Below are 112,129 nucleotides of genomic sequence, written 5' to 3'. Positions count from 1 at the left end.
CCTCGGGGTCCTGCTGGTAGTTGATGTAGCCGTACTGCTCGTTGCCCATCCACTCCGTGTGGGTGAACTCGGCGTCGAAGGTCGTCCCGCGGGAGACCTTCGCCTCGTCCACGAACTTGGCGTCCTCGAAGTGCTCCGGGCGCAGGCCCAGCAGCACGATCCTGCCGTCCCCGGGGAGCTTGCCCTTGGCCTGCTCCGGCACGGGGAAGTCGCCGAGCGGGGTGTCGAACACGTCGCCCCGCACGTGCGCCGGGAGGAAGTTCATCGACGGCGAGCCGATGAACCCCGCCACGAACAGGTTGGCCGGCTGTTCGTAGAGCTCCCGCGGCGAGGCGATCTGCTGCAGGATGCCCTTCTTGAGCACGGCCACCCGGTCGCCGAGGGTCATGGCCTCGGTCTGGTCGTGGGTCACGTACACGGAGGTGATGCCCATCCGCCGCTGCAGCTGGGCGATCTCGGTGCGCATCTGCCCGCGCAGCTTCGCGTCCAGGTTGGACAGGGGCTCGTCGAACAGGAACGCGTCCGCGTCCCGCACGATCGCCCGGCCCATCGCCACTCGCTGGCGCTGACCGCCGGAGAGGTTGGCCGGCTTGCGCTCGAGGTGCTCGTCGAGGTCCAGGGTCGACGCCGCGTGGCGCACCTTCCGGTCGATCTCCTCGTCGGAGAACTTGCCCTTGGACAGCCGCAGCGGGAACGCGATGTTCTCGTAGACGGTCAGGTGCGGGTACAGCGCGTAGTTCTGGAACACCATCGAGAGGTTCCGCTCGCGCGGCTCCTTCTCGTTGACGCGCTGGCCGTTGATCAGCAGGTCCCCCGAGGTGATGTCCTCGAGGCCCACGATCATCCGCAGCAGCGTGGACTTGCCGCAGCCGGAGGGCCCCACGAGGATGAGGAACTCGCCGTCGGCGATGTCGATCGAGACGTCGTTGACCGCCGGGAAGCCGTCGCCGTACTTCTTGACGAGATGATTGAGGGTGATGGATGCCATCTGGGACTCAGTCCTTCGTTCGGTTCGGGAAATGCACGGGAGGCGGGCGGGCTCAGCCCTTGACCGCGCCCTGGGTCAGCCCGGAGACGATCTGGCGCTGGAAGAGCAGCACCAGGAGCACCACCGGGATGGTGACGACGATGGCCGCCGCGGAGATCGCGCCCGCCGGGTCCTCGAACTGCGAGGCGCCGGTGAAGAACGCCAGCGCCGCGGGCACCGGGCGGGCGGCCTCGGTGGAGGTCAGGCCGATGCCGTAGACGAAGTCGTTCCAGGCGATGAAGAACGCGATGATCGCGGTGGTGAAGACGCCCGGCAGGGCCAGCGGCACGATCACCTTGCGGAAGGCCTGCCAGGTGGTGGCGCCGTCGACCTGGGCCGCCCGCTCCAGGTCCCACGGGATCTGCTGGAAGAACGCGGTCAGGGTCCAGATGGAGATCGGCAGGGTGAGCGAGAGGTAGGGGATGATCAGGCCGGGCCACGTGTCGTAGAGCCCGATCTGGCGCCACAGGTTGAACAGCGGGGTCACGATCGAGACGACGGGGAACATGGACACGGCCAGGGCGACCGTCAGGATCATCTTCTTGCCGGGGAAGTCCAGGCGGGCGATCGCGTAGGCGCACAGCGTGGCCAGGACCACGGCGATGGCCGTGGCGATCAGGCAGATGCCGATCGAGTTGATCAGCGACGGCACGAACAGGTCACGGGCCTGCCCCACGAAGATGGACGAATAGTTCTCCCCGACCCACTGGGTGGGCAGGAACTTCCCGGACGTCAGGTCCGCCGGCGTCTTGAAGGACGTCATGAGGATCGAGGCGACGGGGAACAGGGCGTAGAACAGGACCAGGACCGAGACGACGGCCCAGCCGACCTTCTGCTTGGTGGACATGGGCGGTTACCTTCCCTTCCCGGCGCCGGCGAGGTCGACCTTGAACACCTTGATGGCGATGAAGGCGATCAGCAGCACGCAGACGAACAGGATCACGGAGATCGCGGAGCCGAGCCCGATCTCCAGTCGGCCGATGGAGGTTCGATAGGCGAGCAGGGACAGCGTCTCGGTGCCGTACTGGCCCTGGGTCATGATGAAGATGTTGTCGAAGATGCGGAACGCGTCCAGGGCACGGAACACGACCGCCACCATGATCGCGGCCTTCATGTTGGGCAGGATCACCCGGGACATGCGCTGCCACCACGTGGCGCCGTCCACGCGGGCGGCCTCGGTGTACTCGCTGGGGACCTGGGCGAGGCCCGAGAGCAGCAGCAGCGAGATGAACGGCGTGGTCTTCCAGATCTCGGAGGCCATGATCACGAACAGGGCCGGCCACTGGGAGGCGAACCAGTTGAAGTCCGGGCCGATGCCCGGCAGCCAGGAGAACCAGTTGTTGATGTAGCCGGTGGTGATGTCGAACGCGTAGAACCAGGCGAAGGCCGAGACCACCGTGATGATGCCGTAGGGCACCAGGATCGCGGTGCGCAGCAGCCCGCGGGTGTTGCGGATCGCGTTGTTCATCACGAGGGCGAGGGCGAAGCCCAGGACGAGCTCCACCACCACGGTGACGATCGTGATGAGCACCGTGATCCACAGGTCCCGCCAGAACACCTGGTCGGTGAGGACCGTGGCGTAGTTGCCGAGGAAGACGAACTCCTTCTCCCCGGGGGCCGTCAGGCGGAAGGAGAAGAGGGAGTCCCACAGGGCCTGCAGGATCGGGTACATGGTGACCAGCAGCATCATGATGAACGCCGGGCCGGCGAGCATCCAGCCGAGCTTGCGCTCCGACCGGGCCCGGTCGGACATCACCGGCTTGGCGCTGCGCCGTCCCGTCACGGGTGCCGGTGCGGCCTCCCGTGGACCGGTGCCGGGAGCATTGGGGTTGACGACGGTGCTCATAGCAGCTGCTCTCCTTTCAGGACGGACTCGATGAACTCGGCGGTCATCCGGGGTGTGTCCTCCGTGACGGACGCCGGCGGGGTCCACTCCTGCTGGATGGCGGTGGAGACCTCGTTGTAGAACGGCGTCTGGGGACGCGGCGCCGCGTTGTCGAGGGACTCCCGGATGGTCTCGTACATCGGGTAGGCCTCCCGGACCTCGGGGTCCTCGTAGGCGGCCTCGGACGCGGCCGGGTTGCCGTTGCTCACGAAGTAGTAGGCCTGGTTCTCGGGCTGGACGATGCACTCCACGGCCTCCCAGGCCAGCTCCTGGTTCTCGGAGGTGGAGCCCACGCCCAGGTTGATGCCGCCCAGCGGGGGAGCGGAGGGCTCGCCCTCGTCGACCCGGGGCCACAGGGCCCAGCCGATGTCCTCGTACACGGACTGGTCGACCGTCCCGCCCTCCACGGCGGCCGCGGTGGCCGCGTAGATGAAGGGCCAGTTGACCATGAAGGAGCCGTCGTCGGACTGGAACTGGATCATCGAGGCGTTCTCGTCGGCGGTCGGAAGGCCCGGACCGCCGAGCCCGTCACGGCCGATGGTGCCGACGATCTCCGCGGCCTTCCGGCCCGCCTCGCTGTCCAGGCCGATGGAGATCTCGTCGGAGGGCGCCTCCGGGTTCTCCACGATGGACCCCCCGGCGGACTCCACGAGGCCGTTGACCCACACCGTCATCGACTCGGCCTGCGTGCCCTGCACCCCCAGGTACTTCTCCTGCTCCCGGGCGGCGTCCATGATCTGCTTCCAGGTCACCGGCTCGTCCATGTTCAGGCCGGCGGCCTCCGCCACGGACTCCCGGTACCAGAGCAGCTGCGTGTTGGCCCAGAACGGGACGGACACCAGCTCGTCCTTCCACTTGGCACCCTCGAGGGGACCGGCCAGGACGTCCTGGGTGGTGGCCTGCTCGACGTCGCCGGGCACGGGGGCCAGGAAGCCGGGCTCGGCCAGTTCGGGGATGAAGGGCGGGTCCAGGCTCATGATGTCCATCGAGGTGTCCCCGGCGGCCAGACGCCGGGCGAGCTGCTCGCGCTGGGAGGCGGCGTCGCGGGGCAGCAACGAGGTCTCGATGTTGTACCGGCCCCCGGACTGCTCCGAGCACTGCTGGGCCAGCTCCGCCTGTCCGCCGGCGTCCGGGTTGATGTACCAGGTCAGGGTCGGGGTGCCGCCGGCGTCGGCGTCACCGCAGCCCGTCAGGATCAGGGCGCCCACGGCGCCCAGGGCTGCGGCAGCGCTGCGCCGTCGCCTCCCGGGGGCCCTGTGGGGGTGTGAGGTGGTGGTCAACGGTCTGTTCCTCCCCTTCGGCGATGTGGCGGCCCGCGAGGGGCGCCGACGGGGCCCGGTGGGGCCTGCACGGCGGGACGGTCGGGTGGTGCGTGCTGCCGGGTGACCACCCCTGCGCGGAGCTTCAGTCTATGAGTGCGTTACCTCACAGACCAGTAACCTGTGTTTTTGCGAACGGACGTCGTATGTGCATGCCGGGCCACGGCCCGCACGTGGGGGTCAGGCGAGCAGCAGCGCCACGCCGGCCATGGTCAGCATCGCGACCACGGTGGTGAGGAGCACCGTGTCGCGGCACAGCTGCTCGGCGCGGCCGTAGCGCACCGCCGCCACGTAGATGTTCTGGGCGGTGGGCAGCGCCGCCATCACCACCACGGCGTAGAGCAGGTGCCCGTCCAGACCCAGGACGAAGCGGGCGAACAGGAACGCCAGCACCGGGTGCAGCACCAGCTTCAGCCCGGCGGCCAGCACCACGTCCCGGCGCGGGCTCGCCCCGGCCCGCAGCGGGGAGGCGCCCACCAGGGAGATGCCGAAGGCCATCAGCATCGCCGGGATGGAGGCCCCGGCCACCAGCTCCACCGGTTCGTGCACGACCTCGGGCAGCCGCCAGCCGGTCACCGCGAACAGCATCCCCAGCCCGGAGCCCATGATCATCGGGTTGGTCACCACGTTGCCCAGGACGTTGCCGAGGCTCGGCCGGCGGCCGTCGGTCAGCACATCCATGATCGTCAGGTACACGGGGGTGTTCAGGGCCAGCTGGAACAGGATGACGGGCACCACCATGGTCGCGTCCCCGAGCACGAACGTGGCGATCGGGATGCCGAGGTTGGCGGAGTTCACCTGGGAGGCGGCCTGGGCGCCCATCACGGTGGTCGCCGCGTCCCGGTGCAGCACCCACCGGGCGAGCCCGGCGTGCACGAGGGCGGTGGCCACCGCCGAGACGGCCGCCACCAGCAGCGGGGCGGAGAGCAGGCGGCCGATGTCGGCCTCGGAGATGGTCAGGAACAGCAGCGGCGGGCTGGCCACGTAGAAGGCGAACTTGCTCAGGACCAGCTGCCCCTGCGGTCCCAGCACCCGGCGGCGGCCCACCACGTATCCGGTGCCGATGACGGCCCACACGATGAAGAACCCCGAGAACACTCCGGCCACGGGTTCCTCCTCGGACTGTCGGGACCCGCGGGATCGGGCCCCTACAGTTCTATCCCATGCCGGAGGGCCCTCCGGGCAGGACGTCCCGGGGGACGGGCGGCGCCGGCCGGGTCAGCCCAGCGGGAGGTCGGCCCGTGCCGCGGCGAGGGTCCGGGAGAGCGGGGGGCGGGCGACGCCGTCGAGCAGGGACTCGGCGGGATCCGCGCCGAGGTCGGCGATCCGGTTCTGCGCGTCCACGTGCACCACGCGGGGCACGTGGGTGCGCGCCTCGGCGTCGTCCATCTGGGCGTAGCTGATGAGGATGACGATGTCACCGGGGTGCACGAGGTGCGCCGCGGCGCCGTTGATCCCGACGACGCCGGAGCCGCGCTCGCCGGCGATGGTGTAGGTCTCCAGCCGGGCGCCGTTGGTGACGTCCACGATGGAGACGAGCTCGCCCGGCAGGATGTCGGCGGCGTCCAGGAGGTCCTGGTCCACGGTGACCGAGCCGACGTAGTGGAGATCGGCCTGGGTCACGACGGCCCGGTGGATCTTGGCCTTGAACATGGTGCGCAGCATGACGGGAGATCTGCTCCTCGTGGGCGGGGTGCGGGATCCGGCTCCGGTCGAGCACCGGAGCCTCGGGCACCAGTGCCTGTCGAGGGTCACGGTGCGGGAACATTCTACCGGGCCGTCCCGGGCACGACGAACGCCCCGGCCGTGGGGGCGCGGGGCGTTCGGTGCGAGAGCGGCTGACGGGAATCGAACCCGCGTATCAGGCTTGGGAAGCGTGCGCTCTACCATTGAGCTACAGCCGCGCATCCGTGGTCCGTCCGGTGCGTGCACCGGACGGGGACACCACAACACTGTACACGATCTGCCGCGGCCGGTCAGGACCGGGCAACGGGGTCCGGGGGAGCGGGGTGCGCTACCTTGGGAACCGTGCTGATCTCTGACCGCGACATCCGCCGTGAGCTCGACGGCGGCCGGGTCGTCCTCGAGCCCTACGACCCCGCCCTGATCCAGCCGGCCAGCATCGACGTGCGGCTGGACCGCTGGTTCCGGCTCTTCGACAACCACAAGTACGCGCACATCGACCCCTCGGTGGAGCAGCCGGAGCTCACCCGCCTCGTGGAGGTCGACCCGGAGGAGGCCTTCGTGCTCCACCCCGGGGAGTTCGTTCTCGGCTCCACCTACGAGAAGGTGAGCCTCCCGGACGACATCGCCGCCCGCCTGGAGGGCAAGTCCTCTCTGGGCCGGCTCGGGCTGCTGACGCACTCCACCGCCGGGTTCATCGACCCGGGCTTCTCGGGGCACGTCACGCTCGAGCTCTCCAACATGGCGACGCTGCCCATCAAGCTGTGGCCCGGCTCCAAGATCGGGCAGCTGTGCTTCTTCCGGCTGTCCTCGCCCGCCGAGCACCCGTACGGGGACGGCGCCTACGCCAACCGGTACCAGGGACAGCGGGGCCCGACGGCGTCGCGCAGCCACCTCGGGTTCTCCCGCACCCGCATCTGAGGACCGGGCTGCCACCCGGACCCCGGTCCCGTGCCGGGCGGCCGGACCCCGCGGGAGGCCCCGTTCCGTGCCGGGGCGCCCGGTCCGCAGTCCTCGCTCCCCGCCCCGGAGCTCCCGCTCCGCTCTGGGCTGCGCTGCGGTGCTCCCTTCCGCGGTGGCTCAGGTGCCCTGCGCGGTCCCCGCGCCGCCGAGGCCCCGGGCGCGCTCGGGGTCCCGGGCGCCGAGGAGCAGGAGCAGGCCCGCGCCGATCACCAGCAGGATGCCCAGGATCCCCCAGCGCTGGGCGCCGAGCACGGAGACGAACACGGCGAACAGGGTGGGCGCCAGGAAGCTCACGGCCCGGCCCGTGGTGGCGTAGAGGCCGTACAGGGCGCCCTCGTGGCCGGTGCGGGTGAGCCTGCCCAGGAACGTCCGGGAGGCCGACTGCGCCGGACCCACGAACAGGCACAGCAGCAGCCCGCAGACCCAGAAGGCGGCCGTGCCGTCCAGGAACAGCAGCGGGGTCCCCGCCAGCAGAATGCAGACCAGGGAGGCGACGATGACGCGCTTGGGGCCCACCCGGTCGTCGAGCTGTCCGCCCGCGAGCGCTCCCACGCCGGCGGCCACATTCCCGACGATCGCGAAGACGATGACCTCGGTGAGGGTGAAGCCGAAGGTCCCGGCCGCGATGACGCCGCCGAACGTGAACACCGCGTTGAGCCCGTCCCGGAACACGGCGGAGGAGAGCAGGAACCACAGCGTCTGCGGGGCGTCCCGGTACAGCTCGCGCAGGGTCGCCCACAGCTGCCGGTAGGAGCGGGCCACGGACGGGCGCGGGCCCCGGTGCGCGGGGCGGATCTCGGGCACCGCGAGCAGGACGGGGATCGAGAACAGGGCGATCCACAGGCCCGAGAACAGTGCGACGGCGCGCACGTTGAGCGCGTCCTCCTCGGGGATGCCGAGGAACCCGGGGCTCACGAAGCCGAACAGGACGATCGACAGCGCCACGATCCCGCCGAAGTAGCCCAGCGCCCAGCCCTGCCCGCTCACCCGGCCGATGTGCTCGCGGCCCGCGATGCCGGGAAGCATCGCGTTGTAGTTGACCACGGCGAACTCGTCGAAGACGTTGGCCAGCGCCAGCAGCGCGACACCCAGGTAGAGGAACGGGTACTGCGGGTAGACCAGGAAGCACAGCGCGGTGAGCAGCGCGGTGAGCATCGTGTTGACGCCCAGCCACAGCTTCCGGCGCCCGGCGCCGTCGCTGCGCTGCCCGACCACGGGGGCGAGCAGGGCCACGACGACGCCCGCGGCGCCGATCCCGAAGCCCAGCACCTGGGAGGCGTGGTCCTCCCCGCCGAAGGGGTCGCCGGTGAGGTAGACGGTGAACACGAAGGTGGTCATCACGGCGTTGAAGGCCGCGGACCCGGCGTCCCACAGGCTCCAGGCCCACACGTGGGAGCGGCGGGGCGTGAAGGGCTCCGCGGGCGGAGCGGACGGCGGGGAGGGCGAACCAGGGGGCGCGGTGTCCATGGCAGTCATGCTAGGCCCGCGGTGCCCCGCCGGGGCGTCGGCCTCGCCGGAACTCGTTGTCCCGGCGTCGCGGAGCGAATGCCCAGGCAATTGACCGGGCACGTCCAGGTCTTGGCCGCGGGCCTCCGCGGAGGGCCGTGGGGCCCCTTTGGTAGGCTGGATCCCCCGGGCGCGCCCCGGAATTCCTGTGCCTGCACCGGTCCTCCGTGCCCGCGTCCGGACCCCACGACGCCCGTCCGCCGATCCCTTCCCCGACCTCCGGAGGCGCCTGATGACCGCTGTGCTCCTGCTCCACGCAGTGGTGGCCGCGGTCGCGCCCCTGCTGTTCGCGCGGATGGGACGCAGCGCCTTCTACCTGCTGGCGGCGGTTCCCCTCGCCGGCTTCCTGTGGCTGCTGGCCTCCGCCCCGCGCGTGTACGGCCCGGACGGCGGATGGACCGAGGGGGCGGAGTGGATCCCCTCCCTGGGCCTGGACCTGGTCCTGCGGATGGACGCCCTGGCCTGGACCATGTCCCTGCTCGTGCTCGGGGCCGGCTCCCTGGTCCTCTTCTACTGCGCCCACTACTTCAAGCCCGGCGCCGGTGACCTCGGGGGCTTCGGGGCCCAGCTGCTCGCGTTCGCCGGGGCCATGTTCGGACTGGTGACCGCCGACGACATGCTCGTGCTGTTCGTCTTCTGGGAGATCACCACCGTCCTGTCCTTCCTGCTCATCAGCTACAGCCGGGCCCGGCTGTCCGCCCGGCGCGCGGCCCTGCAGGCGCTCGTGCTGACCACGGCCGGCGGGCTGACCATGCTCGTGGGCATCGTGATGCTGGGACAGGCCGCCGGCACCTACCGGATCTCCGAGGTGCTCGCGGCGGCCCCCGAGCTGGCCCAGCGCGGCACTCTGGTGGACGTGGCGGTGCTGCTGCTCCTCGTGGGCGCCGCGACCAAGTCCGCCCTGATCCCGCTGCACTTCTGGCTGCCCGCCGCGATGGCCGCACCCACGCCCGTGTCCGCGTACCTGCACGCCGCCGCCATGGTCAAGGCCGGCGTCTACCTGGTGGCCCGGTTCGCCCCCGGCTACGCCGAGACGGCGCTGTGGCAGCCCACGGTGATGGTCCTGGGCCTGGGCACGATGCTCTTCGGCGGCTGGGCCGCGCTGAGGCAGTACGACCTCAAGCTCATCCTCGCCTACGGCACCGTGAGCCAGCTCGGCTTCCTCGTCGTCGTCGTGGGCCGGGGCGCGGCCGACACCGCGCAGGCGGGCATGGCCATGCTCCTGGCGCACGGCCTGTTCAAGGCCACGCTGTTCCTCGTGGTCGGCATCATCGACCACCGCGCGGGCACCCGCGACATCCGGCGGCTCTCCGGGCTGGCGCACCGGGTGCCGGTGCTGTTCGCCGTCTCGGCCGTGGCCGCCGCGTCCATGGCAGGGCTGCCGCCGCTGGCCGGCTTCGTGGCCAAGGAGTCGGTGCTGACGGCGTTCGCCCACGACATGGACAGTGCCGCGGGGACCACGGTCCTCGCCGGTCTCGTGCTGGGCTCGGTCCTGACCTTCGCCTACAGCGCCCGTTTCCTGTGGGGCGGCTTCGCGCAGAAGTCCGCGGAGTTCTCCGAGCTCGACGCCGGGGTGGGCGGCAAGGCCGTGATCAGCGACATGGAGCGCGTCGAGCCCGGCTTCCTGGCCGCCCCGCTCGTGCTCTCCGGCCTCACCGTGGCGTACGGGCTCTGGCCGCAGCCGGTCAACGCCATGCTCCAGCCCTACGTGGACCAGTTCCCCGATCCGGGCGGGCACGAGTTCTACCTCGCCCTGTGGCACGGGTTCACCCCGGCCCTGGCCCTGTCGGCGGTCGTCGTCGCGGGCGGGCTGCTGATGTTCCTGGCCCGGCGCCCCGTCGCCGATCTCCAGCGCGCGCTGCCCTCGCTGCCGCCCGGGGAGCTCCTCTACCGGCGGACCATCAACGTCCTGGACCTGGTCGCGGTGTGGATCACCGGGCGCACCCAGCGCGGCTCGCTGATGTTCTACCTCTCGGTCATCCTCGTCACCGCGATCGTGGTGCCCCTCGTGGCCCTGGTCGTGGAGGAGACCCCGCCGCTGGGCGCCCTGCGGCTCTCGGACGGGCCGGCCCAGCTGATCGCCGGGGCGGCCATGGTCGTGGCGGCCCTGCTGGTGCCCCTGGCGAAGAAGCGCTTCCTGGCCGTGCTCCTGGTCTCGGTCACGGGCTACGGCCTGGCCCTGATGTTCGCCCTGCAGGGTGCCCCGGACCTCGCCCTGACCCAGACGCTCGTGGAGACCATCCTGCTCGTGGCGTTCGTGCTGGCGCTGCGCTCGCTGCCCGCGCCGCTGTGGCACCGCAACCCCGCCGGGCGCCGGCTCCTGCGCGGCACCATCGCGGTGACCTTCGGACTGTTCATGATGGCCCTGGCGGCCTTCAGCATCTCCTCGCGCACGGCCGAGCCCATCTCCCTGGAGCTGCCGCGGATGGCCTACGAGCTGGGCGACGGGCAGAACGTGGTCAACGTCATCCTGGTGGACATCCGGGCCTGGGACACCTTCGGGGAGATCTCCGTGCTGGTGCTCGCCGCGACCGGTGTGGCGTCCCTGATCTTCGTCACCGGCCGCGGGGACCGGATCGTGCGCTCCGGCGACGACCCGGACACCGAGCAGCTGCGGATCCTGCGCCGGCGCAGCGCCGCGGCCGTGGCCCCGTCCGGCGCGCAGCTGGACGCCGTGGTCGACCGGCGCTCCCCCGAGGACCCGGAGGATCCCTACCTGCTGGCGGGGCGGACCCTGGCGCCCGAACGGCGCTCGATCATCTTCGAGGTGGTCACCCGCCTGCTCTTCCACACGTTCATGATGGTCTCGCTCTACCTGCTGATCGCCGGGCACAACGACCCGGGCGGGGGGTTCTCCGGCGGGCTGATGGCCGGACTGGCCCTGACCGTGCGCTACCTCGCCGGCGGGCGCTTCGAGCTGGAGCGCGCCACCCCCATCAACGCGGGCACGATGCTGGGGACGGGACTGGCGCTCGCCGCCCTCTACGCCCTCACCCCGGTGTTCCTGGGCGGCTCCGTGATGCAGAGCTACACCGTGGAGGTGGAGCTGCCGGTCTTCGGCCACGAGAAGTTCGTGTCCGCACTGGTCTTCGACGTCGCGGTCTACCTGATCGTCGTCGGGCTCGTCCTCGACATCCTGCGCTCGCTGGGCGGGCGGATCGACGAGCGGATCGAGGAGGACGCCGTGCGCCGGCGCCGGAGGACGCCCGGACGCGGCACCCGCATCCGGGTCACCCGGCAGCGCCGGGTCACCGCGGGGTCGTCCGTGGCGACGTCGGCGACCTCACCCACCCCGGTCACGACCGCCGGGGCGGGGCCCGACGAAGGGAGCGAGCACCGATGAGCGTGAACCTGACCCTGCTGGTCGTGATGGGCGTGCTCTACGCCGTGGGGGTGTACCTCCTGCTCGAGCGCTCGCTCACCCGGGTGCTGCTCGGGTTGATGCTGCTCACCAACGGCACGAACCTGCTGATCCTGCACGCGGGCGGCGTCCCCGGCTTCGCCCCGCTCTACGACGGCTCGATCGCCGCGGAGGACTACAGCGATCCGCTGCCCCAGGCGCTGATCCTCACCGCCATCGTCATCTCGCTGGCCGTCACCGCGTTCCTGCTCGGGATGATCTACCGCTCCTGGGTGCTCGGCCGCCGCGACGAGATCCAGGACGACGTGGAGGACCGGCGCGTGGCCCGGCAGTCCTCCTACGACGTGGAGGACGACGCCGAGGTGCCCGCCGAGACGACCGAGTTCGAGGAGTCGCCCCGCGGCGAGGGCCCCGGCGAGGGCCTCGGCGAGGACCTCGGTGAGGACCTCGAGACGCCCGGTCTCCCCGGGCCCCGGCGGGAGGGGGCCCGATGACCGTCCACCTCGCGCAGCTGGCTCCGCTGGCCGTCATCATCCCCTTCCTGGGCGCGGCCCTGAGCCTCGTGCTGCTGCGGCGCAACGCGCTGCAGCGGGCCGTGGCGATCGGTTCCCTGGTGCTCACCCTCGTGGTCGAGGCCGCGGTGCTGGTGAGCACCTGGGACGTCGGTCCCCAGGCCGTTCACCTGGGCGGCTGGGCGGCGCCCTGGGGCATCGTCATGGTCGTCGATCAGCTCTCGTCGCTGATGCTCGTGGTCTCCACGGTGGTCTCGCTCGCGGTGCTGGTCTACGCCAGCGGGCAGGGCGTGGCCGACGGCGACAGGGAGGGCCCGATCTCGATCTTCCACCCCTCCTTCCTCATCCTCGTGGCCGGGGTCTCCAACGCCTTCCTCGCGGGTGACCTGTTCAACCTGTACGTGGGCTTCGAGATCCTGCTCACCGCGTCCTACGTCCTCATGACGATGGGCGGGACGGTCCAGCGGATCCGCACGGGCGTCACCTACGTGGTGGTCTCCGTGATCTCCTCGGTGCTCTTCCTGATCACCATCGCCATGGTCTACGCGGCCACGGGCACCATCAACATGGCCGACCTCTCCGTGAAGCTCGCCGACCTGCCGGTGGGCACCCAGATGCAGCTGCACGTCATGCTGCTCATCGCCTTCGGCATCAAGGCGGCGGTGTTCCCGCTGTCCTTCTGGCTCCCGGACTCCTACCCGACGGCCTCCGCCCCCGTCACCGCCGTGTTCGCCGGGCTGCTGACGAAGGTGGGCGTCTACTCGATCATCCGCACGGAGACCGTGCTGTTCCCCGGGGAGCGGCTCGACACCCTGCTGATGTGGGTGGCGCTGCTCACCATGGTGGTGGGCATCCTGGGCGCGCTCGCCCAGATCGACATCAAGCGCATGCTGTCCTTCACCCTCATCAGCCACATCGGCTACATGATCTTCGGGGTGGCCGTGGGCAGCCAGGAGGCGCTGTCCGCCACGGTCTACTACGTGGCCCACCACATCGTGATCCAGACCAGCCTGTTCCTGGTGGCCGGGCTGATCGAGCGCCGCGGCGGGTCGACCAACGTGGACCGGCTCGCGGGCATGGCCAAGATCTCCCCGCTGCTGGCGCTGCTCTACCTGGTGCCCGCGCTGAACCTGGGCGGCATCCCGCCGTTCTCCGGCTTCCTCGGCAAGACGGGGCTGCTGCAGGCCGGCGTGAACCAGGGCGACCCGCTCGCGTACGTGCTGGTGGCGGGCTCCGTGGCGGTGTCCCTGCTGACCCTGCTGGCCATGATCCGCGTGTGGAACCGCGTGTTCCTGCGCACCCCGGAGGACGCGGAGTACCCGGACCCGATCCTGCTGGCCCCGGTCCCGGCGGGCTCGCGCTTCCTCCTGACCTCCGGATCCGTCGACGACCAGGAGGGGCAGTTCGCCGGCAAGGGCGACGTGCGGCTGATGTCGCCCTCCATGCTCGGCGGCGCCTCCGCGCTCGTCGTGGTGGGCGTCGCCCTCACCGTCTTCGCCGGACCGATCTTCCAGCTCGCCGACAACGCGGCGGAGAACCTCGTCCGCCCCGAGCACTACGTCGCGGCCGTCCTGGACCCCGGATCGGTTCCCCGCCCCGTGGTGGAGGAGGCCCCGTGAGCTCGCGTCCCAAGAACTCCCTGCTCGTCGAGCTGCCGCTGCTGGTGTGGCTGGTGCTCGTGTGGGGCGCCCTGTGGGGCGACTTCGGCCTCGGCAACCTGCTGTTCGGCGCGGTGCTGGCGCTGCTCGTGACCTGGGTGCTCTACCTGCCCCCGGTGCAGCTCTCGGGCCGGTTCAACCTGCTGCAGTCCGCCCTCTTCGCCGTGACCTTCGTGTGGCAGGTCGCCAAGGCCAGCGTGGACGTCATGCTCGTGGCGATCCTCGTGGGTCCGCGGGCCCGCAGCGCGGTCGTGGGCGTGGAGCTGCGCACGCGCTCGGACCTGCTGCTCACCGCCACCGGCCACACCATGGCCCTGATCCCCGGCTCCATCCTCGTGGAGGTGGACCGCGCCCGGTCCACCCTCTACTTCCACGCGCTCAACGTCCGCACCCCCGAGGAGGCCGAGTCCTTCCGGCGGTCGGCGCGGCAGGTCGAGGCCGCGTGGATCCGCATCATGGGCACACGGGAGGAGCTCGCCGCTCTGCGGGCCGAACGGCGCGGCGGAGGCGGGGCGGAGGCCGAGCAGCGGGACAGCGCGGCGATCAGCTCCCCGGTCACGGCCGGGCAGCAGATCGTCGGCGGCCGGCGAGGAGACGTCCCCACCGGGACCGCCGAGACCCCCCAGGCCACCGAGACCCCCCAGACCACCGAGGAGGACCGCCCGTGATGGAGATCGCCGTGGCCGTCGCCGCCGTGCTGCTCAGCGCGGCCGCCGCGGGCACCCTGTACCGGCTGGCCAAGGGACCGTCGCTGCTGGACCGGGTGGTGGCCACCGACGTCCTGCTGGCCATCGTGGCGGCGTCGCTCGCCGTGGAGATGGCCTACCACGGCCATCTCAACAACCTCATCCTCATGGTGATCGTCTCCCTGGTGGGGTTCATCGGCGCCGTGACGGTGGCGCGCTTCGCCACCCAGACCGCCGAGCACGGGAAGTGAGCCCCGTGCTGGACACCGTCCTGGACGCCGCCGCGGCCGTGTGCCTGGTCCTCGGAGCGCTGATGTCCCTGGCCGCCGCGATCGGGCTGGTCCGCTTCCCGGACCTGCTGACCCGCATGCATGCGGGGACCAAGCCGCAGGTGTTCGGGCTGCTGCTCATGCTCACCGCCGTCGCCCTGGAGAACCGGGACCCGGTCATGATCCCGCTGATCATTCTCGGCTGGGTCTTCCAGCTGCTCACCGTGCCCGTCTCGGCGCACATGGTCGGACGTTCCACCTACCGCACCAAGCACCTCAACCGGGCCACCCTCACGCAGGACGACCTGCAGGAGGTGCTCAACCGTGCCGGCGAGCGGGGCGGCGGCGAACCGGCCGCGGCCGAGCCTGCTCCCGCCGAGCCGGCCCTCAGCGACGCGGCCCTCAGCGACTCGATCCTCACCGAGCCGCCGAACGCGGACGGGCAGCGCGCCGACGGACAGCAGACTGACGGATCCGGGAGGACGCGTTAGGCTGGGCACGATCGACGGGCGCATCCGCGCCGCCCCGACGACAAGGAGCAGCAGTCCATGAACACGAAGATCCTCGAACTCGCCGGCACCGGCCTCTCGCTGGGCGGCGTGGCGCTCTCGCACAAGGTGCTCGGTGCCGCGTGGACGCGCATCACGGGGGACCCGCCCCCCGCCAAGAACCCGGACCCGGACGAGGCGTGGACCGGCATCATCATATGGTCGCTCGTGACCGGCCTCGTCGGCACGGTGATCAAGGTCGCGATCTCCCGCCAGGTGGCGAAGATGGAGAACAAGCCCCGGAACAACCCCAAGGCCTCCAGCCAGGCCGAGGTCTGATCCCCGGCGGCCACCTCGCGAGGGGGCCCGTCCGTCCGGACACCGCATCGGTGCCCGGACGGACGGGCCCCTTCGTCGTCCGGTGGACGCGCCGCGGCATGGACGGAAGGGCTGACGTGCGGTCGGCAGCCCGGGCGGAAGTGCGGGCGACGGTCCCGGTGACGGTCCTGGCGGAAGTGCGGGCGACGGTCCCGGTGACGGTCCTGGCGGAAGTGCGGGCGACGGTCCCGGTGACGGTCCTGGCGGCAGCGCGGGGGACGGTCCCGGTGACGGTCCTGGCGGAAGTGCGGGCGACGGTCCCGGTGACGGTCCTGGCGGCAGCGCGGGGGACGGTCCCGGTGACAGCGCGTGCGGCAGTGCGGCCAGGGGAGGGGTAGACTCGGTGCCACTGAAACGACAGGGGAGCGCACCCCGCCGGCAACGGCGGCACAGCGCTGAGAGTGCGGATCACCGCAGACCCTCGAACCTGCTCCGGTTAGCACCGGCGAAGGGAGTCGAGCACCTCAGGGGTGGCTCGCGGACGTGAGCTCCGGCCGTGTCCGCGCGGACCCTTCCCCTCCTGGCACCGATGGCTCGCTGAGCCCAGGAGGAACGCACCATGAACACCACCACGCACCGTCCCGCCGGCCGCAACCGTGCGTCCGGGGCCTCGTCCTGGCGGGTCGTCGACATCGTCGTGGCCGCCGTCCTCGCCGCCGTGTGCGCGGTCGTCTTCTGGGCGTGGTCGAACCTGCTCTACCCCGTGGTCGGCGCCGCCGCGGTGGCCTATCCGCCCGCCGTGGGGCTGATCGCCGGCGGCTGGCTCGTGGCCGGCGTGCTCGGCGGTCTGATCATCCGCAAGCCGGGCGCCGCGCTGTTCTGCGAGCTGCTCGCCGCGGTCATCGAGGGCTTCCTGGGCACGCACTTCGGCTGGACCGTGATCCTGTCCGGCCTCATCCAGGGCATCGGGGCCGAGCTGGTCTTCGCCGCGGTGCGCTACCGCCGCTACAACGCCGCGGTGGCCGCCGCGGCGGGCGCGGTCAGCGGCATCTTCCTGGGCGTCAACGAGAGCATCATCTACAACTACGAGTGGGCCCTCGGACACCAGGTGGTCTACGTGGTCCTGGCGGCCCTCTCGGGCGCGGTGCTCGCCGGCCTGCTGATGTGGGCCGTGGTGAAGGCGCTCGCAGCCACCGGCGTGCTGCAGGGCCTGGCCTCGGGCCGGGCCGCACGACGATGACCGCCGCGGCGGTGCGCCCTCCCGGTACGCCCACCGCCGCGGGGGCCCGCGTCGAGGCCCGCGGCTTCGGCTGGCACCACCCCGGCCGGGACGCCCCCGCCCTGCAGGGCATCGACCTCGTGGTCGAGCCGGGGGAGCGGGTGCTGCTGCTGGGGCCGAGCGGGGCGGGCAAGTCGACGTTCCTGCACGCCCTCGCGGGAGTCCTGCACGACGACGACGGGCTCTCCCTCCACGGGGAGCTGCTGCTCGACGGCACGGACCCGGACCGGGCACGGGGACGCGCCGGGCTCGTGCAGCAGGACCCCGAGTCCCAGGTGGTGCTGTCCCGGATCGGGGACGACACCGCCTTCGGCCTCGAGAACCTCGCGGTGCCCCGGGAGCAGATCTGGCCGCGGGTCCGCGCCGCCCTCGACGACGTGGGGCTGCCCCTGCCGCTCGACCACCCCACCGCCGCCCTGTCCGGCGGGCAGAAGCAGCGCCTGGCGCTCGCCGGTGCCGTGGCGATGAGCCCGGGGCTGCTCCTGCTCGACGAGCCCACCGCGAACCTGGACCCCGCCGGGGTGCGGCAGGTCCGGGACGCGGTGGCACGGTGCCTGGACCGCAGCGGGGCCACACTCGTGGTCGTGGAGCACCGTGTGGCGGTGTGGGCCGACGTCGTGGACCGTGTCGTCGTGCTCGGCCGCGACGGGGGGATCACGCACGACGGGTCCCCGGCACAGGTCCTGGGGGAGGCCGCCGACGAGCTGAGCCGCGACGGGGTCTGGGTGCCCGGCCGGGTCCCGCCCACCCGCGCGCCCGCGCGTCCCCGGGAGGAGGCGGAGCCGCTGCTCAGCGCGTCGGCGCTGGCCGTCTCGCGCACCCAGCCCTCCGCACGGCAGCTGCGCGCCCGGCGCCGGGCGCGGCGGCGCGGCCGTCCGCTGAGCGATGCCGCGGCGGGCCGGGACCTCCCGGTCGCGGCGACCGGCGTCGCACTGGACCTGCTCCGGGGCCGGGCGCTCGCGGTGACGGGCGCCAACGGCGCCGGGAAGTCGACCCTCGCGCTCACGCTGGCGGGCCTGCTCGCGCCCGTGCGCGGGACCGTGACCGCGCACTCGCCCCTGGCCCGCGGTGCCGGACCGGACCCGCTGGAGTGGGCCGGGCCGGACCTGGTGGCCCGCGTCGGGACGGTCTTCCAGGAGCCCGAGCACCAGTTCCTGTGCGCCACCGTGCGGGCCGAGCTCGAGCTCGGACCCCGGCTGGCGGGCACCCCGGCGGCCGAACGGGACCGCCGCACGGAGGAGCTGCTCGACCGGCTGCGGCTGACCCACCTGGCGGACGCGAACCCGTTCACCCTCTCCGGCGGCGAGAAGCGGCGGCTGTCGGTGGCCACGGTGCTGGCCACCGACCCGGACGTCCTGGTGCTCGACGAGCCCACCTTCGGCCAGGACGCCCTGACCTGGGCCGAGCTCGTGGACCTGCTCCTGGAGGTCGTGGACGCCGGCACGGCCGTGCTCGCGGTCACCCACGACGAGGACTTCGTGCGGGCGCTCGGGGCCGAGGTGCTGGAGCTGGGCACCTCCGCGCCGGACACGTTGCTGGAGCCGGGTGTTTCCGCAGGGGGCGCGGTGGGGGTGCCGGGTGTTTCCGCAGGGGGCGCGGTGGTGGATCCGGGTGTTCCCGCAAGGGATGCGGTGGCGGAATCCGGTGCTCCCGCACGAGGCCCGGCGATGGAGCCGGGCACGCCCGCGCCGGGGATCCTCCCGGCCACGGAGCAGGTGCGGTGAGCGCGCCCGCGATCGGTCCGGCGGCCCGGTGCTCCCTGCTGGGCCGCGCCCATCCCGTGGCGAAGCTGGCCGGCGCCCTGGCCCTGACCGTGACGCTGCTGCTCAGCGCGGATCCCGTGACGTCGGGGATCGTGCTCCTGGGCGAGGTGCTGCTGCTGACGCTGGCCGGGCGGCGCCCGCCGGCGCAGCTGCTGCGGGCCTGGCCCCTGCTCCTGGCAGCACTCGTGAGCGGATGGGGCACGGCCCTGCTCGCCGAGGACTCCGGGCCCGTGCTGCTCGACCTGGGGATCACCGAGATCTCGGCCGGTTCGGTCGCCGCGGGCGCGGCGATCGCCCTGCGCGGGCTCGCGCTGGCGCTGTCGGGCCTGCTCGTCGTGCTCAGCACCGATCCCACCGACCTCGCCGACGGACTGGCCCAGACGGTGCGGCTGCCCGCGCGGTTCGTGCTGGCCTCCTTGGCGGCCCTGCGCCTGGTGGGCGTGATGCTCACCGAGTGGACCACGCTGGCGATGGCCCGCCGGGCCCGCGGCGCCGGTTCGGGGCACGGCCCGGTGGGCGCGCTGCGGGAGTTCGGCGGGCAGGCGTTCACCCTGCTGGTCCAGTCCCTGCGCCGTGCCACCCGGCTGTCGGTGACCATGGAGGCGCGCGGCTTCGGCGCGGGCCCGCGCACGTGGGCGCGGGTCCCGGAACACTCCTGGCGGGACGCCGTGGTGCTGGCCGGGTGCGCCGCCGTGGCCGTCGCGGGTCCGGCGGTCTCCGTCCTGCTCGGGACGCACCGGTTCATCTGGGCGTGACGCCGGGGCGCCGCGTCTGGGGGCCCTTGTCCGTCAGGCCCGCGCGTCCTCGCCCCGGCACGGCACTCGCCCCGGCACGGCACTCGCCCCGGCACGGCACTCGCCCCGGCACGTCACGCGGGCGCGTCCGTGCCGGTCAACCCCCGGGACCTCCCCGGCACCCCTGCGCGGTCCTGCCACGCTTGCCTGCAACCCGTGGCCGTCACACTTGAGGGCACCCGGCCGTGATGCCGTCCCCAGCGCCCCTCACGCCCGGGCCACCCAGTCCGTCACGAGGCGGGTGAGCTCCGGGTCCACGGGCAGCGGGTGGGCGTCGAGCCGGTGCACCGGCACGGCGAGCCGCACGCTGGAGACGAGCCAGACGGCGTCCGCCGCCAGGAGGTCGGCGGACTGCAGCGGTCCGTGGCCCAGCTCCCAGCCGTCGCGCCGGGCGGCGTCGAAGATCGTGGCCTGCGTGGTGCCGGGGAGGATCCCGTGCGAGGGCTCCGGGGTCACGAGGGTGCGGACGCCCTCGTGCACGCGGGCACAGACCACGGAGGACGTGGCCCCCTCCAGCACCCGGCCGCCCGGGGCCGTGAAGATCGCCTCGTCCGCGCCGAGGGAACGGGCATGGCGCAGGGCGGCCATGTTGATCGCGTAGGACAGCGTCTTGGCCCCGGGCAGCAGCCAGGGGTACCCGGCGTCCTGCGCCGGGTCGTGGCCGCGGGGCAGCAGCACCGCGGAGACCCCCTCCCGGCGCTGCCGGAAGGTGGACTCCGGGACGGGGCTCACCGCCACCCACGACCACGGGCCGGCCTCGGGGGTGCCGCGGCTGACGACCACCTTGACGCTGTGCTCGGCGCCCAGCCCTCCGTCCCCACCGGGGGCCGCGTGGGCGAGCCCGAGCTCGACGGCCTGCCGCAGCTCCTGCGCCGAGGGCACCGGGAGCTGGGCCAGGCGAGCCGAGGCGGACAGGCGCCGGTGGTGGACGGCGAACTTCTGCACCCGCCCGTCGACGGCGCGCAGGCTCTCGAAGACCCCGTCCCCCCGGGTGAGTCCCTGGTCGTCGATGCGCACGAGCGGGACGGCGGGATCGGCGAGGACCCCCTCCGGGTGGGCGGCGTCGAGGACGACGACGGTGCTGGTCACGGCTGCCTCCTGTCGATGCGGGTGCCCGTTCAGTGGACGGGGCCGGGGTGCAGGATGTCCACCTGCTCCCAGACGTGGTCCTCCGCCAGGTAGGCGTCCTCCTGGGCGGCCCACTGCTCCCAGTGCTCGGCGTAGTAGGCGCCGTCCCGGCTCAGGGCCCGGTCGTAGCGCAGCGCGGTGGGCAGCTCGACCCAGACCGAGACGTCCAGCAGGGCCCGGGCGGCGGCCGAGCAGGCTCCGACGCCCTCCAGGACGACCACCTCCGCGACCCGCGTCAGGCGGGGGGTGCCCGGGGAGCCGGTGACCCAGTCCCAGGCGCTCCACTCGGCGTCCAGGCCGGCGCGCAGGGGGGTGAGGACCTCCTCCACGTAGGTCCGGGTGCCGAGGCGGAGACCGTCCCAGCCCGGGTAGAGGTCCTCCATGTGGAAGAGGGTCACGTCCCGCACGGGTCGCAGCACCTCGGCGAGCTGCTCCGCCAGGCTGGTCTTCCCCGCGCCCGAGCGCCCGTCGATGCCGACGAGCCAGGGGCGTCGGGTGGGGGCGGGGAGCAGCCGGGCCAGGTTGGTGCCGGCGGGGTGGGCCGCGGCGACCGCCGGGTCCAGCTCCAGTTCGATGTCGATCACGCGTGTCCGGCGTCGTGGGCGCGGCCGGCGCCGGGGACCGCGGCGTCGAGCTCCTCGGCGACGGCGCGGACCACCCCCGGCACGGCGGCGGCGATCATGCCGTAGGTGGTCTCGAAGTCCTCGGCGCCCCCGTACCAGGGGTCGTAGATGCCGAGCTCGCTGTGCTCGGAGCCGGCGACGGCGGGGTCGAACTCGCGGAGCAGGCGCACCTTCGCGGCAGTGGGGGCGTCAGGGGCAAGGGCGCGCAGGCGCCGCCAGTGGACGACGTCCAGGGCGAGCACCAGGTCACGGTCCGCGAACCGGGCCGGGTCGAAGACCTGGGCAGAGTGCGCGGAGGCGTCCAGCCCCTCACGGCGCAGCAGGTCCCCGGCCCGCGGGTCGACCGGGTTGCCGAGCTCCTCGTCGCTGACGCCGGCGGAGTCGATGCGCACTCGCTCGCCCAGGCCGGCGGCCTCGAAGGCGCGGCGCAGGGCGAACTCCGCCATGGGCGAGCGGCAGATGTTGCCGGTGCACACAGCCACGATCGAATACATAGCGGGCAGTCTAAGCCGGACGGCCCCGCGACGAGAAGTGCGGCCGCCGCCCGGGGGCGACGGCCGCACTCGTGGGCACGGGCTCAGGACCGGGGGCCCGCCGGGTCGAGCTTGCGCTCCGGGCCCGCCCCCGGGCTCTCCACGTGCTCCGCACCCGCGTCCGGGCCCTCCGCGCGTTCGGCCTCGAGGTCGATCTCCTCGCCGTTCTCGTCGACGCGCCGGTACCAGTCGGTCACGGCCGGGTCGTGGGAGTCGAAGGTCTCGCCGGCCGCACGGGCACCCGCGGCGTGCTCCACCTGCAGCGCGAAGTCGTCGCCGTGCTCCTCGATGCCGTGGATGACGGCCTTGCTCATGGCCGAGACGGCGAACGCGTGCCGGATCGTGGCCGGGTCGCTGCGGAGGTCCTTGTAGAACGCCACCATGAGGAACGCGACGACCACGGCGAAGGGCAGGGCCGAGACGGTCACGAGGTTCTGCATGCCGGTGAGGGCGTCGTCACCGCCCACGAGCATCATGATGGCCGCGATGGCTCCGAGGCACAGGCCCCAGAAGACCACGACCAGTCGGTTCGGCTCGGGCCGGCCACGCTGGGAGAGGGTCCCCATGACGATGGAGGCGGAGTCCGCGCTCGTCACGAAGAAGATGGCGATGACGACCATCGCGAGCACCGAGGTGATCGCGCCCAGCGGGAGAGCGTCGAGCATCCCGAACAGGACGGCCTCCTGGCCGCCGGCCGCCGCGAGGTCGGTCCCGGTGCGCTGCAGGTACGTGGCGGTGCCGCCGATCACCACGAACCACAGGATGCACATCGAGGAGGGGACCACGAGGACCACCGTGACGAACTGGCGCAGGGTGCGCCCGCGGGAGATCTTGGCGATGAACATCCCGACGAACGGCGACCACGAGAGCCACCAGGCCCAGTAGAAGACGGTCCAGCTGCCCGCGAACCCGGTGGCGTCCTCGCCCCAGCCGCCGGTCTGACCGGTCATCCAGAGGTACTCGTGCAGGTAGGTGCTGAACACGGCGGGCACGAGGTCCAGGATCAGCACGGTGGGGCCGGCGACGAAGACGAACAGGGCCAGCAGGAACGCCAGGAGCAGGTTCGTGTTGGAGAGGTAGCGGATGCCGCGGGCCACGCCCGAGACGGCGGAGACGACGAAGGCTGCGGTGAGCACGGCGATGACCGCGATCAACCCGCCGTTGCCCATCGGGCCCCATCCGGCGACGAGCTCGAGGCCGCGGGCGATCTGGAGGGCGCCGATCCCCAGGGAGGCCGCCGTGCCGAAGAGGGTCGCGAAGATCGCGAAGACGTCGATGAGCCTGCCCAGGCCGCCCTCGGCGCGCCGCTGGCCGATCAGGGGGACGAAGATCCGGCTGATGAGCGGGGGACGGCCGCGACGGTAGGCACCGTAGGCCACTGCCGCGCCGACCACGGCGTACATGGCCCACGGGTTGAGGCCCCAGTGGAAGGCCGTCTGGACCAGGGCGTAGACGGTCATCTCCTCGGAGCCGGCCTCCGCCCCGAAGCCGGGGATGCCCGCGCCGAAGTGGCTCAGCGGCTCGGAGGCGCCGTAGAACATGAGGCCGATGCCCATGCCGGCGGCGAAGAGCATCGCCAGCCAGGAGAAGAAGGAGTACTCCGGCTTCTCGTCGTCCATGCCCAGCGGGATCCGGCCGGTGCGGCTGAAGCCGATGAACAGCATGAACAGGACGGCGGCCGTGGAGAGGGCGGTGAAGAACCAGCCGGTGTTGCCGGTCACCCAGGTCAGCGCGGCCGAAGAGGCCGCGGTCAGGGACTCGGTGGAGAGCACGCCCCACGCGACGAAGGCCACGATCAGGGCGGCGGTGACGAAGAAGACGACCCGGTCGGTGCCGTAGTGCAGCCTCTGGTCCTCGACGGCGAGGCCGGGGACGAGGGCGGGGTGGATGCCGTGCGGATAGTTGATCTCGCGCAGCACCTCACGGGGCCGTCCCCGGCGGGGCGAGGGGGAGGGCGCGGGCTTGTGCGGGGTATGGGGTGGCGGGGTGCTCACAGGGGCTCCAGAGGTGTCGGGGTGCGTGCGGTGTCCTGTCGGTGCGTGCGGTTGCGTGCGGGTCGGGCCCGGAGGTGTCGAGTAGTGCCCGGGAGTGCGGGCACAAGCACCACATTCTACCAACGCGGGATCCGGGGGAAACGGGATGGGTGGGAACTCACCACCGAACCCCCGAGTTGAGTCGAGTGGGCTCAAGTTAACTTGACACCGCACGCTCACGTGGCAGACTTGAGCCAGGAAAACTCAAGACCTGAGACCTCCGGGACCTCAACGGGGCCACCACGGCCCGCCCGGTTCAGCTCGACCCGAAGGAGAACACTCCATGTCTCGTGCAGTAGGAATCGACCTCGGCACCACCAACTCCGTGGTGTCCGTGCTGGAGGGCGGCGAGCCCACCGTCATCGCCAACGCCGAGGGCAACCGGACCACCCCGTCCGTCGTCGCCTTCTCCAAGGACGGCGAGACCCTGGTCGGTGACATCGCCAAGCGCCAGGCCGTCACCAACGTCGACCGCACCATCGCCTCGGTCAAGCGCCACATGGGCACCGGCTGGTCGAAGGAGATCGACGGCAAGAAGTACACCGCGCAGGAGATCTCGGCGCGCATCCTCATGAAGCTGAAGACCGACGCCGAGTCCTACCTGGGCGACAAGGTCACCGACGCCGTGATCACGGTCCCGGCGTACTTCAACGACGCCGAGCGCCAGGCCACGAAGGAGGCCGGCGAGATCGCGGGCATGAACGTGCTGCGCATCGTCAACGAGCCCACCGCCGCGGCCCTGGCCTACGGTCTGGAGAAGGGCAAGGAGGACGAGCTCATCCTCGTCTTCGACCTCGGCGGCGGCACCTTCGACGTCTCCCTGCTGGAGGTCGGCAAGGACGAGGACGACTTCTCCACCATCCAGGTCCGCGCCACCGCCGGTGACAACCGGCTGGGCGGCGACGACTGGGACCAGCGCATCGTCGACTGGCTGCTGTCGCAGGTGAGGTCCAAGACCGGCGCCGACCTGTCCAAGGACAAGATCGCCCTCCAGCGGCTGAAGGAGACCGCCGAGCAGGCCAAGAAGGAGCTGTCCTCCGCGACCAGCACCAACATCTCCCTGCAGTACCTCTCCGTGACCCCCGAGGGCCCGGTGCACCTGGACGAGCGCCTCACCCGCGCCAAGTTCGAGGAGCTGACCCGGGACCTGCTGGAGCGCACCGAGAAGCCGTTCAAGGACGTCATCGCCGAGGCCGGCATCTCCGTGTCCGACATCGACCACGTGGTCCTGGTGGGCGGCTCGACCCGCATGCCGGCGGTCGCCGAGACCGTGCAGCGCCTGGCCGGCCAGGAGCCGAACAAGGGCGTGAACCCGGACGAGGTCGTCGCCGTCGGCGCCGCGATCCAGGCCGGTGTGCTCAAGGGCGACCGCAAGGACGTGCTGCTGATCGACGTGACCCCGCTGTCGCTGGGCATCGAGACCAAGGGCGGCGTGATGACCAAGCTCATCGAGCGCAACACGGCCATCCCCACGAAGCGGTCCGAGACCTTCACCACCGCCGAGGACAACCAGCCCTCCGTGTCCATCCAGGTCTTCCAGGGCGAGCGCCAGTTCACCCGGGACAACAAGAACCTGGGCACCTTCGAGCTGACCGGCATCGCCCCCGCCCCGCGCGGGATGCCGCAGATCGAGGTCACCTTCGACATCGACGCCAACGGCATCGTCCACGTCTCCGCCAAGGACAAGGGCACCGGCACCGAGCAGTCGATGACCATCACGGGCGGGTCCTCCCTCTCCAAGGAGGACATCGACCGCATGGTCAAGGACGCCGAGGCCAACGCCGAGGCGGACCGGGTGCGCCGGGAGGCCGCCGACCTGCGGAACAACGCGGAGCAGCAGGCGTACTCCGTGGACAAGCTGCTGAAGGACAACGACGAGAAGCTGCCCGCGGACGTCAAGTCCGAGGTCCAGGCCGACGTCGAGGCCCTGAAGCAGGCGCTCGAGGGTGAGGACGAGGCCGCCGTGAAGTCGGCCTACGACAAGCTCCAGCAGTCCCAGACCAAGCTCGGCGAGGCCCTCTACGCGCAGGCGCAGGCCGACGGCGCCGAGGGCGCCCCCGGTGCCGGCGCCGCCGATTCGGCCGGTGACGAGGACATCGTCGACGCCGAGGTCGTCGACGACGAGAACGAGAAGAAGTGAGCATGCCCGATCCCACGCCAGGACCCGACGAGAACCCGGCGGAGAACGCCTTCGAGAACTCCACCGGGAACCCCGACGAGCAGGCCGCGCAGGACTCCGGTCCCGGCTCCCCGGAGGAGGCCGGGCCGGAGGGCCTGACCGTGGACGACATCCTCTCGACCCCGCAGTCCACCGACGCCGGCTCCGCCGACGCCGGTGCGGCCACGGAGGAGGACCCGTCCGCGGCGCTGGCCGCCGAGCGGCTCGAGGAGCTGCGCCGGCTGCAGGCCGAGTTCGTGAACTTCAAGCACCGCACGGCCCGAGAGAAGGAGCAGCTCCGCACGTTCGTGACCGGCGACCTCCTGCAGACCCTGCTGCCGGTGTTCGACGACATCGACGCGGCCCGCCAGGCCGGGGACCTCACCGACGGCCCGTTCGCGTCGATCGCGAACAAGCTGGAGGAGATCCTCGTCCGGCAGGGACTGACCCGCATCGGGGCGGTCGGCGAGAAGTTCGACCCGAACGTCCACGAGGCGGTGCTGCAGCAGCCCACCAGCGAGGTCGAGCCCGACCAGGTCTCGATGGTGCTGCGCTCCGGCTTCCGGATCGGCGAGCGCGTCGTGCGGCCGGCCCAGGTGGCCGTCGCCGTCGCCGAGTGAGGCCGGGCCCGGCCTGACCGGCGCGGGAGGGGAGGCCTGTCCACGGGCCTCCCCTCCCGTCCCCCCAGTCCCGGCGCCGCGCCGGGGCGACCCCAGGACTTCCACCGGGTGCTGCTCGTCAGGACCCCCACCGGCCCCACAGAAAGGAGGCGTCATGGCCAGCCAGGACTGGATCGACAAGGACTTCTACAGCATTCTCGGCGTCTCCAAGGACGCGTCCGAGGCGGACATCAAGAAGGCGTACCGCAAGCTCGCCCGCCAGTACCACCCCGACCAGAACCCCGGGGACGCGGAGGCCGAGCAGCGGTTCAAGGACATCACCGAGGCGAACTCCGTGCTCTCCGACCCGGAGGAGCGCAAGCAGTACGACGCGATCCGCGCCATGGGCTCCGGTGCCCGCTTCACGGCCGGCGGCCCGGCCGGCGCGGGCGGCTCCGCGAACTTCGAGGACCTCTTCGGCGACATCTTCGGCGCCGGCGGCGGCGGCCGCCGCCGGCGGACCAGCTACTCCACCGGCGGGGCAGGCTTCGGCGGGGCAGGCGGCTTCGAGGACCTGTTCTCGCAGTTCGGCGGCCAGGGCGGCTACGGCGCACCCGGGACCGGCTACCAGTCCCCGCCCACCCGCGGGGAGGACATCCGCACGGAGACCACCATCCCGTTCCGCTCCTCGGTGCACGGCACCACCGTGAAGCTGCGTCGCGGCAACGGGCAGGAGACCACGGTGCGCGTCCCGGCCGGGGTGCGCGACGGGCAGAAGCTCAAGCTCGCCGGCAAGGGCCACTCCGGCCCCGGCGGACCCGGCGACCTGTACGTCACCGTGCACGTGGGCTCGCACCCGTTCTTCACCCGCGTGGACGGCACGGACGACGTCGAGGTCACCGTGCCGATCACCTTCCCCGAGGCCGCCCTGGGCGCCACCGTGGAGGTGCCCACCCTGGACGGCGGCACGGTGCGGCTGAAGGTGCCCGCCGGGACGTCGTCGGGCCGGCGCTTCCGCGTCAAGGGCCGCGGGTTCAGCACGGCCAAGGGCACCGGGAACCTGATCGTGACCGTCGAGGTGCACGTGCCCGCCCACCTGGACGAGGCGGCCGAGGCCGCGGTCCGCGCGTTCGCGGAGGCGACCGCCGACGACGACCCCCGGGCGGGCCTGGCCACGAAGGCACGGGTCTGAGATGGCTCTCGACGCCGACCAGCCGCTCTTCGTGATCTCCGTGGCCGCGGAGATCGCCGAGATGCACCCGCAGACGCTGCGCCAGTACGACCGGCTCGGCCTGGTCAAGCCCTCCCGCGCGCCGGGCCGGGCGCGGCGCTACTCCCAGCGGGACATCGAGAAGCTGCAGCAGATCCAGGTGCTCTCCCAGCAGGGCGTCTCCCTGGAGGGCATCCGGCGCATCCTGCAGCTGGAGAACCAGGTCGCGGCCCTGCAGGCGAGGGTCGCGGAGCTGTCCCAGGAGCTCGACGAGGCCCGCGAGCGGGCCGAGGAGTCCTCGCGGATCTTCGCCGCCGGGGTCGGCGGGGACGTGGTGCGGATGGCCCGCGGCTCCCGCCCGCGGGCCCGCAAGATCTCCCAGGCCGTGGTGCTGTACCGGCCGCCGCGGCAGCAGGAGCGCTGAGCCGCCCGCCGTCGGCGCGGACGTCGGGCGCTCTCCGTGCGCCGACTCCCCGGCTCGGGCGCTGCTGGAGCCGGGTGCTTGCTGCCCCGGGCGTCACGCCGACCGTGCGTCCTGCCACCCCGTGCTCTTGCTCTCCGTCCCGTGCGCTGAGCGGCGCGGGCGCCGCTCAGCGCAGGTGCTTCTCGAAGCCCACGTCGTACACGCCGTCCGCGTAGCTGTGGGCGACGCCGGGCAGCGCGACGTACCCGCTGTCCCGGTACAGGGCGTAGGCCTCGGGCTGGCGGTTGCCGGTGGTGAGGTAGATGCGCCGGTAGCCGGCGGCGGCGGCGAGCCGCTCGAGCTCGGCCAGGACCCGCCGGGAGAACCCCCGCCGGCGGTGCCCGGGGTCCGTCCAGATGCGCTTGAGCTCGGCCGTGACGTCGTCGTGCCTCCGGAAGGCGCCGCCGGCCACCGTCAGCCCGCCCTCGAGCAGCAGCACGAGGCCTCCGGTGGGCGCCCGGAACTCGTCGACGGGGTGGTGCTCCATCTCCTCCGCACCGATCGACGGACCGTAGCGCGCCACGTACTCCCGGTGCAGGCCCTCCAGCAGCGGCCGCGTGCGGGGATCGCCCGGGGGCACGACGACGAAGCCGTCCGGGGAGGCCGCCGCGCTCACGGAAGCCGGCGGTAGGTCAGGTCGCGCGGCACGCGCCCCGCCTCCCGGGCCTTGCGCTCGAAGCTCGTCAGGACCCGGCCCTCCCAGCGGGGGGCCCAGCCCGCGTCCGGGTGCTCGTCGTCGGCGAGCGGACCCGGGTGCAGGTTCTCGAACTGCGGGGCGGCGTCCAGGACCTCGCGCATCACGAGGGCGTACTCCTGCCAGTCCGTGGCCAGCCGCCACAGCCCACCCGGGGCCAGCACCCGTGCGGCCAGCTCGGCGAAGGCCGGGGAGACGAGGCGCCGTTTGTGGTGGCGGGTCTTGTGCCACGGGTCCGGGAAGAACACCCACAGCTCGTCGACCGAGGCGGGGGCGAGCATGTGCTCCAGGACCTCGGGGGCGTTGGCCTGGACCACCCGGACGTTGTCCACGCCGGCCTGGCCCGCCTTGAGCAGCAGGTCCGCGATCCCCGGCTTGTACACCTCGACGGCGAGGTAGTCGCGGGCGGGGTCCTGCGCGGCGGCGTGCACGACGGCCTCGCCCAGCCCGGAGCCGACCTCCACGACCAGGGGAGCCTGGCGCCCGAAGGCCACGGCCGCGTCGAACTCGTGGTCGGGGTGCACGGAGGTGTCGGTGCGCACGCGCGGGACGTCCAGCACGCGCGTGGGCGCCCAGTCGTCCCACGCCTTCTGGCGGCGGGCGGTCAGGCGGTCGCCGCGGCGCACGAAGGAGTACGGCCGGCGGTGGAAGGCCTCGGGGACGGGGCCCTGGCCGGCGCCCCCGGCGTGCTCTCCGGCGGCCTCCTCGGCAGGCTCCTCGGACGTCTTCTCGGCGCTCTCGGCGGCGCTCTCGGGAGTGCTCTCCGGGGCGCTCACTTCAGCGGGCTCTTCGGCAGGGGTCTCGGCAGGGGAGGGAGTGTGCTCGGTCATCGCCCTACATCCTAGGCGCAGGCCCGACCGGTGCTGTCATGCTGTCCGGGAGGAGCGGCTCGGCCCAGCGCCGGCGAGGCGCCTCCCACTGCGCGAAGCGGGCCAGCAGCTCGTCCGCGTCCTGGGCGACCACGGCGGCGTCACGGTACTCCGGGCGCACCAGCCCGGCGGCGGACATCGCCGCGACCGCGTCCAGCAGGGGTCTCCAGAACCCGGAGACGTCGAGGAAGCCGACCGGCTTGGCGTGCACCCCCACCTGCAGCCAGGTCCACGCCTCGAAGATCTCCTCCAGGGTGCCCAGCCCTCCGGGCAGGGCCACGAACCCGTCCGCGAGGCGGGCCATCTCCGCCTTGCGCTCGTGCATCGTCCCGACGACGCGCAGCTCGGTCAGCCCGGTGTGGGCCGTCTCGTCCTCGACGAGGGAGCGCGGCATCACGCCGATCACCTCGCCGCCGGCGGCCAGGGCGGCGTCGGCGACGACGCCCATCAGTCCCACGTGGCCGCCGCCGTAGACCACGCCCACCCCGCGACGGGCGAGCTCGGTGGCGAAGGCCGCGGCGGCCTCGGCGAACAGGGGATCGGAACCCAGGGAGGCTCCGGTGTACACGGCAAGTCTCATGAGGACATTCTCCCCGCACCGGCGCCGATAGCATGAACCGGGCCGTACCCGCACCCCGCCCCGCATCCGCAGCGCCGCCCGCCGCCCCGACCCCATCCGTTCCTGCACCCAGACCCGCGCCCACACCGTCAATCACCACCGGCACCCACTGTCGCCACCGGCACCGGCACCGGCACCGGCACCGGCACCCGCCCCCGCCATCACCACCCGCCCCCGCCATCACCACCCCCACCCGCACCCGCGACTCGAAGTCGCACGCCCCCGCCCCCTCCCGAGGACCCACCATGAGCTCACGACCCCCGGCCACCCGGTCCGTTCCCGCCTGCGTCTCAGCGGCAGAGCGGACCGGGTGGTGCTGGTGGCGGCACTGGGGATCCTCAGCGCGGTCAGCCCCATGGCCACGGACATGTACCTCGCGTCCATGCCGGCCATGGCCGTGCACTTCGGCGCCTCGACCTCCGCGGTGCAGCTGACCCTCACCAGCTACATGGTCGGCATGGCCCTGGGGCAGTTCCTGCTGGGCCCGGTCTCCGACGTGCTCGGAAGGCACCGGCTCATGGTCGCCGGCAACGTGCTGTTCCTGCTCAGCTCCGTGGCCGTGGTCCTCGCACCCAGCGTCGGCACGGTGATCGCGCTGCGCGCCGTGCAGGGCGCCGCCGGCGCGGCGGGCGTGGTGATCGCCCGGGCCGTGGTCTCGGACATCGCCTCCGGACGCCGGGCCGCCCAGCTCTTCTCGGTGCTCGCCACCATCACCTCCCTGGCCCCGGTCGTGGCCCCTCTGCTGGGCGGGGTGATCGCCACCGTGGCTCCGTGGCAGACCGTGTTCTGGGCGCTCGCCGCGTTCGGGCTGCTGATGCTCGCGTGCTCGGTCCTCGTGGTCCCGGAGACCCTGCCGCCGCACCGGCGCCACCGGGGCGGGGTCGGGGCCGTCGTCGGCGGCTCCTGGCGCGTGCTGCGCACCCCGTCCTTCATGGGCTACGCGCTGGCCTTCGGAGCGGCCTTCGGAGCGCTGTTCTCCTACATCTCCGCCTCCTCCTTCGTGGTGCAGAACGTGCTCGGCTACTCGGCGCTCGGCTACTCCGTGATCTTCGCCGTCAACGCCTGCGGCTCGATCCTGGGGGCCCTCGTCAACACCCGGCTCGTCGGCAGGGTGGAGCCCGGGACGGTCCTGCGCACCGCGCTCGTGGTGATGGGAGCGGTCAACGTGGTGGGGCTGGTCCTGGTCCTCGCGGGCCTCACCGGGTGGACCACGCTGGCGCACCTGTTCGTGAGCCAGTCCTGCATCGGGTTCATCCTCGGCAACGCCGTGGCGCTGGCCCAGTCGCGGGTGCCCGGCCGGGCGGGCGCCGGCTCGGCGGTGCTCGGGCTGGTCCAGTTCCTCATCGGCGGCCTCGTGAGCCCACTGACCGGTCTGGCCGGGCAGCACAGCGCGGTGCCCATGGCCGTGTCCATGGCGGTGTGCTCCCTGCTGGCCGTGGGGGCCGTGCTGCTCGCGGCTCGGTGCTCCCGCCGGCCGCCGGGAGCACCGCGTTCGTCCGCCGGCCCGTCCATCGGCCCGTCCACCGGCCCGTCTCCGGGCCGCGACGGCCGGGGACCACACCGCGAAGGGCCTGCCGATCCGTGACCGGCGACCGACCTTCCGACCCATGACCTGCGGACCGCCGGACCTGTGATTAGATGCCTCCTGCAGAGACGGAGATCACACCCTCGACCGGTTTCCGCTCGACCACCCACCCGACACCCACGGGAGAACACATGCTCCAATCCATCGAGACTGCCCTCGGCACGCTGGGCGGCATCATCTGGGGACCGTACGTCCTCATCCCCCTGCTGCTCCTCACCGGCCTGTACCTCACGGTCCGGCTGGGCGGGCTGCAGTTCCAACGGCTCGGATCCGCGCTGCGCCTGGCGCTGTTCGAGCGCAAGGACGAGGACGCCCACGGCGGCGACGTCTCCCAGTTCCAGGCACTGACCACCGCGCTCGCGGCGACCGTGGGCACCGGCAACATCGTGGGCGTGGCCACCGCGATCTCGATCGGCGGCCCCGGCGCGCTGTTCTGGATGTGGGTCACCGGCCTGCTCGGCATGGCATCCAAGTACTCCGAGGCCTTCCTGGCCGTGCGGTTCCGCACCACGGACGCCAAGGGCGAGATCTCCGGCGGCCCGCAGTACTACCTGGAGCGGGGCATCCGCTCGGGCTTCGGCAAGTTCCTGGCCATCTTCTTCGCGATCGCCGCGGCCCTGGCCGCGTTCGGAATCGGCAACATGACGCAGGGCAACTCGATCGCCTCCAACGTCGAGAGCTCCTTCGGCGTGCCGACCTGGATCACCGGCGTGGTGCTCGCGGCGCTGACCCTGGCCGTGCTCGTGGGCGGCATCAAGTCCATCGGCAAGGTGACGGCGGGGTTCGTGCCGTTCATGATCCTCTTCTACGTCCTGGGCGCGCTCTTCATCCTGGTCGTGAACGTCGCGGCCATCCCGCAGGCCGTGGTCCTGATCTTCACGGACGCCTTCACCGGCACGGCGGCGGTCGGCGGCTTCGCCGGGTCGGCCATCATGCTGGCCGTGCAGATGGGCGTGGCCCGCGGCATCTTCTCGAACGAGTCCGGCATGGGCTCGGCCGCGATCGCCGCGGCGGCCGCCCAGACCACCCACCCGGTCAGGCAGGGCCTGGTGTCCATGACGCAGACCTTCATCGACACCATCATCGTGGTCACCTGCACCGGCCTCGTGCTCATCACCACGGGGGTGTGGGAGCAGGGCGCGGACTTCGCGGCGACCATGACCGGCGACGCGTTCAGCCAGGGCCTGCCCGGGCAGTGGGGACACATCGTGGTCACCCTGGGCCTGGTCCTGTTCGCCTACTCCACGATCCTCGGCTGGGCGTACTACGGTGAGCGCTGCATGGAGCGGCTCTTCGGCGTGGCGGCGGTGATGCCCTACCGCGTGGTGTTCTCCGCGGTGGTGTTCGTCGGCTGCACGGTGCCGCTGGCCGTGGTCTGGAACTTCGCCGATGTCATGAACGGGCTGATGGCGATCCCCAACCTGGTGGGCCTGCTCATCCTCTCCGGGCTGATCGCCCGGGAGACCAAGCACTACCTGGACCACGACCCGCAGCTGCGGGCGAACCGGCAGCAGATCGATGCGTTCATGGAGGGCCGCCCCGGGGCGATCGACTCCTACGAGCGCACCGGCGTGTGACGCACCGGCGCCCGGCACGCCGGCGTTCGAGGGCCCGACGTCCCGACGGGGGTCGGGCCCTCCGTCTAGCCTGAGGGCATGAGCCGACTTCCCGACCCTCGCCCGTTCTCCTGCGCGGACGCCACCGGCGCGGTCTACGACCAGGGCGCCCACGTGACCGACTGGATCCCCCATGGGCAGGCACCGGTGCTGTGGCTGTCCCCGAGCACGGCACTGGAGACAGGCACCCCGGTGCGCGGCGGCGTCCCGATCTGCTTCCCGTGGTTCGCCGACGGGGCCGCGGGCGGCCGCGCGCCGAGGCACGGCTTCGCGCGCACGCTCCCGTGGCACGTCGAGTCGCGGGAGTCCTCCGACCACGAGGCCGTGGTCGTCTACCGGCTCACGGACGAGGACGTCACCGATCCGGTCCACCGCGAGCAGTTCCCGTACCGGTTCGAGGCCTACTACGTGGTGCGCTTCGGGACCGAGCTGGTCCTGGAGCTGAGCATCACGAACACCGACGACCGTGCCTTCGACATCGAGGAGGCTCTGCACGCCTACCTGGTGGTCGGGGACGTGCGGAAGATCCGTGTGGAGGGCCTCGACGGCGCCGGCTACCGGGACAAGGTGCTGGACCGCGACGACTGCGTCCAGGAGGGCGCGCTCCATCTCGAGGGCGAGACGGACCGCGTCTACCGCTCGGACGCGGAGGTCTCCGTGGTGGATCCCGTCCTGGGGCGCGTCCTGCGCATCCGCAAGGAGAACTCGCGGAACACCGTGGTGTGGAACCCGTGGGCGGAGCAGGCGGCCGCCATGCCCGACGTCGGCGCGGACGGCTGGACCGACTTCGTGTGCGTCGAGGGGGCCAACGTCCAGGCCGAGGCCGTGCACCTGGAGCCGGACGAGACCCACACCATGGCCTACCGGGTGGCGGTCGAGGTCACGGAGCAGGACCCGGGTCGGTCTCCCGCCTGAGAAGGGGGCCGGAGGCCGACACGGGGAGAGGCTCCGGGCCCGTCGCACCCGCCACGCTGCGTTGCGGGACGTCTCGGGTGTCCGGTGGGCGGCACTGTCGGAGGTTGCGGGTCTGTTCTCCATGCTGTGTTGCGGGACGTCTCGGGCGTCCGACGGTCAGAACGGGGGAGGGTCCGCCTCCTCCGGCGCGCATGCGTCCGGCGGCGTTCTCCCCGGCAGCGCTCGGTCCCGGAGCACTCCGTCCGCGGCCTGTCGATCCGGCGCCCACGCCCCGGACGGGGGCCCGGTCCACGACCATCCGGCCGACGGGTCCGGGACGGTCCGGTACGTCCGCCCGGCCGGCGACGTCCACTCGAGCACGCCACCGGCGCGCGCCGGCCCCAGCTGCCGCACCGACCAGCGGCCGAGTGCGCCGTGGCGGTGCTTGACCAGATGGTGGTGACGGCACAGGTGGGCCAGGTTGTCCGCGGCGGTGCGCCCTCCGTCCTGCCATGCCACCGTGTGGTCGAGGTCGCACCGCTCGACCCGCCGGCGGCACCCGGGAAAGCGGCAGGTCCCGTCGCGCAGCCGCAGCCGGCGGCGCAGGTCGGCGGGCACGACGTAGGTGGTGCGGTCGTGGTCGAGGACGGCGCCCGTGACGGGGTGCGTCAGGACGCGCTGCCACGAGGATGCGCCCGCAGCGAGCTCCCGGGCCACCTCCGCGCTGATCGGGCCGTGGCCTGCGAGCACGGGCGCGTCCTTGAACACCCCGTCGGCATGGCCACCGGGGCGTGGTCCCAGCAGCGTGAGCACGGGGACCGTCACACAGACCTGGCCGCGCACGCCGCGCGGGAACGAGGGGTCGTCGGGGACCTCCCCGGCCAGCAGGAGGTCGGCGAGGACGTCCGCGCGCAGCTGGGCCTCGGTCCGGGCAGCCACGTGCTGTCCGGTCCCTGCGGCGCGATCCGCAGCGCCCGGCGCCTCCACCGGCTGCGCGAGCTGCGGGCGCTCGGCGGACTGCGCCTGCAGGGGCTCCACCGGGGCGGAGCTCGGTCCCGCCCCCGCGCACGCCTCTCGGGGGCCCAGCAGCGCCACGAGCGCGTCGAGCCGGTCCTGGACCGCGAGCGCCGTGGGCGCGTCGAGCAGCGCGTGCAGGAACGCCATGCCGTCCTCGCCGTGCTCGATCCACACGCGGCGCCCGGCGCGGGCCGCCCGGTGCCTGGCCTCGTGGGTCTCCGCCAGCAGTGCCGCGCGGCGGCGTCGCGACCACGCCCGCAGCTGCGCCACCGTGCAGTGCGGCGCCCGCTCCACCAGTTCGTCCGCGAGCCGCTGCACGAGGGCGGCGGGTGCCTCCTGGCCCGGCGGAGCGTCCTCCACCAGCTCCCGCCACTGGTCGGCGATCACCGAGGCGTGGCGGGCGCTGAAGCGGCCCGCCTCCAGCGCCTCGAGCGCTCCGGGCAGGTGCAGCCCCAGCACGAGGGCCTCGCGGACGCGGTCGAGCGCCGTGCCCGCGGGCAGGTGGAGCGCCGGGCCGATCTCGTCGGCGACGTCGCGCACCAGCTGGTCCTCGGTCTCCAGGAGGGAGCACACGAGGTCGTCGGCCGCGGACGGCATCAGACGCGCGGAGGAGACCCAGTCGATCTCACGGTCCTCCCAGGCCAACAGCCACAGACGGTAGATGCAGCGCAGCTGGCGGCCCGCCTCCCGCGCCTGGGCGGCGGCTGAGTCCACGAGCTGCCCGACGACCGCCCGGGCCTCGGCCCGGACGCCGGCGTCCAGCACCCGCTCCCCGACGGGAGCGGTGCGGCGCGGGCCCGGAGCGGGACGGGACCGGCAGTGCGACGTCGTCGTCATAGGCCCATTCTCCCGGGCGCCTCGGACGTCCTAAGAGCTGCGCAGCCCCCGTCCGAAGGACACGCGGCGCCCTGCCCCGGGTGGGGATGCGAAACGGGTGCCGCCCGTCCGTCCGGACGAGCGGCACCCGCGGCGCTCCTGAGGAGCCGTGACTACTTGGAGACCACCAGGGCCGCGGCGATGGCGGCCAGGAAGGCGTCCTTCGAGAGGCCGGTGCCGGCCTCGGTCGGGCGGATGCCGTCCTCCTGGGTCATGTCCGGGTTGCGGAAGTACATCGCCAGCAGCCCGGCGGAGAACGCGCCGAGGGCCAGTCCCGCGAGGCGCTTGTTGACGAACGGGGTCAGCAGGGCGGCGCCGATGCCCATCTCGGAGTAGGCCACGAACTTGCCGAAGGTGTCGGCGTCCCACTCCTTGAACTGGGGGACACCGGTGGCGGCGAACTGCTGGAGCCCCGCGGCGGCCTCCGTGGGGAGGTCCTTCTTGCCGTAGCCGGACTGCAGCAGGTAGGCGCCGGAGACGCCGCGCAGGATCGCGTTGGAGAGGCTCATGGTCGGTCCTTTCGGGACGGGGAACAGGGTCATTGAGTCGTCAATGACCCTATCAGGGGCGACTCCGCCCCCTCCGGACGACATCGGCCCGCAGCGTACATCCCACCCCGGGGTGCCCGGCGGCGCCTAGGCTGGCCATCCGCCCGCGGGACGCCCTCCGCGTCCCGCCACCCGACGGAAGGACAGACATGGACATCGAGACCATGAAGAAGGTTCTGCTCGTTCTCACCAGCCACGACACCCTCGGTGACACCGGGGAGCCCACCGGCTACTACGTCGGCGAGGCGGCCCACCCGTGGAAGGTGTTCCGCGACGCCGGATACGTCGTCGACTTCGCCTCGATCGCCGGGGGGCAGCCTCCGCAGGACGGCAGGGACGAGGACGACGAGGTCCAGCGGCAGTACCTCGAGGACGAGACCGTGCGGGCCTCCCTGTACAACACACCGCGGATCAGCGTGGTCGACCCGGCGCAGTACGACGCCGTCTACCTCGTGGGCGGGCACGGCACCATGTGGGACTTCGCCGGCAACCCCGACCTGCAGTCGCTGGTGGCCGCCGTGCACGACGCCGGGGGGATCGTCGGCGCCGTCTGCCACGGACCGGCCGGACTCGTCGACGTGGAGCTCTCCACCGGACTGCGCATCGTCGAGGGACGCCGGGTGGCCGCGTTCACCAACGCCGAGGAGGACGAGGTCGGCAAGTCGGACGTGGTGCCCTTCCTGCTCGAGGACAAGCTCGTCGAGCAGGGCGCGGACGTGCGCACGGCGCCGAACTGGACCGAGCACGTCGTCGTGGACGACCGCCTCGTCACCGGGCAGAACCCCCAGTCCGCGGCCGGTGTGGCCAAGGAGATGACCAAGCTCCTGACCGAGGTGGTGCGCGAGCAGAAGGCCGCCCAGGAGGCGGACTCCGCCGCGCTGCGCCAGGCGCGGGACGCCGAGAAGGCCGAGGACGACGGCGAGGACTGAGTTCCGGCCGTCCGGAACGGGCGGGCGGCGCGAGCGGGAACGCCCCTGTCCTCCTCGCGGACCCGGCCGTTCCCGGACAGACTGGGAGCGCCGGCCCACCCGGTCCGGCCCAGCGGACACACGGCAGGAGAAGCACATGGCTGACCTCAGGAACAAGGTCGCGCTCGTCACCGGCGCCGCCTCCGGCATCGGCGAGGCCTGCGCCAAGGACCTCGCGGCGCAGGGCGCCAAGGTCGTCGTCACGGACATCGACACCCGGCGGATCGACGACGTCGTCCAGGCGATCATGGCCGCAGGCGGCGACGCCGCCGGCTTCCGGCAGGACGTGGCGAAGCCCGAGGACTGCGAGGCCGCGGTCGAGTTCGCCCAGCAGACCTACGGCGGCCTGCACCTGGCGGTGAACAACGCCGGCGTGGGCGGGTCCGCGGACGCCGTCGGCGAGTCGGACCTCGACGCCTGGGTGCGCACCGTGCAGATCGACCTGCACGCGGTGATGTTCGGCATGCGCTACCAGCTGCCGGCCATCGAGCAGGCGGGTGGCGGGGCGATCGTCAACATGGCCTCCGTCCACGGGACCGTGGCCACGGCCGCGGGCAACAGCGCCTACACCGCGGCCAAGCACGGGGTGGTCGGCCTGACCAAGCAGGCCGGGGTGGAGTACGGACAGCGCGGGGTGAGGATCAACGCGGTCGGTCCCGCCTACATCGAGACCCCGCTGCTCAACACCGCGCCTCCGGCGGTGCTCCGGGGGCTCGCCGCCAAGCACCCGCTGGGCCGGCTCGGCCGCCCCGAGGAGGTCGCCGCCCTGACCACGTTCCTGCTCTCGGACGCCGCCTCGTTCATGACCGGCGGCTACTACCTGGTCGACGGCGGCTACACCGCGCTGTAGCCGGACCACCCGCCGCGGCGGGAGAGAGGGGCGTGCCCTCCGCCACATCCGGGTGGTGGCGTGACGCCCGTGCTGTAGGGTGAGTCGTATTGCATATGGCACTGCTCCCCGTCCCCGGGTGAGCAGGCAGGCGTCGAGCACCCCGTTCTTCTTCCAGCGTGGCACCGTTCCAGACGGTCTCAGCCCGCTCGCAGGGGCTCCAGGAGTCATTCGGCGCAACCCGGCGCGCTACCCCCTTGCCGGGACATCCGATCGAAAGACGTATCCCAGTTTTGGCTACTTTCACCGACCTTGGCGTGCCCAAGGCCCTGTCCGCCGTCCTCGCCCAGCAGGGCATCGAGCAGGCGTTCCCCATCCAGGAGAAGACCCTCCCCGACTCGCTGGCCGGCCGTGATGTGCTCGGCCGCGGCAAGACCGGCTCGGGCAAGACCGTGGCGTTCGCGCTGCCGCTCGTGTCCCGGCTCGCCGGACTGAGCGGCAACGGTGCCCGTGCGGCCCGCCGCGCCAACCGGCCCACCGGTCTGGTCCTCGCCCCGACCCGCGAGCTCGCCACGCAGATCGACCGCACCGTGGCCCCGATCGCCGAGGCGGCCGGGCTGACCACCACCGTGATCTTCGGCGGCGTCTCGCAGAAGAACCAGGAGAAGGCGCTGGCCAAGGGCGCCGACATCGTCATCGCCTGCCCCGGCCGGCTCGAGGACCTGCTCAAGCAGAACGTCCTCACGCTGGACGACGTCCGCGTGACGGTCATCGACGAGGCCGACCACATGGCCGACATGGGCTTCCTGCCCGTGGTCACCCGCATCCTCAAGCGCACTCCGCAGGGCGGGCAGCGGCTGCTGTTCTCCGCCACCCTCGACGGCGGCGTGGACAAGCTCGTCAAGCAGTTCCTGTCCAACCCGGTCAAGCACTCCGTGGACGCCCCGCAGGCGGCCGTGTCCACCATGGACCACCACGTGCTCGTGATCGACGCCGACGAGAAGCAGGAGCTCATCGAGGCCCTGGCCTCCGGCACCGGGCGCCGCGTGATGTTCACGCGCACCAAGCACCGTGCCAAGAAGATGGCCCGCAAGCTCACCCAGATGGGCATCCCGGCCGTCGACCTGCACGGCAACCTCTCGCAGAACGCCCGTGACCGGAACCTGGCGCAGTTCTCCGCCGGCGACGTGCGGGTGCTCGTGGCCACCGACGTCGCCGCCCGCGGCGTGCACGTGGACGAGGTCGAGCTGGTCGTGCACATCGACCCGCCCACCGAGCACAAGTCCTACCTGCACCGCTCCGGGCGCACCGCCCGCGCCGGTGCCTCCGGCTCCGTGGTCACGGTGGCCACCAAGGAGGAGCGCCGCGAGGTCACCCAGCTCATGAAGGCCGCGGGCGTCACCGCCAACTTCGACACCGTGACCGTCGGCTCCCCGGCCGTGACCGAGCTCGTGGGCGAGCGTGCCGCGAAGGTCGCCTACGTGCCGCAGCCCGTCCAGGCCCAGGGTCGTCCGGCGGGCGGTCAGCGCTCCGGTGCCGGCCGGTCCGGCGGCCGCTCCGGCGGCAGCCGCGGCCGCGGCGGGCAGAACCGCTCCGAGCAGCCGCGCGGCGCCTCCCGCGACCAGCGCCCCGAGACCGGCGGGCGCGCCGGGTCCCGGCCGGGCAACGGCTCGGCCTCCCGCTCGGCGGCACCGGCGCGCTCGGCCGCGCCCACCCGCTCCGCGGCGCCCGCGTACTCCACCGAGTCCGCGCCGGACCGGGCGACGCAGGCCGCCGCGCGCCGCCGCAGCCGCAGCCCCCGTCGGGCGTCCTCCCCGCAGGGCGCCGCGACCCGCTGAGCCGCGACCCGCTGAGTCCCGGCACCGTCCACGGGGGCCCGTTCCCCGCCGTCCCGCATTCCGCGGAGCGGCAGGGAACGGGCCCTCGTCGTCGTCCGGCGGGGCGTCACCCGGAAGTCCGGCGGGGCGTCACCCGGAAGTCCGGCGGGTCGTCACCCGGAAGCCCGGCGGATCGTCAGACGGAAGGAGCCAGCCCGCGCAGGAACGCCAGGGTGACGTCGGTGTGGGCGTCCACGGGGACGAAGCCGGGCGCGGGCTCCACGGGCAGCTCCCCGGGCACCACGACCACCGGCATCCCGGCGGCCGCCGCGCTCGCGGCCCCCGTCTGAGAGTCCTCGACCGCCACGCACTGCGCGGGGTCCACGCCCAGCCGCCGGGCCGCGAGCAGATAGGGCTCCGGGTGCGGCTTCGCGTGCTCCACGTCCTCCTGGGACACGACCACCCGCAGCACCTCCGGGGCCCCGGACGCGGTGCCCTGCGCGACCACGGTCAGCGCGTTGGTCACGACGGCACCGGGGATGCCGGCCCGCCCCAGCTCGTCCAGCAGCGCCCGCATGCCGGGCAGGAACGGGACCTCGCCCGTGAGGGAGTCGGCCACCTCCTGGCCGAGCTCCGCGGTGATGGCCTCCACGGTGCCCGCGGCCCCGCGCTCGACCATCAGCCGCGCCGAGGCGGGCACGGTCCGGCCCAGCGTGGCGTGGTCGTCCTCGGTGCTCCACCCGACGCCGTACCGGGCGGCCACCGCCCGCTTGGCCACGGCCCACTGGGGCTCCGAGTTCACGAGGGTGCCGTCGTGGTCGAAGAGCACGGCGGCGGGAAAGACGGGGGAGCTCACGGGCGGGCCTCCTGGGCGGGGTGGAAGGGCGACGACGGGGACTGCGGGTCCAGCGAGCGCAGCAGCGCCAGGGTCAGCTCCCGGTGGGAGCGCAGGTGCAGCAGTCCCGGACCGGGCTCCACCGCCTTCTCCCCGGGCACGACCACCGTGGGCATGCCCGCGGCGACCCCGGCGGCCGCTCCCGCGGGGGAGTCCTCCACCACCACGCACCGCGCCGGGTCCACTCCGAGCCGGCGTGCCGCCGTGAGGTAGGCGTCCGGGTCCGGCTTGGGGCGCACGCCGCGGGCGTAGTCGTCGGTGCCCACGGTGGTCCGGACGAGGCCCGGTGGGGCCGCCGCGGCGGTGTGCCGGGCCAGCGCGGAGCTCGCGTTGGTGACGATCGCCGCGGGGATCCCCGCGTCCGCCAGCTCCGTGAGCAGCTCCCCGATCCCGTCGATGAAGGTCAGCTCCGTCCCCTCCAGCACCCGCACGCTGTGCTCGAAGATCGCCCGGAACATCTCGTCGTCGTCGAGCGGCACCCCGATCTGCCGCATGCGGTCGATCGTGGCGGCCACGGGGCGGCCCAGGGTGTCGTCGGTGTCCTGCGGGGTCCAGATCCGGCCGTGCTCGGCGGCGAGGTCCTGCTTGGCCCGGTCCCACAGGGGCTCGGTGTCGACGAGCGTCCCGTCGTGGTCGAAGAGGACGGCGTGCGGGAAACCGGGGGAGGACATGCGCCCCAGCCTACCGGGAGGCCCCCGGCGCTCCCGTGGTGGGCGCCGGCGCGGGTGGAGACGGCCGCCCGCATAGACTGGCGCGCGTGCCGCGCCCCCTCGACCCCGCTCCGCCGTGTCCGGGCGCCCTCCTGCGCGGCGGAGCGCCGGCCCAGGGCGGGGACACAAGCTGGACCGTGGGCGGGCACACAAGCCGGGCTCCGGGCGGGACCACGGGCCGGATCCCGGGCCGGCGGGGCCCGTGACCCGGGCCGACCGCCTGGCCGGGTCCTACGCGCAGATGCTCCGCCGACCCTGGTCCCGGTCCCTGATGCTGCTCGGCCTGGTGGCCAAGCTGCCCATGGCGATGGTCTCGCTGGCCCTCGTGCTCAGCGTCAACGCCGTGCACGGGCGTGAGCTGGCCGGCTGGTCCGCGGCGGTGCTCGCCCTGGCCCTCGCCGTGACGGGTCCCGCCCGTGGCCGGTGGGTGGACCGCTCGGGGCCGCGCACGGCGATGAGCGTCCTGGGGCTGGCGCAGGCCGCCGCCCTGCTGGGGCTCTGGGCCTCCCTGGCCGAGGCTCCCACGGCGGTGGTCCTGCTGTGCGCCGCCCTGACCGGCGCCCTCACCGCCCCGGGCACCTCGGTGCTGCGCAGCCTGTGGAGCATGCGCGCCCCGTCGTCGTCGTTCGGGCACGCGGCCCAGGCGTGGGAGTCCGTGACCCTGGACGTGGTCTTCATCCTCGGCCCCGCCGCCGTGGCGGCCGTGGCGGGATGGACGGCGCCCCGGCACGCGCTGCTCGTGGTCGCGGTGCTCGGGGCGACCACGTCCGTGCTGCTGGCCCGCGTCGCGGGCGCCCACTGGCGGATCCCGGTGCGTCCGGCGGCGCCGCACCCCCTGCCGCTGCGGCTGCTGCCCGTCGTCGCCCTCGCGGGCGGGAGCGTGGGAGCCATCACCACCGCGGAGATGGCCGCCGTGGGCGTCGCCGCGGAGGCCGGACGCGAGGCCCAGGCAGGCCTTCTCGTGGCCCTGCTCTCGGCGGGCTCGATCCTCGGCGGTCTCGTCTACGGGCGCACCGACCCGCCCGGCTCCCGGATCGCCCACATCCACGCGGCGGCGGCCGTGTGGGTGCTGGGCTGCCTGCTCGGAGCGTGGCGGGGCGGGCTCGTGTGGTCCGCGGTGGCCCTGACCGTGGCGGGGCTGGGCCTGGCGATCGTCATCACCGCGCAGTACGGCCTCGCCGCGGCCCGGGCGCCGGAGAGCCGGCGGACCGAGGTGTACTCGTGGATGGCCACCGCCGGACAGATCGGTGCGGCGGTGGGGGCGGCGGGCTCCGGCTACCTGGACGGCCGGCAGTCCTTCCTGCTCAGCGCGGCCCTGATGGCCGTCGCCTCCGTGCTGGCCGCGGTCTCCGGGATGCCCCGTCCGCGCCGGGTCCTCGCCTCGCGCCGGAGCCCCGGGTAGATTGGCCGCATGACCGCCGAGCGCCCCGAGGCCCCCGACATCTCCCCGGTCCCGCCCGAGACCAGGGACTGGACCGTGGTGATCGACCAGGGCTGCGCCGAGTGCGGCTTCGACCCGCAGCTGGACGTCTCCGCCACCGGCGAGCTGGTGCGGAGCACGGTCGACCGGTGGGTCGCCGTGCTCGAGCGCCCCCGGCTCACCGAGCGGCCGCGCCCGGGCACGTGGTCCCCGCTCGAGTACGCGTGCCACGTCCGCGACCTCAGCCGGGTCTTCCGCGAGCGCCTGCGGCTCATGCTCGACGAGGAGGACCCGGTCTTCCCCGACTGGGACCAGGACGCCGTCGCGGTCCAGGAGCGCTACAACGAGCAGGACCCGTACGAGGCCTCCGGGGAGATCGCCCAGGAGCTGCGCGCCACGGCGGACGCCTTCGACGCGGTGTCGGGGGAGCAGTGGACCCGGACGGGCCGCCGCGGGGACGGCACCGAGTTCACCGTGGCACGCCTCGCGGTGTACTTCCGGCACGACGTCGAGCACCACCTGCGCGCCGACGTCCGCGGCTGAGCGCCCCGGCCGGGCGCCGGGCTCAGCCCAGGCGCACGGTCCCGTCGTCGTCGATCCGCCATCCGGGGTTGTGCGCGATCTCCCACACGACGCCGTTCGGGTCCGCCACGTGCGCGTGGAACACGCCCCCGAAGGGCCCGTGGCGCGGGCTCGTGAGCACGGTTCCGCCGGCCGCCGTCATCGCCGCGACGGCCGTGCGCACCTCGTCCTCGCCGGCCACGTTGTGCGAGAGCGTCACGCCCTGCGCGGACGGCGTCCCCGTGCGGCCGAGGTCCTGGGCGAAGGACGCGGCGTCGAACAGACCCAGCACCGTGCCGGGGGCCGTCTGGAAGAAGAGGATCTCCCCGGGGACGTCCAGCAGCGGCTCCCAGCCGAGACCGTGCACGTAGAACCGCCGTGCGGCGTCGAGGTCCGGGGTGGCCAGGGTGACGAAGTGCACGCGCGGGTCCACGGAAGTCTCCTCGGGGTCCGGGGCGCAGTCCGGAGCGGGCTCCGCCTCACCCGCCCAGCGTAGCCCGCAGCCGCTGGGCGACGTCAGCCCGGGGCGCGGCCCCGCCGGTGGACGTCACATGGTCCGGGCCCCGGTGGACGACGACGTCGCCGATCGCTCCGCGGGCCCGGGAGGAGACGGTGCGGTGGCGCCGCGGTGCCGTGTCGGCACCGCGACGGGCTACCCTCGGAAGCAGCGGGGGCGGGCCCGGCCCGCCCGAGCGGGGCGACGGACGGACGGACGGACGGGAGGCCGGATGGCACAGCACCAGGACGAGGTGGAGCCCGCGGAGTCGCCGTACTACCACCGCGTGGTCACGGTGCCCAACGTGGTCTCGGTGGTGCGCTTCGCACTCATCGTCCCGGCCGTGCTGGCCGTGCTGGACATCGACGAGCAACCGGTCCGGGCGCTGGTCCTGGTGGCCCTCTTCTCCCTGACCGACTGGGTCGACGGCACCCTGGCCCGGGCGCTGCGGCAGCGCAGCCGGGTCGGGGAGGTGATGGACCCCATCGCGGACCGGCTGGGGACCGTGGCGATCGCGGTGGCCGCCAGCGTCGTCGGGCTCTTTCCCTGGTGGGTCCTGGTGGTCATCGCGGTGGTGGACGTCGTGGTGGGCATCGCCACGCTGGTGCGCGGTTCCCTCGGCGCGCTGCGGGTCACCACGGTCGGGAAGGCCAAGACGGCCCTGCTCATGGTCGGGACCGTGCTCGTGCTGGCGGGTCCGGCGTGGTCCAGCCCCGAGGTCACCGACGTGGGCCGCGTGCTGGTCCAGATCGCCGCGGTCCTGCACGCCCTGGCGGGGATCCAGTACTTCCGCCAGGCCCTCCGGCGCTAGGCCTCCGGGGGCGGCAGGGCCAGGTAGGCGTGGCGGGCGGCGCCGATGATGCCGGCCGCGTCCCGCAGCTCGGCGGGCACCACGCGCGTGTCCAGTCGCAGCAGCGGGAGGAACAGCTCGTGCTGGGCGGAGATGGCGCCGCCCACGATGATCAGGTCGGGCGAGAAGAGGAACTCGAGGTGGGCCAGGTACTCCTGGAGACGCTCGGCGTAGACGGGCCAGTCCAGTCCCTCGCGCTCGCGGGCCAGGGCGGAGGCGCGCACCTCGGCGTCCACGCCCCGCAGCTCCAGGTGGCCCAGCTCCAGGTTGGGCACCAGCCTCCCGTCCACGATCAGTGCGGAGCCGATCCCGGTGCCCAGGGTGATGAGCAGGACGGTACCGGCGCTCCCGCGGCCGGCGCCGTAGCGGACCTCGGCGAGCCCCGCCGCGTCGGCGTCGTTGATGACCTGCACGGTGCGGCCCAGCGTCCCCGTGAGGAAGCGGCGGACGTCCAGCCCGATCCAGGCGTCGTCGATGTTCGCGGCCGAGCACGCCACGCCCTGGCGGAGGATCGTGGGCAGCGCCACCCCCACGCTGGCCTCGGGATCCGGTGCGCTCGGCCCCTCGGACAGCTCGGCCACGACGAGCTCGAGCTGCGCGGCGACGGCCTCCGGGGTGGCGGGCTCCGGAGTGGGACGCTGGAGCACCGGGGTGGTCAGCGAACCGTCGGCCATGTCCACGGCGGAGTACTTGATCCGGGTGCCGCCGACGTCCACGCCGATGTGGTGGCGGTGCAGGGTCGACCAGCCGGTCGAGGCGGGCGTGGGGGCGGAACGGGGCGAGGAACGGACCATCCGACATCCTAGGGTCGAGGTGGGAGCACGCGGCGACGGACCGTGCCGACCGGTTCGACCCGCTCCACCGGAGGCGGGCCGCCGACGTGGCGGCACCCGGCCCATTCTGCCACTGCCTCCGCACGGTGCCCGGGCGATCCCGTTCCGGTCCCGGGCTGCCGGACCCAGGACTCCGCGGACTCGCGGTCCTCAGCTGAGAGGGCCGGGGCCCGGCCTCCGGCCGGTGCCGGGTGACCCGGCGTCGCCTCGTGAGCCCTGGAGCTCCCAGGAGAAGGGGGCCCGGGCGGCGGTCGTGCCGCCGGCCAGCTCGTTGACCGCGCAGGTGATCAGGTCCCGGTGGCCCGACGGCAGCTGCAGGCACTCGTGCAGGTACGCCTCGATCTCCAGGGCACCGACCTCACCGCCGAGCTCGAAGTACTGCCACCACAGCTGGTCCGTCGCCAGACCGGCCTGCTCGGCGGCCCGGCGGGCCAGGCGGGCCTGCACGGCTGCGGCGGTGTCGTCGTGCATGGAACCCCCTGGGTGCGGTCGCTTCGGGGACGGCCCCGGGCCGGGCGCGACGCTGCGCAGCGGCCCGGGCCGTCTCGGCGGCGGTGCAGCGGCACCACCGCGATCCATCGTCACCGGCGCTCCACAGGGTGGCCACCCTCCTCCCCGCGGCGGTGCGTTTTCCGGACCGGGGGTGCTCTCCTCGGACCACGTGCACCACCTGCAGCGCGGCAACCGTCCGGACTCGGAAGCGTGGGGAGGTCGTCAGCGGGGGCCCGCGGGGACGGCGGTCCTCGACGACAGGCCTGCCCGGCGGTTCTCGTCGACCGGTTCCCGGTGCCGCCCCACAACAGGGGGAGCGGGGCGGCCCCCCAGCCTGCCCCGCTCCCTGCTGCTCCCCTCCGCGGACCGATTCTCGACGACGCCACGGACCTTCCGGATCCGGGACGCCCCACCGGTCGACGCTGTGGGAGCCGGGGGATGGTCCTGTACCGACCACAGAATCCCCTCGTGAGAAGCAAGAATGCTCGCTTCCCGGCCCTTCGGCAACAACCCCGGTGTGAGCTGAGTCACATGCAGACACAAAGGGTTGTCATTGCAAATGCCCGGCCCTCAGGCGGCGCTCAGTGCCCGCCGCCGTTGAGCATCCCGCCCAGGCGCACCCGCATCCGGCGGCTGGCCTGGTTCAGGCCCACGACCCGGACCTGCTTGCCGTAGTGGGCGTACTTGTCGGTCACCGAGTCCAGGGCCGCGACGGTGGACGCGTCCCACAGGTGGGAGTCCGACAGGTCGATGACCACGTGCCCGGGGTCCGCGGCGTAGTCGAACATCGTGTAGAGGTCGTTGGAGGACGCGAAGAACAGCTCCCCGTGCACCGTGTAGACGGCCGTCTCCCGGCCGCTGCGCTGCTCGAGCTCCCGGTCCACGCTCACGAAGTGGGCGACCCGGCGGGCGAAGGCGACCATGGCGACGAGCACCCCGACGACCACGCCCAGGGCGAGGTTGTGGGTCCACACGGTCACGACCACGGTCGAGAGCATCACGAGGGTCTCCGGCAGCGGCATCCGGGACAGGGTCGCGGGGCGGACGGAGTGCCAGTCGAAGGTGGCCCACGACACGAAGATCATGATCGCCACCAGCGCGGCCATCGGGATCACCGCGACGACCTGGCCCAGGGTGACGACGAGGATCAGCAGGAAAACCCCGGCGAGGAAGGTGGAGATCCGGGTTCGGGCGCCGGAGGCCTTGACGTTGATCATGGTCTGGCCGATCATCGCGCAGCCGCCCATTCCGCCGAAGAGGCCCGAGACCACGTTCGCCACGCCCTGGGCCCAGGACTCCCGGGTCTTGGGGGAGGGCGTGTCGGTGATGTCGTCGACGAGCTTGGCCGTCATCAGCGACTCCAGCAGTCCCACCACGGCCATGGTCAGCGCGTACGGGGCGATGATCTGCAGGGTCTCCAGGTTCAGCGGGACGTCGGGGACGAACAGCGAGGGCAGGGACTCGGGCAGCGCGCCCTTGTCGCCCACCGTGGGGACCTCGGTGCCGAAGGAGACCACGAGCACGGTGATCACCACGATGGCCACCAGCGGTGCCGGCACCGCCCGGGTGATCCGCGGGAGGAGGAACACGATGGCCAGGCCCAGCAGCGTGAGGGGATACACCGCCCAGGGCACGCCGATCAGTTCCGGGATCTGCGAGCTGAAGATCAGGATGGCCAGCGCGTTGACGAAGCCCACCATGACCGAGCGGGGGACGAAGCGCATCAGCCGCGCCGCGCCGATCAGGGCCAGCGCCACCTGGAAGAGTCCGGCCAGGATCACGGCGGCGATGAAGTAGTCGATGCCGTGGGAGGCCATCAGCGGGGCGATGACCAGGGCCACCGCGCCGGTGGCGGCGGAGATCATCGCCGGACGGCCGCCGAGGACCGCGGTGGTGACGGCCATGGTGAAGGACGCGAACAGGCCCACCCGCGGATCGACCCCGGCGATGATCGAGAACGCGATCGCCTCCGGGATCAGGGCCAGGGCGACCACGAGTCCGGCCAGGACCTCGGTCTTGAGGTGGCGGGGGGAGCGGAGGGTGCGACGGACGGACTGGCGCTGCTCGGGGGTCAGCGCCGGGGCGGGGCCGGCGGTCGTCGTGGCCATGGGAAGGCTCCGTTCATGAGGGCAGGAGAGCGGAAGGGCGCAGGGGCGGAGTGCACGAGGGCACGCGGATCCCCGGGTGGCGTGCAGCCACGGGGAGGGGGGGTGCGCAGCGGCGGTGGCCGGGCACGGTGCGGTCCGGCGTCCGTGCAACCCTAACCTAGCGTAAGGGTAGAGTGCGCCCCGGGTCGTCCGAAGTGACCGATCGCACGTGCGGTGGGGGCGGGGCTGTCCGACGACGGGGGCCGTCACCGGCCGAGGCGGTGCTCCAGCATGGCGATGAACTCGTCCGCCTGGGCCAGCTTGCGGGCCAGCTTGTCCCGTTCCGGCCGCGCGCGTTCCAGGTATTCCGCGAGCCGCTCCGGGGAGGCCGGCTCGGCCCCGAGCAGCTCCAGGAGCTCGGCCATCTCCTCCAGGGTGAACCCCAGCGGCTTCATCTGCCGGACGACCAGCAGTCGCTCCACGTCCTGCTCGGTGTACACGCGGAAGCCGCCCTCCGTGCGCGAGGCCGGCAGCAGGCCCACGTCGTCGTAGTGACGGATCGTGCGCAGGGACAGGCCGGTGCGCTCGGCGAGCTCGCCGATCTGCATGGTGCCTCCGCGAACACGGTGCGGCATGGGGTGACCTCCAGGAAGTGCGGGACCCCCGAGTCTAGCAATCCGTCACGGGTGTCCCTGGGGTCCCGCTCCGGACCGGCCGGGGCGGCGCGGCGGCAGCGGGAACCGCTCGAGGTCCTGGGCCGCCCGCACGGTGGCGGCCCCGGCGCGCCGGCGTGCCTGCTCCGCGAGCGGGGCGACGTCGGGGTAGCGCGACGAGAAGTGGGTGAGGACCAGCGTCCCCGCGCCCCCGGAGGCCGCGAGCGACCCGGCCTGGCCGGCGGTGAGGTGACGGTACCGCGCGGCGAGAGCGGCGTCCTCGTCGGCGAACGTGGACTCGGCCAGGAGCAGGTCGGCGCGCTCGGCGAGCTCCTCCGCGCCCGGGCACGGCGCCGTGTCCATGACCACGGCGACGCGCCGGCCGGGGCGGGGGACGCTCACGTCCTCGAGGCGCACGCCGTGCAGCCGGCCCTCGCGCTGCAGCCGGCCGACGTCCGGGCCGGCGATCCCGGCCGCCGCGAGCCGCTCCGGGAGCATCGTGCGGCCGTCCGGTTCGGCGAGCCGGTACCCGTAGGTCTCCACGCGGTGGTGCAGGGGGCGGACCTCCAGGCCGGTGGCCACGGCCCCCGGGCCCCCGTGCGGGTGCAGCCGCAGGTCGAGGCCGGGGGTCGCGAGGGAGACGAGGGCCCGGACCACCTCCTCGCCGGAGGCCGGGTAGTGCAGGTCCACCGGGTGCTCCACGCCGTCCAGGACCATGCGCGAGAGCACCCCGGGCAGTCCGTAGCAGTGGTCACCGTGGACGTGGGTCAGGCAGATCCTCGTCACCTGCGCGGCGGAGACGCCCGCGTGGATCATCTGCCGCTGGGTCCCCTCCCCGGGGTCGAAGAGCAGGCCCGCTCCGTCCCAGCGCAGCAGATAGCCGTTGTGGTTGCGGGTGCGGGTGGGCACCTGGGAGGCGGTGCCGAGGACGACGAGCTCACGCATGGCACCGAGTGTGCCACCGTGCCGTGGCACGGTGGCACGGTGGCACGGTGGCACGGTGGCACGGTGGCACGGTGGCACGGCGGCGCGGTGGCACGGACCGCTGGGTCCGGGTCACGGAGCGGGGAGCACCGGGTGTCGGGTCCCGGGCCGGGCGGGCCGCGCCGGTGAGAGGCATCCCGTGCCGCCGCGGGGTGCGCGACGGTCCCGGGGGCGAGGCGGCCGCCCCCGGGACCGTCCCGGGGTCACTGCGGGACGAGCTCGCTCCAGGAGGTGGAGCGGGAGCTGCTCGCCGGGGCCGGGCCCGGCGGCGCGGTCTCGGGCAGGAGCACCACGAGCGTCCCGAAGGTCCGGGCGGGCCAGGCGGAGACGGCTCGCGCCGGGGTCCTCGCCGGAGCGTCACCGGAGCGCTGCATCCGCACGGCGTAGGCCAGGATGAGCAGGCCGGCCAGCGCCAGGCCCACACCGACCCAGGCCGGGGCGCGGTAGCCCCACCCGGCGGAGATCACGGCCCCGCCGAGGAAGGCGCCCATCGCGTTGGCCAGGTTGAAGGCGGCGTGGTTCATGGCCGCGGTGAGGGAGGGGGCGTCCTTGGCCTCGCGCAGCAGGCGCATCTGCAGGGACGTGGTGAACACGGACCCCATGATGCCGATCCACAGCACACCGAGCACGGCCGCGACGGCCCACTGGGCGAAGAGCCCGAAGAACACGAGCGCCACGGCGGAGACGGCGCCGGCGCCCAGGACGGTCTTCTCGATCGAGCGGTCCACCAGCGGGCCCACCAGGAGCGAGCCCAGGGTCATGCCCACGCCGAACACGGCCAGCACCCACGGCACCGCCGAGATGCTGAGGCCGGTGAGCTCGGTGAGGGTGGGGGAGATGAAGGTGTAGACCGCGAACATGCCGCCGAACCCCACGGTCCCCGCGATGAGGGTCAGGGTGACCTGGGGACGGCCCAGGGCCCGGATCTCCCGAGCGACGGAGACGCCGCCGCCCTGCCGGGTCTTGGGCACGAACACGGCCAGGGCCGCGACGGTCAGCAGGCCGATCAGGACCACCAGGCCGTAGCCGGAGCGCCAGCCCAGCGCCCCGCCCAGGGCGGCGGCCAGCGGGACGCCCACGATGTTGGCCACCGTCAGGCCCAGGGCGACGCGGGCCACCGCGGTGCCGCGCCGTTCGCGCGGCACGAGGGAGGAGGCCACCACCGCGGCCACCCCGAAGTAGGCGCCGTGGGGCAGGCCGGAGAGGAACCGGGCCACGTAGAGCCAGTCGAGGGTGGGGGCCGCTGCCGACAGGGCGTTGCCGACCGTGAAGGCCGCCATCAGCCCGAGGAGCAGGGTCTTGCGCTCCACCCGGGAGGTCAGGGTGGTGATCAGCGGTGCGCCGACCACCACGCCCAGGGCGTAGAGCGAGATGGAGTGGGCCAGGGCGGGGATCGAGGCGCCGAAGTCCTCGGCGATGAAGGGCAGCAAGCCCATCGAGGCGAACTCGGTGGTGCCCACGCCGAAGCCCCCGAGGGCGAGGGCGAGGATGGCGAACCGGGTGCCGGTGGGTCCAGGGGCGTTGATCACCTGGAGCACCGCAGTGCGAGGTGCGGACATGGCGGGTCCTTCCGGATGGAACAGGAACAGGGAGGAAGGCGCGTCGTCGAGCCGGACTGGATGAAGCATCGACACTACGGAGAAAGTCGGCGGCGCCCAAGGGTTCCGGCGTGTGATCTTGGACAAATCGCCGGGCGTGTGATAGGCGTCGCTCCGGTCGGTGAGTGCCACCACCAGCGCCCCCGTCCGGTGCGGTGCAGTGCCTGCCAGGCCGGCGCCCCGCACGGCGTGGCTGCAGGCGGTGCCGGAGGGTCGGCGTCCCGGGGAATATGTGCTGGCCGCCCAGAGTTGAGTGACGTAGACTCAGGTTAGCTGAACTGCCCGACCGCACTCCGAGGCGAGAGGCGCCCGGGTCGGTTCGCCCCGAACGTTCACAAGGAGCCGCTGTGGAGACCAAGTTCACCACCAAGTCGCAGGAGGCCCTCGCCGCCGCCTCCACCAACGCCTCGACCGCGGGCAATCCGCAGGTCGAACCCGCCCACGTCCTCAAGGCCCTGATGGACCAGCGCGAGGGCGTGGCCGTCGCCGTCCTGAAGGCCACCGGCGCCGACGTCGACGCCGTGTCCGCGCAGGCCAGCGCCGCCATCAAGGCCCTGCCCTCGGCGTCCGGCGCCTCGACCGCCCAGGCCCAGTTCAACCGCGGGGCGCTGCAGGTCATCCAGGCCGCGGAGCAGTTCGCCAAGTCCCTGGGCGACGAGTACATCTCCACGGAGCACCTCCTGTACGGCCTCGCCCAGCAGGAGGGCAGAGTCGGCGAGATCCTGCGCTCCGCCGGCGCCGGCCCCGACCAGCTCAAGACCACCATCCCGTCCGTGAGAGGAGACCGCCGGGTGACCACCCCCGACCCCGAGGGCACCTTCCAGGCGCTCGAGAAGTTCGGCACCGACCTGACCGCGATGGCCCGCGAGGGCAAGCTCGACCCCGTGATCGGGCGCGACTCCGAGATCCGCCGCGTGGTCCAGGTCCTGTCCCGCCGCACGAAGAACAACCCCGTGCTCATCGGCGAGCCCGGCGTCGGCAAGACCGCCGTGGTCGAGGGCCTCGCCCAGCGCATGGTCGCCGGCGACGTCCCCGAGTCCCTGCGGGACAAGACGCTGATCTCCCTGGACCTCGGGTCCATGGTCGCCGGCGCCAAGTACCGCGGCGAGTTCGAGGAGCGGCTCAAGGCCGTCCTGGAGGAGATCAAGCAGTCCGAGGGGCGGGTCGTCACCTTCATCGACGAGCTGCACACCGTCGTCGGCGCGGGCGCCGCCGAGGGCTCGATGGACGCGGGCAACATGCTCAAGCCCATGCTCGCCCGCGGCGAGCTGCGCCTGATCGGGGCGACCACCCTGGACGAGTACCGGGAGAACATCGAGAAGGACGCCGCCCTGGAGCGCCGGTTCCAGCAGGTCTACGTCGGGGAGCCCTCCGTGGAGGACACCGTGGCCATCCTGCGCGGGCTCAAGGAGCGCTACGAGGCCCACCACAAGGTCCAGATCGCGGACTCCGCCCTCGTCGCGGCCGCGGCGCTGTCCAACCGGTACATCCCGGGCCGCCAGCTGCCGGACAAGGCCATCGACCTCGTCGACGAGGCCGCGTCCCGGCTGCGCATGGAGATCGACTCCGCCCCGGAGGAGATCGACCAGCTGCGCCGCGCCGTCGACCGGCTGACCATGGAGGAGCTCGCCCTGGAGCGGGAGACCGACCCGGCGTCGGTCGAGCGGCTGGCCGCGCTGCGCCAGGAGCTGGCCGACAAGCGGGCCGAGCTGGACGCCCTCAACGCCCGCTGGGAGGCCGAGAAGGCCGGGCTCAACCGCGTCGGCGACCTCAAGGAGCGGATCGACAACCTGCGCTCGCAGGCGGAGATGGCCCAGCGCCAGGGCGACCTCGCCGAGGCGTCCCGGCTGCTCTACGGGGAGATCCCCGCGCTGCAGAAGGAGCTCGACGTCGCCCAGGAGCAGGAGGACAGCTCCGCCCCGCACGACACCATGGTCTCCGAGGAGGTCACGGCCGACGACGTGGCCGAGGTGATCTCGGCCTGGACCGGCATCCCCGCCGGGCGCATGCTGCAGGGCGAGACCGAGAAGCTCATGCACATGGAGGAGCTGCTCGGCAAGCGGCTCATCGGCCAGCACCGGGCGGTGCAGGCGGTCGCGGACGCCGTGCGCCGCTCGCGCGCGGGCATCTCCGACCCGAACCGGCCGATCGGCTCCTTCCTGTTCCTGGGCCCCACCGGTGTGGGCAAGACCGAGCTGGCGAAGTCGCTGGCGGAGTTCCAGTTCGACGACGAGCGCGCCCTGGTGCGGATCGACATGTCCGAGTACGGCGAGAAGCACACCGTCTCCCGGCTGGTCGGTGCCCCTCCGGGCTACGTCGGCTACGAGGAGGGCGGCCAGCTGACCGAGTCGGTGCGACGCCGGCCGTACTCGGTGGTCCTGCTCGACGAGATCGAGAAGGCCCACCCGGACGTCTTCGACATCCTCCTGCAGGTGCTCGACGACGGGCGGCTCACCGACGGCCAGGGCCGGACCGTGGACTTCCGCAACGTCATCCTGATCCTCACCTCGAACCTGGGCAGCCAGTTCCTGGTGGACCAGACGATCGACCAGGACGCCAAGCGGGAGGCGGTGATGAACGTGGTCAACGCCTCGTTCAAGCCCGAGTTCCTCAACCGGCTCGACGACGTCATCCTGTTCGACCCGCTGTCCACGGCCGACCTGTCGAAGATCGTGGACATCCAGGTCGCCCAGCTGGCCGACCGGCTGGGCCAGCGGCGCCTGAGCCTGGAGGTCACCCCGGCGGCGACCGAGTGGCTGGGCATCACCGGCTACGACCCCGCCTACGGCGCCCGGCCGCTGCGCCGGCTGGTGCAGCGCGAGATCGGGGACAAGCTCGCCAAGGCGATCCTGTCCGGGACGGTCGTGGACGGCGACACCGTGCGGGTGGACGTCAACGCGGACGTCGTGGCGGACGGGCTGACCGTCAGCGCGGTCCGCGAGGAGGCCCACGCCGCGGGCTGAGCCCGAGGGGCGGCCGTTCCGGGCCACGGGCCGGGACCGGGGGAGACCCGGTCCCGGCCCGCCCCGCGCGGTTCCGGACCCGGGGCCCGGCCCTCTCCCGTGAGGTTCCCGACAGTCCACCGTGCACGCGGCGGAGCGGGCGCAAGGGACCGGCAAACCATGTACCCTGGTCTCACGAACCATTCATACGACATTTCCGGGGCCGTACTCTGTGCCTGAGTGCCGCCGTCCGGACCAAGAGACAGAGGGGGTCACGCCATGGGGCGCGGCCGTCAAAAGGCGAAGGCGACACGGCAGGCGCGGGAGATGAAGTACTTCAGCCCGCAGACCGACCTCACGGCACTCCAGCGGGAGCTGCGCGGCAGCGAGCAGATGCCGCCGCTGCGGGAGCCGGTCGAGGAGACCGTCGAGGAGGACGAGGACGACTACTCGGCCTACGTCGACAAGTACGCCGACGACTACGACGAGGACTACCGCCGGTAAACGCCGGAAGCTCCGCTCGTCTCAACAGAATCACGCAACAGGTGCCCGTCCAGGACGAGCACCTTCTTTGCGTTCCCGGACCACCCCGGACCACCCCGGGAGGAGCTCCCGGAACTTCTCGTCGAGCAGCAGGACCGCCCGGGCTTCCGCTCGGGCGGTCCTGCTGCGTGCTGCGGAGCCCGCTCAGCCGGCGTAGGCGCTGACCATGCGCACCGCGCCGCCGTCCACGCCCTTGGCGCCCTGCACCCAGTCGGGGCCGTCGTGCTCGGCGGCGGGGTCGATCTCGGCCACGGTGCCCATGACCCACGCGCTCAGCCCGCGGGCGGCGAGGTGGGCGACGGCGTCCTCGGCCACGGCCGGGTCGACGATCGCGACCATCCCCACGCCCAGGTTGAGGGTCCGCTCGAGGTCGGGCAGCGGGACGTTGCCGAGCTGGCTGATCAGCTGGAAGACCGCGGGCAGCTCCCAGGTGGAGCGGTCCACGGTCGCCTCGAGGCCGGCGGGCAGCACCCGGGCGAGGTTCGCGGCGAGCCCGCCGCCGGTGACGTGGCTGAAGCCGCGCACGCCGTGGCCGGTGGTGCGGTCCGGGCCGTTGACGGGGAAGGCGGCCGCGAGGTCCAGGACGTCGGCGGCGTACACGCGGGTGGGCTCGAGCAGCTCCTCGCCCAGGGTCCGGCCGAGCTCGCTGACCTGCCGGTCCAGGGACCAGCCGGCCACGTTGATGACCTTGCGCACCAGGGAGTAGCCGTTGGAGTGCAGCCCGGAGGAGGCCATGCCGATGACCACGTCCCCGGCGCGCACCCGGTCCGGGCCCAGCAGCTCGTCGGCCTCGACCACGCCGGTGGCCGCCCCCGCCACGTCGTACTCGTCCGGGCGCAGCAGTCCCGGGTGCTCGGCGGTCTCCCCGCCCACCAGCGCGGTGCCCGCCTGCTCGCAGGCGGCGGCGATGCCGCGCACGATGTCGGCGATCCGCTCGGGCACCACCCGTCCCGTGGCGATGTAGTCGGTCATGAACAGGGGCTTGGCGCCCACCACCACGATGTCGTCGACGACCATGCCCACCAGGTCGAAGCCGATCGTATCGTGCACGTCGAGGGTCTGGGCGATCGCGACCTTCGTGCCGACGCCGTCGGTGGAGGTCGCGAGGTAGGGCTTGCGGTAGCCCGTCAGCTCGGAGACGTCGAACAGGCCCGCGAATCCTCCGACCCCGCCGATCACGTTCGGGGTGTGCGTGGCCTTGACCGCGCTCTTCATGAGCTCGACGGCGCGGTCGCCGGCCTCGACGTCCACGCCCGCGCTGGCGTAGGTGACGGTGCGGTTCGTGGAGGAGGGGTGCTGGGCCATGGTCAGGCGTCCTTCGCGGTCTCGGGCTGGGTGGCGGGCTGGGCGGCAGAGGGGGTCCCGGGCCCGGCCGGCACCCGGTCCTCGGGCAGCAGCAGGTCCTCGAGGTCGGAGTCCGGCCCCGGGTCGCAGCCCGTGGAGCCCTCCTGCACGCCCGGGTCCTGGTCGGAGATGCGGGTGCGCCCGGCCGCCCGGCGGGACAGGCCGTCGTCGGAGGAGGGCCGGGTGTCGATGGAGACGGCGGAGGCGTGCTCGGGCCGCTGGGCCACGGACGGCCCGCCCGGCTCCCGCCGGGGCGAGGAGTCCACCGGCGTGCGGGCCTCGAAGACGTTCTTGCCCAGCTTGTCCGCGTCCGGCAGGCGGGTGGGGTACGTCCCGGAGAAGCAGGCCGTGCACAGCTCGGCACGCTCCTGCCGGGTGGCCGAGACCATGCCGTCCTCGGAGATGTAGCCGAGGGAGTCCGCGCCCAGGGACGCCCGGATCTCCTCGACCCCCAGGCCGTTGGCGATCAGCTCCGCGCGCGAGGCGAAGTCGATGCCGTAGAAGCACGGCCACTTGATGGGCGGGGAGGAGATCCGCACGTGGATCTCCGCGGCCCCGGCCTCGCGCAGCATCCGGATGAGCGCGCGCTGGGTGTTGCCGCGCACGATCGAGTCGTCGATGACGACCAGGCGCTTGCCCGCCACCACCGACTTCAGCGGGTTGAGCTTGAGCCGGATCCCCAGCTGGCGGATGGTGTCCGAGGGCTGGATGAAGGTCCGGCCCACGTAGGCGTTCTTGACCAGGCCGTTGCCGAAGGGGATCCCGGACTCCTCGGCGTAGCCGATGGCGGCGGGGGTCCCGGACTCGGGGGTCGGCATGACCAGATCGGCCTCGACCCGGTGCTCCCGGGCCAGCCGGCGGCCCATCTCCACGCGGGACTCGTACACGGAGCGGCCGTTGATGGTGGTGTCCGGGCGGGCCAGGTACACGTACTCGAAGACGCACGCCGCACGGCGGGTCTCGGCGAAGCGCTGCGAGCGCAGGCCGTGCTCGTCGATGGCCACGAACTCGCCGGGCTCGATCTCCCGGACCAGGGAGGCACCCACGATGTCCAGGGCCGCGGTCTCCGAGGCGACCACCCAGCCCCGGTCCAGCCGGCCGAGGACCAGCGGGCGGATGCCCTGCGGGTCGCGGGCCGCGTAGAGGGTGTGCTCGTCCATGAACGCCAGGCAGAAGGAGCCCACGAGCTGGGGGAGCAGCTGCATGGCGGCGTCCTCGAGGGAGCCGTGCGGGTGCTCGGCCAGCAGCGCGGTGACCAGGGCGGTGTCCGTGGTGTTGCCCTGCGCCATCTCGCCGCGCGAGGGGAAGCCGGACTTGTCGATGAGGTTGTCGTAGAGCTCGGCCGAGTTGGTGAGGTTGCCGTTGTGCGCCAGTGCCACGGTCCCGTGCGGGGTGGCACCCAGGGTGGGCTGCGCGTTGGCCCAGTGGGAGCCGCCCGTGGTGGAGTACCGGCAGTGGCCCACGGCCAGGTGCCCGGTGAGGGTGTTGAGGGTCGTCTCGTCGAAGACCTGGGAGACCAGGCCCATGTCCTTGTAGACGGCGATGCGCTCCCCGTCGCTGGCGGCGATGCCGGCCGACTCCTGGCCGCGGTGCTGCAGCGCGTAGAGGCCGTAGTAGGCCAGCTTCGCGACCTCCTCCCCGGGGGCCCACACGCCGAACACGCCGCACGCGTCCTGGGGGCCCTTCTCTCCGGGGAGCAGGTCGTGGCTGAGTTGTCCGTCAGGGTGAACCACGTCGATCAGCTTCTCTCACGCTCGGGGGTCGGTGGGCCGCGGATCCTCGGCCTCCGGGTCCGCGGCTTCCGGGGCCGCGTCCTGCGGGGCCGCGGGGTCGTCCTCGCCCACGACCTCGGTCGTCACCGCCCGCGCGCGGGCCACCGACAGGCGGTCCAGCATGAGGGCCACGACCGCCCCGGCGGCCAGGCCGACGACGGCGAAGACCGAGACCATGAACATGACCACGGCTCCCTGGGTGAACTGGGCGCTCTCCCCGCCGGCCAGGCCGACCAGCACGCCCACGACGACGCCGACGACACCGCCGAGCACCACGAACGCCCAGATGTTGGGCGCGCGGCGCAGCGTCATCTGCTGGCTGCCGGCCGCGGCGAGCGGCACGGCCGTGGGCCGGCGGCGCCGGCGCGGCCACTTCCGCGCGGGCGGGCGCGAGGAGGGGGATGGTGCGGAGGTCATGCCCTCAAGGCTACCGGGGAAAGAGGGGGAGGGCGTCCGCCAGATCGGTCCGTGTGCCCGAGGCCACAACCGCACCCGCGGCCACGGCCTCGGGCCAGGACAGGGCACCGGTGACCAGGCCCAGCCAGGTGCCGGCGTCGGTCTCGACGACGTTGGGCGGGGTGCCGCGGGTGTGCCGGGGCCCGGCCACGCACTGGGTCACGCCGAAGGGCGGGACCCGCACCTCCACGCTGTTGCCGGGACGCCGCTCCGCCAGCTCCTCGAGGCTGTAGCGCACGGCCGTGGCCACGGTGGGCCGGGCGGCGGCGGCCGGGTCCGCACGCCAGGCGTCCAGGGCGAGGACCCCGTCCGCGGGGTCGATGCGCCGGCGGGCCACGGCGCTACTCCTGCCCGAGCGCCCGGGCCAGGTCCGGGCCCAGAAGCTCCAGGAGCGGGTCCGCCGCCCGGATCCGGCCCACCGGGCGGGCGGCGCCCATGATCGGGCGCACCACCCGGCCGATCACCGCGGCGGCAGCCGGGACGGGCACGGCCCCGGCGTGGGCCAGCAGGCTCAGCCCGATGAGCGCGTTGGCGCGGGAGCTGCCGTCGAGCACCTTGAGCGCCACCGACCAGCCGGCCCGGGTGCCGATCGCGAGCACGCCCTCGGCCCCCAGCTTGGCCACGACGTCGAGCTCCTCCATGACCACGGTGTTGTACCTGCCGGGCCCGTGCACGAACTCGGGGTAGTCGAGCATGCACTGGGCCACCGTGGCGGCCCGGGCGTCGGCGTCGAGGTTGCCCGCGGCGCGGCCGAGGGTCGAGTAGGCGCGGGCGAGGCCGGTGAGCGAGATCGCCGCCAGGGGCGCCCCGCAGCCGTCCACGCCGACGTGGGCGACGCGCTCGCCGGAGAACTCCTCGACGGTCTCGAGCACGGTCCGCTGCAGCGGGTGCTCCGGGTCCAGGTAGCTGTCCGTGGGCCAGTCGTTCTCGGTGCACGCCCACAGGAACGCGGCGTGCTTGCCGGAGCAGTTCATGCAGATCCGGGTCTTCCCCCGCCCCGCCCGCAGGAGCTCCGCACGGACCTCCTCGTCCTCGGGCCAGTCCGGCGGGCACTGCAGCGCCTCCTCGGTCAGCCCGGAGGCCTCGAGGATGGAGCTGACGGCGCCCAGCTGCTCGAAGGAGCCGATGTGGGAGGCCGAGGCGATGGCCACCTGGGCGCCGCGCAGCGGGACCCCGGCCTTCATCGAGGCGATCGTCTGGAACGGCTTGAGCGTGGAGCGGGGGAAGATCGGGGTGCCGATGTCGCCCAGCGCCACGGCCACGTTCCCGTCCGGGTCCAGGACCGCGGCGGAGCCGCGGTGGCGGGACTCGACGAAGCCGCTGCGCTCGATCACCGCGAGGTCCACGGCACGGTCCGAGGTGAAGGTCTGCATCCGCCCAGTATGTCAGCCGGGACGGGCGCGCCCGGGCCGCTCCGGGACGGCCCCGGCGCGCCGGGGTCAGTTGTCGGTGCCGGCCTCGGCGTCGGTGTCCGCCCCGGTGCCCGCGCCGCCGGCGTCACCGCCCGCATTGCCCTCGGGCGAGGTGCCCTCGGCGCCCGTGTCGGTGGTGGCGTCGTCGCCCATGCCGGTCTGCCCGGTGGTGGGCGCGGTCGTCGCCTCCTCCATCGGCGCGGTGGTGGTCTCCGCGGGGGCCTCCGGGGTCTCCTCCGTCTCGGTGTTGTCGCAGCCGGCCAGGAAGAGGCCGAGGGCCGCGGCGGCGGATGCTGCGGTGAGTCGTCTCTGCGTGCTCATGCCTCCACGGTAGGACTGCGATCCGGCTCACCAGGGGGATGTCCGAGGAAGTCGCCACCGTGCGGAAACTGTGAGACAAACATCAGGTCACTTACCTATACTGGAGGGTCGGCTTGCGCCGGCGGCGACGATGTGTCAGAAGCCGCCGCCGACCACTAGCCTGAGGGCGTGAAGGTTCTGGTACTGGGCCCCGGAGGCCGCGAACACGCAATCATCCGCGCACTGCTGGCAGATCCCGAGGTCGCGCAGGTGCACTGCGCGCCGGGCAACGCAGGCATCGCGCAGCTCGTCCCGGTCCACGCCGTGGACGCCGACGACCCTGCGGCGGCCACGGCCCTCGCCCGCGAGCTCGCCGCCGACCTAGTCGTGATCGGCCCCGAAGCGCCCCTGGTCGCTGGCGTGGCCGACGCCCTGCGCGCGGCGGGCTTCCCCGTCTTCGGCCCCTCGCAGGCCGCGGCACGGCTCGAGGGCTCGAAGGCCTTCGCCAAGGAGGTCATGGCCGCGGCCGGTGTGCCCACCGCGATGGCCCGGGTGGCCACCACCGAGGAGGAGGCCGCCGACGCCCTCGACACCTTCGGCGCCCCCTACGTCGTCAAGGACGACGGGCTCGCCGCCGGCAAGGGCGTGGTCGTCACCTCCGACCGCGCGGCAGCCCTCGAGCACGCCGCCGCCTGCTTCGCGGCGGGCGGGTCCGTGGTGGTCGAGGAGTTCCTCGACGGCCCCGAGGTGTCCCTGTTCGTGCTCACCGACGGCTCCCGGGTGATCCCGCTGAGCCCGGCCCAGGACTTCAAGCGGATCCGTGACGACGACGAGGGCCCCAACACCGGCGGGATGGGCGCCTACACGCCGCTGCCGTGGCTGCCGGAGGGCTTCGTGGACGAGGTCGTGGAGCGGGTGGCCCGCCCCACGGTCGACGAGATGCGCCGCCGGGGCACGCCCTTCGTGGGCGTGCTGTACTGCGGGCTGGCCATGACCAGCCGCGGACTGCGCGTGATCGAGTTCAACGCCCGCTTCGGCGACCCGGAGACGCAGGCCGTGCTGGCCCGGCTCGCCACCCCGCTCGGCCGGCTGCTGCTCGACGCCGCGGCCGGCCGGCTCGACGAGGCCGAGCGGCTGCGCTGGCGCCCGGAGTCGGCCGTCGCCGTCGTCGTCGCCGCGCAGGACTACCCGGACACCCCCCGCCGGGGCGATCCGATCGGCGGGCTGGAGCAGGCCGAGGCGCTCGAGGGCGTGCACGTGGTCCACGCCGGCACCGCGGTGGCCGGCGAGGGCCAGCACGCCGGGCGGACCGTCTCCGCCGGCGGGCGCGTGCTCGCCGTCGTCGCCCTCGGCGCGGACCTGGAGGCCGCCCGCGAGCGCGCCTACCGCGGGGTGGAGCTGGTCGAGCTGGAAGGCTCCCAGCACCGCACCGACATCGCCCTGAAGGCCGCCCGGGGCCTGATCACGGTCCCCAGCGTCTCCGACCCCCGTCCCCGGCAGGAGCAGGCATGAGCGAGCAGAGCACCGTCACCACCCCACCGCAGATCCCCGGGTGGACCCACATCTACTCGGGCAAGGTCCGGGAGCTCTACGTCCCCGAGGAGTCGCAGCTGCGGGCCACGGGGGTGGCGATCCACGACAACGCCGAGTACCGGGCGGGCTCCGTCCTGGTGGTGGCCACGGACCGGATCAGCGCGTTCGACGAGGTCGTCCCCACGCTGATCCCGGACAAGGGCAAGATCCTCACGCAGCTGTCCCTGTGGTGGTTCGAGCAGCTCGCCGAAGTGCCCAACCACGTGCTCACCACCGACGTGCCCGAGTCCGTCCGGGGCCGCGCCGTGGTCTGCAAGAACCTCTCGATGTTCCCGGTCGAGTGCATCGCCCGCGGCTACCTGACGGGCTCGGGGCTCAAGGACTACCGGGAGACCGGGGAGGTCTGCGGGATCCGGCTGCCCGAGGGGCTCGTGGACGGCTCCCGGCTGGCCGAGCCGATCTTCACCCCGACCGGCAAGGCGGAGGTGGGCGAGCACGACCTGCCCATCACGTTCCAGGAGATGGCCGACGTGGTGGGCCGCGCCGTGGCCGACCGGCTGCGCGAGCTCACGCTGACGATCTACGGCGCCGCCGAGGAGATCGCCCGCGAGCGCGGGATCATCGTGGCGGACACCAAGGTCGAGTTCGGGCTGGACTCCTACCGCGGCGCCATCACCCTGGGCGACGAGGTGCTCACCCCCGACTCCTCCCGCTTCTGGGACGCGGAGACCTACGCGCCGGGGAAGGCCCAGCCGTCCTTCGACAAGCAGTACGTGCGGGACTGGCTGCGCTCGGACGAGTCCGGGTGGACGGGGACGGGCCCGGTGCCGCAGCTGCCGGACGACGTCGTGGAGAAGACCCGGGCCCGCTACGTCGAGGCGTTCGAGCGGCTCACCGGCCGATCCTTCGACCCGCAGGGCGGCTTCTTCGAGGTGGCCGGGCCGCCGGAGTACTGAGCCGGCTCGGGCGCCCGGGGCTCAGTCGCTCGGGGCTCGGTCGCTCGGGGCCTCCGGGGTCCACAGTGCGCGGGCCATGTCCACGCGCACCAGGTGCCGCTCGTCCTCGAGCAGGGGCGTGCCCTCCTCCCGGTACCGCTCCCGGGCCTCGGCCTGGAGGTGGTCGGCCAGGGTGCCCTGCGCGGTCACCACCCGCCACCACGGCAGCCGGGCTCCGGTGGGGTTGCGGGCCATGAGCGTGCCGACCACGCGCGGGGAGCGGCACTCGGCCAACTCCGCCACGTCCTTGTAGGACAGCACCCGGCCCGGGGGAATGGCGACGACGACGTCGGCCACCCGCCGTGCCAGCCGGTGCTGCGCGGGCGGGGGCCCGGTCACAGCGCCTCCCTCAAGGGGACACCGTCAGAGGGGCGCCGTCCGTCACGGGGACGCCGTCCGTCACAGGGCCTCCCTGCCGTCCACGGGCAGGCAGACGTCGAGCACCCACTGCCCGCCCTCGGGCCCGCTCTCGGCGTGGCCGCCCAGCAGCGAGACGCGCTCGGTGATCCCGCGCAGGCCGAGCCCCGAGGACAGCTCGGAGGACCGGCCTGCCGCGTGCGGGGACGAGCGGGGGAGCGGGTTCGTGACGCGCAGCTTCAGCTCGTGGTCGTCGGTCGCCACGGAGATCAGGCAGCGGGACCCCCGCGGGGCGTACTTGATGATGTTGGTGACGGCCTCCTGCAGGATGCGGGCCGCCGTGCCGCGCACGGTCGTGGGCGTGGCCTCCAGGTCCCCGGTGAGCTCCACCTGGGGGTCGAAGCGCAGGTCCCGCAGGCTCGCCGCGAGGGAGGTGACCACCTGGTCCAGGCTGCCGATGGCCAGGCCCGCGCCCGTCACGTCGCGCGGGTGGTCGCCGTCGTTCTCGTCCCGCAGCAGCCGCAGCAGCACCCGCAGCTCGTGCAGGGCCGAGCGTGCCGCGCCCTCCACGGTCTCCAGGACCTGGTGCAGCTCCCCGACGTCCTCGGAGCGTCGCCGGCTCATGGTCTGCATGGTGATGAGCGTGAGCTCGTGGGCGACCACGTCGTGCAGGTCCCGGGCCAGGGCCTGCCGCTCGTCCTCCCGGAGCCGCTCGTTGAGGATCTCGAGGTCCCGCACACGCTGTTCGGCATGCCGTCGTTGTGCGCGGAAATAGCGTATGGCTCCCCCGATAAGAGCGGAGGCGACAAGAGCGTTGACCGTCGACCAGAAGAGTGAGAAGTCGAAGCTTCCGTAGATCGCCGAAATGGTGACTGCCCACAGGAGATAGATCCCGAGGTGCGTGGCAATGAAGGACTGTGTTGCCGTTGCGACGACCGCGATCGTCACGACGCACACGGCAAAGATCGCTGATCCGTAGTAGTCCGCGAGGATGGAGGTCACGAGACACGGGATCGAAAATGCCGAAGCCCATGTCGACCGCAGGGCAACGAGAGCGATGACTGCTGACGACAGGACGCCGTCCACGGTTCGCATGAAGTCCGTGGTCGGGTCTCCGGTCAGATGCGTCACCAGATGTCGTAGCTGGTCGAGCATCACCATCAACCCATAAAGAACAAGCACCACGGACAGCCACCGAGGTACGGGCTCGGCTTGGAAGAAGGTCTTCTTCCACGCTGTCCGTGGTGCCTGGACCACGGGGGAAATCAGATCAGTCACATCTCGAACATACAGTTATGTGCGGTTTCATCGGCAGAAGACGGGGAACCAGCCGCATACGACGTAACCCGGCGCGGCGTTGGCGGGGGCGACGGGGGCGACGACCAGAGTGGTGGCGACGAGAGTAGCGGCGAGGGCGCTGGTGATCTTCTTCTTCACGGGGGGCTCCTTGGATCACGAGAGCAGCACCGGATCGGGGGGATGCGGCCGGGATGGGGGGAGAGATGTCCCAGCTGCGAGGGGGGTGTGCTGCTCTGGTAACTACAACTTTGCCAACGTTAACAGGCGGGGTCCATCTACCTTTGTCCAGAGTGTTTGTGACTTAAGTCGAAGATGACGCATTGCACTTTGGGGGACAGGAAAAAATAGACTGTGCGGGTGACTGATACCAGAGTTCTCGTCGTGGACGACCAGCCGCTGATGCTGGAGGCCCTGAAGTCCTTCTTCTCCGCCGAGCCGGGGTTCGACGTCATCGGGACGGCGTCCAACGGGCGTGAGGCCGTCGACCGCTGCCTGGTATCCGATCCCGACGTGGTGCTCATGGACATGAAGATGCCCGTGATGGACGGCATCGAGGCCACCCGGGAGATCACCTCCCGCAGCCCCCGCTCCAAGGTGCTGGCTCTCACCACGTTCTCCACCCTGGAGTTCGTGGTGCCGGCCCTGCGCGCCGGCGCCGCCGGCTACCTGGTCAAGGACGCCCGGCCGGACGAGATCATCACGGCGGTGAACCAGGTCCTCGACAACGAGATCGCGCTCTCGCCGGCCATAGCCCGGGCCCTGGCGGACAACGTCATCTCCGTGCCGGACCAGCAGCAGACGCGCTCGGCGGACGACGCCCTGCGCTCGCTGCTGACGGACCGGGAGATGGAGACCGTGACGCTGCTGGCCCAGGGGCTCAGCAACCGGGAGATCGCCGAGCAGATGCACGTCTCCGAGGGCAGCGTGAAGGCCTACCTCGGCCGGGTGTGCGAGAAGTTCGGCGTGCGCGACCGCGTGCAGGCGCTCATCAAGGCGTACCAGAGCGGTCTCGTGGATCCCCAGCTGCGCGACCTCTGAGCCGCCGCCCGGTCCTCGGGGCCCTGTCCCGGCCGGAAGTCCAGCCGCAATGTAGACGAAAGTGTATTCATCTGCATGTGCAGATCCGGCAGAATCGTCAGTGCGAGCAGAGAAAAGAAGTCGGTGGACGAGCGAGAGACGTCCCCACGGTGCACGGCCCGTCCCCCCATGAGGCCCTGCACCCGACCGGATGGTCCACCGACCTGCTCACGGTAGGGGGCCGCCCCGGGATAGTCCCCCCTGGACCGGGATGCGGCCGTGCAAGGCTTGGATCACCTTGCACCCCCAACGGCCGATGGCCCCCTACCGTGCAACATCGCTGACGAGCGCAACGGCCCCACCGGTTCCGGTGGGGCCGTTCTCGTGTCCCCGGCCGGGGAGGCGGTCAGTCCCGTCCGCCCTCGCGGGCGCGGCTGTGGCCGAAGAACCAGGTGATGTGCTCCCGCAGGGCGGCCGCGGCGTCCTGACCCCGTCGCTCCTGGAAGGCCCGCAGGATCTCGTGGTGCTGCCGCTGGAGCGTGCGGCGCACCTGCGGCCAGTCCTCGAGTCCCGCCACCGTCTCCTGGACGTAGCCGATCGTGGCCTGGCGCAGCGAGGACATGACGGTCTCCACCACCACGTTGCCCGCCAGCGAGGAGAGCAGGACGTGGTACGCGGCGTCGTGGGCGTGGAACTGCTCGTCCGGCAGCTGCGGGTCGTCCATGGCCGCCACGAGCTCGGCCGCGTGCTCGAGCGCCGCCGCCCGCTCGGGGGTCTCCGGGGCGGTGGCCGCCTCCAGCGCCGACTGCGTCTCGAGCAGCAGCCGGGTCTGCACCAGGTCCCGCACCGGCAGCGACCGGGTGGCCACGTGCAGGCGGAGGGCTCAGCCGAGGGCGGCCGAGGGCTCCGAGATGACGACCGCGCCGGCGGCCGGGCCCGAGCCGGTCGAGGACCGGACGAGGCCCATGGCGTCGAGGATGCGGATCGCCTCCCGCACCGAGGCGCGGGAGATGCCGAACTCCTCGGCGAGCTGGCGCTCCCCGGGCAGCTTGTCGCCCACCGAGATCTCCCCGGAGCGCAGGCGTTCCTCGAGCCAGTCGAGGACGACGGTGTACATGCGCGAGGCCGTGGGCACGGGCTGCTCCTGACGTTGGGCGGGATGCGCTCCAGTCTAGGGAACGGACGAGGCCCCGCCGGATCCGGGATCCGACGGGGCCTCGCGGGGACGCTCAGGAGGTGGGCACCATCCAGGCCAGCACGTTGGACTGCAGGAACACCAGGGTGCACAGCAGGAGCAGCAGGCCCAGCGACCACCAGATGACGGAGCGGAAGATCGCGGACTCCTTGCCCTCCATGCCCACGGCGGTCGCGGCGATGGCGAGGGACTGCGGGGAGATCATCTTGCCGACCACGCCGCCGGAGGTGTTCGCGGCGGTCATCAGGTGCGGGTCCAGCCCGGTGCCCTCGGCGGCGGTCTTCTGCAGGTTGGAGAACAGCGCGTTGGCGGAGGTGTCCGAGCCGGTGACGGCGGTGCCGAGCCAGCCGAGCACGGGGGAGAAGAAGGCGAAGGCCGCGCCGATGCCGGCCACCCACGTGCCGATGGAGATGGTCTGCCCGGAGGTGTTCATCACGTAGGCCAGCGAGAGCACGCTCATGATCGTCAGGGCGGAGAAGCGCATCTTCCAGAACGAGCGTCCGATCTCGACCACCGCGTCGCCGACCGACAGCCGGAAGCGGCCGCCGGCGGTGAACACCGAGTAGATGACCGCCACGAGCAGGCCCGTGAGCAGCAGCAGCGTGCCGGGGCTGGAGAGCCACTGCAGCTTGTAGACCGTGCTGCTGAGCGGCTCGCCCTCGGCGTCGACCAGGCGCCCGTCCAGGCCGGGCCAGGGGATCGACACGTCGGTGCCGGCCAGCGCGGCCGGCACGTCCGCGCCGAGGGTCCACAGCTTGGCGACCCCGAACACGGCCACCACCAGGACGTAGGGCAGCACGGCCATCCACACGCGGGCCGGGGTCAGGCCCTCGGGCGCCGGGGGCTTGTCCACGCCGAGGCGGGCGCGGACGCCGTCGGCGCCCCTCGGCCGCCAGAAGCGCAGGAGGACCACGGCGGCGGCCAGGCCCACGAGGGACGCGACCACGTCGGTGAGCTCGTAGGAGAAGAACGTGGCGGTCCACCACTGGGCGACGGCGAAGCAGACGCCGATCACCAGGGCGGCGAGCCAGGCCTCCCGGAGCCCGCGGACGCCGTCGATGATGAACAGCAGGATGAAGGGCACGAGCACCGCGAAGAACGGCGCCTGGTGGCCGACGACCGCGCCGATCCGGGCGGGGTCCAGGCCGGTGAGCACACCGGCGGTGGTGATCGGGATGGCGATCGCGCCGAAGGCCACCGGGGCGGTGTTGGCGATCAGCACCACGGTGGCCGTCTTCAGCGGTTTGAGCCCCAGCGCCAGGATCATCGTGGCCGTGATCGCCACGGGGGCGCCGAAGCCGGCGAGGGCCTCCAGCAGGCCGCCGAAGCAGAAGGCGATGAGCACCGCCTGGATGCGCAGGTCCCCGCCGCCGATGGTGTCGAAGATCGTGCGCAGGTCCTCGAAGCGCCCGCTGAGCACCGTGACCTGGTAGAACCACAGGGCCATGACCACAATCCACACGATCGGGAACAGGCCGTAGACCGCCCCCTGCGTCGCCGAGAGCAGGGCCAGTCCCAAGGGCATCCCGAAGGCCAGGACGGCGACGACGATCGCGGCCAGCAGGGCCGTGGCCCCCGAGACGTGGGCGCGCGCCTTCACGCCCAGGAGCATGACGAAGAAGGTGAGCAGCGGGACGGTGCCGACCAGGGCCGAGAGCGCGACGCTCCCGCCGACGGCGTCGGTCATCGAGGTGAAGGTGGTCACGCGATCTCCGGGGGGACGAGGGCGGGCGGGGCGGGGGGTACCCGTGGACACGACCGCCTATGGTCGGACCACAGCGGCACGACCACGAACAGTACATGTCCCACGTCACACGCCCAAGCCGGACACGGGTCCGGCAGGGGGAGGCCGGAGGGCGATTGTGTGACCGTCCTCACCGGTCTAGCATGGTCAGACCACAGGCGGCGGCGCGTCGTCGCCCCCCGTTTCCCGCACCGTCCGGAGGCCGCATGAGAATCGCACTGTTCGCCACGTGCATCGTGGACGCGATGTACCCGAAGGTCGCACTGGCCACCGTGCGGGTGCTCGAGCGGCTCGGCCACGAGGTGGTGTTCCCGCCCGGGCAGGGCTGCTGCTCCCAGATGCACGTCAACAGCGGCTACTTGGACGACGCCCTGCCGGTGGTCCGCAACCACGTGCACGCCTTCTCCGCCGCCGACTACGACGTGGCCGTGGCCCCTTCCGGCTCCTGCGTGGCCTCCCTGGGGCACCAGCAGCCCATGGTCGCCCGCGCCGGCGGCGACGAGGACCTGGCCCGGCAGGCCGAGGCCGTCGCCGCGAACACCTACGAGCTCTCCCAGCTGCTCACGGACGTGCTCGGCGTGACCGACGCGGCCGCCCAGCTCGGCTCCTGGTTCCCGCACACGGTGACCTACCACCCCTCCTGCCACGGGATGCGCCTGCTGCGCCTGGGCGACCGGCAGCGGGACCTCATCGCCTCGGTCGCCGACCTCGAGCTCGTGCCGCTGCCCGACGCCGAGGAGTGCTGCGGGTTCGGCGGCACCTTCTCCTTCAAGGTCCCCGAGGTCTCCGCGGCGATGGCCGAGGAGAAGATCGACAACATCGTCGCCACCGGCGCCCAGCTGTGCACCGGGGGCGACGCCTCCTGCCTCATGCACCTGGGCGGGGCCATGGCCCGCCGGGACACCGGCGTGACCACGGTGCACTTCGCCGAGATCCTCGCCTCCACCCGGGGGAACCCGCTGGAGGTCTCCGGGCCGGTGGAGCTGTCCATCCCGTCCCCGAAGGCGCGCCGCGCGGCGCCGTCGTCGCGCCCGTCCGCCACGTCCGTGCCGTCCGCCACCCGAGGAGGTGCCCGGTGAGCCGCACCGCCCTGGGAATGCCCGCCGTCCGTCCCGTGCACGGGCAGGGGAACCTGCACGCGTCCACCGCGTTCCCCGCCGCCGCCAAGGCGGAGATGGGCAACGCGCAGATGCGCGCCAACATCCGGCACGCCACCCACACCATCCGCGGCAAGCGCGCGCGGGTGGCGGGTGAGCTGCCGGACTGGCAGGAGCTGCGCAGCGCCGGCTCCGCGATCAAGGAGCGCGTCATGGCGCACCTGCCGGAGCTGCTCGAGGAGTTCGAGCGCAACGTCACCGCCCGCGGGGCCACCGTGCACTGGGCCCGCGACGCCGCCGAGGCCAACCGGATCGTCACCGAACTCGTGCAGGCCACCGGCTCCACCGACGTCATCAAGATCAAGTCCATGGCCACGCAGGAGATCGGCCTCGACCAGCACCTGTCCGCGGCCGGGATCGAGGCCACCGAGACCGACCTCGCCGAGCTCATCGTCCAGCTGGGCCACGACAAGCCCTCCCACATCCTCGTCCCGGCCATCCACAAGAACCGGCACGAGATCCGCGACATCTTCCTCCAGGAGATGCCCGAGACCGACGAGACCCTGACCGCGGAGCCCCGCGACCTCGCCGAGGCGGCCCGGTCCCACCTGCGGGAGAAGTTCCTCTCCACCTCGGTGGCGATCTCCGGGGCCAACTTCGGCGTGGCCGAGACCGGGACGCTGACCGTGGTGGAGTCCGAGGGCAACGGGCGCATGTGCCTGACCCTGCCCGAGACCCTGATCACCGTGATGGGCATCGAGAAGATCGTGCCCACCTTCCAGGACCTCGAGGTCTTCCTGCAGCTGCTCCCGCGCTCCTCCACCGGGGAGCGGATGAACCCCTACACCTCCCTGTGGACCGGCGTCACCCCCGGGGACGGGCCGCAGGACGTGCACGTGGTGCTGCTGGACAACGGCCGCTCCGCGGTGCTCTCCGACCCGCAGGGGCGCTCGGCGCTGCACTGCATCCGCTGCTCGGCGTGCCTGAACGTCTGCCCGGTCTACGAGCAGACCGGCGGCCACGCCTACGGCTCCACCTACCCGGGGCCCATCGGCGCGATCCTCTCCCCGCAGCTCACCGGCATCACCTCCGAGCAGAACGCCTCGCTGCCCTACGCGTCCTCGCTGTGCGGGGCCTGCTACGACGTGTGCCCCGTGAAGATCAACATCCCGGAGATCCTCGTGCACCTGCGCGACGAGGACGTGCGCACCCGCCACGGCGAACGGCCCGACGACGGGGCCGCCGCCGGGGCGCCGTCCCGGCGCGGGCCGCAGGTCCCGTCCCAGATGGACCTGATGATGAAGGGGGCGTCCTTCGTGATGTCCTCGGGCACCCGGATGGCGCTCGCCGAGAAGGGCCTGCCGCTGGGGCGGGCCGTGGCCGGGCGGGACCGGGCCATCTCCTGGCTGCCCGGCGTGGTGGGCGGCTGGACCGAGCAGCGGGACATCCCCGCTCCGCCGAGGGAGTCCTTCCGCAACTGGTGGGCCAAGCACGGCGACGAGACCGCGCAGCGGCTGCGGCAGGACGGGGTCCCGGGTACTGCGGCCGACGAGGAGGGGACCGCATGAGCACCGACGCGAAGACCGAGATCCTGGCCCGCATCCGCGGTGCGCTGGGCGACGCCCCGGCCGCCCCGGAGGTCGAGCGCACCTACCGGAGGGCCTCCGGGCGGGCGCGCGCGGAGGTCGTCGACATGCTCGAGGACCGGCTCGTCGACTACAAGGCCACCGTGCACCGGGAGACGCCCGAGTCCCTGCCGGGCCGGATCGCCGCGCTGCTGGGTGCGCCCTCCCGCTACGTGGTGCCCGAGGGCCTGGACCGCTCGTGGCTGCCGGAGGAGACCGGCATGCGGCGGGCGATCGTGGACCCCAACGACGCCCGGGCCGCCTCGGCCCTCGGGGTGCGAGAGCTCAACGCGGTGGACGCCGTGATCACCTCCTCCACGGTCTCCTGCGCCGAGACCGGCACGATCTTCCTGACCGGCCGCGCCGACGAGGGCCGGCGGGCGATCAGCCTGGTCCCGGACCACCACATCTGCGTGGTGGCCCTGGACTCGGTGGTGGAGCTGGTCCCGGAGGCGCTGGCCCGGGTCGAGCCGACCGCTCCGGTCACGATGATCTCCGGGCCGTCGGCGACCTCGGACATCGAGCTCGAGCGGGTCGAGGGCGTGCACGGGCCCCGGCGGCTGGACGTGGTACTGCTCGGCTGACCGTGCCAGGGCTCGCCGCCGACCTGCCCGACTGGCTGCGCTGGGGGCCGGAGGAGAGCTGCACCGAGCCCGGCTCCTGAGCCGGGCACCGCTCCTGCGCCGGGCTCAGGAACCGGGCTCGGTGTAGGCCCGCCCGCTACATCGACTACATCGACGCGGACGGCGTCATGATCACGAAGGTCTCACCGTCCGGACCGGTCGCCACGGCCATCCGCCCGTACTCGAAGTCGGACGGCTCCGCGGTGATCGAGCCCCCGGCGCGGCGGACGCGCTCCGCGGCGGCGTCCACGTCCTCGACCTGGAACGCGACGCCCCACCCCGGCTGGGCGCCGTCCGCATTGGGGTCCGGCCCGCCGATCCCGCCGGCGGGCCGCTCGCCGCCCGGCACGCTGAACATGGCGTAGGGCATGGAGTCGTCGCCGATGTCCTGGTACCGGTAGTCGAACACGCTTCCGTAGAAGTTCCGGGCCGTCCCCGGATCATCGGTCATGAGATCGCACCAGGCCACGGTGCCGGGCTCGTCGACGCGGCGGAAGCCGGTGTGCTCCTTGGCCTGCCACATCCCGAAGGTGGAGCCCGTGGGATCGACCCACATCCCCATGGACCCGAAGGGGCCGACCTCCATGGGCTCGTAGACCGGTGTGGCCCCGGCCTCCGCGGCCTTCGCGGCGTGGGCGGCGATGTCGTCGGTGGCGAGGTAGACCGACCACACGTGCGGGGCGTTCTCCATGCCCTCCATGGTGGGAGAGAGCCCGGCCACGGGGTCACCGTCCCCGTCGCCGCTGGTGCTGCCGCTGCCGTCCAGCATGGCGTTGCAGTAGCCGCCGTACTCGGGCTGGGACGCGGAGTACGTCCAGCCGAGGACGTCTCGGTAGAAGGCCTGGGTGCGCTCCAGGTCGGAGGCCATCAGGTCCACCCAGCAGGGCGTGCCGGCGGGCCAGGGATTCGTGTGCGTGCTCATGACGATCGTCCTTCGCAGAACCGATGGATGGTGTGCGCCGGAGATCCGCACCGGCCGGTGTGACCTCCGACACTGCCCATGCTAGGTGTTGCGGGGCATGAGGTTCTTGGCGCGGGTGCGGCGCTGAGATGAGGAACGGGCTCCTCGCTTCAGGATGGAAGTTCCTACACCAACATCCGCGCGAGAGAGCCCGTTCATGACCCACCGTAATGCACCCCTGACCCCCACCGGCCGGCTGCGCATGGTCCACCGTCACCTCCACGACGGCATCCCGAAAGCCCATGTGGCGACCGAGTTCCGGGTCAGCCGTCCCACGGTGGCCACCTGGGTGGCCCGCTACCTCGCAGCGGGTGAGGCGGGGTTGGTCGATCATCCCTCGACTCCGCGGCGCAGCCCTCAGCGCACCCCTGCGGCGGTCGTGGAGCTCATCGAGTCCCTGCGCCGGGACCGGAAGTGGTCGGCCCGGCGCATCCACCGCCACCTGCTGGATCTGGGGCACCGCCTGCACCTGCGCACCGTGGGCCGCTGGCTGTCCCGGCTGGGCATCTCTCGGCTGCGCGACCTCACTCCGGACGGGGACGACCTGCGGCGCCCGCCGCGGCGGATCCGTGCGGGGTGGCCAGGGCACATGGTGCACCTGGACGTGAAGAAGGTCGGACGGATCCCCGACGGCGGCGGCTGGCGGGCCCACGGCCGTGGCAGCGCTGCTGCCAAGCAGTCCAAGCGTGGTCCCGGGGCGAAGGTCGGCTACACCTACCTGCACTCGGCCGTGGACGGGTTCTCAAGGCTGGCCTATACCGAGGCCCTCGAGGACGAGCGGGCGACCACCACGATCGGGTTCTTCTGCCGGGCGAGGGTGTTCTTCGCCGCCCACGGCATCGACCGGCTGCATCGGGTGGTCACCGACAACGGCGCCAACTACCGGGCGAAAGACTTCACCCGCACGGTGGAGGTCCTCGCCTCCCGGCATCAGCGGATCCGCCCGTACACCCCGCGCCACAACGGGAAGGTGGAGCGGTTCAACCGGCTGCTCGCCGACGAAGTCCTCTACGCCCGCCCCTACGCCAGCGAGCAGGCCCGCCGGGACGCGATCGGGGTGTGGGTCAACCACTTCAACTACCATCGGCCCCACACCGCCTGTGGTGATCAGCCCCCGGTCTCACGCACCCCGGCCCGTGCCAATAACGTCATGCCCTCTTACAACTAGAAGCGGGACAAATCAGCAATCCTCAGGCCAGCAACCTTGTCGCCATCGCTGATGTGCTCAGCGTGACCGTAGGTGACCTCATGGGTGACTCCACACGCCGTACCGCAGCAGGTCTTCCGACTCTCGCTCCATACCTCCGTACCAAGTACAAAGATCTGCCCGAAGACGCACTTCAGGAGATCGAATCCCACTTCAATGACCTCGCAGCCCGCCACGGCATTGCGCCGAGTAGTGGTCCTGCGCCTCACGAAGATGAACAATAAAAGAAAGGAATGCTATGACAAATACATCACTCGTACCGCGCAGCGTGTTGGCGACTCTGCGCGGACTCATACCAAGCCGCCAAGTTCACGAATTTTATGAGGCAAAGAAAATTGCTGAACTCCAGGCCACTCGTCTTCTCGAACTTCACCACATCACTACCGGCCCCGTGCCGGTCGAGCTGATCGGTGAGCTTCCAAAGATCCACATCGAGCTCAGCGACATGCCAGTGTCCGGTGCCAGCTTCTGGGACAGCCGAGCCTGCCAATGGGTCATCCAGCTCAACAGATACGAGGGTCCGCGACGCCAACGCTTCACGCTGGCCCATGAGTACAAGCACATCATCGATCACGGTCGCTCCAGTGGCCTGTATAGCGGCACAGCCATAAACACGCCCGCGGAGCAAGCAGAACAGGCGGCGGACTACTTCGCCGGATGCCTCTTGGTACCCAAAGTGCTGCTCAAACGTGCCTACTACGGCGGTATGCAACAAGTGGCGGACTTGGCTCGGCACTTCGACGTATCCGAAGCCGCCATCACTTGCCGCCTCAGTCAGACCGGCATCGTGACGCGGTCCGACCGGTTTCGATCCGACCGTCGTGCTTTCCCAGGCACATTCCGCTACCGCATGAAGCCCGAACTACAGCTCCAGGGAGTTTGATCATGAAACCGACCATGCCGTCCGCCACCGTCTCGGTTCCTCGAAAGGCTGTCCTGTACCTACGTGTATCCAGTAAGCGCCAGACTGAGACGGCGTTCGATATCGACAAGGACGGCAATTCGATCGCCACCCAGCGTGACATCTGCCAACAGAAGGCCGACTCGCTTGAGGCCGAGGTCGTCCAGGAATTCGTCGAGCCGGGAGTGTCCGCTCAGACCATCGAAAAGCGCCCCGTGTTCCGGAGCATGCTCGCGTACCTGCAGGAGAACCCGGACGTCGACTACGTGATCGTCTATGCACGCTCACGCGCGTTCCGATATTTCGTCGACGCTGCCATCACACGTCGTCATCTCGACAAGCTCGACGTCCGGTTGCTGTCCGCCCGCGAGGATTTCGGGGAGGGCACGTACGCCGAGGCCATGGAAGCTGTCACCGACATCATGAACCAAGTCCAGAACCAGCTCAGCGGTGAGGACATCAAAATCGAGATGCGGAATAAGGCCATCAACGGCGGCACGCTCGGTAAGGCACGGCTCGGCTACTTGAATGTTCGCATCGACGTCGAAGGTCGGATGGTCAACAGCATCGCCCTCGACGAGAAACGAGCTTCGCTCGTGCTCAAAGCTTGGGAACTTTACGCCTCCGGAAGCTACACGATCGACCGGCTCGAAGCGACGATGGCGGATCTTGGCCTCACCACACGTCAGACCGCCAGGAAACCCGAGAGCCCTGTCTCTGCTAGTCAGCTGCACCGCCTGTTGCAGGACCCGTATTACGTGGGACACGTGAAGTACCAAGGCCAGCTCTATCCCGGCCGACATGAGCCCATCGTGGGACAGGATCTCTTCGATCGAGTACAGGACGTCATGCGTAGTAGAAGCGGAGCCGGCTCACGCGATCGCGTACATCACCACTACCTCAAGGGCATGCTCTTCTGCGGGCGTTGCCATGACGCGGGACGCGAGTCGCGGATGGTCTACGTCGAGGCGAAGGGCCGAAGCGGCTCCATTCATGAGTACTACTTCTGTCGGGGCAAGCAAGACGGCTTCTGCGACCAGCGCTACCTTCCTGTCGACATCGTCGAAGACAAAGTGGCCGAAGCCTACGCCCAGCTACGGCTCGATCAAGACTTCGAGTCCGACATCTCTCAAAAGCTCCGGGAGAGCCTCGAAAACGAGCACGCTGACACGCGTGATTTCTTCGCTCGACTTCAGAACCAGCTGGCTGAGGTGGACGACAAGGAGCGTCGCCTGGTCACCTTGGCCGCCGAGGGGGTCCTGCCGATCGACAAGGTGCGCCAGCTCTCCAACGAGTACCGGATGCAAAGGGCTCGGATAGAGGAACAGCTGTCTACGACCAACGATCGGCTCGAGCTGGGCACGAAGGTGATCACTCAGGCGCTGGCGCAACTGGGAAGCCCTCGTCAAAGCTACGAGCGCACCACGGACCGTGTTCGCCGGCTGATGAACGAGGCCTTCTTCCGCCGGTTCTATGTGGACGAACATGGTCCGGCCCATGGTGTCCTCAACGATCCGTACGCGGACATTATGGCCGCCCAGACCGCCTTCCGGTCGTCCGTTGTGACCGAGATGGCGTCCGGACCAACGTCGACGCCATCGTCCCGCCAGACGCCGATTTCGGACGTCCAGACGCGTCCTGGCCGGACCGATGCGGACATGAGAAATGCCCCTGATCTCTCAGGGGCACCTCTGTCTGTCTCACTTGGGTCGATCTACTTGGACCATGGTTCAAGTAAAGCGACCTTGGTCGGGATGACAGGATTTGAACCTGCGACCTCGTCGTCCCGAACGACGCGCGCTACCAAGCTGCGCCACATCCCGTGAAGCGTCCGGCCTCGGCCGGAAACAACTGCTCCATCATAGCCATCCGGCCCCGCGCGTGGGAAATCGAGTTCTCGCGGCCGTGTTGCACCGGAGAACGAGATCGGCCCGCGGACCGTTGACCGGAGGCCCGGGCCGTGCTTGCCTGGGCGCAGAGCACCGTCGGTCGCGGCGGACGTCATGGGGGACGTCCGGTCCCGGCAGGCACGGCGCCATGTCGCGGGGGAGGGGCCGTGCGTCGACGAGCGTCCAGCAGAGGGCTCCTCCCGGTCGCGCGCTGGGGGTGGTCCTCTCGCTCGCGGCCGGTGTCCCTGCCACGGCCCTTCCGGCAGGGCCCGACGGCGCCGCCTCGACGGAGGAGATCACCCGGGCCGTGACCGCCGAGCAGCTGGCGGGCCACCTGCGGGCGTTCCAGGACGCCGCGGATGACCACGACGGCAACCGCGCCGTCGGCACCGCCGGCTACCGGGCGAGTGTCGACCACGTCGTCGAGCGTCTGCGCGCCGCCGGCTACGACCCCCGGGTGCAGGCCTTCACGGTCCCGTACGACGAGGACCACGGCGACTATCACGACGACCACCACGACGAGGAGACGGTCACGGAGCGCCGCGTGACCTACAACGTGCTGGCGGACACGCCCACGGGGGACCCGGACAGCACCGTGCTGGTCGGCGCGCACCTGGACAGCGTGCCCGAGAGCCCGGGTCTCAACGACAACGGCTCCGGTGCGGCGGGCGTCCTCGCCGTCGCCGAGGCCCTGGCCGGCACCGACACGCGGAACAGGGTGCGCTTCGCCTGGTGGGGCGCGGAGGAGGTGAACCTCAACGGCGCCGACCACTACGTCTCCGACCTCCGGGCCAACGACCCCGGGGCGTTCGACGACATCGCGCTGTACCTGAACCTCGACATGATCGGCTCCCCGAACTACGGGCGCTTCGTCTACGACGGCGACACGTCCGGGGGCGGCTGGCACGACGACTCCGTCGAGGCCCCGGCAGGGTCGGAGGCCATCGAGGCGGCGCTCGAGGGCTACTTCGAGTCCGTCGAGATGGCCGTCGAGGAGGTCCCGATCGACGACGGCAGCGACCACCTCGTGTTCGCGGAGGCCGGGATCCCCGTGGGCGGGCTCTTCACCGGCGACACCGGTGAGAAGACGCGGCAGCAGGCCGCTCGGTACGGCGGTGAGGCCGGCGAGGACTACGACCCCTGCTACCACTCCGCCTGCGACGACCTGGACAACGTCGACCTCCAGGTCCTGGAGGAGATGAGCGACGCCACGGCCGCGGTCGTCCTGGGCTTCGCGTCGTCCACGATCGACGACGGTGCGCGCCTCCGTCCCCCGGACGGGTGGCCGCGCCGCAGCGCGCTCGAAGAACTCGACCCGGTTCTCACGGGCCTCGTGGCCCTTGGGGTGCTCGTTGCGGCGACCGCCGCAGTGGCCGTCGCCGTGCGGCGCCGCGCCCGCGTACGCCGGTGAGTGCCGCCGGTCACACAGGTCTGGACGAAAGTCGTTGACCCACCGGTAACCCAGCTGTGAACATATGCAAATCCGCGTCATCCCCCGATGACTGTGAACCGCGTCATGGCCGGGTCACCTCCCGGCCGTCGCTCACCTGGAGGTTCCATGCCCGTTCGCACGCCCAGCTCCTGGATCACGTCGGCCGCCCTGGCCGGCGCCCTGACGCTCACGGCTACCAGCGCCGTCGCGGCCCCCTCCCGCGACAACAGCAACAACAACACCACCCACAAGATCACCCAGGCGGTCTCCGAGCAGAAGCTCACGGAGCACCTGACCGCCTTCCAGTCCATCGCGGAGGCCAACGACGGCAACCGCGCCTCGGGCACCTCCGGCTACCGGGCCAGCGTCGACTACGTGGTCGAGCGGCTGCAGGCCGCCGGCTACACCCCGGAGGTCCAGGAGTTCACCTTCCCGTACTTCCAGGAGGTCAGTCCCGCGACGGTCAGCGCGGACGGCACGCAGCTCGCCGCGGAGGACGTCGCGGTGATGACCTACTCCGGCACGGGCACCGTCACCGCCCCGGTGCAGGCGGTGGACACCACCGGGGAGCGCGTGGGCAGCACCAGCGGGTGCGAGGCCGAGGACTTCGCCGGCTTCCAGGCCGGCAACGTGGCCCTCCTGCAGCGCGGCAGCTGCGCCTTCGCGGTCAAGGCCGCCAATGCGGAGGCCGCGGGCGCCTCCGCCGTGCTGATCTTCAACACGGGCCTGCCCAACAGCGAGGACGCCGTGGCCGGCACCCTGGGCTCCCCGGAGGCCACCACCCTGCCGACGGTCGGGCTCAGCTACCAGGCCGGCGTGGACCTGCTGGACGCCCAGGAGGTCACGGTCAGCACGGACACCGTCTCGGCGACCCGCACCACCTACAACGTCCTCGCCGAGACCGGCACGGGCGACCCCGAGAACACGGTCATGGTGGGCGCGCACCTGGACAGCGTGCTCGAGGGCGCGGGCATCAGCGACAACGGCACCGGCTCGGCGGGCATCCTCGCCATCGCCGAGGCGATCGCCAAGACCAAGACCGAGAACAACGTGCGCTTCGCCTGGTGGGGCGCGGAGGAGCTCGGCCTGCTGGGCGCCGAGCACTACGTGACCGATCTGCGGGAGAACGACCCCGAGGCGTTCGAGGACATCGCGCTGTACCTCAACTTCGACATGATCGGCTCCCCGAACTACGGGCGCTTCGTCTATGACGGCAACGCCTCCACCTTCGACCCCGGTGACACCAACGTCCCCGAGGGCTCCGGCGCGATCGAGGCGGCGTTCCACGAGTACTTCGCCTCGGTGGGACTGGCCTCCGGCGACACCGAGTTCAGCGGCCGCAGCGACTACGGCCCCTTCATCGAGGCCGGCGTCCCGTCCGGCGGTCTCTTCACGGGCGCCGAGGGCGTGAAGACCGAGGAGCAGGCCGAGCTGTTCGGTGGGCAGGCCGGTGTCGCCTACGACTCCTGCTACCACTCCGTGTGCGACGACATCACCAACGTCAACCTCCAGGGCATGGAGGAGATGTCCGACGCCGCCGCGGCCGTCGTCCTGCGCTACGCGATGTCCACCCACGACGTCAACGGCGAGGGCGAGCCCTACCAGCAGAAGGGCAAGGGCGCCGTCGGCCACCCGAAGGGCAACGACCGCGGCCACGGCCCGCACTCCGAGCACGGTCACGGCCACGGCCACGGCCACGACAAGGCGGCCGCCTGACCGCCACGCAGCTCGACGGCCGGACGGCCCCGCCAGGACGCACAGCGCGTCCCGGCGGGGCCGTCCCGTTTCTCAACATGGCCGGAATCCTTGTCCCGGTCACTCCGACCTGGGACTCTGTGCACATCGCTCCATCCGCCCATCGCTCCATCCGCACATCGCTCCATCCGCACGGTGGAGCCGCCGCCACGGTCGAGCCCCCGATCGGCCCCTGCCCCGGGAGGCACCATGCGCCAACGCACCCACCACCGGACCGAGGCCGCCGCCGTGCGGCCGCCCGCACCGTGGTGGTCACGGTGAGCCCGGCCGCCGTCCCACCGGGGCAGGTCATGCGCCACCTCGAGGTGTTCCAGGCCGTGGCGCACGCCAACGACGGCAACCGCGCCTCGGGCACGCCCGGCTACCGGGGCAGCATGGACTACGTGCTGGGCCGGCTGCGGGCCGCCGGCTACGCCCCGCGGGTGCAGGACTTCTCCTTCCCGTTCTTCCGGGAGATCAGGCCCGCCACGGTCGCCGCGGGCGGCACGCAGGTCGCCGCCGAGGACGTCGCCGTGATGACCTACTCCGCCTCCGGCACCGTGACGGCACCGGTCCGGGCGGTGGACACCACCGGCGAGCCGGGCGCCGGCACCAGCGGGTGCGCGGCCGAGGACTTCGCCGGCTTCCCCGCGGGCAGCGTGGCCCTGCTGCAGCGCGGCGGCTGCTCCTTCGCGGACAAGGCCGCCGCCGCGCAGGCCGCCGGGGCGGCCGCCGTGCTGATCTTCAACACCGGCCTGCCCGGGGAGGAGGACGTGGTCACCGGCACCCTCGGCGCGCCGGGCGTGGCGACCGTCCCCGTGGTCGGCCTCAGCCACGCGGCCGGCCGGGCCCTGCTGGGCGCCGACGAGGTCACCGTCACCGTCGAGGCCGTCTCGGAGCAGCGGGAGACCTCCAACGTCCTGGCCGAGACCGGCACGGGCAACCCCGAGCGCACGGTCATGGTCGGCGCCCACCTGGACAGTGTGCCCGAGGGCGCGGGGATCAACGACAACGGCTCCGGCTCCGCGGCGATCCTGGCCGTGGCCGAGGCGCTCGCCGGGAGGGTGGTCGAAAACCGGCTGCGCTTCGCCTGGTGGGGCGCGGAGGAGTTCGGCCTGCTCGGCTCGCGGCACTACGTGGCCGACCTCAAGGCCAACGACCCCGCCACGCTGGCGGCCGTTGCGCTGTACCTGAACTTCGACATGATCGGCTCCCCGAACTACGGGCGCTTCGTCTATGACGGCGACGGCTCGGCGTTCGGCCCGGACGTCTCCGCCGAGGCCCCTGCCGGCTCCGCCGCGATCGAGGCGGCCTTCCACGCGCACTTCGGCTCCGTGGGCCTGGCCTCGGGCGAGACCGAGTTCAGCGGCCGCAGCGACTACGGGCCCTTCATCGCGGAGGGCGTGCCCGCCGGCGGGCTGTTCACCGGCGCCGAGGGCATCAAGACCGCGGAGCAGGCCGCGCTGTTCGGCGGCCGCGCCGGCGTCGGCTACGACTTCTGCTACCACGCCCGGTGCGACGACCTCAGCAACATCGACGTCCAGGGCCTCGACGAGATGACCGACGCCGCCGCCGCGGTGATCCTGCGCTTCGCGACCTCCACCGGGGACGTCGAGGAGGTGGGCCGGCAGCTGCGCACGGCCGCCGCGCCCGCGCCGCCCGTCACGGTGGACCAGGGCCACGGGCCGTCCAACGCGGCCGCGCGGCGGCAGGTGTCCTGAGCGGGGCGTCCCGGGCCCCGGGGGACCGGTCCGCGGCCTCGCCGTCGGCCCGCCCGGTGCGCTCACGGGATCCCTCGTGCGCCGCCGGCGGCGCCGGCGTAGTCCCGCGACCCGTCGATCACCCGTTGCCCGCCCGGCCACCGGGTGGGAGGGTGAGGCCATGACTGCTCCCCGGACCCCCGACTCCTCCGCCGGCAACTCCGCCGATTCCTCCACCGGCGCCCCCACGCCGGCCAGACGCGGCGTCCTGTTCGACGTCGACGGCACCCTCATCGACTCCAGCTACCTGCACACCGTCGCCTGGTGGCACGCCTTCAACCAGGCCGGCCACGACGTGCCCATGCACCGCATCCACCGGCTCATCGGGATGGGCTCGGAGCAGCTGATCGACGAGCTGCTGCCCGCCGACCGGGACACCGACGAGGACGACGCCATCGGCGCCGCCCACGGCGCCCTGTTCTCCGTGCACTGGCCCGGCCTCAAGCCCACCCGCGGGGCCACGGAGCTGCTGCGCCGCTGCACCGACGCCGGCCTCGTGGTGGTGCTGGCGTCGTCGTCGAACGTCACCGAGGTCGCCGCCATGCGCGAGGCCCTGGGCTCCGACGACGTCCTCACCGCCGTCACCACCGCCACCGACGCCGAGCAGAGCAAGCCCGCCCCGGACATCTTCGCCGCGGCGCTGGAGGCCGGGGACCTGCGCCCTGAGCACGCGCTCGTGGTGGGCGACGCCCGCTGGGACGTGGAGTCGGCGGGACAGCTCGGACTGGACGCCGTGTGCGTGACCAGCGGCGGGATCAGCGAGACCGAGCTGCGGGAGGCCGGGGCCGTGGCCGTCTACACGGATCCGCTCGCCCTGCTCGAGGACTTCGAGAACAGCCCGCTGGGCCGGCTCGCCGCCGGCGGCTGAGCGCGGCCGGGAACGCCGCCGGACTCAGCGCTCCCGCGCAGCGGACCGGCTCGGCGACCCGGCTCAGCGACCCGCCCGGTCTCCGTCCTCGACCGCGTCCGGCCACATCGCCACCGCCCGCACCGGGGAGCCGTCCATGCCGGCCAGGTGCAGCGGCAGGGCCGCGAACACCGCCCCGGGGCGGTCCACGGCCGCGAGGCCGGTGAGGTTCTCCACGATCGCCCCGCCCGCCCCGAGCACCACCTCGTGCACGGGCAGCGCCACCGGGCCGGTGGCGTCCGCGGTGGGCGTGGGGTCCGGGTTGAGGGTGTCCACCCCGAGGGTGCGCACCCCCGCCGCGACCAGGCGGCGGGCGATCTCCGGGTCCAGGACCGGGTGCTCGAGGTAGCGCTCGGTGCCGAAGTGCGCCGACCAGCCGGTGCGGAAGAGCACGATCGTCCCCGGCGCGAGCCGGTCGAGCTGTCCGGCCACGTCCGCCCAGCGGATCACCCGGCCGGGCGCGCAGCCCGGGACGTCGACGACGCGGGCCGGCCCCACGAGCGAGGACAGCTCCAGGGCGTCGACGTCGGCGCCGCCCTCGACCGTGTGCGAGGGGGCGTCCACGTGCGTGCCGGAGTGGGTGCCGAGGTGCAGCTCCGCGACGCGGAAGCCGTCCTGGGCCACGGTCGCGGCGGTGCGCGTGCGCACGTGCGGATCGCCCGGGAAGACCTGCATCCCGGTGCGCACCGGATGGCTCAGGTCAACGACGCGCACCGGTGGCCTCCGGCTCGGTGCCGCCTCCGGGGGTGCTGTCGGACAGGTGCTGCGAGACGGGCCGGTCCGTGCGGATCCGGCGGGTCGCCGCGGCCCACGCGAGGTAGAGCACGAAGGAGATCGCGAAGGTGGGGATGGTCGCCCCGACCGGGCTGGCCAGCACGTAGGTCAGCAGCAGCGAGGAGCCGGCGCCCACGAGCCAGGTCAGCACGGCGGCCGCGTTGACCCCGCCGCGGTACCAGTACTTCCCACCGCGCCCGCGCAGGATGTCGGCGTCGTAGGAACCCTTGTGGACCACGTAGTAGTCGGCCAGCATCACCGCGAAGACGGGCACGAAGAGCGCCCCGATGACGGTGAGGAACGCGGTGAACTGGCCCAGCAGGCCCAGCCAGGTGGCGCCCACCACGGAGATCGCGCCGAGCACCAGCGCGGTGGGCAGGAACCGGATGCGCGAGGACGGCACCATGTTCACCACCGAGGAGACCATGCCGTAGACCACCATCGTGTTGGTCGCCATCACGGACAGGAACACCACGACGGCCAGCGGGGCGCCGAACGCCTCGACGATCACGGTGGGGTCGAACGGGACGGCCTCGCCGCCCTCGAGGACCACCCACGCGATCGCGGTGGCGCCCAGGGCCATGGCGAGCGTGGTGGACAGCGTGTAGCCGACCGCCGAGCCGACCACGCCGGCGGCCTGGGTCCGGGCCAGGCGGTTGAACTCGGCCGAGAGCACGGTCCAGGAGATCGCGGTGGCGATCACGACGTCCAGCACCGACACCGCGGTCCAGCCGGCGGACGGGTCCGCGGGCAGGGCCAGGAAGTCCCCGACCGGGTGGGTCGTGAACGCGACGACGAAGATCCACGCCATGATCGCCAGGATCACCAGGGCCAGCCACGGCTCGACCCGGGCGATGCCGGTGTGGCCGAAGATGGCCAGGCCCACCACCACCAGCTGGGCCAGCACGGAGAACAGCACGGGGCTGGAGAAGCCGGTGGTCTGCGCCACCACGTGGTTGACCGTGACGCCTGCGAGCATCGCCTGCACCCAGCTCCAGCCCATCAGCACCACCACGTTGGCCGCGACCGGCAGGAACGAGCCGCGCAGCCCGAACGCGCCCTTGGTCAGCGCCATGGTGGGCAGGCCGGTGCGGGTGCCCATGTTGCCCACCAGCACCAGCACGGCCCCGCCCAGCAGGGTGCCCAGCAGGATCAGGCCCAGGGCGGTGGCCCAGGGGACACCGGGCACGAACAGGGTGCCGGTGAGCAGGGTGGTGACCACGAGGTTGGCCGCGAGCCAGATCATGGCGATCCGCCCGGTGGGCAGCGTGCCGCGCAGGGGCCCGTAGCCGTCGGTGTTCTCGTCGAGGTGGTTCGACAGGCGGGCCCAGGGGGAGGCGGAGGACCGGGTCCTGGGGGCGTGATCGGCGGGTGCGGGGTGCTGGGAGCTCATCGGCCCTCCTGGGCGCTGGTGGTGGGCGGGGCGGCGGGGGAGAGATGCTCGTGGACGGCCAGGAGCGCCCCGGAGTCCCGGCGGGCGAAGACGATGGTCTCCCGCTCGTGCGTGGTCTCCGAGCCGTCCGGGGTGAGGACCGTGGTGCGGACGTCGTGGGTGAAGACCCCCACGGAGCCCAGCACCTGGGCCCGGGCGGCGGTGCTGCGGCACTCGAGCACCCGCCACCCGGCATCCAGCCACGAGCGCCACAGCGCCTCGTAGGCGGCGCGGTCCTCCAGCCGGTGCGGCTCCGTGTGGAAGACGAACGTGGCGTCCTCGGCGAAGGCCGCGAAGTACGCCTCCGTGTCGGTGGCGGCGAACGCCGCGACGAGCGCGCCGGCGGCTCGGACGACGTCGTCCTCGGTCAGGGCAGCTGGCATGGTGCGTGCTCCGCATCGTCGTGCTGGGACATCCGCCTGGCGAACCCGGCTGGGAGATCCTGGTGGGCGATCGTGGTGGAACCGGGGACCCGGCCTGGCGGCCGGGTCCCCGGGGGCTTGAAGAAGTGATGCCTGTGGGGCAACAAATGTTGCCCTAGTTTGTTGTGACGACCACCACTCTGTCAACCGGTTCGTGACGCGCACTGCGCGGCGGCGGGACGGGGCCGCCCGTATCCTGTGGGCACCACGGGCACCCAGGGCTCCGCAGGGGAGTGCCACCGGGGAGTGCCACAGGGCGAGGGAGCAGGCATGACCGCCGACCAGAGACCGGTCCTCGTGTTCGACGTCAACGAGACGCTGTCCGACACGGGCCCGCTGCACGGTGTCTTCGAGGAGCTGGGCCTGCCCGGCCCGCTCGCGCAGACCTGGCTGAGCGGAGTGCTCCGGGAGGGCTTCGCCCTGGCCGTCCACGGCGAGTCCCAGCCCTTCGCGGTCCTGGGCGAGGCCGTCGCCCGCTCCCTGTTCGCCGTCCACGCCCCGGACCGGGACGTGGAGGAGGCCGTGCGCCACGTCCGGGAGGGCATGCAGCGCCTGCCCGTGCACCCGGACGTCGCGCCCGGCATCGAGGCCCTGGCCGGGACGGGCTTCCGGATCGTGGCCCTGACCAACGGCTCCGAGGCCACCGCGGAGGGCCTGCTCGAGCGCGGGGGAGTGCGCCAGCACTTCGAGCACGTCCTCTCCGTCGACGACGCCCCGTGCTGGAAGCCCGCCCCGGAGGCCTACGCCTGGGCGAGCGGCGTCTGGGGCCTGCCGCTGGAGCGGGCCCTGATGATCGCGGCGAACCCCTGGGACCTGCACGGCGCGGCCCGGGCCGGGATGCGCACCGCGTGGATGGACCGCCACGGCGCGCCGTGGCCGGGATACGCGCGCACCCCGGACCTCAGGGTGTCCGGGGTGCGCGAGCTCGCCGCACGGCTGTGCGGCGACGTCGTGGGTCTCAGAGCCTGACCACCATCTTGCCGGTGTTCGCCCCGGCCAGCAGGTCGATGAACGCCTGCGGGGCGTCCTCGAGGCCCTCCCGCACGGTCTGGTCCCAGGCGATCTCCCCGGAGGCCAGCCAGCCGGCCATCTTCTCGCGGAACTCCGGGGCCATGTCCTGCCAGCCGCCGACCAGGAAGCCCTGCAGGCTCAGCATCTTGCCGATCGCCAGCGCCAGGTTCCGCGGCGCCGCCGGCGGCTCGGTGGCGTTGTACTGCGAGATCGCCCCGCACAGGCACACCCGGCCCCGGGTGTTGAGCACGGAGATCGCCGCCTCGAGGTGCTCGCCGCCCACGTTGTCGAAGTAGACGTCGATGCCCTCGGGCGCCGCCTCGCGCAGCCGGTCGACCACGCGGCCGTCGTGGTAGTCGAAGGCGGCGTCGAAGCCGAGCTCCAGCAGCCGCTGCACCTTCTCCGGGGAGCCGGCGCTGCCGATCACGCGGGCGGCGCCGCTGAGCCGGGCGATCTGCCCGACCAGCGAGCCCACGGCTCCGGCGGCGCCGGAGACGAACACGGTGTCCCCGGGCTGGAAGCGCGCGGCACCCATGAGGCCCGCGTAGGCGGTGAGGCCGGGCATCCCCAGCACGCCCAGGTAGGCGGACTCCGGGGCCAGCTCCGGGTCCACCACGGTGACGGCCCCGGCGTCCAGCAGGGCGTGCTCGCGCCAGCCGGCGCCGTGCAGCACGGTGGCCCCCACCGGCAGCTCCGGGGCGTCCGAGGCGATCACCTGGCCCACGGCCCCGCCGTCGAGGGGCTGGTCCACCTGGAACGGCGGGACGTAGGACTTCACGTCGTTCATCCGCCCGCGCATGTAGGGGTCCACGGACATCCAGCGGTTGGCGACCAGGACCTGGCCGGGGCCGGGCCCGGGCAGCTCGGCCTCCTCGAGCCGGAAGTTCTCCGGCACGGGGACGCCCTGCGGGCGGGAGGCCAGGGTGATCCGGCGGGTGCGGGTGGGCTGCGTCATTCGGTGCTCCATCGTCGATCGGTCGGTCGGGTGCGGGGCCGCGTCAGGGGCGGCGCGGGTCAGTCCTGGGCGACGTCGACGACGACGTCGATGTTGCCGCGCGTGGCGTTGGAGTACGGGCAGACCTGGTGGGCCTTCTCGGCCAGCGCCCGGGCCGTCTCCTCGTCGAGGTCCGGCAGGACGACCTCGAGGGCGACCTGCAGGGCGAAGCCGCCCTGGCCGTCGGCGCCGATGCCCACCCGGGCTCCGACGCTGGAGTCGCCCAGGTCGACCTTCTGCTGCCGGGCGACGAGCTGGAGCGCGGAGTGGAAGCACGCGGCGTAGCCGGCGGCGAAGAGCTGCTCGGGGTTCGTGCCGTCGCCGGAGCCGCCCATCTCCTGCGGGACGGCCAGGCCCAGGTCGATCCGGCCGTCGCTGGTGCGGGTGCGGCCGTTGCGGCCGGCGCCGGTGGCGAGGGCCTCGGCGGTGTAGACGGTCTGCATGGGTTTACTCCTCGGTGGGGTTCTCGGTGGGATTCTGGGTGGCATTCTGCGTGGGGTGCGGGCCGGGGTGCTGGGTGGTCTGCACGCTGGTGTGCTGCGTGGCGAGCGGGGGCGCGGGCCCGGCCGGGACGGTCCCGGGCGCGGCGGAGCCCGGGGTGGTGGCTCCGGGGCCCGTGGCAGGGGGGTCGGCGGCTCCGGGATCGGCGGGGCCAGGATCGGCCGCCCCGATCCGGCGGGCCAGCCGCCGCAGGGTGGCCATCTCCTCCGGGGTGAGCCCGGAGGCCTCCAGGACGCGGCGCTGCACGTCCGGGGCGCGCTCGCGCAGCCGGTCGCCGGCCGCGGTGAGGTGCACGGTGACGCGGCGCTCGTCCTGGCGGCCCCGGCGGCGCTCCAGCAGCCCGACGGTCTCCATCCGCTTCAGCAGCGGCGAGAGCGTGCCGCTGTCCAGGTGCAGGCGGGCGCCCAGCCCGGTGACGGTCTGCCCGTCCTCCTCCCACAGCGCCAGCAGCGCCAGGTACTGCGGATAGGTCAGGCCGAGCTCCGCCAACGGCTCGCGGTAGGCCGCGGTCGTGGCCCGGGAGGCCGCGTAGAGCGCGAAGCACAGCTGTGCGTCGAGCCGGAGATCTGCATCCATGCCCTCATGGTCGCACTCAACTCAATTGTGCACAACCTAACCAGGAGGGAGGCGCTTCAGCGGGTCGCCGCCTCCAGGTGCTCCAGGACGTGCCGGTAGGCGTGCCCGGTGGCCTCCGTCATGCCCTGCTCGCACGTGCGGTTCAGGGAGGCGTAGGCGTCGAAGCGGCGCTGGTTGACCTCCCGCGCCTCGGCCGCCGTGGCCGAGGCGGTGAGCTCCGGGTGCAGCATGCCGCGGTCCCCGGCGTAGGCGCAGCAGCCCCAGGCCTTCGGCACGACCACGTCCGCGCTGATCGCCCGCGCGATCGTCTCGAAGGCCCCGGTGACGCCCAGGTGCACGCTGGAGCAGGTCGGGTGCAGCGCCATGGAGCCCACGGGCCGGGTCACCCGCAGCCGCCCCAGCACCCGGTCGGCGACGAACTCCACCGCGTCCACGAACCGCAGGGCGTGGTACTCGCTCGAGGCCGCCGCCAGCTCCGCCATGGTCTCCAGGCCCTCGGTGCAGGACGCGGCGTCGCAGACCACCGGCAGCGCGCCCTGCCCGGAGGCCTCCCACAGCGCCGCGAGGGTGCGCTCCGACATCGTGGCCCAGCCGCTGGGCAGGCCCTTCGACTTCCACGGCGTGCCGCAGCACAGGCTGCCGATGCCCTCCGGGACGGTGACGCGCACCCCCGCGCGGTCGCACAGCGCCAGGAAGGCCTGGGACGCCGTCAGACCCTCGCCGTCCGGGGGCCCGAACATGGCGTTGATGCACGCGGGGAAGAACACCGCCTCCGCGCCCGCGTCCTGCCGGCGCGGCCGGGCGGGACCGCCCGCGGGCAGCTCGTCCTTGTACTGCGGGACGTGCTCGGCGCCGAGCACCGCCCGGGCCGCGGCGGTCGCGGCGGCCGGCAGCGCGGTGGGCAGGGCCTTCGCGGCGGTCAGGCCGAGCGCGGCCCCCGTCGTCGTCGCGCCCCAGGCCTTCGCGGCCACGCCCCAGCCGGCGTCCGCCACCCTGCTGTGGTTCTCCGCCCGCAGCCGGCGCACGAGGTCGCCCGTGTTGATCAGCACCGGGCAGGCGGTCACGCACATCCCGTCCACCGCGCACGTCTGCAGGCCCTCGTAGTCGTACTCGGCGCGCAGCCGGGCGGCGAGCGCCGCGTCCCCGCGCTCCTCGGCGGCGGCGATCTCCCGCCGGCCCACGATCCGCTGGCGCGGGGTGAGGGTGATGTCCTTGGACGGGCACACCGGCTCGCAGTAGCCGCACTCCACGCACCGGTCCACCTCCTGCTCCACCGGAGGCGCGGTCTTGAGGTCGCGCACGTACACCGTGGGGTCCTCGTTGAGGAGCACCCCGGGGTTGAGCAGCCCCGCCGGGTCCACCAGCCGCTTGAGCTCGACCATCACGTCGTAGAGCTCGTCGCCGTACTGGCGGCGCACGAACGGGGCCATGTTGCGCCCGGTCCCGTGCTCGGCCTTCAGGGACCCCCGGTGGTCCAGGACGAGGGCGACCATGTCCTGGGTGAAGCGCTCGTAGCGGGCCAGCAGGTCCGGGCGGTCGAACTGCTCGTTGAGCATGAAGTGGACGTTGCCGTCCTTGGCGTGGCCGAAGATCACCGAGTCCCGGTAGCCGTGGGCGTCGAACAGCGCGGTGAGCTGCTCGCACGTCTCGCCCAGCTCGGGCACGGGGACCACGACGTCCTCCAGCAGGGCGTTGGACCCGCTCGGCCGGTTGCCCGCCACCGTGGTGTAGAGGCCCTTGCGCACCGTCCACAGCGCGGCCCGGGCGGCGGGGTCGTCGGTCAGGGCGGCCGGTGCGGCCAGGTCCAGGGAGCGGAACAGCCCGGAGGCCGCCGCGGAGAGCTCCCGCTCCTCCTCGAGCGTGGCGCCCTGGTACTCCACGAGCAGCGCCGCGTGCTCGTCGACGTCGACGTCCATGATCTGCGCCGGGGCCAGGCCCGTGCGCTGGGAGACCTTCAGGGACTTGGCGTCCAGCAGCTCCACGGTGGCCGAGTGCGTGCCCACGAGGGCGGGCACCGTGCGGGTGGCCGAGGCGAGGTCCGGGAACACCAGCAGCCCGGTCGAGGCGAACGGCAGGATCGGCACCGTGCGGAAGACCGCCTGCGCCACGAAGCCCAGCGTGCCCTCGCTGCCGATCAGCAGGTGCTCCAGGATGCGGACCGGCTCGTCGTGGTCCAGGAACGAGTTGAGGCCGTAGCCCATGGTGTTCTTCATCGAGAACTGCTGCTCGATCGTGCGCACCGACGCCGGGTCGGCCCGCACCCGGTCGCGCAGCCGGAGCAGCCCCTCGTGCAGCGCGGGCTCCAGCGCCCGCAGGCGGGCGTCCGCGTCCGGGGCGGCGGTGTCCACGGTGGTCCCGGAGGGCAGCACGACCACCATGGACTCGAGCGTGCGGTACGTGTTGGCCCGGGTCCCGCAGGCCATGCCGGAGGAGTTGTTCGCCACCACGCCGCCGATCGTGCACGCCGCCTCGCTCGCCGGGTCCGGGCCCAGCTTGTGCCCGTGGGGCGCCAGCCGGGCGTTGACCTGGCGCACCGTGGCCCCGGGCTGCACCCGCACGCGCCGGCCGCCGTCCAGCACCTCGACGTCCCGGAAGTTCCGGCGCACGTCCACGAGCACCTGGTCGGTCACCGCCTGCCCGGACAGGGACGTGCCGCCGGAGCGGAAGGTCAGGCCCAGCCCGTGCCGGGACACCGCGCGGAAGAGGTTGCCCATGTCCGCGGCCGAGCGGGGGCGGACCACCGCGGCCGGCTGCAGCAGGTAGTGCGAGGCGTCGTGGGCCAGTGCCCGGTGCTCGAGCTCCGAGTCCACCACCGCGTCGCGGCCGCACCAGGTCCGCAGGTCCTCCAGCAGTGCCTCGGCGGCGATGGGGCTGTGGTCGGCGACGGTCATGGGGATCCTCCGGGAAGTCGGGGCAGCCGGTGTGGTGCGTGCCACAGTCCATGGTAGGACCACACCGGCGGGGGCGGAGCCTCCGCGTCGGGCCGTTGCGCGCGGGCGGTTGTGACCGGCGCCGATTTGCGGGAAGCTCGCCCCACGGGCACCCGGGCCCGCAACCCGACCCTGGAGGAGACGACCATGGACCCCATCTGCCCGTCCTGCGGAGGACCGCTGCGCCAGATCCCCGAGGACCAGTGGCCCGAGGGCGGACCGGTGCCCGACGGCACCGAGGAGATGTATCTCTGCGACCGCTCCAACCACCGGATCATCGTGGCAGTGCCCGAGATCTCCGGATGACCGTCCCGGACCCCGACGTGCGCACCGTCGTGGTGGTGCACGGCTACGACGCCGCCCCCGACCAGCACTGGTTCCCGTGGCTGCGGGCGGCGCTGGCCGCCGACGGCGTGCGCACCGTGCTCGTGGAGCTGCCCGAGCCCTCCGCCCCGGAGCCCGCGGCGTGGCAGGCCGCCGTGGCGCGGGCGGTGGGCGAGCCCGACGAGCACACCCACCTGGTCGGCCACAGCCTGGGCTGCATCACGATCCTGCGCCACCTCGCCGGCCTGCCGCAGCCCTGGTCGCTGGGCGGGCTCGTGCTCGTGGCCGGCTTCACCGGCCCGCTCGAGAGCGAGCCCTCCCTCGACGCGTTCCTCGCCGAGGACGTGGACGTCGCCGCGGTGCGCACCCACGTGCGGCGCCGGCTGGTGCTCCGCTCCGACGACGACCCCACGGTGCCGCCGGCCGCGACCGACGCGCTCGCGGCGCGGCTGGACGCCGAGGTGCAGGTGGTGGGCGGGGCGGGGCACTTCCGCGGCCGGGACGGGATCACCCGGCGCCGTGGCGGGTCGGCCGGTGAGGTCCGGCCGCTGGGAGTCCGTCGGTGAGGTCCGGCCGGCGGGGTGTCAGTCGGTGAGCGTCAGCAGCACGGCCTCCGGCGGGCAGAACAGCCGGATGGGCGCGAAGCGGGAGGTGCCCAGGCCCGCCGAGATGTTGACCGGGACGCCGCCCTGGGTGATCAGGCCCTTGCAGCGCTCCGGTTCGAGGTCGCAGTTGCTCACCAGCGCCCGCCCACCCGGCAGGCAGACCTGTCCGCCGTGCGTGTGGCCGGCGAGCACCAGGTCCGCGCCGTCGGCGGCGAAGCGGTCCAGGGTCCGCAGATAGGGGGCGTGGGCCACGCCGAGGCGCAGGTCCGCCGTCCCGGGCGCCCCGAAGCCGGGGTGCCGGTCGTAGCCCAGGTGCGGGTCGTCCACCCCGGACAGGTCCAGGCGCAGACCGGCGACCTCCATCCGGGCGGAGCGGTTGATCAGCGGGGTCCACCCGGCGGCGTCGAAGGCGTCGTGCATCGCCCGGGTGGGCAGCCGGGGGGCCTCGTCCCGGGCCTCCCCGGAGGTGTCCCGCCACAGGTAGCGCAACGGGTTCTTCAGCCGCGGCGCGAAGTAGCAGTTGGACCCGGGGACGTAGGCGCCGGGGAAGCGCAGGAGCGGCTCCAGGATCTCCAGCAGCCAGGGCAGCGCCTCGGGGTGGGAGAGGTTGTCCCCGGTGTCCACCACCAGGTCCGGCTGCAGCTGCGCCAGCGAGTGCACGAAGTCCTTCACCGACCGCTGCCCGGGCCACACGTGCAGGTCGGACAGGTGCAGGATGCGCAGCGGCGGGCTGCCCGCGGGCAGCAGCCGCAACCGTTCGGTGCGCAGCTGGAAGCGGCGGCGCTCGACGACGACGCCCCACGCCCCGAGGCCCGCCGCCGCGGCGGCGCCGGCCCCCGCGGCGGCGGCGGCCGCGCGCAGGGCCGGGGCGGTCTGTGCGGTGTTCGCGGTGCTCATCCGGCGGTCCGGGGTCAGCCCGGACGCGAGGTGCCGTTGCGGCCCTCGAGCACCCGCTTGGAGGGCTCCTCGAACTTGCCGGTGTCGTAGTCCCGGGCCACCTCGCGCATGAAGCGCTGCCACTGGCCGCCGGCGTAGGTGGAGCCGTCCACCCAGTCGTCGCCCTCGGTGCGCTTGCCGCCGATGGACAGCCCGTTGAGGGAGCGGGAGCCGAACTCGTAGTTGCCGACCCACGAGGCGGTGGCCAGGCCCTTGGTGTAGCCGACCATCCAGGTCTGGGTCGAGTTGTCCGTGGTGCCCGTCTTGGCGGCGGAGGCCCCCGGCAGGTCGATGTCCCGCTGCCAGCCCGACCCGCGGATCAGGGTCTGGTTCAGGGCGTAGTTGACGCCGTCGGCGACGTCCTCGTCGATGACCTGCTCGCAGGAGGTCCCGGGGATCTCGTACTCCCGGCCCGTGTAGTCCACGACCTTCTCCAGGGCGCGCGGCTCGCACATCTCGCCGCGGTTGGCGAAGGCCGAGTAGGCCCGGGCCATGGTCATCGGGGAGATGTCCACGGAGCCGCCCAGCAGGGAGGACAGGACCGTGGTGTCCACGGGCTCGCCCGCCTTGCCGTCGTGGATGCCCAGGGCCTCGGAGATCTCCCCGATGTGGCACAGGTCCAGGTCCTCGGCCATCGCGTAGATGGCGGTGTTGATGGAGTTGTACAGGCCGAAGTCGGCCTCCATCTCCCGGGTGTAGCCGGGCTCCGCGTTCTGGATCTCGAAGCCCTCGCCGTTGTTGCCCGGCTCGATCTTGTAGCCGCGCTCCAGGCAGGAGGCCTTCCACCGGTGGTCCGCCGGCCACCGGGTCTGCGTGGCGTCCAGGTTGTCCTCGGCCCCGTTGCCGGCGTCGATCCACGTGGCGTAGGTCAGCGGCTTGTAGGTCGAGCCCACCTGGAAGCCGCCGGCCCCGCCCATCGAGCGGTCCACGTTGAAGTTGTACGTGGTGTTGGAGTCGCCCTCCTCGCCGGAGTAGTACGTGTTCTGCGCCATGGCCACGATGTCGCCGTTGGTGGGCTCGAGGGACACGAGCGCGGTGGAGACGTTGTCCGGGTTGTCATCGCGCGGCTGCGTCTCGTTGACCGCCTCCTCGGCGCTGCGCTGGGCCTCGACGTCGAGGGTGGTGGTGATCGTGAGCCCGCCCAGCTGCAGCGTCTTGAGCCGCTCCTCGGGGGTCTCGCCGAACGCCGGGTCCTGCAGGATGAGGTTCTGGACGTAGTCGCAGAAGTAGGGGGCGATCTCCGCGGCGGTGCACCCGGAGTTCGTGCGGTGCAGGTCCAGCTGGATGGGCTCGGACGCGGCGGCGGCGTGCTCCGCCTCGGTGATCGCCCCGGTGCTGAGCATCGTGTCGAGCACGATGTTGCGCCGCTCCGTGGCCGCCTCGGGGTTGGCGGCGGGATCGTAGTAGTTGGGGGACTGCACCATGCCGGCCAGCACCGCGGACTGGGAGATGCTCAGCTCCGAGGCCGGGATGCCCCAGTAGTACTGGGCGGCGGCCTCCACGCCGTAGTTCTGCCCGCCGAAGAGCACCATGTTGAGGTAGCCCTCCAGGATCTGGTCCTTGGACAGCTCCTGCTCCATGGACAGGGCGAGCTTGATCTCCTTGATCTTGTCCGCGTAGCCCTTGTCGGCGCCGATGGTCGTGGCCTCCTCGCCGGCGCGGACCTGGGAGTCGATGATCAGGTTGTTCACGTACTGCTGCGTGATCGTCGAGGCGCCCTGGCGCGCGTCCGGGCGGATGATGTTGTTGCCCAGCGCCCGGGCGATGCCGCCGAGGTCCACGCCGCCGTGCTCGTAGAAGTCCCGGTCCTCGATGGCCAGGATCGCGTCCTCCATGTGCGGGGAGATCTGCTCCAGCGGGACGGGGGTGCGGTTCTGCGCGTAGAACGAGGCGATCTCGGTCCCGTCGCGGGCCACGACCGTGGACGCGCGGGACATCGGCCCGGCCTCCATCTGGGCCGGGAGGTCCTTGAACCACCCGATCGAGGCGTTGGCGGCGAGACCCGCGGCGGCTGCGGGCGGGACCAGGAGACCGGCGGCCACGATGCCGGCAACGATGCTGGTGGCGATGAACGCCACGACGTTGCCCAGGGCCGACGGTGACTGCGCGGCAGAGTTCTTGCGGGAAGCCATTGGGACAGTCTACAAGTGCGAACCCGGCCGGAACCGGCGGACGGGCCGTCACCGCGGAGCACGTCCCGCCGTTCGTGGCTACGCTGGGGCCATGACTACCTGGGAATACGCCACCGTGCCGCTCATGATCCACGCCACCAAGCAGATCCTCGACAACTGGGGCGACGACGGGTGGGAGCTCGTCACCGTGCTGCCGGGCTCCACGCCGGCCGACGTCCCGGCGGGCAACATGAACGCCCCGGTGCAGACCAACCCCATCGCCTACTTCAAGCGCCCCAAGGGCTGACGGCCGGGCACCGCGGCACCAGAGATCCTCGGAGGAATCCATGAGCAACCCATCCCTCGTCGACGCCCGTCTCGCCGAGCTCGGCCTCGAGCTGCCGGCGGTCGCGGCCCCCGTGGCCGCGTACGTGCCCGCCGTGGTCACCGGTTCCTGGGTGCACACCTCGGGCCAGCTGCCCTTCGTGGGCGGCGAGCTGCCCGCGACCGGGAAGGTCTCCTCGTCGGGGGCCCCCGGCACCGTCTCCCCGGAGGCGGCGCACGAGCTCGCGGCCCGGGCCGCGCTCAACGCCGTCGCGGCGGTCAAGGACGCGGTGGGGGACCTGGACCGGGTGGTGCGCATCGTCAAGGTCGTGGGCTTCGTCGCCTCCGCCCCGGACTTCACCGGCCAGCCCGCGGTGATCAACGGCGCCTCCGAGCTCCTGGGCCGGATCTTCGGCGACGCCGGGGTGCACGCCCGCTCCGCGGTGGGCGTCGCGGTCCTGCCGCTCGACTCGCCGGTCGAGGTGGAGCTCGTTGCAGAGTTCCGCTGAGCCCCCGAGCGGCGCCCCCCGGAGGGGCCGGGCGCCGCAGGTGCGGTACTTCGAGGTCCCGGAGCGCCAGCGCGGGGCCGCCGAGGCCTGGCTGGAGCGCGGCTCCGGCATCCCCGGCAGCACTCCCACGCCGGCCTCGGCGGTGGTGTTCGTCCGCGACGGGGAGCACGGCGTGGAGACATATCTCACCTACCGTCCGGGCAACTCGCCGCTCGGCACCGTGGGCTTCCCCGGCGGGCCCGTGGAGGCCCACGACGACGAGCCCCTGGACTGGGCCGGCCCCGTGCCCACGGAGTGGGCGCGCCGGCTGGGCATGGACGGGGACGTCAGCCGCGCCCGGCGCGCCGTGGTCGCCGCGGCGCGCCACGCGTTCGAGGAGGCCGGCGTGCTGCTGGCCGGTGCGGACCCGATGAGCACGGTGGAGTCCGCGGAGGGCGCCGAGTGGATGAGCTCACGCGAGGCCCTGGCGGTGGGGGACGTGTCCCTGGCCCAGGTGCTCGGACGCCGCCGGCTCGTGCTGCGCACGGACCTGCTGCGGCCCCTGGCGCACTGGGTCACCTCCGACTTCGCCCACCGCCGCTACGACATCCACTACTTCACCGCGGTGGTCCCCGACGGGCAGGTCCCCGTCCCGCTGCAGTCCAAGGGCGTCTGGGGCCGGTGGGTGGAGGCCGCCGAGGTCGTCTCCGACCCGGTGGGCAGCCGGCTCGGGGACCTGGTGGGCCAGGAGGACACCGTGGGCCGCACGGTCGGGGACCTGTCCTCGCCCGGGGTCCAGTGCGTGCTGGAGTCGGTCGCCGAGTGCTCCTCGGCCATCGCCTTCCTCGCCCGGAAGCGGGCCGTCGTGACCCGCAACCCGGTGCTCGAGGTCCGGGACGGCCGCCCGGTGCTGCGCCTCGACTGGTCCTGAGCCCCCGGCACGACGGCCGGAACGGACACGGCCCGGTGGGCTCAGCGGCTGCGCTGCTTGAGCCGCTGCAGGTCCAGGATCACCACGGCGCGGGCCTCCAGCCGGATCCAACCGCGCTGGACGAACTCGGCCAGTGCCTTGTTGACGGTCTCCCGGGAGGCGCCCACGAGCTGGGCCAGCTCCTCCTGCGTCAGCTCGTGCGCCACGAGGATGCCGTCCGTGGCGGGGCGGCCGAAGCGGTCGGCCAGGTCCAGGAGGGCCTTGGCCACGCGGCCGGGCACGTCCGAGAAGACGAGGTCGGCGAGGCTCTCGTTGGTGCGCCGCAGCCGGCGGGCCAGGGCCTGGAGCAGCTGCGCGGACACGTCCGGGGAGCGCTCGATGACCTTCTTGAGGTTCTCGTGCTTGAGCCCGGCCAGGCGCGTCTCGGACACGGCGGTGGCGGACGTGGAGCGCGGGCTCGGGTCGAACAGGGCCATCTCGCCGAACAGCTCGCCCGGGCCCATGATGGCCACGAGGCTCTCGCGTCCGTCCGCGGCGGTGCGCCCGAGCTTGATCTTGCCCGAGACGATGAAGTACAGCTGGTCGCCCGGATCGCCCTCGTGGAAGAGCGTGGAGCCGCGCGAGAGGTCGACCTCGGTGAGCTCCTCGGTCAGGGCGGCGAACGCCTGGTCGTCCAGGGACGCGAACAGGGGAGCGCGGCGGAGGACGTCGATATCCATGGTTCTCCTCAGAGTAACGCCGCCGTCGAGCCGTGGCCCGCGGCGGCCGATGTCAGCGGGAGTCGCCCGCACCTGCGTGTGAGCGACCTAACGTACCTGACGTTCACTGTAGTGTCTCCGGCGCGCGATTCCCAAGGACGGGCGTGGCGGGCCGGGGGCGGGGACAGGCCGGCCCTACGAATCTCACAGCCGGGGTCCCTATGCTGGTGGCTCGCTCCCGGGCCCCGGCCCTCCAGAACATCCAGAGGAACCCGATGTCTCCGTCCTTCAACCTGCTCGACGTCCTGCTGGTCGTGGTGCTGCTGGGCTATCTCTTCTACGGGTTCAGCCGCGGGTTCTTCAACTCCCTGTTCTCGCTGGCGGGCCTCGTGCTCGGCGGCGTGGCGGCGTTCACCGCCGCGCCGTGGGTCAGCGCGCAGGTCGACGCCCAGTACCGGGTGGGCGCCGTGCTGGCCACGGTGCTCGTGCTGCTGATCGCGGGCCAGATGCTCGGCGGGATGCTCGGGCGCGCCCTGTCCGCGGTGACGGAGCGGATGCGCCTGGGGCTGCTGAACCGGATCGCCGGGGCGGCCCTGGACGTCACCGTTGCCGCGCTGGTGCTCTCGCTGCTCGCCTCGCTCGTGGGCCAGCTCGGCATCCCCTCGGTGTCCCAGCAGGTCGCCTCCTCCGCGGTGCTGCGCACCATCGAGGAGCGCACCCCCGCCCCGGTCCGCGAGGTGGTGACCGAGGCCCGGGACGCCGTGGGCGGGGCCACCGGGATCCGGCAGCTGGACGCCCTGCTGTTCCCGGCGGCGGAGGCCCCCGCGGAGGGCGCGGCGACGCCGGCGCAGGAGCAGGCCGGGGAGTCCGTGCTGAAGGTGTACGGCACCGCGGACGAGTGCCGGCAGAACCAGACCGGTTCCGGGTTCGCCACGGCCGCCGGTCAGGTGGTGACCAACGCCCACGTCGTCGCCGGGGTCGCCGAGCCCGTCGTGCAGACCCGGGACGGGCAGGTGCACACCGCCTCGGTCGTGCACTACGACCCGGACGCGGACCTCGCCGTGCTCTCCGCCCCGAGCCTGCAGGTGCCGGGCCTGGCGCTCGGGCAGGATCCCGCGCCGGGGGACCTCGTCGCGTTCATGGGCTACCCCCTGGGCGGGCCCTTCGCCGTGGGGCCCGCCACCGTGCAGGGCGCCGCCCTGGCCCCGGTGCCCGGTGACGGCGCGGCCCCCGCGACCATGGAGATCATCCAGCTGGCCGGTGAGGTGCAGCAGGGCAACTCGGGCGGGCCGCTGGTGGCCCAGGACGGGACGGTGGTCGGGGTGGTCTTCGCCAAGGCCCTCGAGGGGCAGGTCGGCTACGCCCTCACCCTGGCCGAGCTGCGCGGCGCCCTGGACCAGGCCGCGGGCCGGACCGAGGCGCTCGTGCCGGGCACGTGCGCGGCCTGAGGGACTAGGACTCCAGGGTGCGCAGCAGGTGCTCGACGGCCAGCTCGTAGCCGAGGGCGCCCGCACCGGCGATCACCGCGTCCGCCTGCAGGGACACGTAGGAGGTGTGCCGGAACGGCTCGCGCCGGTGCACGTTGGACAGGTGCACCTCGACCACGGGCAGCTCCGCCGCCTCGAGCGCGTCGTGGATCGCGATCGAGGTGTGGGTGTACGCCGCGGGGTTGATGACGATGGCCGCGCCCGCGGTCCGGGCCTCGTGGATCTGGTCCACCAGCACGCCCTCGTGGTTGGTCTGGCGGAACTCCACCTCCCACCCGCCGGCCGCGGCCCGGGCGCGCACGGCCTCCTCGACGTCCGCGAGCGTCGTGGTGCCGTACACCTCCGGGCGCCGGGTGCCGAGCAGGTTGAGGTTCGGGCCGTTGAGGACGTAGATCGGTCTGCGCGTGGTGGTCATGCCCCGCATCCTCTCACCCCGGCGCACCGGTCCCCGGACGTGGCGGCGCCCCCTCGCGCGGCAGGTGCGAGGGGGCGCCGCGGTCCGGTGCCGGACTGCCGGGCGGCAGTCCGGTGCGGGACTACTTGGCCAGCGAGTCCACGATCTGCTGCATGACCGTCTGGTCCGCGAGCGTCGAGACGTCGCCGACCTCCCGGTCCTCGGCGACGTCCTTGAGCAGGCGGCGCATGATCTTCCCGGAGCGGGTCTTCGGCAGCTCGGGCACGATCAGGACCTTCTTCGGCTTGGCGATCGGGGAGATCTCCTTGCCCACGTGGGCGCGCATCTCCTCGGCGAGCTCCGCCTTGTCCCGGCCCTCGGCGTCGGCCTGGTCGGAGAGGATCACGAAGGCGATCACGGCCTGCCCGGTGGTCTCGTCCGTGGCGCCCACCACCGCGGCCTCCGCCACGGAGGGGTGGGAGACGAGCGCGGACTCGATCTCGGGGGTGGAGAGGCGGTGCCCGGAGACGTTCATGACGTCGTCGACCCGGCCGAGGATCCAGACGTCCCCGTCCTCGTCGCGCTTGGCGCCGTCACCGGCGAAGTACATGTCCCCGAACCGGGACCAGTAGGTGTCCACGTAGCGGTCGTCGTCGCCCCAGATGGTGCGCAGCATCGACGGCCACGGCTCGCGCAGCACGAGGAACCCGGAGGTCCCGTTGGGCACCGGCTGCCCGTTGTCGTCCACCACGTCCACCTTGATGCCGGGCATCGGCACCTGCGCCGAGCCCGGCTTGGCCACGGTCACGCCGGGCAGCTGGGAGATCATGATGGCGCCGGTCTCGGTCTGCCACCAGGTGTCCACGATCGGGCATCGCCCGCCGCCGATGACCCGGTGGAACCAGGTCCACGCCTCCGGGTTGATGGCCTCGCCCACGGTGCCGAGCACGCGCAGCGACGAGAGGTCGTACTCGCCCGGGATCTCCTCGCCCCACTTCATCATGGTGCGGATCGCGGTGGGGGAGGTGTACATGATGGTCACCCCGTACTTCTGCACGATCTCCCAGAACCGGCCGCGGTGCGGGGAGTCCGGGGTGCCCTCGTAGATGACCTGCGTGGAGCCGTTGACCAGGGGCGCGTAGGCCACGTAGGAGTGGCCGGTGACCCACCCGACGTCGGCGGTGCACCAGTAGACGTCCGTCTCCGGCTTGAGGTCGAAGACGTACTTGTGCGTGAACGCGCCCTGCGTGAGGTAGCCGCCCGTGGTGTGCATGATGCCCTTGGGCTTGCCGGTGGTGCCCGAGGTGTAGAGCACGAACAGCGGGTCCTCGGCGCCCTGCTCGGCCGGGGTGTGCTCGGTCGAGGCGGAGCCCACGGCGTCGTGCCACCACACGTCCCGGCCCTCGGTCATCTCGACCTCGGCCTCGTTGCGGCGCACCACGAGGACGTGCTCCACGGAGGACGCGCCCTCGGAGAGGGCCTCGTCGACGGCGGGCTTGAGCATGGAGGGCTTGCCGCGGCGGAAGGATCCGTCCGCGGTGACCACCAGCTTCGCCTGCCCGTCCTCGACGCGGGAGCGCAGGGCGTCCGCGGAGAAGCCGCCGAAGACCACGGAGTGGATCGCGCCGATGCGCGCGCAGGCCAGCATCGAGATGACGGCCTCGGCGATCATCGGCAGGTACAGGGCCACGCGGTCGCCCTTGACCACGCCCAGGCCCTCCATCGCGTTGGCGGCCTTCGACACCTCGTCCTTGAGCTGCGCGTAGGTGTAGCTGCGGCTGTCGCCCGGCTCGCCCTCGAAGTGGATGGCCACGCGGTCCCCGTTGCCGGCCTCCACGTGCCGGTCCACGGCGTTGTAGCAGGCGTTGAGGGTGCCGTCCTGGAACCACTTGGCGAACGGGGGGTTGGACCAGTCGAGGACCTCGGTGAAGTCCTTGTTCCAGGTCAGGAGCTCGCGGGCCTGACGGGCCCAGAAGTCGACGCCCTCGGCCTCGGCCTGGTCGTAGAGCTCGGCGCCGGCGTTGGCCTGGGCGGTGAACTCCGGGCTGGGGGCAAAGGTCTGGGTCTCGGCGGGCGTGGTGTCCGAAGCCATGTGGTCTTCCCTTCTCGTGGCGCACCCCGCACGGACCCCCGGTGCCCCCGGACGCCCGTGTCGCGGCTCACATAGTGTCAGTGTCACCCTAGACGATCGCCCCACCCGGTTCCACAGACGCCCCGCCGCGCGGAGTCACGGAACCGGGCCCCTCGGACCGGCCTAGAATCGAGGGATGGTCCCACCCGCCGTGCCCCGCCCGCCCGCCCACCTGCGCGTCGTGGACCCCGCGAAGGCGCGGGCCGGCGCCGCGCGCCGCCGCCGCACCGGGACGCCGGAGTCCCCGCTGGCGCTCAAGCGCCGGGCCCGGCGGATCAACGCGGTCCTCGCCGGGGCCTACCCCTACGCGGTCGCCGAGCTGGACTTCCGCTCGCCCTACGAGCTGCTCGTGGCCACGGTGCTCTCCGCGCAGACCACGGACGTGCGCGTGAACGCGACCACCCCGCGGCTGTTCGCCGCCTGCCCGACGCCGCGGGCGCTCGCCGAGGCGGACGAGGCCGAGGTCCAGGAGATCGTGCGGCCCCTGGGCTTCTACCGGGCCAAGACCCGCGCGATCCAGAACCTGGCGCAGAAGATCGTCGACGAGTACGACGGCGAGGTGCCCGGCCGGCTGGAGGACCTGGTCACCCTGCCCGGCGTGGGCCGCAAGACCGCGAACGTGGTCCTGGGCAACGCCTTCGGGGTCCCCGGGATCACCGTGGACACCCACTTCGGCCGGCTGGCCCGCCGCTTCGGCTGGACGGCGGAGGAGGACCCGGTCAAGGTCGAGCGCGACGTCGCGGCGCTGTTCGCGCCGCGCGACTGGACGGACCTGTCCCAGCGGCTCGTCTACCACGGGCGCCGCATCTGCCACTCCCGCCGCCCGGCGTGCGGGGTGTGCCCCGTCGCGGACCTGTGCCCGTCCTACGGCGAGGGCCCCACGGACGCCGCCGAGGCGGCGTCGCTGCTCAAGTACGAGTTCGCCCCCGGCCGCGAGGAGCTGCTGGAGCAGTTCCTCGCCGGCCGCACCCGGGCGCAGCTGCAGGCCGACGGCTGGCCGCTGAGCTCGTGAGCGCCGCCGAGGACGTCGGGGGAGCGCCGGTGGGCCACGCCTATCAGGACCTGCTGCGGGTGGCCCGCAGCGGCCACAGCCTGCGGATGGAGGACCGCGAGCCGTGGCGGATCGGGCGCATCGACGAGAACTACCGGCGCTCCGCGGTGCTCATCCTCTTCGGGGCGCTCGACGACCTGCCCTCCCGCAGCCCCGCGCACGCGGAGGGGGTGGGGCGCGACCTCGACGTCCTGCTCGTCCAGCGCGCCGCGACCCTGCGCTCCCACCCGGGACAGGTCGCCTTCCCCGGCGGCCGCCTCGACCCCGAGGACGGGGACCCGCACGAGCTGGTCTCCGTGCCCGGCGGCCGGGTGAGCGGCGCCCATGTGCGCGCCGCCCTGCGCGAGGCCGAGGAGGAGACCGGGCTCGACCCGCGGGGCGTGGAGGTGCTCGGGGCCCTCGCCCCGGTGCCGCTGCCGGTCTCCAACCACCTCGTCACCCCGGTGCTCGGCTGGTGGCAGGACGTCTCGCCCGTGGACGTCGTCGACCACGCCGAGTCCTCCCTGGTCTTCCGCGTCCCGGTCCTGGACCTGATCGACCCGGCCAACCGGCACTACGCGACCGTCACCCGCGGCCGGCAGACCTACCGCTCGCCGGCGTTCGCGGTGCCCGTGGCCGGCACCGACTCCCAGGTGACCGTCTGGGGGTTCACCGGCGTGCTCCTGGACCGGGTGCTCACCGCCCTCGGCTGGGCCGTGCCGTGGGACACCGGCCGGGTCCTGCCGGCACCGCTGTAGCAGGTCCCGGGGACATCGCGCACCTGCGGGCGCAACATTGCCGGAGCCCCGGCAAGCCGACTTACGATGCCAGGGTCCCCCCGTGCCCACGATCCCCCGAGGAGGCTCCCGGTGGCCTCGCCCCGACCCGGCGCCGACCGGCCACGGCTCGCCGAGCAGCTCAGCGCCGCACGCCGCCGCCGCGGCCTGTCGGTGCGCGCGCTCGCCGCGGCCTGCCGCCTGCCCGCCAGCACCATCCAGGGCTGGCTCAGCGGGGCGCACCTGCCCGGCCCGGCCCTGCGCGAGGAGTTCACGGCCCTCCTGGACGCCCTCGGGCTGACCGAGGAGCGCCCGGCGGAGCTGTGGTGGGAGGACGTCAACCGCTCCCGCACGCCCGTCCAGCCGGCGACCACCCCGTACGTGGGCCTGCGCTCCTACCGCGCCGAGGACGAGGCGCACTTCTTCGGGCGGACCGCGGAGGTCGCCGAGCTCGGGGAGCGGGTGACGCGGCTGGCCGGCGCCGACGGGCCCCGCATCCTCGCCGTCGTGGCCGCCTCGGGCGCGGGCAAGTCCTCCCTGCTGGGCGCCGGCCTGCTCGGCCGGCTGCGCGCCGAGGGCCAGCCGCTGCACGGGTGGAGCGCCCTGGCGACCACACCGGGCCTGGACCCCGGGCGCCGGCTCGACGACGCGATCGAGGCGGACCCGGACCTGCTCGTCGTCGACCAGCTGGAGGAGCTGTGGACCGGCACCCGGGACGCCGAGCAGCCCGGGCGGTTCCTGGACCGGCTCGCCGCCGCGAGCCGGGACCGGGTGGTCGTGGTGGGTCTGCGCGCGGACTTCTTCGGGCCGGCCAGCAGCCACGCCGAGCTGCGCGCCGCCCTGGAGCGCCCCGTGCTGCTCGGCGCGCTGACCCGCGAGCAGCTGCAGCAGATCGTCGTCGGCCCCGCCGAGGCGGTCGGCGCCCGCGTCTCCCCGGACCTGGTCGAGGTGATCCTGCGCGACGTGGCCCCCCGCGGCGCGGAGATCGGGGTGGGGCTGCTGCCCCTGCTCTCCCAGGCCCTGCTGGGCACGTGGGAGCACGCCCGCGCCCGCGAGCTCACCGTGGCCGACTACCACGCCGCGGGCGGCATCACGGAAGCCGTGGACCGCCGGGCCGAGGAGGTCTACGACGCGCTGGAGCCCGGCGAGCGGGACCTCGCCCGGGCCATCTTCCTGCGCCTGGTGCGCGTGGTGGGCACCGGCTCCTCCGCCACCGTCGTGCGCACCCCGATGCCGCGCGAGGAGCTGCCCGAGGGCGGTCCCGCCGTGGTGGAGCACTTCGCCCGCGCCCGGCTGCTGACCGTGGACCGGGACGAGGTCCAGCTCAGCCACGAGTCCCTGCTCGACCACTGGTCCCGGCTCAGCCGCTGGATCGAGGACGGCCGGCGCGACCTCTACGTCCGGCAGCAGCTGCAGCGCGCCACCCAGATGTGGCTGGCCAACGACCGCGATCCCCTCGCGCTGATCCCGCTGGGCCAGCTGGCCTCCTTCCGGGACTGGACCGGTGACCCGCAGCAGCAGGTGCTGCTCAGCCCGGCCGAGCGCGAGTACCTGGCGGAGAGCGAGCGGCACTACGACGACGCCCTCGAGCGGCAGAAGCGCACGGCCCGGGAGATCGAGCGGCGCGGCCACGTGGCGCTCGTCCTGCTGGCCCTGGCGGTCTGCGCCGCCGTGGTCGCGGGCGCCCTCGGGATCCGGGCGGAGCGCTTCCAGGCCGACGCGGAGATGGCCCGTGACCAGGCCCTGTCCCGCCAGACGGCGCTGGAGGCCTCCCGGATCCGGGGGGAGTCGCCGAACCTGGCCGCGCAGCTCAGTCTCGCGGCGTACCGGATGGCGCCCACCCGGGAGGGCACCTCCGCGCTCATCGACGCGACCGCGGTGAGCTCCCCGGAGCGCTGGCTGGGCCCGGACGGCGCGTCCCGGCTCGCGGCGCTGGACGACGGCTTGGTGGTGGCGCGCGCGGCCGGGGACGGCCGCCTGTCCGTGTGGCGGGACTTCCAGAGCCTGGTCGAGGACCGGGAGGACGTCGTGGTCCTCGAGGGCGAGGAGCGGGGCCTGGCCGACGTCGACCTCGTCGAGCGGGACGGCAGGGTGCTCGCGGCGGTCTCCGGGACCGGCCACGTCAGCGTGTGGGACGTCACGGACCGGCCCGTGCGGCGGGTCGCCGGCCTGGAGGTGGACACCGGGACGCCGTTCAACGCGGTGGTGTTCTCGCCCGGCGGGCGGCAGCTGCTGGCCGGGGGCCGGGGCGAGGTGCTGCGCTGGTCGCTCGAGGACCCCCGGTCCCCGCAGGCGCTGCCGCGGCTGCCCCTGGGCGAGGACGCCGACGTCCTGGCCGTCGCCGCGGCCGCCGACGGCACCGTCTACGCCGGCGGCAGCTCCGCGGGCATCGTCCGGTACGCCACCGACGGCCGGGACACCGAGCGCCTCGACCCGGTGCCCACCAGCCGGACCGTCCGATCCCTGGCCCTCGACGACGACGGCGCCCGCCTGGCCGTGGGGCTGAGCGCGCGCGAGCTGCGGCTCTACGACGTCGAGGGCGACCGGCTGGCCGAGGCCGGGACCGTCCGCGACTTCGGCAGCTGGGTCAGCGACGTCAGCTTCTCCCCGGACGGGCAGCAGCTCGTGGCCGCGAGCTACGACCAGAACGCCTACGTGCACCGGCTGCCCGACCTCGCGCGCGTCGAGGTCTTCCCCACCGCCGCGCGGGTGACGGGGGCGCTGCGGGTGGGGGAGCGGCTGATCACCGCCTCACAGGACGGCACCACCCGCTCGTGGGACCTGGAGGGACCGGTGATCCACCGGCGCGGGGAACCGGTGTACCAGCTCTCCACCGACCGCTCGGCCACGGTGCTCAGCGCCGTGGGCATCGGCGAGGGCGTCGTCTCCCTGTTCGACCTCACCGGGGAGGTGCCCGTTCCGCTGCCCTCGCCGGAGGCCCCGCCCGGGGAGACCCTCTGGTACGCCGGCGCCGTGGCGCCCGACGCCTCGTTCGTGGCCGGTGGCACCGAGGACGGGGACGTCCTGCTCTGGCCCCTCGAGGACGGGCGCCCGCAGGAGCCGGCGCGGGCCGCGGCCCTGGACATGGGCGTCACGGGCGCCGACGTGACGGCGGACGGCTCCACGATCGCGGCGTGGTCCGAGGTCGGCACCGAGATCGCCCTCCTGCGCCGGGACGCCGGCGGAGGGGTCCGGCGCGTGGCCACGATCCCGGTGGCCGGGACGGAGGCGGCGCGGTTCAACGCCTCGGGCACGGTGTTCGCGGCGGCGGACGACTCCAGGAACGTGCAGCTGTGGGACGTCTCGGATCCCGCCGCGCCCCGCCGGACCGCGGAGCTCACCCTGGACTCGGTCGTGACCTCGGCAGTGTTCTCCCCGGTGGCCGACGTCCTGGCCGTGGGGACCGAGGGCGGGCGGGTGCGTCTGTGGGACGTCGCGGACCCGTCCGAGCCCCACCCCCTGGGCGAGACCTCCGACGCCCTGTCCTCGGTCAAGGGACTGCAGTTCTCCCCGGACGGCACCCGGCTGGCGGGCGCCTCCGGGGACAAGTTCGTGTGGATCTGGGACGTCGGCGCCGCTGACCTGCGCGTCTACGCGGCCCTGTCCGCCTCCGGGGACCGGATGAACGACGTGCGCTTCGTCGGCGACCGGCTGGTCGCCACCGGCGACGACGGCGTGGTGCGCAGCTGGCTGGTGGAGGCCGAGGACGCGGTCGCCGCGGTCTGCGCCGGCCGCGGCGACCGGATCACCGAGAACGAGTGGAGCCGGCACGTGACGGGAGCCCCGTACCGGGACCTGTGCTGACCCCGGCGCCGGTGGCGGGGCCTGTCGCGGAGCCTGTGCCGGGGCCCGTGCTGAGCGTTGCGCCCAGGCCGGGGCAGGGCCCTGTGCTGGGCCCGGTGCCGGGGCGGGGCCGGCGGCCCGAGTCCCGGCCCGCAGGTCCCGGCGCGGTCCGCCACCGGGCCGCTCACTTGGCGTCCGCGTAGGACTCCACCACGGCCACGCTGACGGGGAACTCCACCGGGATCCGGCCGAACACCATCCGCCCCGCCTGCTCGGCGCATCCCCGGACCAGCTCGGCCGCGCGCTCGGCGTCCTCCTGGGCGCAGTGCAGCACGATCTCGTCGTGCAGGAAGAAGACGAGCTCGGCGTCGAATCCCTCCCGCACCAGGGCGGAGCGGATGGCGCCCATCCAGCACATCGCCCACTCCGCCGCGGTGCCCTGCACCACGAAGTTGCGGGTGAACCGGCCCTGGCCGCGGGCCATCGCCCCGGCGCGCCGCTCGGCCTCCGCCGTCGCGGTGTCGCGCTGGGCCGCGTCCCAGTCCGGCCCCGGCCGGGGCGACCAGCGGCCCAGGTGCGTGCACACCTGCCCCCCGGTCTCCCCGACGCGGGCCGCCCGCTCCACGTAGTCCACGGCCCGCGGGAACATCCGGGCCAGGTGCGGCATGAGCCGCCCGGACTGCCCGGTGGTGGCCCCGTACATGGCCCCCAGCATGGCCACCTTCGCCTGCGGGCGCTCGGTCAGCTCCGACCCGCGCTCCTCGCCGAGGTCCGCGATGGCCTGGTACAGGTCACGGCCGTGGGAGGCGGCGGCCAGGGCGTCGTCGTGGGCGAGGGCCGCGAGGACGCGCGGCTCCAGCTGGGCGGCGTCGGCGACCACGAGCACCCGTCCCGGATCCGCCCGCACGGCGTCGCGCACCACGTGCGGGATCTGCAGGGCGCCACCGCCGCGGGCCGACCACCGCCCGGTGACCACACCGCCCACCACGTACTCGGGCCGGAAACGGCCCTCCCGCACCCAGCTGTCCAGCCAGTGCCAGCCGTTGGCGCTGAGCAGCCGGGCCTGCTTCTTGTGCTCCAGGATCGGCTCGATCAGCGCCTGGCGCCGCACGGCCAGGTCGGGCACGGCCCGGGCCCACTCGACGAGCTCCCACTGCCGGGTGCTGGTCACGTCGATGCCCGCCGCGCGCATGGCCTTGAGCAGCTCCTGCGGGGAGTCCGGGTTCAGCCCGGGCGCGTGCAGCACCTCCCGCAGCCGCCGGACGGTCCGCTCCATCCGCTCCGGCCGCTCCCCGGGGGCCGGCTCGGGCCCGAGCGCCTCCTCCAGCAGGGCACGGTGGACGTCCTCGCGCCAGGGCACCCCGGCGTGCTGCATCTCCGCGGCGATCAGCGCCCCCTGGGACTCCGCCGCCAGCAGGAGGGTCAGCCGGCGGGGGTCCGCCGCGCCGGCCACGGCGGCGAGCTGGGCGAGCAGCTCGCCCACGAGCTCGTCCACCCCCGGCCCGGCGGCGCGCGGCAGCTCGAACAGGCTCGACTGGTCCTGCGCCGGCCGCGGCGGCGGGAGCAGGCCGGGCGCCTCGTCCTCCGGCAGGGCCGGCAGGACGGGAGCGTAGGGGAGGGGACCCTGCGCCCCGGAGCCGTGCGCGGTCGCGGCCGTGGCGAGGATCGCCTGGCACAGCCGCAGGTCGTGGCACCGTTCGACCCGCGCTCCCGCGGCCAGCAGCTCGGGATAGACCGCTCCGGTGCGCTCCCACGTCCAGCGCGGGGCGGTGTCCCCGGCCCGGTGGGCGGACGCCTCCCGCTCGGCGACGAACGCGGCCAGCTCCCCGGCGGGCACGTCCACGGCGGCGCCGGCCGACCCGCCGGTCACCACCACGGCACGGTGCCCGGCCCGTCCCTCCTCCGCTGCTCCCACCACGATGTGCATCAGGCCATTGTCCTGCACGGGTCCGTCACCGTAGGCCGGTGCCCGGACTGCACACGCGCCCGCGCCGCTCCGTGCCCGGCGGCCCGTCCACACCTCCCGCCCGGCCCGGTCGGCGCCCGGCCGCCCGGACCGAGAGTGGGCCCATGAGCACCGCCGCCCACCGCCCCGCCCCGGCCCGGACGCCGGGCGCCGCCGCCGCCCGGGCCCGCACGGTCCGCCTCGTCAGCGACGACCCCGCCCTGCGCGCCACGGTCGGACGCGTCTGCGCCGCGGCCGGCGCCGAGCTGCTGGCCGAGCCCGCCGATCCGAGCTCTCCCGCGCGGGCGCCGCTCGCCGACACCGAGCTGGTGGACGTGCACCACGCGGTGCGGGGCCGGGTCCGGCCCGGCACCGTGCTGGTGGGCCGGCCCGAGGACACCGGGCTGTGGGACCGGGCCGCCGAGCTCGGCGGCTGCACCGTCGCGGTGCTGCCGGACGCCGCCGGCTGGCTCGCCGACCTGCTCTGCGCGCGGAGCGCGGGCGGACCCGGCCCGGGCGGGACGGGGCACGTCGTGGGCGTGCTGGGCGCGGTGGGCGGGGCGGGCGCCTCCACCCTGGCGTGCTGGCTCGCGGACCGGGCCGCCCAGGAGGAGCGCACGGCCGTGCTCGTGGACGCGGACCGCGAGGGGTGCGGCATCGACGTCCTGCTCGGCCTCGAGGACCGGGACGGGCTGCGCTGGCCGGACCTGCAGCGCATCGCCGGGACCGTGCACGCCGAGCAGCTGTGGCCGGCCCTCGCCCGTACCGGCCGGCTGCGGTGGCTGTCCTGGGACCGCTCCCGGCCCGACGGCGCGCCCGCGCCCTACGCGCCCGTGCTGGAGGCCCTGCGCCGGGCCGCGGAGCTCGTCGTCGTGGACCTGGGCCGGGCCGGCCCGGCGGCGGCGGACACGGCCGTCCTGTGCGACGAGGTCCTCGTGCCGGCGCCCCGCACGGTGCGCGGCATGCTGGCGGCCCGGTGGGCCGCGGACCTGCTGGCCGGTGTCCCGGCCCGCCTGGTGCCGGCCGGGCTCAACGTGGCCGACGTGGACGACGCCCTCGCCGCCGCCACGACCGGCCTGCCGGTCGCGGGATCCGTGCGCTTCTGCGGCGGTGTGCCCGAGGCCGCCGAGACCGGCCGCCTCCTCGAGGCCGGCCGCTCCCGTCGGCTCGGCCGGGACGTGGCCGGGCTGCTCGGGGCCGTGGGAGCGCTCCGGTGAGCACCTCCCCGCCCGAGCTGCCGGACGCGCTGCTGGAGGACGTGCGGGACCGGCTGCTGTCCGCCCCGGGCCCGGTCACCGACGCCGACATCGCCGAGGCCGTGCGCGCCGGCGGCCGGGTGCTCGGTGCGGCCGGCACCCTGCACGCGGTGCAGGTGGTGCGGGCCGAGCTCACTGGGCTCGGCCCGCTGGAACCCCTGCTGCCGCACCGGGGACTCACCGACGTCTACGTCAACGGACCCGACCAGGTGTGGCTGGAGACCGAGGCCGGGGTGCGGCGGGTCGCGTCCCCGTTCCGCTCCGACGCCGAGGTGCGGGCCCTGGCCGTGCGGCTGGTGACCGCCGCCGGGCGCCGGCTCGACGCCGCCCACCCGTGCGCCGACGTCCAGACCGCCGCCGGGTACCGGGTGCACGCCGTCCTGCCGCCCGTCTCCACCGGAGGGACCCTGCTCTCCGTGCGCTTCCGGAGCCACCGGACCCTGTCCCTGCAGGACCTCGTGGACGTGGGCACCGTCCACCCGGACACCGCCGAGCTGCTCGCCGGGGCGGTGCAGTCCGGAGCGAACTTCCTGGTCAGCGGGGCCACCGGGGCGGGGAAGACCACCGTGCTCAACGCCCTGCTGTCCCGGGCGCCGCAGCACGAGCGGATCGTGCTGATCGAGGACGCCGCCGAGCTGCGCCCCGAGCATCCCCACGTGGTCGGGCTCCAGGCCCGGCACGCCAACGCCGAGGGCGCCGGAGGCATCGACCTGGCCGAGCTCGTCCGCCAGGCGCTGCGCATGCGACCGGACCGGCTCGTGGTGGGGGAGTGCCGCGGGGCCGAGGTGCGCGAGCTCCTCACCGCGCTCAACACGGGGCACACGGGAGCGGGCACGGTCCACGCCAACTCCGCCGAGGCGCTGCCCGCTCGGCTCGCGGCCCTGGGCGCGCTCGCCGGGATGAGCCGGGAGGCGGTCACGCTGCAGGCCGTGAGCGCCCTGGACCTCGTCGTCCACGTCGCCCGCGCGGGCGGGCGCCGCGAGGTCCGCGCGGTCTCCCTGCTGGAGGAGCGCGCCGGATCCCTCGCCACGGTGCCCGCCGCCGTCCAGGCCGACG

The 112,129-nt window shown here is 73.0% G+C and carries 102 protein-coding genes, 2 tRNA genes, 1 pseudogene and 1 riboswitch (2 of these 106 only partly in view); of the genes and pseudogenes, 51 read left to right on the top strand and 54 right to left on the bottom strand.

The window, feature by feature from the left end:
• From AYX06_RS07045 to AYX06_RS07015, 7 genes are all read right to left on the bottom strand, one after another.
• Positions 1 to 988: the 5' portion of an ABC transporter ATP-binding protein gene (locus AYX06_RS07045; RefSeq protein ID WP_062735168.1), read on the bottom strand. Its footprint begins 272 nt before the window's first position; 988 of the gene's 1,260 nt are visible here — the first part of the coding sequence; the start codon lies at positions 986 to 988; the stop codon falls past the left edge of the window.
• 52 nt (positions 989 to 1,040) lie between these two features.
• Positions 1,041 to 1,874, bottom strand: a complete 834-nt coding sequence (locus AYX06_RS07040; RefSeq protein WP_062735167.1) for a carbohydrate ABC transporter permease — start codon at positions 1,872 to 1,874, stop codon at positions 1,041 to 1,043.
• A 6-nt stretch (positions 1,875 to 1,880) separates the two neighbouring features.
• Positions 1,881 to 2,873, bottom strand: coding sequence for a carbohydrate ABC transporter permease (locus tag AYX06_RS07035; RefSeq protein WP_062735166.1), 993 nt, complete (start codon positions 2,871 to 2,873; stop codon positions 1,881 to 1,883).
• Positions 2,870 to 4,192 carry an extracellular solute-binding protein gene (locus AYX06_RS07030; protein ID WP_062735165.1) on the bottom strand — a complete coding sequence of 441 codons (1,323 nt, stop codon included), beginning with the start codon at positions 4,190 to 4,192 and terminating at the stop codon, positions 2,870 to 2,872. The genes AYX06_RS07035 and AYX06_RS07030 overlap by 4 nt, the downstream gene beginning before the upstream one ends.
• Before the next feature lie 219 nt (positions 4,193 to 4,411).
• Complete coding sequence (locus tag AYX06_RS07025; RefSeq protein ID WP_062735164.1) at positions 4,412 to 5,338, bottom strand: AEC family transporter; 927 nt, start codon at positions 5,336 to 5,338, stop codon at positions 4,412 to 4,414.
• A gap of 111 nt (positions 5,339 to 5,449) precedes the next feature.
• Positions 5,450 to 5,896 (bottom strand): aspartate 1-decarboxylase, encoded by a 447-nt coding sequence (panD, locus tag AYX06_RS07020; protein ID WP_062735163.1) that lies wholly within the window; start codon positions 5,894 to 5,896, stop codon positions 5,450 to 5,452.
• Between the two features lie 168 nt (positions 5,897 to 6,064).
• Positions 6,065 to 6,135 (bottom strand) — tRNA-Gly (locus AYX06_RS07015).
• 124 nt (positions 6,136 to 6,259) lie between these two features.
• On the opposite strand from AYX06_RS07015, the gene dcd reads away from it, so the two are divergent.
• Positions 6,260 to 6,835 carry a dCTP deaminase gene (dcd, locus tag AYX06_RS07010; RefSeq protein ID WP_047804492.1) on the top strand — a complete coding sequence of 192 codons (576 nt, stop codon included), beginning with the start codon at positions 6,260 to 6,262 and terminating at the stop codon, positions 6,833 to 6,835.
• A 159-nt stretch (positions 6,836 to 6,994) separates the two neighbouring features.
• On the opposite strand, the gene AYX06_RS07005 is transcribed toward dcd, so the two are convergent.
• Positions 6,995 to 8,344: an MFS transporter gene (locus tag AYX06_RS07005; RefSeq protein ID WP_062735162.1), complete on the bottom strand. Its 1,350-nt coding sequence runs from the start codon at positions 8,342 to 8,344 to the stop codon at positions 6,995 to 6,997.
• Between the two features lie 271 nt (positions 8,345 to 8,615).
• On the opposite strand from AYX06_RS07005, the gene AYX06_RS07000 reads away from it, so the two are divergent.
• From AYX06_RS07000 to AYX06_RS06950, 10 genes are all read left to right on the top strand, one after another.
• The gene (locus AYX06_RS07000; protein WP_062735161.1) at positions 8,616 to 11,726 is read left to right on the top strand and encodes a Na+/H+ antiporter subunit A; all 3,111 of its coding nucleotides are present in this window, start codon (positions 8,616 to 8,618) and stop codon (positions 11,724 to 11,726) included.
• Complete coding sequence (locus AYX06_RS06995) at positions 11,723 to 12,238, top strand: Na(+)/H(+) antiporter subunit C (protein WP_062735160.1); 516 nt, start codon at positions 11,723 to 11,725, stop codon at positions 12,236 to 12,238. Before AYX06_RS07000 ends, AYX06_RS06995 begins: the two co-directional genes overlap by 4 nt.
• Complete coding sequence (locus tag AYX06_RS06990) at positions 12,235 to 13,875, top strand: Na+/H+ antiporter subunit D (RefSeq protein ID WP_062735159.1); 1,641 nt, start codon at positions 12,235 to 12,237, stop codon at positions 13,873 to 13,875. Before AYX06_RS06995 ends, AYX06_RS06990 begins: the two co-directional genes overlap by 4 nt.
• On the top strand, positions 13,872 to 14,582 hold the full coding sequence (locus AYX06_RS06985; RefSeq protein ID WP_084271493.1) for a Na+/H+ antiporter subunit E: 711 nt from the start codon (positions 13,872 to 13,874) through the stop codon (positions 14,580 to 14,582). Before AYX06_RS06990 ends, AYX06_RS06985 begins: the two co-directional genes overlap by 4 nt.
• Positions 14,579 to 14,851, top strand: a complete 273-nt coding sequence (locus tag AYX06_RS06980; protein ID WP_062735158.1) for a monovalent cation/H+ antiporter complex subunit F — start codon at positions 14,579 to 14,581, stop codon at positions 14,849 to 14,851. The genes AYX06_RS06985 and AYX06_RS06980 overlap by 4 nt, the downstream gene beginning before the upstream one ends.
• A 5-nt stretch (positions 14,852 to 14,856) precedes the next feature.
• Positions 14,857 to 15,360, top strand: coding sequence for a monovalent cation/H(+) antiporter subunit G (gene mnhG, locus AYX06_RS20430; RefSeq protein WP_307725490.1), 504 nt, complete (start codon positions 14,857 to 14,859; stop codon positions 15,358 to 15,360).
• 57 nt (positions 15,361 to 15,417) lie between these two features.
• Positions 15,418 to 15,696 (top strand): DUF4235 domain-containing protein, encoded by a 279-nt coding sequence (locus AYX06_RS06970; protein ID WP_062735156.1) that lies wholly within the window; start codon positions 15,418 to 15,420, stop codon positions 15,694 to 15,696.
• Positions 15,697 to 16,084: 388 nt separating this feature from the next.
• A riboswitch (TPP riboswitch) is annotated at positions 16,085 to 16,206 on the top strand.
• Between the two features lie 88 nt (positions 16,207 to 16,294).
• On the top strand, positions 16,295 to 16,915 hold the full coding sequence (locus AYX06_RS06960; RefSeq protein WP_062735154.1) for an ECF transporter S component: 621 nt from the start codon (positions 16,295 to 16,297) through the stop codon (positions 16,913 to 16,915).
• Positions 16,912 to 18,678: an ABC transporter ATP-binding protein gene (locus tag AYX06_RS06955; RefSeq protein ID WP_062735153.1), complete on the top strand. Its 1,767-nt coding sequence runs from the start codon at positions 16,912 to 16,914 to the stop codon at positions 18,676 to 18,678. The genes AYX06_RS06960 and AYX06_RS06955 overlap by 4 nt, the downstream gene beginning before the upstream one ends.
• Positions 18,675 to 19,472: an energy-coupling factor transporter transmembrane component T family protein gene (locus AYX06_RS06950; RefSeq protein WP_062735152.1), complete on the top strand. Its 798-nt coding sequence runs from the start codon at positions 18,675 to 18,677 to the stop codon at positions 19,470 to 19,472. Before AYX06_RS06955 ends, AYX06_RS06950 begins: the two co-directional genes overlap by 4 nt.
• A gap of 246 nt (positions 19,473 to 19,718) precedes the next feature.
• Here AYX06_RS06950 and AYX06_RS06945 read toward each other — a convergent pair whose 3' ends face one another.
• The 4 genes from AYX06_RS06945 to AYX06_RS06930 all read right to left on the bottom strand — a co-directional run bounded on the left by AYX06_RS06945 (position 19,719) and on the right by AYX06_RS06930 (position 23,789).
• Positions 19,719 to 20,600 (bottom strand): aminotransferase class IV, encoded by an 882-nt coding sequence (locus AYX06_RS06945; RefSeq protein WP_062735151.1) that lies wholly within the window; start codon positions 20,598 to 20,600, stop codon positions 19,719 to 19,721.
• A gap of 29 nt (positions 20,601 to 20,629) precedes the next feature.
• A complete protein-coding gene (locus AYX06_RS06940) occupies positions 20,630 to 21,223 on the bottom strand; it encodes a uridine kinase family protein (protein ID WP_062735150.1) in 594 nt (197 codons plus the stop codon).
• On the bottom strand, positions 21,220 to 21,756 hold the full coding sequence (locus AYX06_RS06935; RefSeq protein WP_062735149.1) for a low molecular weight protein-tyrosine-phosphatase: 537 nt from the start codon (positions 21,754 to 21,756) through the stop codon (positions 21,220 to 21,222). The genes AYX06_RS06940 and AYX06_RS06935 overlap by 4 nt, the downstream gene beginning before the upstream one ends.
• A gap of 83 nt (positions 21,757 to 21,839) precedes the next feature.
• Positions 21,840 to 23,789 (bottom strand): BCCT family transporter, encoded by a 1,950-nt coding sequence (locus AYX06_RS06930; RefSeq protein WP_232319416.1) that lies wholly within the window; start codon positions 23,787 to 23,789, stop codon positions 21,840 to 21,842.
• 322 nt (positions 23,790 to 24,111) lie between these two features.
• Between AYX06_RS06930 and dnaK the strand changes: the two genes are divergently transcribed.
• From dnaK to AYX06_RS06910, 4 genes are all read left to right on the top strand, one after another.
• Positions 24,112 to 25,968, top strand: coding sequence for a molecular chaperone DnaK (gene dnaK, locus AYX06_RS06925; RefSeq protein WP_062735147.1), 1,857 nt, complete (start codon positions 24,112 to 24,114; stop codon positions 25,966 to 25,968).
• Between the two features lie 2 nt (positions 25,969 to 25,970).
• Positions 25,971 to 26,606 carry a nucleotide exchange factor GrpE gene (locus tag AYX06_RS06920; RefSeq protein ID WP_062735146.1) on the top strand — a complete coding sequence of 212 codons (636 nt, stop codon included), beginning with the start codon at positions 25,971 to 25,973 and terminating at the stop codon, positions 26,604 to 26,606.
• A gap of 154 nt (positions 26,607 to 26,760) precedes the next feature.
• Complete coding sequence (locus AYX06_RS06915) at positions 26,761 to 27,777, top strand: DnaJ C-terminal domain-containing protein (RefSeq protein ID WP_062735145.1); 1,017 nt, start codon at positions 26,761 to 26,763, stop codon at positions 27,775 to 27,777.
• A 1-nt stretch (position 27,778) separates the two neighbouring features.
• Positions 27,779 to 28,219: a heat shock protein transcriptional repressor HspR gene (locus AYX06_RS06910; protein ID WP_062735144.1), complete on the top strand. Its 441-nt coding sequence runs from the start codon at positions 27,779 to 27,781 to the stop codon at positions 28,217 to 28,219.
• A gap of 166 nt (positions 28,220 to 28,385) precedes the next feature.
• On the opposite strand, the gene AYX06_RS06905 is transcribed toward AYX06_RS06910, so the two are convergent.
• From AYX06_RS06905 to AYX06_RS06895, 3 genes are read right to left on the bottom strand one after another with little or no spacing between them, the layout of a single operon-like run.
• Positions 28,386 to 28,874, bottom strand: coding sequence for a GNAT family N-acetyltransferase (locus AYX06_RS06905; protein WP_062735143.1), 489 nt, complete (start codon positions 28,872 to 28,874; stop codon positions 28,386 to 28,388).
• The gene (gene trmB / locus AYX06_RS06900) at positions 28,871 to 29,782 is read right to left on the bottom strand and encodes a tRNA (guanosine(46)-N7)-methyltransferase TrmB (protein WP_232319415.1); all 912 of its coding nucleotides are present in this window, start codon (positions 29,780 to 29,782) and stop codon (positions 28,871 to 28,873) included. Before trmB ends, AYX06_RS06905 begins: the two co-directional genes overlap by 4 nt.
• Positions 29,783 to 29,786: 4 nt before the next feature.
• Complete coding sequence (locus tag AYX06_RS06895; protein WP_062735141.1) at positions 29,787 to 30,401, bottom strand: LOG family protein; 615 nt, start codon at positions 30,399 to 30,401, stop codon at positions 29,787 to 29,789.
• A 352-nt stretch (positions 30,402 to 30,753) separates the two neighbouring features.
• Here AYX06_RS06895 and AYX06_RS06890 point away from each other — a divergent pair, with 352 nt between their 5' ends.
• From AYX06_RS06890 to AYX06_RS06880, 3 genes are all read left to right on the top strand, one after another.
• Complete coding sequence (locus tag AYX06_RS06890; RefSeq protein ID WP_232319414.1) at positions 30,754 to 32,025, top strand: multidrug effflux MFS transporter; 1,272 nt, start codon at positions 30,754 to 30,756, stop codon at positions 32,023 to 32,025.
• Between the two features lie 131 nt (positions 32,026 to 32,156).
• A complete protein-coding gene (locus AYX06_RS06885; RefSeq protein WP_062735140.1) occupies positions 32,157 to 33,602 on the top strand; it encodes an alanine/glycine:cation symporter family protein in 1,446 nt (481 codons plus the stop codon).
• A gap of 78 nt (positions 33,603 to 33,680) precedes the next feature.
• Positions 33,681 to 34,556 (top strand): D-hexose-6-phosphate mutarotase, encoded by an 876-nt coding sequence (locus tag AYX06_RS06880; protein WP_062735139.1) that lies wholly within the window; start codon positions 33,681 to 33,683, stop codon positions 34,554 to 34,556.
• 156 nt (positions 34,557 to 34,712) lie between these two features.
• Here AYX06_RS06880 and AYX06_RS06875 read toward each other — a convergent pair whose 3' ends face one another.
• Entirely contained in the window at positions 34,713 to 36,389 is a 1,677-nt protein-coding gene (locus AYX06_RS06875) for an HNH endonuclease signature motif containing protein (protein ID WP_084271490.1), read from the bottom strand.
• 152 nt (positions 36,390 to 36,541) lie between these two features.
• Positions 36,542 to 36,937 carry a hypothetical protein gene (locus AYX06_RS06870; RefSeq protein WP_062735137.1) on the bottom strand — a complete coding sequence of 132 codons (396 nt, stop codon included), beginning with the start codon at positions 36,935 to 36,937 and terminating at the stop codon, positions 36,542 to 36,544.
• A 188-nt stretch (positions 36,938 to 37,125) separates the two neighbouring features.
• On the opposite strand from AYX06_RS06870, the gene AYX06_RS06865 reads away from it, so the two are divergent.
• From AYX06_RS06865 to AYX06_RS06855, 3 genes are all read left to right on the top strand, one after another.
• Positions 37,126 to 37,905 carry a type 1 glutamine amidotransferase domain-containing protein gene (locus tag AYX06_RS06865; protein WP_062735136.1) on the top strand — a complete coding sequence of 260 codons (780 nt, stop codon included), beginning with the start codon at positions 37,126 to 37,128 and terminating at the stop codon, positions 37,903 to 37,905.
• A gap of 136 nt (positions 37,906 to 38,041) precedes the next feature.
• The gene (locus AYX06_RS06860; RefSeq protein ID WP_062735135.1) at positions 38,042 to 38,794 is read left to right on the top strand and encodes an SDR family NAD(P)-dependent oxidoreductase; all 753 of its coding nucleotides are present in this window, start codon (positions 38,042 to 38,044) and stop codon (positions 38,792 to 38,794) included.
• Between the two features lie 272 nt (positions 38,795 to 39,066).
• The gene (locus AYX06_RS06855; protein WP_232319413.1) at positions 39,067 to 40,611 is read left to right on the top strand and encodes a DEAD/DEAH box helicase; all 1,545 of its coding nucleotides are present in this window, start codon (positions 39,067 to 39,069) and stop codon (positions 40,609 to 40,611) included.
• Positions 40,612 to 40,786: 175 nt separating this feature from the next.
• Here AYX06_RS06855 and AYX06_RS06850 read toward each other — a convergent pair whose 3' ends face one another.
• Positions 40,787 to 41,446 carry an HAD family hydrolase gene (locus tag AYX06_RS06850; RefSeq protein ID WP_062735133.1) on the bottom strand — a complete coding sequence of 220 codons (660 nt, stop codon included), beginning with the start codon at positions 41,444 to 41,446 and terminating at the stop codon, positions 40,787 to 40,789.
• Positions 41,443 to 42,156, bottom strand: coding sequence for an HAD family hydrolase (locus AYX06_RS06845; RefSeq protein WP_062735132.1), 714 nt, complete (start codon positions 42,154 to 42,156; stop codon positions 41,443 to 41,445). Before AYX06_RS06845 ends, AYX06_RS06850 begins: the two co-directional genes overlap by 4 nt.
• Before the next feature lie 241 nt (positions 42,157 to 42,397).
• Here AYX06_RS06845 and AYX06_RS06840 point away from each other — a divergent pair, with 241 nt between their 5' ends.
• The gene (locus AYX06_RS06840) at positions 42,398 to 43,597 is read left to right on the top strand and encodes an MFS transporter (RefSeq protein ID WP_062735131.1); all 1,200 of its coding nucleotides are present in this window, start codon (positions 42,398 to 42,400) and stop codon (positions 43,595 to 43,597) included.
• A gap of 9 nt (positions 43,598 to 43,606) precedes the next feature.
• On the top strand, positions 43,607 to 44,158 hold the full coding sequence (locus tag AYX06_RS06835) for a DinB family protein (RefSeq protein WP_062735130.1): 552 nt from the start codon (positions 43,607 to 43,609) through the stop codon (positions 44,156 to 44,158).
• A 22-nt stretch (positions 44,159 to 44,180) separates the two neighbouring features.
• Here AYX06_RS06835 and AYX06_RS06830 read toward each other — a convergent pair whose 3' ends face one another.
• Positions 44,181 to 44,609, bottom strand: a complete 429-nt coding sequence (locus AYX06_RS06830) for a VOC family protein (RefSeq protein ID WP_062735129.1) — start codon at positions 44,607 to 44,609, stop codon at positions 44,181 to 44,183.
• Between the two features lie 295 nt (positions 44,610 to 44,904).
• Here AYX06_RS06830 and AYX06_RS06825 point away from each other — a divergent pair, with 295 nt between their 5' ends.
• On the top strand, positions 44,905 to 45,483 hold the full coding sequence (locus AYX06_RS06825; protein ID WP_062735128.1) for a CDP-alcohol phosphatidyltransferase family protein: 579 nt from the start codon (positions 44,905 to 44,907) through the stop codon (positions 45,481 to 45,483).
• Here the strand turns inward: AYX06_RS06825 and ppgK are convergent.
• The 6 genes from ppgK to AYX06_RS06795 form a co-directional block, all read right to left on the bottom strand.
• Positions 45,480 to 46,316: a polyphosphate--glucose phosphotransferase gene (ppgK, locus tag AYX06_RS06820; protein WP_062735127.1), complete on the bottom strand. Its 837-nt coding sequence runs from the start codon at positions 46,314 to 46,316 to the stop codon at positions 45,480 to 45,482. The genes AYX06_RS06825 and ppgK overlap by 4 nt on opposite strands.
• A gap of 189 nt (positions 46,317 to 46,505) precedes the next feature.
• Entirely contained in the window at positions 46,506 to 46,826 is a 321-nt protein-coding gene (locus AYX06_RS06815; RefSeq protein WP_062735126.1) for a hypothetical protein, read from the bottom strand.
• Between the two features lie 602 nt (positions 46,827 to 47,428).
• A complete protein-coding gene (locus tag AYX06_RS06810; protein ID WP_062735125.1) occupies positions 47,429 to 48,955 on the bottom strand; it encodes a SulP family inorganic anion transporter in 1,527 nt (508 codons plus the stop codon).
• A gap of 245 nt (positions 48,956 to 49,200) precedes the next feature.
• The gene (locus tag AYX06_RS06805) at positions 49,201 to 49,569 is read right to left on the bottom strand and encodes a MerR family transcriptional regulator (RefSeq protein ID WP_062735124.1); all 369 of its coding nucleotides are present in this window, start codon (positions 49,567 to 49,569) and stop codon (positions 49,201 to 49,203) included.
• Positions 49,570 to 49,614: 45 nt separating this feature from the next.
• The gene (locus AYX06_RS06800; RefSeq protein ID WP_062735123.1) at positions 49,615 to 50,532 is read right to left on the bottom strand and encodes a ribonuclease Z; all 918 of its coding nucleotides are present in this window, start codon (positions 50,530 to 50,532) and stop codon (positions 49,615 to 49,617) included.
• Positions 50,533 to 50,774: 242 nt separating this feature from the next.
• Positions 50,775 to 52,130: an MFS transporter gene (locus AYX06_RS06795; protein WP_084271488.1), complete on the bottom strand. Its 1,356-nt coding sequence runs from the start codon at positions 52,128 to 52,130 to the stop codon at positions 50,775 to 50,777.
• A 386-nt stretch (positions 52,131 to 52,516) separates the two neighbouring features.
• On the opposite strand from AYX06_RS06795, the gene clpB reads away from it, so the two are divergent.
• Together clpB and AYX06_RS06785 are read left to right on the top strand one after the other, a co-directional pair.
• Positions 52,517 to 55,132: an ATP-dependent chaperone ClpB gene (gene clpB, locus AYX06_RS06790; RefSeq protein WP_062735121.1), complete on the top strand. Its 2,616-nt coding sequence runs from the start codon at positions 52,517 to 52,519 to the stop codon at positions 55,130 to 55,132.
• Positions 55,133 to 55,390: 258 nt separating this feature from the next.
• Complete coding sequence (locus AYX06_RS06785) at positions 55,391 to 55,615, top strand: DUF3073 domain-containing protein (RefSeq protein ID WP_062735120.1); 225 nt, start codon at positions 55,391 to 55,393, stop codon at positions 55,613 to 55,615.
• A gap of 183 nt (positions 55,616 to 55,798) precedes the next feature.
• On the opposite strand, the gene purM is transcribed toward AYX06_RS06785, so the two are convergent.
• The 6 genes from purM to AYX06_RS06755 form a co-directional block, all read right to left on the bottom strand.
• Positions 55,799 to 56,959, bottom strand: coding sequence for a phosphoribosylformylglycinamidine cyclo-ligase (gene purM, locus AYX06_RS06780; RefSeq protein WP_062735119.1), 1,161 nt, complete (start codon positions 56,957 to 56,959; stop codon positions 55,799 to 55,801).
• A 2-nt stretch (positions 56,960 to 56,961) separates the two neighbouring features.
• A complete protein-coding gene (gene purF / locus AYX06_RS06775; RefSeq protein ID WP_062735118.1) occupies positions 56,962 to 58,731 on the bottom strand; it encodes an amidophosphoribosyltransferase in 1,770 nt (589 codons plus the stop codon).
• A 15-nt stretch (positions 58,732 to 58,746) separates the two neighbouring features.
• The gene (locus AYX06_RS06770) at positions 58,747 to 59,187 is read right to left on the bottom strand and encodes a hypothetical protein (protein ID WP_147017471.1); all 441 of its coding nucleotides are present in this window, start codon (positions 59,185 to 59,187) and stop codon (positions 58,747 to 58,749) included.
• Positions 59,188 to 59,197: 10 nt separating this feature from the next.
• Positions 59,198 to 59,563, bottom strand: coding sequence for a sterol carrier family protein (locus AYX06_RS06765; protein ID WP_062735116.1), 366 nt, complete (start codon positions 59,561 to 59,563; stop codon positions 59,198 to 59,200).
• A gap of 4 nt (positions 59,564 to 59,567) precedes the next feature.
• On the bottom strand, positions 59,568 to 60,599 hold the full coding sequence (locus AYX06_RS06760) for an asparaginase (RefSeq protein ID WP_062735115.1): 1,032 nt from the start codon (positions 60,597 to 60,599) through the stop codon (positions 59,568 to 59,570).
• Between the two features lie 66 nt (positions 60,600 to 60,665).
• Positions 60,666 to 60,959 (bottom strand): hypothetical protein, encoded by a 294-nt coding sequence (locus AYX06_RS06755; RefSeq protein WP_062735114.1) that lies wholly within the window; start codon positions 60,957 to 60,959, stop codon positions 60,666 to 60,668.
• Between the two features lie 168 nt (positions 60,960 to 61,127).
• Between AYX06_RS06755 and purD the strand changes: the two genes are divergently transcribed.
• Positions 61,128 to 62,450 (top strand): phosphoribosylamine--glycine ligase, encoded by a 1,323-nt coding sequence (gene purD, locus AYX06_RS06750; RefSeq protein WP_062735113.1) that lies wholly within the window; start codon positions 61,128 to 61,130, stop codon positions 62,448 to 62,450.
• Entirely contained in the window at positions 62,447 to 63,427 is a 981-nt protein-coding gene (locus AYX06_RS06745; RefSeq protein ID WP_062735112.1) for a phosphoribosylaminoimidazolesuccinocarboxamide synthase, read from the top strand. Before purD ends, AYX06_RS06745 begins: the two co-directional genes overlap by 4 nt.
• 21 nt (positions 63,428 to 63,448) lie before the next feature.
• Here the strand turns inward: AYX06_RS06745 and AYX06_RS06740 are convergent, their stop codons facing one another.
• From AYX06_RS06740 to AYX06_RS20720, 3 genes are all read right to left on the bottom strand, one after another.
• Entirely contained in the window at positions 63,449 to 63,805 is a 357-nt protein-coding gene (locus tag AYX06_RS06740; RefSeq protein ID WP_062735111.1) for an MGMT family protein, read from the bottom strand.
• 60 nt (positions 63,806 to 63,865) lie between these two features.
• On the bottom strand, positions 63,866 to 64,561 hold the full coding sequence (locus tag AYX06_RS20180) for a sensor histidine kinase (RefSeq protein ID WP_062735110.1): 696 nt from the start codon (positions 64,559 to 64,561) through the stop codon (positions 63,866 to 63,868).
• A 567-nt stretch (positions 64,562 to 65,128) separates the two neighbouring features.
• Positions 65,129 to 65,260 carry a hypothetical protein gene (locus tag AYX06_RS20720; protein ID WP_261775394.1) on the bottom strand — a complete coding sequence of 44 codons (132 nt, stop codon included), beginning with the start codon at positions 65,258 to 65,260 and terminating at the stop codon, positions 65,129 to 65,131.
• A 219-nt stretch (positions 65,261 to 65,479) separates the two neighbouring features.
• On the opposite strand from AYX06_RS20720, the gene AYX06_RS06730 reads away from it, so the two are divergent.
• Positions 65,480 to 66,160 (top strand): response regulator transcription factor, encoded by a 681-nt coding sequence (locus AYX06_RS06730; RefSeq protein ID WP_084271738.1) that lies wholly within the window; start codon positions 65,480 to 65,482, stop codon positions 66,158 to 66,160.
• A 385-nt stretch (positions 66,161 to 66,545) separates the two neighbouring features.
• Here the strand turns inward: AYX06_RS06730 and AYX06_RS20425 are convergent, their stop codons facing one another.
• The 3 genes from AYX06_RS20425 to AYX06_RS06720 all read right to left on the bottom strand — a co-directional run bounded on the left by AYX06_RS20425 (position 66,546) and on the right by AYX06_RS06720 (position 69,021).
• Positions 66,546 to 67,007 (bottom strand): FadR/GntR family transcriptional regulator, encoded by a 462-nt coding sequence (locus AYX06_RS20425; protein ID WP_232319412.1) that lies wholly within the window; start codon positions 67,005 to 67,007, stop codon positions 66,546 to 66,548.
• A gap of 15 nt (positions 67,008 to 67,022) precedes the next feature.
• Positions 67,023 to 67,274 (bottom strand): FadR/GntR family transcriptional regulator, encoded by a 252-nt coding sequence (locus AYX06_RS20420; RefSeq protein ID WP_232319411.1) that lies wholly within the window; start codon positions 67,272 to 67,274, stop codon positions 67,023 to 67,025.
• 94 nt (positions 67,275 to 67,368) lie between these two features.
• On the bottom strand, positions 67,369 to 69,021 hold the full coding sequence (locus AYX06_RS06720; protein ID WP_371860058.1) for an L-lactate permease: 1,653 nt from the start codon (positions 69,019 to 69,021) through the stop codon (positions 67,369 to 67,371).
• A 263-nt stretch (positions 69,022 to 69,284) separates the two neighbouring features.
• Between AYX06_RS06720 and AYX06_RS06715 the strand changes: the two genes are divergently transcribed.
• Genes AYX06_RS06715 through AYX06_RS06705 form a run of 3 tightly spaced genes read left to right on the top strand, consistent with a single transcriptional unit; the run spans position 69,285 to position 72,384 of the window.
• Complete coding sequence (locus AYX06_RS06715; RefSeq protein ID WP_062735108.1) at positions 69,285 to 70,157, top strand: (Fe-S)-binding protein; 873 nt, start codon at positions 69,285 to 69,287, stop codon at positions 70,155 to 70,157.
• Complete coding sequence (locus AYX06_RS06710) at positions 70,154 to 71,743, top strand: lactate utilization protein B (protein WP_062735107.1); 1,590 nt, start codon at positions 70,154 to 70,156, stop codon at positions 71,741 to 71,743. Before AYX06_RS06715 ends, AYX06_RS06710 begins: the two co-directional genes overlap by 4 nt.
• Complete coding sequence (locus AYX06_RS06705; protein ID WP_062735106.1) at positions 71,740 to 72,384, top strand: LutC/YkgG family protein; 645 nt, start codon at positions 71,740 to 71,742, stop codon at positions 72,382 to 72,384. The genes AYX06_RS06710 and AYX06_RS06705 overlap by 4 nt, the downstream gene beginning before the upstream one ends.
• Positions 72,385 to 72,529: 145 nt before the next feature.
• Here AYX06_RS06705 and AYX06_RS06700 read toward each other — a convergent pair whose 3' ends face one another.
• Positions 72,530 to 73,345 (bottom strand): VOC family protein, encoded by an 816-nt coding sequence (locus AYX06_RS06700; RefSeq protein WP_062735105.1) that lies wholly within the window; start codon positions 73,343 to 73,345, stop codon positions 72,530 to 72,532.
• A 196-nt stretch (positions 73,346 to 73,541) separates the two neighbouring features.
• Here AYX06_RS06700 and AYX06_RS06695 point away from each other — a divergent pair, with 196 nt between their 5' ends.
• The 3 genes and pseudogenes from AYX06_RS06695 to AYX06_RS20925 all read left to right on the top strand — a co-directional run.
• On the top strand, positions 73,542 to 74,552 hold the full coding sequence (locus tag AYX06_RS06695) for an IS481 family transposase (protein WP_062735104.1): 1,011 nt from the start codon (positions 73,542 to 73,544) through the stop codon (positions 74,550 to 74,552).
• Positions 74,553 to 74,829: 277 nt separating this feature from the next.
• A complete protein-coding gene (locus AYX06_RS06685; RefSeq protein ID WP_062735102.1) occupies positions 74,830 to 75,474 on the top strand; it encodes an ImmA/IrrE family metallo-endopeptidase in 645 nt (214 codons plus the stop codon).
• Between the two features lie 2 nt (positions 75,475 to 75,476).
• A pseudogene (locus tag AYX06_RS20925) lies at positions 75,477 to 76,568 on the top strand (recombinase family protein); the annotation flags it as partial.
• A gap of 18 nt (positions 76,569 to 76,586) precedes the next feature.
• On the opposite strand, the gene AYX06_RS06675 reads toward AYX06_RS20925, so the two are convergent.
• The gene (locus AYX06_RS06675; protein WP_062735100.1) at positions 76,587 to 76,991 is read right to left on the bottom strand and encodes a hypothetical protein; all 405 of its coding nucleotides are present in this window, start codon (positions 76,989 to 76,991) and stop codon (positions 76,587 to 76,589) included.
• A 247-nt stretch (positions 76,992 to 77,238) separates the two neighbouring features.
• Positions 77,239 to 77,315, bottom strand: a tRNA-Pro gene (locus AYX06_RS06670).
• A gap of 373 nt (positions 77,316 to 77,688) precedes the next feature.
• Between AYX06_RS06670 and AYX06_RS06665 the strand changes: the two genes are divergently transcribed.
• The 4 genes from AYX06_RS06665 to AYX06_RS06650 all read left to right on the top strand — a co-directional run bounded on the left by AYX06_RS06665 (position 77,689) and on the right by AYX06_RS06650 (position 83,175).
• Entirely contained in the window at positions 77,689 to 78,792 is a 1,104-nt protein-coding gene (locus AYX06_RS06665) for a M28 family peptidase (protein WP_232319410.1), read from the top strand.
• A gap of 147 nt (positions 78,793 to 78,939) precedes the next feature.
• Positions 78,940 to 80,529 carry a M28 family peptidase gene (locus AYX06_RS06660; protein WP_062735098.1) on the top strand — a complete coding sequence of 530 codons (1,590 nt, stop codon included), beginning with the start codon at positions 78,940 to 78,942 and terminating at the stop codon, positions 80,527 to 80,529.
• Between the two features lie 296 nt (positions 80,530 to 80,825).
• Complete coding sequence (locus AYX06_RS06655) at positions 80,826 to 82,268, top strand: M28 family peptidase (RefSeq protein ID WP_062736928.1); 1,443 nt, start codon at positions 80,826 to 80,828, stop codon at positions 82,266 to 82,268.
• A 160-nt stretch (positions 82,269 to 82,428) separates the two neighbouring features.
• A complete protein-coding gene (locus AYX06_RS06650; RefSeq protein WP_084271485.1) occupies positions 82,429 to 83,175 on the top strand; it encodes an HAD family hydrolase in 747 nt (248 codons plus the stop codon).
• 63 nt (positions 83,176 to 83,238) lie between these two features.
• Here AYX06_RS06650 and AYX06_RS06645 read toward each other — a convergent pair whose 3' ends face one another.
• Genes AYX06_RS06645 through AYX06_RS06635 form a run of 3 tightly spaced genes read right to left on the bottom strand, consistent with a single transcriptional unit; the run spans position 83,239 to position 85,803 of the window.
• Positions 83,239 to 83,928 (bottom strand): cyclase family protein, encoded by a 690-nt coding sequence (locus tag AYX06_RS06645; RefSeq protein WP_062735097.1) that lies wholly within the window; start codon positions 83,926 to 83,928, stop codon positions 83,239 to 83,241.
• On the bottom strand, positions 83,915 to 85,381 hold the full coding sequence (locus AYX06_RS06640; RefSeq protein WP_062735096.1) for a purine-cytosine permease family protein: 1,467 nt from the start codon (positions 85,379 to 85,381) through the stop codon (positions 83,915 to 83,917). The genes AYX06_RS06645 and AYX06_RS06640 overlap by 14 nt, the downstream gene beginning before the upstream one ends.
• Complete coding sequence (locus tag AYX06_RS06635) at positions 85,378 to 85,803, bottom strand: YybH family protein (RefSeq protein WP_062735095.1); 426 nt, start codon at positions 85,801 to 85,803, stop codon at positions 85,378 to 85,380. Before AYX06_RS06635 ends, AYX06_RS06640 begins: the two co-directional genes overlap by 4 nt.
• 309 nt (positions 85,804 to 86,112) lie before the next feature.
• Here AYX06_RS06635 and AYX06_RS06630 point away from each other — a divergent pair, with 309 nt between their 5' ends.
• Complete coding sequence (locus tag AYX06_RS06630) at positions 86,113 to 86,811, top strand: haloacid dehalogenase type II (RefSeq protein WP_062735094.1); 699 nt, start codon at positions 86,113 to 86,115, stop codon at positions 86,809 to 86,811.
• On the opposite strand, the gene AYX06_RS06625 is transcribed toward AYX06_RS06630, so the two are convergent.
• The 4 genes from AYX06_RS06625 to AYX06_RS06610 are packed head-to-tail and all read right to left on the bottom strand — an operon-like array spanning position 86,801 to position 91,815.
• Positions 86,801 to 87,808 carry an NADP-dependent oxidoreductase gene (locus AYX06_RS06625; RefSeq protein ID WP_062735093.1) on the bottom strand — a complete coding sequence of 336 codons (1,008 nt, stop codon included), beginning with the start codon at positions 87,806 to 87,808 and terminating at the stop codon, positions 86,801 to 86,803. The two genes, AYX06_RS06630 and AYX06_RS06625, sit on opposite strands and share 11 nt — an antisense overlap.
• A 59-nt stretch (positions 87,809 to 87,867) precedes the next feature.
• Positions 87,868 to 88,290: an organic hydroperoxide resistance protein gene (locus tag AYX06_RS06620; RefSeq protein ID WP_062735092.1), complete on the bottom strand. Its 423-nt coding sequence runs from the start codon at positions 88,288 to 88,290 to the stop codon at positions 87,868 to 87,870.
• Positions 88,291 to 88,294: 4 nt separating this feature from the next.
• On the bottom strand, positions 88,295 to 88,924 hold the full coding sequence (locus tag AYX06_RS20855; RefSeq protein WP_084271484.1) for a MarR family winged helix-turn-helix transcriptional regulator: 630 nt from the start codon (positions 88,922 to 88,924) through the stop codon (positions 88,295 to 88,297).
• Between the two features lie 56 nt (positions 88,925 to 88,980).
• Positions 88,981 to 91,815: an FAD-binding and (Fe-S)-binding domain-containing protein gene (locus AYX06_RS06610; protein ID WP_062735091.1), complete on the bottom strand. Its 2,835-nt coding sequence runs from the start codon at positions 91,813 to 91,815 to the stop codon at positions 88,981 to 88,983.
• Positions 91,816 to 92,001: 186 nt separating this feature from the next.
• Here AYX06_RS06610 and AYX06_RS20170 point away from each other — a divergent pair, with 186 nt between their 5' ends.
• Positions 92,002 to 92,160, top strand: a complete 159-nt coding sequence (locus AYX06_RS20170; RefSeq protein WP_170301020.1) for a hypothetical protein — start codon at positions 92,002 to 92,004, stop codon at positions 92,158 to 92,160.
• Entirely contained in the window at positions 92,157 to 92,744 is a 588-nt protein-coding gene (locus AYX06_RS06605; protein WP_062735090.1) for an RBBP9/YdeN family alpha/beta hydrolase, read from the top strand. The genes AYX06_RS20170 and AYX06_RS06605 overlap by 4 nt, the downstream gene beginning before the upstream one ends.
• An 18-nt stretch (positions 92,745 to 92,762) precedes the next feature.
• On the opposite strand, the gene AYX06_RS06600 is transcribed toward AYX06_RS06605, so the two are convergent.
• Together AYX06_RS06600 and AYX06_RS06595 are read right to left on the bottom strand one after the other, a co-directional pair.
• Positions 92,763 to 93,680, bottom strand: coding sequence for a metallophosphoesterase (locus AYX06_RS06600; RefSeq protein ID WP_062735089.1), 918 nt, complete (start codon positions 93,678 to 93,680; stop codon positions 92,763 to 92,765).
• A gap of 14 nt (positions 93,681 to 93,694) precedes the next feature.
• Positions 93,695 to 95,851 (bottom strand): transglycosylase domain-containing protein, encoded by a 2,157-nt coding sequence (locus AYX06_RS06595; protein WP_062735088.1) that lies wholly within the window; start codon positions 95,849 to 95,851, stop codon positions 93,695 to 93,697.
• Positions 95,852 to 95,942: 91 nt separating this feature from the next.
• Between AYX06_RS06595 and AYX06_RS06590 the strand changes: the two genes are divergently transcribed.
• The 3 genes from AYX06_RS06590 to AYX06_RS06580 are packed head-to-tail and all read left to right on the top strand — an operon-like array spanning position 95,943 to position 97,573.
• A complete protein-coding gene (locus tag AYX06_RS06590; RefSeq protein ID WP_062735087.1) occupies positions 95,943 to 96,137 on the top strand; it encodes a hypothetical protein in 195 nt (64 codons plus the stop codon).
• Positions 96,138 to 96,177: 40 nt separating this feature from the next.
• Entirely contained in the window at positions 96,178 to 96,663 is a 486-nt protein-coding gene (locus AYX06_RS06585; protein WP_062735086.1) for a RidA family protein, read from the top strand.
• Positions 96,664 to 96,703: 40 nt separating this feature from the next.
• The gene (locus AYX06_RS06580) at positions 96,704 to 97,573 is read left to right on the top strand and encodes an NUDIX hydrolase (RefSeq protein WP_062735085.1); all 870 of its coding nucleotides are present in this window, start codon (positions 96,704 to 96,706) and stop codon (positions 97,571 to 97,573) included.
• Positions 97,574 to 97,614: 41 nt separating this feature from the next.
• On the opposite strand, the gene AYX06_RS06575 is transcribed toward AYX06_RS06580, so the two are convergent.
• Positions 97,615 to 98,292: a Crp/Fnr family transcriptional regulator gene (locus AYX06_RS06575; RefSeq protein WP_047801914.1), complete on the bottom strand. Its 678-nt coding sequence runs from the start codon at positions 98,290 to 98,292 to the stop codon at positions 97,615 to 97,617.
• Between the two features lie 254 nt (positions 98,293 to 98,546).
• Between AYX06_RS06575 and AYX06_RS06570 the strand changes: the two genes are divergently transcribed.
• Positions 98,547 to 99,719, top strand: coding sequence for a MarP family serine protease (locus AYX06_RS06570; protein WP_062735084.1), 1,173 nt, complete (start codon positions 98,547 to 98,549; stop codon positions 99,717 to 99,719).
• A 4-nt stretch (positions 99,720 to 99,723) separates the two neighbouring features.
• Here AYX06_RS06570 and aroQ read toward each other — a convergent pair whose 3' ends face one another.
• Together aroQ and acs are read right to left on the bottom strand one after the other, a co-directional pair.
• Complete coding sequence (gene aroQ / locus AYX06_RS06565; protein WP_062735083.1) at positions 99,724 to 100,173, bottom strand: type II 3-dehydroquinate dehydratase; 450 nt, start codon at positions 100,171 to 100,173, stop codon at positions 99,724 to 99,726.
• 121 nt (positions 100,174 to 100,294) lie between these two features.
• Complete coding sequence (gene acs / locus AYX06_RS06560; RefSeq protein ID WP_147017439.1) at positions 100,295 to 102,244, bottom strand: acetate--CoA ligase; 1,950 nt, start codon at positions 102,242 to 102,244, stop codon at positions 100,295 to 100,297.
• Between the two features lie 175 nt (positions 102,245 to 102,419).
• Here acs and nth point away from each other — a divergent pair, with 175 nt between their 5' ends.
• The 3 genes from nth (at position 102,420) to AYX06_RS06545 (ending at position 107,893) form a co-directional block, all read left to right on the top strand.
• A complete protein-coding gene (gene nth, locus AYX06_RS06555; protein WP_062735082.1) occupies positions 102,420 to 103,295 on the top strand; it encodes an endonuclease III in 876 nt (291 codons plus the stop codon).
• A gap of 86 nt (positions 103,296 to 103,381) precedes the next feature.
• On the top strand, positions 103,382 to 104,071 hold the full coding sequence (locus tag AYX06_RS06550) for an NUDIX hydrolase (protein ID WP_232319445.1): 690 nt from the start codon (positions 103,382 to 103,384) through the stop codon (positions 104,069 to 104,071).
• Positions 104,072 to 104,182: 111 nt separating this feature from the next.
• Entirely contained in the window at positions 104,183 to 107,893 is a 3,711-nt protein-coding gene (locus AYX06_RS06545) for an nSTAND1 domain-containing NTPase (RefSeq protein ID WP_062735081.1), read from the top strand.
• Between the two features lie 163 nt (positions 107,894 to 108,056).
• Here the strand turns inward: AYX06_RS06545 and AYX06_RS06540 are convergent, their stop codons facing one another.
• A complete protein-coding gene (locus tag AYX06_RS06540) occupies positions 108,057 to 109,799 on the bottom strand; it encodes a bifunctional 3'-5' exonuclease/DNA polymerase (RefSeq protein WP_062735080.1) in 1,743 nt (580 codons plus the stop codon).
• 143 nt (positions 109,800 to 109,942) lie between these two features.
• Here AYX06_RS06540 and ssd point away from each other — a divergent pair, with 143 nt between their 5' ends.
• Together ssd and AYX06_RS06530 are read left to right on the top strand one after the other, a co-directional pair.
• Positions 109,943 to 111,034 (top strand): septum site-determining protein Ssd, encoded by a 1,092-nt coding sequence (gene ssd, locus AYX06_RS06535; RefSeq protein ID WP_062735079.1) that lies wholly within the window; start codon positions 109,943 to 109,945, stop codon positions 111,032 to 111,034.
• Positions 111,031 to 112,129, top strand: partial view of a TadA family conjugal transfer-associated ATPase gene (locus tag AYX06_RS06530; RefSeq protein ID WP_232319409.1) — the 5' portion only. 95 nt of this gene lie beyond the right edge of the window; only the first 1,099 of its 1,194 coding nucleotides appear in the window; it begins with the start codon at positions 111,031 to 111,033; the stop codon falls past the right edge of the window. Before ssd ends, AYX06_RS06530 begins: the two co-directional genes overlap by 4 nt.

It is taken from the genome of Kocuria turfanensis (assembly GCF_001580365.1).
GTDB classification, from domain to species: Bacteria; Actinomycetota; Actinomycetes; order Actinomycetales; family Micrococcaceae; genus Kocuria; species Kocuria turfanensis.
This window is presented reverse-complemented; position numbering and strand designations above follow the sequence as displayed.

What these genes read in the sequence shown, in the direction of transcription:
- AYX06_RS07040 (WP_062735167.1), bottom strand. Translation starts at nt 1,874, where the DNA reads ATGTCCACCAAGCAGAAGGTCGGCTGGGCCGTCGTCTCGGTCCTGGTC.
- AYX06_RS07035 (WP_062735166.1), bottom strand. Translation starts at nt 2,873, where the DNA reads ATGAGCACCGTCGTCAACCCCAATGCTCCCGGCACCGGTCCACGGGAG.
- panD (WP_062735163.1), bottom strand. Translation starts at nt 5,896, where the DNA reads ATGCTGCGCACCATGTTCAAGGCCAAGATCCACCGGGCCGTCGTGACC.
- AYX06_RS07005 (WP_062735162.1), bottom strand. Translation starts at nt 8,344, where the DNA reads ATGGACACCGCGCCCCCTGGTTCGCCCTCCCCGCCGTCCGCTCCGCCC.
- AYX06_RS07000 (WP_062735161.1), top strand. Translation starts at nt 8,616, where the DNA reads ATGACCGCTGTGCTCCTGCTCCACGCAGTGGTGGCCGCGGTCGCGCCC.
- AYX06_RS06995 (WP_062735160.1), top strand. Translation starts at nt 11,723, where the DNA reads ATGAGCGTGAACCTGACCCTGCTGGTCGTGATGGGCGTGCTCTACGCC.
- AYX06_RS06990 (WP_062735159.1), top strand. Translation starts at nt 12,235, where the DNA reads ATGACCGTCCACCTCGCGCAGCTGGCTCCGCTGGCCGTCATCATCCCC.
- AYX06_RS06970 (WP_062735156.1), top strand. Translation starts at nt 15,418, where the DNA reads ATGAACACGAAGATCCTCGAACTCGCCGGCACCGGCCTCTCGCTGGGC.
- AYX06_RS06960 (WP_062735154.1), top strand. Translation starts at nt 16,295, where the DNA reads ATGAACACCACCACGCACCGTCCCGCCGGCCGCAACCGTGCGTCCGGG.
- AYX06_RS06955 (WP_062735153.1), top strand. Translation starts at nt 16,912, where the DNA reads ATGACCGCCGCGGCGGTGCGCCCTCCCGGTACGCCCACCGCCGCGGGG.
- AYX06_RS06935 (WP_062735149.1), bottom strand. Translation starts at nt 21,756, where the DNA reads ATGTATTCGATCGTGGCTGTGTGCACCGGCAACATCTGCCGCTCGCCC.
- dnaK (WP_062735147.1), top strand. Translation starts at nt 24,112, where the DNA reads ATGTCTCGTGCAGTAGGAATCGACCTCGGCACCACCAACTCCGTGGTG.
- AYX06_RS06920 (WP_062735146.1), top strand. Translation starts at nt 25,971, where the DNA reads ATGCCCGATCCCACGCCAGGACCCGACGAGAACCCGGCGGAGAACGCC.
- AYX06_RS06915 (WP_062735145.1), top strand. Translation starts at nt 26,761, where the DNA reads ATGGCCAGCCAGGACTGGATCGACAAGGACTTCTACAGCATTCTCGGC.
- AYX06_RS06910 (WP_062735144.1), top strand. Translation starts at nt 27,779, where the DNA reads ATGGCTCTCGACGCCGACCAGCCGCTCTTCGTGATCTCCGTGGCCGCG.
- trmB (WP_232319415.1), bottom strand. Translation starts at nt 29,782, where the DNA reads ATGACCGAGCACACTCCCTCCCCTGCCGAGACCCCTGCCGAAGAGCCC.
- AYX06_RS06895 (WP_062735141.1), bottom strand. Translation starts at nt 30,401, where the DNA reads ATGAGACTTGCCGTGTACACCGGAGCCTCCCTGGGTTCCGATCCCCTG.
- AYX06_RS06885 (WP_062735140.1), top strand. Translation starts at nt 32,157, where the DNA reads ATGCTCCAATCCATCGAGACTGCCCTCGGCACGCTGGGCGGCATCATC.
- AYX06_RS06880 (WP_062735139.1), top strand. Translation starts at nt 33,681, where the DNA reads ATGAGCCGACTTCCCGACCCTCGCCCGTTCTCCTGCGCGGACGCCACC.
- AYX06_RS06875 (WP_084271490.1), bottom strand. Translation starts at nt 36,389, where the DNA reads ATGACGACGACGTCGCACTGCCGGTCCCGTCCCGCTCCGGGCCCGCGC.
- AYX06_RS06870 (WP_062735137.1), bottom strand. Translation starts at nt 36,937, where the DNA reads ATGAGCCTCTCCAACGCGATCCTGCGCGGCGTCTCCGGCGCCTACCTG.
- AYX06_RS06865 (WP_062735136.1), top strand. Translation starts at nt 37,126, where the DNA reads ATGGACATCGAGACCATGAAGAAGGTTCTGCTCGTTCTCACCAGCCAC.
- AYX06_RS06860 (WP_062735135.1), top strand. Translation starts at nt 38,042, where the DNA reads ATGGCTGACCTCAGGAACAAGGTCGCGCTCGTCACCGGCGCCGCCTCC.
- AYX06_RS06845 (WP_062735132.1), bottom strand. Translation starts at nt 42,156, where the DNA reads ATGTCCTCCCCCGGTTTCCCGCACGCCGTCCTCTTCGACCACGACGGG.
- AYX06_RS06835 (WP_062735130.1), top strand. Translation starts at nt 43,607, where the DNA reads ATGACCGCCGAGCGCCCCGAGGCCCCCGACATCTCCCCGGTCCCGCCC.
- AYX06_RS06825 (WP_062735128.1), top strand. Translation starts at nt 44,905, where the DNA reads ATGGCACAGCACCAGGACGAGGTGGAGCCCGCGGAGTCGCCGTACTAC.
- ppgK (WP_062735127.1), bottom strand. Translation starts at nt 46,316, where the DNA reads ATGGTCCGTTCCTCGCCCCGTTCCGCCCCCACGCCCGCCTCGACCGGC.
- AYX06_RS06815 (WP_062735126.1), bottom strand. Translation starts at nt 46,826, where the DNA reads ATGCACGACGACACCGCCGCAGCCGTGCAGGCCCGCCTGGCCCGCCGG.
- AYX06_RS06810 (WP_062735125.1), bottom strand. Translation starts at nt 48,955, where the DNA reads ATGGCCACGACGACCGCCGGCCCCGCCCCGGCGCTGACCCCCGAGCAG.
- AYX06_RS06805 (WP_062735124.1), bottom strand. Translation starts at nt 49,569, where the DNA reads ATGCCGCACCGTGTTCGCGGAGGCACCATGCAGATCGGCGAGCTCGCC.
- AYX06_RS06800 (WP_062735123.1), bottom strand. Translation starts at nt 50,532, where the DNA reads ATGCGTGAGCTCGTCGTCCTCGGCACCGCCTCCCAGGTGCCCACCCGC.
- AYX06_RS06795 (WP_084271488.1), bottom strand. Translation starts at nt 52,130, where the DNA reads ATGTCCGCACCTCGCACTGCGGTGCTCCAGGTGATCAACGCCCCTGGA.
- AYX06_RS06785 (WP_062735120.1), top strand. Translation starts at nt 55,391, where the DNA reads ATGGGGCGCGGCCGTCAAAAGGCGAAGGCGACACGGCAGGCGCGGGAG.
- purM (WP_062735119.1), bottom strand. Translation starts at nt 56,959, where the DNA reads ATGGCCCAGCACCCCTCCTCCACGAACCGCACCGTCACCTACGCCAGC.
- AYX06_RS06770 (WP_147017471.1), bottom strand. Translation starts at nt 59,187, where the DNA reads ATGACCTCCGCACCATCCCCCTCCTCGCGCCCGCCCGCGCGGAAGTGG.
- AYX06_RS06760 (WP_062735115.1), bottom strand. Translation starts at nt 60,599, where the DNA reads ATGCAGACCTTCACCTCGGACCGTGCCGTGGACCTCGCGGTGATCGAG.
- AYX06_RS06755 (WP_062735114.1), bottom strand. Translation starts at nt 60,959, where the DNA reads ATGAGCACGCAGAGACGACTCACCGCAGCATCCGCCGCCGCGGCCCTC.
- AYX06_RS06745 (WP_062735112.1), top strand. Translation starts at nt 62,447, where the DNA reads ATGAGCGAGCAGAGCACCGTCACCACCCCACCGCAGATCCCCGGGTGG.
- AYX06_RS06720 (WP_371860058.1), bottom strand. Translation starts at nt 69,021, where the DNA reads ATGACCGACGCCGTCGGCGGGAGCGTCGCGCTCTCGGCCCTGGTCGGC.
- AYX06_RS06715 (WP_062735108.1), top strand. Translation starts at nt 69,285, where the DNA reads ATGAGAATCGCACTGTTCGCCACGTGCATCGTGGACGCGATGTACCCG.
- AYX06_RS06705 (WP_062735106.1), top strand. Translation starts at nt 71,740, where the DNA reads ATGAGCACCGACGCGAAGACCGAGATCCTGGCCCGCATCCGCGGTGCG.
- AYX06_RS06700 (WP_062735105.1), bottom strand. Translation starts at nt 73,345, where the DNA reads ATGAGCACGCACACGAATCCCTGGCCCGCCGGCACGCCCTGCTGGGTG.
- AYX06_RS06695 (WP_062735104.1), top strand. Translation starts at nt 73,542, where the DNA reads ATGACCCACCGTAATGCACCCCTGACCCCCACCGGCCGGCTGCGCATG.
- AYX06_RS06685 (WP_062735102.1), top strand. Translation starts at nt 74,830, where the DNA reads ATGACAAATACATCACTCGTACCGCGCAGCGTGTTGGCGACTCTGCGC.
- AYX06_RS06675 (WP_062735100.1), bottom strand. Translation starts at nt 76,991, where the DNA reads ATGGGCCGGACCATGTTCGTCCACATAGAACCGGCGGAAGAAGGCCTC.
- AYX06_RS06660 (WP_062735098.1), top strand. Translation starts at nt 78,940, where the DNA reads ATGCCCGTTCGCACGCCCAGCTCCTGGATCACGTCGGCCGCCCTGGCC.
- AYX06_RS06650 (WP_084271485.1), top strand. Translation starts at nt 82,429, where the DNA reads ATGACTGCTCCCCGGACCCCCGACTCCTCCGCCGGCAACTCCGCCGAT.
- AYX06_RS06640 (WP_062735096.1), bottom strand. Translation starts at nt 85,381, where the DNA reads ATGAGCTCCCAGCACCCCGCACCCGCCGATCACGCCCCCAGGACCCGG.
- AYX06_RS06635 (WP_062735095.1), bottom strand. Translation starts at nt 85,803, where the DNA reads ATGCCAGCTGCCCTGACCGAGGACGACGTCGTCCGAGCCGCCGGCGCG.
- AYX06_RS06630 (WP_062735094.1), top strand. Translation starts at nt 86,113, where the DNA reads ATGACCGCCGACCAGAGACCGGTCCTCGTGTTCGACGTCAACGAGACG.
- AYX06_RS06625 (WP_062735093.1), bottom strand. Translation starts at nt 87,808, where the DNA reads ATGACGCAGCCCACCCGCACCCGCCGGATCACCCTGGCCTCCCGCCCG.
- AYX06_RS06620 (WP_062735092.1), bottom strand. Translation starts at nt 88,290, where the DNA reads ATGCAGACCGTCTACACCGCCGAGGCCCTCGCCACCGGCGCCGGCCGC.
- AYX06_RS20855 (WP_084271484.1), bottom strand. Translation starts at nt 88,924, where the DNA reads ATGGATGCAGATCTCCGGCTCGACGCACAGCTGTGCTTCGCGCTCTAC.
- AYX06_RS06610 (WP_062735091.1), bottom strand. Translation starts at nt 91,815, where the DNA reads ATGACCGTCGCCGACCACAGCCCCATCGCCGCCGAGGCACTGCTGGAG.
- AYX06_RS20170 (WP_170301020.1), top strand. Translation starts at nt 92,002, where the DNA reads ATGGACCCCATCTGCCCGTCCTGCGGAGGACCGCTGCGCCAGATCCCC.
- AYX06_RS06605 (WP_062735090.1), top strand. Translation starts at nt 92,157, where the DNA reads ATGACCGTCCCGGACCCCGACGTGCGCACCGTCGTGGTGGTGCACGGC.
- AYX06_RS06600 (WP_062735089.1), bottom strand. Translation starts at nt 93,680, where the DNA reads ATGAGCACCGCGAACACCGCACAGACCGCCCCGGCCCTGCGCGCGGCC.
- AYX06_RS06595 (WP_062735088.1), bottom strand. Translation starts at nt 95,851, where the DNA reads ATGGCTTCCCGCAAGAACTCTGCCGCGCAGTCACCGTCGGCCCTGGGC.
- AYX06_RS06590 (WP_062735087.1), top strand. Translation starts at nt 95,943, where the DNA reads ATGACTACCTGGGAATACGCCACCGTGCCGCTCATGATCCACGCCACC.
- AYX06_RS06585 (WP_062735086.1), top strand. Translation starts at nt 96,178, where the DNA reads ATGAGCAACCCATCCCTCGTCGACGCCCGTCTCGCCGAGCTCGGCCTC.
- AYX06_RS06575 (WP_047801914.1), bottom strand. Translation starts at nt 98,292, where the DNA reads ATGGATATCGACGTCCTCCGCCGCGCTCCCCTGTTCGCGTCCCTGGAC.
- AYX06_RS06570 (WP_062735084.1), top strand. Translation starts at nt 98,547, where the DNA reads ATGTCTCCGTCCTTCAACCTGCTCGACGTCCTGCTGGTCGTGGTGCTG.
- aroQ (WP_062735083.1), bottom strand. Translation starts at nt 100,173, where the DNA reads ATGACCACCACGCGCAGACCGATCTACGTCCTCAACGGCCCGAACCTC.
- acs (WP_147017439.1), bottom strand. Translation starts at nt 102,244, where the DNA reads ATGGCTTCGGACACCACGCCCGCCGAGACCCAGACCTTTGCCCCCAGC.
- nth (WP_062735082.1), top strand. Translation starts at nt 102,420, where the DNA reads ATGGTCCCACCCGCCGTGCCCCGCCCGCCCGCCCACCTGCGCGTCGTG.
- AYX06_RS06550 (WP_232319445.1), top strand. Translation starts at nt 103,382, where the DNA reads ATGGAGGACCGCGAGCCGTGGCGGATCGGGCGCATCGACGAGAACTAC.
- AYX06_RS06540 (WP_062735080.1), bottom strand. Translation starts at nt 109,799, where the DNA reads ATGCACATCGTGGTGGGAGCAGCGGAGGAGGGACGGGCCGGGCACCGT.
- ssd (WP_062735079.1), top strand. Translation starts at nt 109,943, where the DNA reads ATGAGCACCGCCGCCCACCGCCCCGCCCCGGCCCGGACGCCGGGCGCC.